This window comes from Domibacillus mangrovi (assembly GCF_001906925.1).
In the GTDB taxonomy this organism is placed as follows: Bacteria; Bacillota; Bacilli; order Bacillales; family Domibacillaceae; genus Domibacillus; species Domibacillus mangrovi.
In genome coordinates this window covers 115,343-230,685 of the sequence record NZ_MRWQ01000008.1, presented here as the reverse complement: position 1 = coordinate 230,685, position 115,343 = coordinate 115,343, and the positions used below count along the sequence as shown (strand labels likewise).

The window sequence follows — 115,343 nt, the reverse complement described above, 5'->3', positions numbered from 1 at the left end:
CAAATCGGCGTAAAACAGGTTCAAGTGCCCAGCAGTGGGAGCAGATCGGGTCTGTTACGTAATACAGAGTAATCTTTTTTTTAGGCTGGTTTAGATCAATCATTTCCATGGCTATATCGTTAGCATCCCCGCATACACCTGTTTCTACATCACAAATCATTTTATTTTTTGTCATCGTTATGTCCTCTTTTCTATACCGTTATTTGTATTGAAGTGCCCATTGCTGAATGGGTTGGAGCGCAGCTGTTAAGGCCATGCCTTTTTCGGTTAGTTCATATGAAATGGTGACAGGAGTGCCCGTTGTTACTTTTTTTTCGATTAATCCATGTTCAGCGAGCTCAGATAGTTTTAAGGATAAGGCTCTAGGCGTAATATCTGTCAGGTCTCTTTTGATTTCAGAAAAGTGGGCTGCGCCATTTGGGGAAAGAGACAAGTAATGAATGATGAGGCCATTCCATTTTTTTCCTAGTATTTCAAATGAGTATTGTAAGTATGGACAAATTTCCATCGGTAACACCTCGCTTATAAATAAAGTATACCTCATATATAAAATATATCAAGTATAAAAAGTATATGGGTGAAAGGAGAAGGTCTTTTGCCATAAAACATATACAGGAAAATCGTTGTATAACCGGTATGTTATGATAATTGTAGAATTTTTTTACAGATTGGAGCGTTTGTTTTGATAGAGTTGCGTGAAGCAAGGAAAGGTTATCGATTAGGAAGGATGAATGGACAATTTTGGATTTGTGCGTTATTCTTTTTAAACGAAGCCCGCCGTCTGTTTAGCGGGCTGTTTCGGGTAGAGGTGGTCTATTGAAAAGGGGAATGAGAGTCGGCATTTTGCTTTTGATTGGAGCGGTCATTTTTCAATTTTCTTCTCAGACGTATGAGCAGCAGTCCCTTGTGCCGCTTCTTAGGCAGGTGCTGCCGGGTGAGCCGTTTGCTGGTGTTTTGTCGCATGTGCACGTATCGTACTGGAACTCGATTATTTCGATAGAGACGAAAGGGTATTATTATTTTGTGGAGTTCTTTATCCGGAAATTTGCCCATTTATTTTTGTTCGGGTGTTTAGCGGCGGCGTTGTTTAGTGTTATGATGCTGGCGAGACCAAAGCGGGTGTGGACGGTTGTGTTATTTTCGTTGATTGGGACGGGAATATATGCGGTGCTCGATGAGTATCACCAATTTTTAACGGGGGGACGGACACCGCTTTTAAAAGATGTCGTGCTTGATATGATCGGGGCGACGGCGGCACTTACGGTGTACGTGCCGCTGTTTTTATGGAGGATGAAGCGAAAATAAAAAAGGTATGTTCTCTTCTTCAGTGTGATGCTGAAGAGAGCATACCTTTTTTTCGTTGGGACTGTCTTTACCCCGCATTAACGGGCAGTAAGACCCCGGCTTCAAGACTTTGAAAAGAAAAGAAGGATAAGCGGGGGATCAACTGCCCGTAAAAGCCCGATTGGTTCGGGCCGGCTGAAGCCGGTCACTCAGGTATTGCCGCAGGACGCGGTGCTCTTTACCTGAGTTCTTGTTTATTCAGTGGGGGATGAGCGGAACGCAGACTAAGATCGTCACGTCCTGTGACAACGTGTGCATGATTCACATCCTGTGAACCTAACCCCCACTGAATGAAGTTTCACTTTATTTCATCAAAGATGGAATCCACGTTGAAAGAGGTGGGAAGAACGAGATGATGAGTACATCGAGTATTAAAATGAGAATGAGCGGGATCACGGCTTTCCCGATTTTAACAACCGATAGTTTGGTCATTTGGGAAACGACGAACAAATCAATACCGACTGGCGGTGTAACTAAGCCGATGGCCAGGTTACATACCATGATGACACCGAAGTGAACAGGATCGATTCCTAATGTGACCGCTGTACTTAACAATAATGGAACAAAGATCAGAATCGCGGCGCCTCCGTCGAGGAACATACCGGCGATAAATAAAATAACGTTTACGATAATTAAGAAGATGTACTTGTTCGTCACAAAGTCTGAAATCAACGCGTAAACCATATCAGGAACGCCTGTGATGCTAATGAAGAAGCCGAATAAACCAGCTGTTCCAATAACAATCATGATGATGGCGCTGCTGACGGCAGATTTCTGAAGCGTTTCGATCAATTGTTTCATCGTAATTTCACGGTAAATAACGAAACCGACGATGAATGAGTACACAACAGCGACAACAGATGCTTCCGTCGGTGTGAAGACACCGCTATAAATACCACCTAAAACGATGGTCGGCATTAATAAAGCGAGAATCGCTGATTTAAACGTTGTCCATACTTCAGCCGGCGATTTACGCTCTTCCCCAACGTAACCACGACGGTTGGCGATAATATATGCGCTGAGAAGAAGAGAGAATGTAATAAGCAGACCAGGCAGGATACCAGCTAAAAAGAGATCACCGATGGACACTTCTGCTGCGACCCCGTACAAGATCATGGCAATACTTGGGGGGATAATAACACCAAGCGCACCTGCAACGGCTTGGTTGGCAGCTGCATATTCTATCTGATAGCCTCTGGCAACCATGGCCGGAATAAGGATGGAGCCGATAGCTGCTGTGGTGGCTGCTCCTGATCCCGAAATGGCTGCAAAAAACATCGATGTAACGATGGCAACCATGGCGAGTCCGCCTGTAAAATGACCTACTAGTGAACTAGCAAAGTTTACGAGACGTTTGGAGATGCCGCCAGCTCCCATTAAGTTTCCGGCGAGAATAAAAAATGGAATAGCCATTAAAGGAAACGAGTTGATCGCGACAAAAATCCTTTGAGGAACAACGTCTAGTGGTAAAGAACCGTGCATCCAGATTCCAGCAACTGTAGAGAGCCCCAGTGAAAAGGCAATGGGTACACTTAAAAACAGGAGAACAAGTAAGGAAATAAAAAATATAGGAAGCATAATCTCACTCCTTTCTTCCTATGAACTCTTCAAAAATACACGTGATGGAGTTCATGAAAAATAGTACTCCTCCAATAGGAAGAGAAAGATAAATGATGAACATTGAAATTCCAGTTCCTGGAGCGGTTTGATTGGAAAACCTTTGAGCAAGGTCTAATCCATACATAATCAAAATGACATAAAAAACCATGGAAATAAGATGAGTGAGAATCACGATCCATTTTCTTATTTTTTCATTAAGTAATTCCGGTACAACTTCGACGGCTAACAGACCCTTATTTCGTAAGGCAAGAGAAGCACCGATTAAGACGACGTAAATCATCAGAAAGCGGGAAAGTTCCTCAGACCAAGCAAGAGATGAACCGAAAACATAGCGGGCAATGACTTGCCAGAAGATAAGGGCAGTCATGGCAGCCATCATTAACGCAACTAAATAGCCACAGAGTTTATTCACTCCGTCGGCCACCCGTATATAGCCATGCATCATGTTTTTCATTTTCTCAACTCCTTAATGAAGAAGGGTAGATAATGATCGATTCATTATCACCCTTCAAGCAGTTCTAATTAATATTCGAAGTTCTGGACTCGATCGATCATATCTTCTCCAATTTTCGGTGCCCATTTCTCGTAGACAGGTTCTACTTTTGCTTTAAATGATTCTCTGTCCGGCTCTGTAATGACAACGCCTTCCTTTTGAATGAATTCAGAAGCCTCTGCTATTTTATCTTGGTTTGCTTGGCGGCCAATCGGTTCAGCATATTCGGCTGCTTTTAAAACGGCTTCTTGCTGATCTTCTGTTAAGCCATCAAAAATACCTTTTGAAATCGCAATGGGTGCTGGAGAAAACCGGTCTTCGATTAAGGCAACGTGACTTTGAACTTCATAGATTTTGGATGATTGAATCGTTGCTAGTGAATTGGAGTGACCATCGATTACACCTTGTTGAAGGCCCGTAAATACTTCTGTCCATGCCATTGGTGTCGGATCTGCTCCAAATGCTTTCCACGTATCAATTTGCACTTCATTTTCCTGTACACGTACTTTCAAGCCTTTTACGTCTTTTACAGAGTTAATTGCATTGTTGGAAGATGTTGCAACGAAACCGTTCTCGACCCAGCCAAGCACTTTAACTTGTGCTGCATCTTCAAATTTTTGTGAGAGTTCATCACCGATTTCACCATCTAAAACAGCATACGCATGTTCGCGGTTATCAAGCAAGAAAGGTAAGTCAAACATGTTAAATTCAGTCACCCAGCCGCCCATAGGACCGGCAGAGATAATTCCCATGTCGAGCGAGTTAATCCCCATTAATTCAAATACTTCGCGCTCGCCGCCTAATGCATTATTGTAGTGAATTTTTACAGACATTTGATCATCTGTTAAGTTTTCCAATTCTTCTTTAAAAGCTTTTGCTGCAATATCAAATTTTGCGCCTTCTGGTTCAGGAATACTTAAGTCCAGTACGATTTGTTTACCCGTGTCTTTCTCGCTATCATTTGCACTATCAGAAGAAGCGCCACAGCCTGCAAGTCCTAAAGATAAAGCCGCTGCCAGAGATGTTACTTTCAATAATTTTTTCATGATAAATCCCCCTTGTTTGTTATGAATGTGGATACACAATGACTTTTAAGCTTCCACTACGATTGGTATGGGCTTGATGCATCGCAGCTTGAATTTCATCAAGCGAGTAGCTGTCCGTTAATACATGTTGTATTTGGCTACCGATCGATGTAAGCAAATCAATCGCCAGTGGATAGGTATTTGTGTAACGATAAACAGAATACAAATTAATTTCATTTTGAAGCATTAACGTGACGTTAAGAGGCACGGCATCCGTTGGCGGGAAGCCAATCACAACGATCGACCCGCCGCGCTTTGTTAGCTCGGGAGTAGATTGAAGCGCTTTCGTATTACCGGACGTTTCAATGATGAGATCAGCGCCAAGCCCTGCTGTCCGTTGTTTTACTTCGTCTAAAATAGACTGTTTTGAAATGTCAATGGCCTTTGTCGCACCGAGTTTAAGTGCCGCTTCAAGCCGGAGTGGTTCCATATCGCTCACAATAATTTCTTTTGCCCCAAAGGCTTTTGCAGCGATAACGGTCATTAATCCGACTGGCCCCATACCTGAAATCACAACGGTGTCACCCGTTTTCAAATGACCACGCTTCACAGCATGAATGCCGACAGACAGTGGTTCTGCCAAGGTAGCGATTTCAAAAGAAAGCCCCTCGGGGATAGTGAATAAAAAGTCTTCCCGGTGTTTTAAATATTGAACGAAAGCTCCTTTAACCGGGGGTGTTGATAAAAATTGTACGTCTGGACAAAGGTTGTAGCGGCCATCTCGGCACCATGAGCAGGTCATACAAGCAACACCAGGTTCGATCGCTACCCGGTCACCTGGACTAAAGCGAGTCACTTCATCTCCTACCGCAACGACAATTCCTGCACATTCATGCCCTTGAATGTGGGGGTATTGAACTTCACGTTTTCCGATTCGGCCATGAGCATAGTAATGAACATCCGAGCCGCAAATTCCGACGGCCATTACTTGAACGAGCACATCTTTACCGGTAACGTGTGGAACGGGCGCATTTGCTACGTTTACTTGCAGCGGCTGTTCAAGATAAGCGACTTTCATTGTTTCCGGTATTGTAAAGGATTGTTTATTTGTTTTTGTCTGACACATAAGGCGACTAACTCCTTTTTTTTAGGTAAGCGTTTACTTTTGGGTAAATAATTAAGCATCGTGACTTAAGAGCACTTTCCCGCATTGTTTTTGTTCGCAAAGTTCAAAGGCATCTTTCCAATGGGCAAGAGGAAGTTTATGCGTAATGATCGGTGCAAGGTTGATTTTTTTCTGTTCAAGAATGTGCATAACCCGCTCCCACGTCGTCATTGAGTGAGCAAGTGAACCGAATACTTGAAGTTGTTTATAAAGAACAGTATCAAAGTCTAACGTCATTTCTTTTCCTGCGATCCCGACTTGAATATGTTTCCCGCGTTGTTTTAATGCAGATAAACAACTTGAAACAGACGGGCCTGCTCCTGCGCATTCAACCGTTACATCGACGCCTTTGCCATTCGTCTCTTTTAGGACAATTGTTTGTAAATCTTCATTGATCACATCGACAACGATGTCAGCACCAAGTTCCTTTGCTAGCTCAAGGCGAGTAGCATCTGCGGACGTTCCCGCGACAATGATTTTACAGCCTTTCATCGCTAATAATGAGAGACAAATTAATCCAATTGGACCAGGGCCGGAAAGTAACACAGTGTCTCCGACTTGAATGGGTGTCAGTTCTTCAATCGCTTGAACTGCACAAGCGAGTGGTTCTGACAAGGCTGCTTCATCAAGGCTCACATTATCCGGTACTTTATAAACCATGTCTTCTCGAACGACCGCATATTTTGTGAAACTGCCATTTACACCATGCCCCATTCCGCGGCGGTCTTTGCAGAACATGTAATAACCGGTTCGACAATATTCGCAAGAACCGCATGTGACAGCTGTTGAACCGAGGACAGTGACCCGGTCACCTGTTTTTACTTTCGTGACGTTTGTTCCAACTTCTGCAATAACACCAGAAAACTCATGCCCCATAATAACGGGTGGATAACTTTTAAATGTTTCATGGTATATATGCAAATCGGTACCGCAAATACCGGTGTAGGCAATGTCTATTTTAACCCCATCATCTGGGCATTCAGGCTCAGGGACTGTTAACAATTCAACATTTCCAACCCCATACTTCGTTTTAAGCAGTGCGTCCATAGTAACCTCCTTATGATGACTCGACATTTGGTAAAGCGCTTTACTTAACTGATTAGTCCGATTATAAGAAAGATTGTACAGAAAAGTCAAACAGTTTTTTTAAATTTTTTTCTTTTTATTCATTTGAAAAACGTATGGTCTGTTCTATCTATTTTAAAAAATTGACAAATTCTCAAAAGAATGATAGTTATTTTCATTAAGCAAGTATCATTTTATTGTTAGAAAGAGAGCACTGATGATGAAACCAACCATTTATGACGTCGCGAGCAAAGCAAATGTTTCAATAGCAACTGTTTCAAAAGTGTTAAATAGCTCAGGAAGAATCAGCGACGAGACAAGAAAACGTGTGTTGAAAGTGATCGAACAGTTAAACTATCAGCCGAGTATGATGGCGACGGCGTTAACAGGAAAGAGCACGTTTACAATTGGCCTGCTTATACCCGATATGGCCAATCCGTTCTTTGCTGAATTGACGCGGAATATTGAGGACAGAGGCCATGAACTAGGCTACAATTTGCTCATTTGCAGCACGGATTACCACCCAGATAAGGAACAAAACTACATCGAACTATTAAAAAGAAAGAGCGTTGACGGTATTATTTTAGCTTCTGGATTTGAAAAGACCTCTGAAGTAGACAAACTTGTGAAAGAAAAGTTTCCGGTAACGATTGTCGCACGTGACTTTCCTTCAACGTATGTAAATTCCGTGTCATTAGACGATTTTCAAGGGGGGTATGAAGCAACGTCTTATTTAATCCAATTGGGCCACCGGCAGATCGCAGTACTCGCAAGGAATGTGTGGAGTAACCGTGAACGGATGAGAGGGTACGAAAAAGCGCTTGAAGATCATGGTCTAGAAAAATATGACGTGTTTACGTTTGTGGAGAAATCAACTGTCGAGTGGGGGAAAAAGGTGGCAACGGAATATTTGCGTTGTGGGAAACCGCTTACTGCCATCTTCGCTTGCAATGACCTGTTGGCGAGTGGGGCTATCCAGGCCGCTCGGAGCCGGGACCTGCACGTTCCAAATGATATATCCATTATCGGTTTTGATAATACAGTCATCGCGACGCTTGTCGATCCTCAGCTGACCACAATGGCCCAGCCGATCAGAGCCATGGGGCGTGAAGTAATGGATTTGATGGTAGGGGAGATAAAAAAAGAAGAGCAATCTAAAAGGCGAATTGTCCTTAGTCCAACTTTAGTTAAACGAGGATCGACTGCCGAATTGAACAAATAATCAACAAAAAGGGGTAAATTTACTTGAAAAGTTTCACAGGTAAATTTACTCCTAAAAATGAAAACGCTAACAAAAAAATCATTAGAAAATTTAAAAAAGTGTTTATTTTTTCTTTAAGATTGATTATAGTGTTAGGTAAGCGATTACCCAAAACAAATTTTTTGAAGGTTTATTTTTTTATTTCATGGTTAAGCGCTTTACCAATAATAAAAATTTTATATAAATAACTAAAGGAGAAATATACAATGTCAGCACAACTTGATTTTGCAGAAATAGAACAATTAAAACAAAAAGCAGCTGAGGCGAGAAGACTTGTTTTGGAAACAGTCCATCATGCTGGAGCTGGTCATATTGGTGGCCCCCTTTCGGCTATTGATATGCTCGTAAGTTTGTACTTTGGCGTCATGAATGTTAATCAAAACGATCCGAAGTGGGCAGAGCGGGATCGTTTCGTTCTCTCAAAAGGACATTCAGCGATTGCTTTATATACAGTTCTTGCGCAGCGCGGTTATTTCCCGATTGAGGAATTAAAAACATTTGACGAGATTAATTCTCGTTTGCAAGCGCATCCGGATATGAACTTACTCCCAGGTCTTGATATGTCATCTGGATCACTCGGACAAGGTATTTCAGCAGCTGTCGGTATGGCAATTGGTGCAAAAAAGCTTGGAAAAGCATTTTATACGTATTGTATGATCGGCGATGGTGAGTCACAAGAAGGTCAAGTGTGGGAAGCGGCTGATATCGCGGCGAAATACAAGTTGGATAATTTAATTGTATTGATGGATTTCAACCAGTTGCAGCAGTTTGGCTGGGATGGATCAGATGGACGAGAAAGAGAACGTCCTGTTACATCACCTGCTGAGCGCTTTAAAGCATTTGGATGGCACACGATTTCTGCTGACGGGCATCATTTTGAGCAAATCATTGATGCTTGTAACGAAGCGAAAGAAGTAAAGGATAAACCAACGATTATCATTGCTAAAACGATCAAAGGAAAAGGCGTCAGTTTCATGGAAAATCAGTATCTCTGGCATTCTAAAATTCCGACTGCGGAAGAGTTAAAAATAGCTTCACAAGAATTAATGGCGGGGGTGTAAAAAATGAGCCAATTGTTGCAAGTGGGAGAAAAAGCATCGATGCGTGATGTCTTTGGAGAAGTGTTATTAAACATTACAAAAAAAGATACGAAAGCAGTCGTGTTAGATGGAGATCTGGCGAATTCAACGAAAACGGATACAGTAGCGAAAGGAAATGCCGCTCAGTTTCTGCAAATGGGCATTGCTGAACAAAATATGATGGGTGTAGCGGCGGGCCTTGCTTCTGTAGGTCTTCAGCCGTGGGTATGCACATTCGCTTCATTTATTACGAAAAGAGCACTCGATCAAATTACCGTTTCAGTAGCTCAGCCTAAATTAAATGTGAAAATGATCGGTGCTTACAGTGGGCTGTTAACGGGCTGTACGGGAAAGACACACCAAGGTGTGGAAGATGTAGCGATTATGCGCAGTATCCCAAATATGGTTGTTCTTGCACCAGCAGACGGGGTTGAGTTAATTCACATGATGGAATTTGCTCATCAATATGATGGACCTGTTTACATTCGTCTTGCGCGGGATGCGCAGCCGCAAATCTTCGACATAGAAACACATCGATTTGAATTAGGGAAAGGCTTGTTTGTGAAAGAAGGTGGCGATCTTACGATTATCACCACAGGTACACAAACGGAACGCTCAGTAGAAGCCGCTCGTTTGTTAGAAAAAGAAGGTATTCACGCATCTGTTTTGCATATGCCGACGATCAAGCCACTTGATCAGGAAGCCGTTGTGAAGGCCGCCCGTGAAACGGGAGCGATTGTCGTTGCAGAAGAGCATAACATTATTGGTGGACTAGGCAGTGCTGTTGCTGAAATTCTCGGTGAACAGTATCCAACACCGATGATCCGGGTCGGTGTGCAAGATCGCAACACAGAATCAGGCAAGAATGAAGATCTCCTGAAAAAATACAACATTACGCCTGCTGATATGGTTGTGAAAGCGAAAGAAGTATTAAGCCGGAAAAGGTAAAGTGGAGTAAGTTTTGAATGCAAGCAAATTCATGATAAATAAAAAGATGAGGAGCGCGAACACGATGTCTGAATCGATAAATAAACAACAGTTGTTCATAAATGGAGAATGGGTGGAGGGGTCTGCCTATACGAAACTGACTTCTCCTTATAGTGAAAAAGAGATTGCACAAATCCCTTCTGCGAATGATGAAGAAATTGACCATGCGATTGAAGCAGCATTCCAAGCTAAAGCGGTCATGGCAAAGATGCCAGCTCATCAACGTGCTTCTATTTTGGAAAAGGTTTCTGTGTTGCTTGAGGAGCGAGGAGATGAGGCAGCGATTCTTCTTGCGAAAGAAGCCGCGAAGCCGCTCGTGTATGCAAAAGCGGAAGTAAGCCGAACAGTTCAAACGTACAAATTTGCGGCAGAAGAAGCGAAAAGACTTCATGGTGAGATGATTCCGATGGATGCTGCTCCAGGAGGAGAAAACAGAATCGCTTATACAACGCATGAGCCTATTGGCGTTATCGGTGCAATTACACCATTTAATTTTCCGCTCAATTTAGTTGCGCATAAGCTTGGCCCTGCGATTGCGGCCGGAAACACAGTTGTACTGAAGCCAGCTAGTCAAACGCCATTGACATCGTATTTTACCGCAAAGCTGTTTGAAGATGCGGGACTGCCTGCTGGTGCGTTAAATGTCATTACAGGTGGAGGGAGAATTGTCGGCGATAAAATTGTCACAGATGAACGTGTGAACATGGTTACGTTTACAGGAAGCCCGGGCGTGGGGATCGGCATTCGCAATAAAGCAGGACTGAAACGGGTAACGCTAGAGCTTGGATCAAACGCGGCTGTTATCCTTGATAAAGAGGTCAATATTGATAAGATTATTGATCGTTGCATTATGGGGGCTTTTTCAAATCAAGGACAAGTCTGTATTTCATTGCAACGCGTGTATGCACATGAAGATGTGTATGACTCATTCGTTGAAAAGTTTGTTGAAGCGACGAAAAAGTTGACGATTGGCGACCCGCTTGATCCGGAAACAGACGTATCCGCTTTAATTACACCAGGAGATGTGGATCGTGCGCTCAGCTGGATTCATGAAGCAAAGCAAGGTGGCGCGACGATTGCAGCAGGTGGCGAAGCGGAAGGGCATATTCTTCAGCCGACCGTCATTTTAGATGCTGACTCAAACTTGAAAGTATCTTGCCAGGAAGTGTTTGCCCCGATCGTTGTCATTAACAAAGTGAAGACGGTTGAAGAAGCCATTAATCTTGTTAATGATTCACGCTTCGGTCTGCAAGCGGGCATTTACACGGAAAACGTGCATACAGCATTTGATGCAGCAGACGCATTACACGTAGGCGGTGTTTTAGTAAATGATATCCCTACTTTCCGTGTGGATCATATGCCGTACGGTGGTGTGAAAGAAAGTGGCACTGGACGTGAAGGGATTAAATATGCAGTAGAAGAAATGACCGAAATGAAGCTCGTTATTTTTAACCGTAACTAAAAAAAGCCGGGCGGGGTCATTTTAAATCTCCGCCCGTCTCTCTCTTTTTAGAAGCATCGTTCGTTATTATAATTGAAGGAGTGAGCGGTTTGGTGAAAGAATATAAAATTGCTGTTATAGCCGGAGATGGAATTGGCCCTGAAGTGATTGATGAAGGAATCAACGTTTTAAATGAAATGGCCAAGATGGATGGCGAGATCGCATTTGACTTTACTTATTTTCCATGGGGCTGTGAATACTACGCTGAAACGGGAAAAATGATGGACGATGATGGGATGGAAAAGCTGAAAGGATTTGACGCGGTTTATTTAGGCGCTGTCGGATTCCCAGGTGTTCCAGATCATATTTCTCTTTGGGATCTCCTTTTGAAAATTAGAAAAGGATTCGATCAATATATTAATATTCGGCCGATTACATTATTGAATGGAGCTCCTTGTCCGCTTGAAGGCGTCAAAAGAGAAGAGATTGATATGCTGTTTATTCGTGAAAACAGTGAAGGTGAATATGCAGGAGCGGGAGACTGGCTATTTAAAGGAAAGCCTGAGGAGGTCGTTTTGCAGACTGGTGTGTTTTCTCGAAAAGGGACGGAGCGGGTAATCCGTTATGCGTTTGAGGAAGCAAGAAAAATGAACAAATCGCTGACGAGTATTAGTAAAGGGAATGCGTTAAACTACTCAATGGTATTTTGGGATCAAATTTTTGATGAAGTAAGCAAAGAGTACCCGGATGTACAAACGTATTCGTATCTCGTCGATGCAGCGAGTATGCTGATGATTAAAGATCCGAAACGTTTTGAAGTCGTCGTTACATCTAACTTGTTTGGGGATATTTTAACCGATTTAGGTGCAGCGATTGCCGGGGGACTTGGACTGGCTGCCGGAGCAAACATTAACCCGGAACGAGACTATCCGTCTATGTTTGAACCCATTCATGGCTCTGCACCAGACATTGCGGGTGAAGGTATTGCCAATCCGCTTGCGTCTATTTGGTCCGCAAGTCAAATGTTCGACTACTTCCATCGTCCTGATTTAGGCGCGCGTGTGTTAAAAGCGATTGAAGACGTATTGACAGAAAAAGAATACGTAACACCTGATCTAGGAGGAAATGCTTCTACTTCTGAAGTGGGGGCACGTGTTATTCATTATTTGAAAAAAGAACCTAATGAATCATAAGCCTGCAAAACCAACGTTTTTTCGCGTTACTAACAGAAGTCGAATTTAGGATGCGTATAAGAAAAAATATTGAATTGTTATAGCTAGCTCGGTGGTTAGAAAACAGAGAACACGATAAATTTGTATGAGAGTCTTACGAATGAGAATTGTTTTGAAAGGGGGAGAAATCCGGCTTTTAAGACAATTCTTTTTTCTTTTCGTTAAGAATCGGCCATGATAGCATGAAAAGAAACGGACTTCAATTGAAGCGCTTGCGGGATTCGGAAGCAGTACTGATTCATTTTTACAAAGGAGTTGGAGGATGTGCTGACGTTAGATCAGACGATTCAAGAGGCGTTGATTTTCATTACGGAGCGAAATGCGGAGTCGGCAGCGATTGTGGATGAAGATAAAACGGTTGGGATGATTACGCTCGAGGAGATTCGTGTGGCGATTCAGAATGGCCATGTGTTGATGACGCTTCGGGCCTTTTTTCAGCAGCCGTTTTTACAGGAGTTTCTCCGGGAGCAGGAGTCGGATATGTTTCGCGAGATGCTCGCAAGCAAGATGTTTTCCGATATGATCAACTCGCTGTATGACGGTGTGTACATTACAGATGGGTATGGGTTTACGGTAAAGGTGAATACCGCGTATGAGCGGATTACTGGTATTTCATCGGAGAAAATAATCGGTCTTCATATGAATGATTTGGAGAAAGCGGGCTATATTTCGAAGTCGGTGTCGGTTCAGGTTATTCAGGAGAAAAAATCGCTGACACGTATGCAGGAGCTGGCGAATGGACGGAAAGTCATCGTGTCGGCTAGTCCGGTGTTTAATCAAGAGCAAACGATTTTGTATGTCGTCAGCAGCGTACGTGATATTACTGAGCTGATTCAGCTGAAGGCTGAGAATAATGAATTAAAAGAAAGCAAGGCAGGGAGTGAAACAGCGGCGAATGAGACAGAAGACTTTCCATTTATAGCAGGCGATCTGGAAACAAAGCGTTTGATGCGAAAGATTGCCAAAACGGATGTAACGGTTTGTTTAACGGGTGAGAGTGGTGTTGGAAAAACGATGTCGGCTTCATACATTCACCGGCACTCGCTTCGAAAAGGGCATCCATTTATTGAAGTGAACTGTGGGGCGCTTCCGGCGAATTTAATTGAAGCAGAATTGTTCGGTTACGTGGGTGGGGCCTTTACAGGAGCGCTTTCGAAAGGGAAAAAGGGACTGATCGAAATGGCGAATAGAGGGACGCTTTTTTTGGATGAGATTGGGGACATGCCGCTTGAATTACAGGTGAAGCTGTTGAAAGTACTCGACGATTTTTCATTTATGCCAGTCGGTTCAACAGTGCCGAGAAAGGTTGATATCCGGGTCATCGCGGCGACGAATCAGCCGCTAGAAGAGCTTGTTGAAAAAGGTATGTTTCGTGAGGATTTGTATTACCGGCTGACCGTTGTTCCGATGTGTATTCTGCCGCTGCGGGAACGTAAAAAAGAAATTCCAGGCTTGCTGACGTATTATTTGGAGCGGTTTAATGCTGCTCATCAAGAAGCCGTCACGTTGTCAGCAGAAGCGTTTGATGAATTGTGTGAATACGGATGGCCGGGTAACATTCGTGAATTGAAAAACGTCATCGAATATTTAATAGTGACAGCATCTTCCACGCAGGTGAACGTAGAACAGCTTCCGGCAAAAATCCAGCGCGAGCCGCTTGTGGAATTTTCATTGGATGGTTCGATCATTCCGCTGAAAAAAGCGACGGATCAGGTTGAGCGGCATTTAATTGAAAAAGCAATGCGCATACATAAAACGACAAGAAAAGCGGCGGAAGCTTTGCAAGTTAGCCAGTCCACTATTGTGGCGAAAATGAAAGGCTGGGCTTCCTCTGATTAGAATTCTAATCAAAAAAGGTAGTTTTGAGTATTATTTAAATCAAGCGAAGGGCTAAATCCTTCTTTTTAAGCTTTTTTCTTGTTGGCACGGGACTTGCAATAAGAAGTAAGGAGAAGAAAAAAGGAGGATTTTTTTATGACTATATCTTCGTTTAAGATTGCCAATAAGTTAATTACTGGTGAAGGTGCAACAGGACAGTTGAAAGTGGAAGCGGAACGGTTAGGAATGACGAATCCGCTTATTGTCACAGATCACATTATTCAACAAACAGGGATGCTCCATAACATTCAAGGAATTTTGGAAGGGCTTACGTGCGGCGTATTTTTAGAAGTGGAGCCTGAGCCGGAATTTTATGTGGTGGAAGAGTGCCGGAAAGCGTTTCAAAAAGGCGGACATGATGGGCTGATTGCCATTGGCGGCGGAAGCGCGATGGATACAGCAAAAGCCGTTTCAGGGTATGCAGGTTATGAAGGGGCACTTGTCGATCTCGTCGGCACGGACCACGTGAAGCAGAAGGGATGTCCGCTCATTGTGATTCCAACGACGGCCGGTACCGGTTCTGAAGTGACCAATATTTCAATCTTGTCCGATAAAGAAGAGCAAGTGAAGAAAGGAATTGTAAGCGATTACCTATTGCCGGATGTAGCGATTGTTGCACCGGAAATGACCTTGACGATGCCGCCTCATGTAACAGCAGCAAGTGGAATCGACGCACTCGTTCATGCGATTGAAGCGTATATTTCCGTCCATGCATCACCTATTACGGATTCACTTGCGATAGGAGCGATGAAAATGATCGCTGTGAACTTGCCAAAAGCGTATGCAAATCCGGGGAATATGAAAGCACGTGAGCAGATGGCGACAGGGAGTTTAATGGCGGGAATGGCGTTCGGAAATGCAGGTGTTGGTGCGGTGCATGCACTGGCGTATCCACTTGGCGGCCGGTTTCATATTCCACATGGTGTAAGTAATGCCCTGCTGCTCCCATATGTAATGGAGTGGAATAAAATTAGCTGTTTGGAACGTTTCCGGGACATTGCTGCAGCGCTTGGCGAGAAAGTCGATCATTTAACGGACAATGAAGCGGCGGATCGGGCTATTTCAGCCATGCGTGTATTGTGCGAAGCGGTTCGTATTCCAGATGGACTATGTAAGGTGGGCATTAAAGAAAGTGATTTAGACGATATGGCGGAAGATGCGAGTAAAATTGACCGTCTACTGAAAAATAATCCGAGAATGTTCACGAAAGCAGATATTCTCGCTATTTATGAAGCAGCATATCAAGGAGGGGAAAACAAATGAAATGGAAAAATCGAGCATATGGAGAGGAATCTCCCTACATTCCACTAGGGCCGTTTAAGCTACGGCTCCCGTTTATTCATTACCGGTTTGAGTGGCCCGATTATGTGCAAGGGTTATTAATGTGTGCAGTCGATCTTGCCGCGATTCCATTGCTAATAGAATTGCTAGGAATGCCGTTTGAAGCAGCACTTGCTGTGGTCATGCTCAATGGACTTTTTTATTTAACACATCATTTACTAGGCGATCCCGTTATTCCAGGCTGGATTACACCAGCCATTCCATTAATTATGGTATATGTTTCTCAGTTTCCGGAAGATGAACGGGTACATGCGTTAATTGCTTTTCAGCTGACACTCGGGTTGTTTTCTGTTTTTCTCGGCGTAACAGGGCTTGCCAGTAAAGTCGTCAATCTTGTACCGAGTGCTATTAAAGCAGGCGTTATTATGGGTGCCGGTATTGCGGCCGTTATTTCTATTTTTCAAGTGGGCGGCCGTTTTGAATCATTTCCGTGGACGATTTCAATTGCAGTCGGGATTGCGTTTTATTTAATATTCTCAAGACATTTCCAAGTATTAAAACAGAAAAATAAGGTATGGTGAACCATTGGAAAACTAGGTATTTTTCCAATCATTATTTTAGCCGTTGTGATCGCTCCTTTATTTGGCGAAGCGCCGTGGCCAACGATTGAATGGGGTTTTTCAACACCTGATTTTGCTACATTGTGGAATGAGTATACAATATTTGGTCTTGGCATGCCGCCACTTCTTTTGTTTATAAGCGGATTGCCAACTGTTTTGGCAACATATATCGTGTTGTTTGGGGATATTTTGCAAAGTAAAGCGATTATTGATGAAGCAGATGACATTCGACAAGATGAAAAAGTCGACTACAATCCAAATCGTGCGCATTTAATTTTTGGTGCGAGAAATTCAATTATGAGCATCATCGGTCCAGATGTGACAATGGCCGGCCCCTTGTGGTCAGCTATGCAAGTAGTTGTGGTCGAGCGATATAAGGAAGGCAAGAAAGTTATGAACTCCATTTTCGGCGGATCGGGTTCATTCCGTTGGGGCACGAATACGGGTTTACTTTTACTTCCAATTGTCAGTCTCGTAGAACCCATTTTAGGCGTTGCACTCGCATTGACATTATTGATTCAAGGATATGTAAGTGTTCGGATTGGTATTATGGAAGCGAAAAGCCAGCGTGATCTTGGAATTGCTGGTATTATAGCGGCAGTGTTAGCGATTAAAGGTGCTGCTTGGGCTTTTGCGATCGGCATTATTTTATGTTTCTTAATTTACGGCAAAAAGTTCTTTGTCGGCGAAAATGACGGTACGTTTGCGAAAGATGTAGAAAAAGAAGCACAATAAAGTGAAACTTCCATCCGTGGGGGGCTTCATCCCTCGTGGAATAAAAATGATCGTATCTTTTCTAACTTCAGCTTTTTTGCTGAAGTCTTTTTTTCGTTCAACTGTATAATAAAGATTAATATAAGCTGGCGCTTTATATTAGGAAGAGGAGGAGGATGTGCCATGAAAATAAAAGGACATGATGTACGGGGCAGTGTACTTGATGAGGAGACGAGATGTGCACATTATCATCAGGAAATGGACCGGATTGCGATTAAGTTTTATTGCTGCGGGACGTATTATCCATGCCACCAATGCCATGAGGAAGATGGCTGTGGCAAAATGCAAGTGTGGCCGAAAGAGAAATTTGATGAAAAGGCAGTGTTGTGCGGAGGCTGCGGTCATGAGCTGACGGTTCGGGAATATTTAGCGTGTGAGTCCGCTTGTCCGAGCTGTGGCGTGGCGTTTAATCCAGGCTGCCGTTTGCATAAACATTTTTATTTTGAAACGTAAGTAGGGCGTCCTCATATTGACCAAATAATATCATCATGGTATTGTACAATAGTTAATTAAGTTACTAAACAAATTAATTTGTTCAATTTCTATAGCAGAACCGAGATCATGGAAGAAAGCTGATGAAGTTGTCTTATAAGAAAAAAGAATGGCGGGATATGTGAATTATTAGGATTTATTCCGCCGTTGCTCAGCTTTATCCGGCCATTACAATCAAAAATCCTGCCAAAATAAGAAGAAATCCCGCCGCTTGCCGTTCTTTTTTTAAAAAAAGGGAACTTGTTCGTCTATTCGTGCTACTAATTGAATAAAATGTGTTACGGGGCGAAAAATTGAAGTGAATTAGAGGTGAACGTATGCAAGATTTCGGATTAAAAAGATTTGGCGTTTCAATGGACAGTCAATTGCTTCGGAAGTTTGACCATTTAGTCAGTCAAAGGGGATATGAAAATCGTTCGGAAGCCGTTCGAGATCTTGTCCGTGATGCACTTATTCAACAGTCCTGGGAAGATCAAGAACATATTGCAGCAGGAAGTATTCTGTTATTTTATAACCATCATCAGCGGAATTTACTGGAAGAAATGACAACGATTCAACATAGTATGCACGATGTAATCCTTGCCACGACACACTTCCATTTAGATCATGATAGCTGCTTAGAGCTGATCGTCGTTAAAGGGAAAGTGAACGATATCCAGCAGCTCAATCATAAGCTGACGAGTTTAAAAGGCGTGGATTATGGAAAGTTTACAGTGGCACCAGTAGAGCAAATATAGTGATGAAGGAGTCAGATGCATGAGTGAGAGATTTTTTGGACGTATCGCAATAGCTGTTTTCGCTTTTTCTATTCTATTAGCAGGTTGTTCACAATCTGAATCGAATCAACCAATTGAGAAAAATAAAAAGGATGAACTTGTGCTAGCTGTTGGAGGAGAGCCTGATACTGGGTTTGATCCAACGACTGGCTGGGGGCGTTACGGCTCACCGCTTTTTCAAAGTACGCTATTAAAAAGGGACCATGAACTTAACATTGTCAATGATGTAGCTACTCGTTATCACGTGAGTGAAGATGGAAAGGTCTGGACAGTCACTTTGCGTAATGATGTGAAATTTTCGGATGGACAACCATTAACAGCAGCCGATGTAGCATTCACGTTTGAAACAGCATTAAACAATGGATCAGTTGTGGATCTGAATGTGCTGGAGAAAGTGGAAGCAACGGATGAGTACACCGTAATCTTTACGTTAAAGGAAGCACAATCAACCTTTGTTAACTCTTTCGTTGCAACAGGGATTGTCCCTAAACATGCTTACGGAGACGATTATGCGGAAAATCCGGTTGGCTCAGGCCCTTATCAGCTCGTTCAGTGGGACAAGGGGCAACAGCTCATTGTACAGGCGAACCCTGAATATTATGACCAAAAGCCTTCTTTTCAAAAGATCACCTTTTTATTTTTAAGTGAAGATGCTGCCTTTGCTGCTGCTCAAGCAGGAAATGTGGATGTTGCGGCTATTCCAGCTGCATTTAGTAAACAGCAAGTACCTGGTATGAGATTAGAAGCAGTTAAAACAGTGGATAATCGTGGAATTGTGTTTCCGTACGTGAAATCAGGTCAAATGACGGAAGAGGGTTACCCAATTGGTAACGATGTGACGGCTGATCGGGCGATTCGTCAGGCGATTAATATTGCGATTGACAGAGAAGCGCTTATTGATGGTGTGTTGGAAGGATATGGATCACCTGCTTATACGTCAGTAGATGGTTTACCTTGGTGGAATCCTGAAACCGTTTTTGAAGATGCCGATCTAGATGGTGCTAAAAAGATCTTAGAAGAATCAGGCTGGAAAGATACAGACGGTGACGGGACGCTTGAGAAAGGCTCTGTGAAAGCGGAGTTTACGTTATATTACCCAGCGGACGATGCTATCAGACAATCTCTCTCCATAGCTGTTGCGGATATGATCAAACCACTTGGTATTAACATAAAGATAGAGGGTGAGAGCTGGGATACGATCGAACAAAAGATGCATTCAAATGCTGTCCTTATGGGCTGGGGAAGCCATGACCCGCATGAAATGTATAATATTTATAGTGGTAAATATGCTGGAGTAGAGTACTATAACACAGGTTTTTATGAAAATAAAACAGTAGATGACTATTTTGAAAAGGCGCTTCGTGCTGCCGATGAAACAGAGGCCATGGTGTTTTGGAAAAAAGCGCAATGGGATGGAACGACTGGTTTAAGTGCAAAAGGGGACGCTCCATGGGCATGGTTAGTAAACATGGATCACTTGTATGTAGTGAAGGATGGGCTGGATATTGGAAAACAAAGAATCCATCCACATGGACACGGCTGGCCTGTGACAAACAATATTGAAGAATGGAAATGGACTGAGTAACGTGAATAAAAGGGTAAATAGACATATTGGGCTCTTTCTTTTGCTGAAAAGTGTACGAATGGCGACATTGTTAGTCGCCATTTGTTTCATTTCTTTTCTATTAATAAAGAATTCTCCTATTGATCCGATTCAAGCGTATATCGGTGCGGATATGTTGAAGGTAGGGCCCGAGCAGCGTGAGAAGATCGCTGAGCATTGGGGACTCGATCAGCCTATCATAGTACAGTTTGTGAGTTGGGGCTCTGCTTTGCTTACAGGTGATTTAGGAACATCGATGATTTACCGCCGCCCCGTCGCTGAGATTATTCATGAACGTTTTTTACATTCTTTCGTTTTAATGATCACAGCGTGGGTATTATCTGGAATCATCGGTTTTGCCATGGGCGTTATATCAGCGATGAAAAAGGATACGTGGGTAGACAAATTCATTAAATGGTATTGTTATACGTTGGCATCGACCCCAACATTCTGGCTCGGACTTCTTATGCTCATTGTTTTTGCTGTATGGCTAGGGTGGTTTCCAGTCGGGTTAGGGGTTCCAGCGGGCGTTCTTGCAGAAAATGTCACAATCGCTGATCGAATCCATCATCTGATCCTTCCGGCGATGACGCTTAGTGTGATCGGTGTTGCGAATGTAGCATTGCATACGCGTCAGAAGCTGCTCGATGTTTTGGCTAGTGAGTATGTGTTGTTTGCAAGGGCAAGAGGGGAACACGGTTTTGGGTTGTTTTGGCGGCATGGGTTACGGAATGTCGCAATGCCTGCGATCACGTTACAATTTGCCGCTTTTAGTGAATTGTTTGGCGGGGCTGTGCTTGCTGAACAAGTCTTCTCTTATCCAGGTCTTGGACAAGCTACCGTCGAAGCAGGGCTAAGAGGAGATGTTCCGCTCTTATTAGGATTAGTGATATGCAGTGCCCTATTTGTTTTTGTCGGGAACGTCATCGCGGATTTGATTTATTATGTGTTAGATCCGAGAATAAGAGAGAGGCGAATGATTTGAATGCTGCCTTTAACATAAAAAAGAGAAAGAATACTCGAAAACAGTTTAATAGAAGGAAACGGACATTAGTCGTGACCGTTATCGCTGTTATTTTCTTGCTAAGTATTGTTGTGGGCCGTTTTTTATTAGATGAAGGAAGAGTTGCTACGAATTTAACGATACGAAATGCTCCCCCTTCAATTGAGCATCTTTTTGGAACCGATTGGTTAGGTAGGGATATGTTTACACGTACTATGATGGGGCTTTCATTAAGTATGGGTGTAGGATTGATTGGCGCCATTGGCAGCGCATCGATTGCGCTTATGCTTGGCATGGCCGCAGCGACAATGGGGAAAATGGCCGATCGGATCATTTCGTGGCTCATTGACCTTTTTCTTAGTGTCCCGCACCTTGTTACTCTCATTTTGATTGCCTTTACATTAGGAGGGGGGTTTAAAGGAATTGTCATTGGCATTGCCCTCACCCATTGGCCGAGCCTTGCGCGTGTCATTCGGGCCGAAGTGATGCAAATTCGTTCGGCAGAATTTGTACGTGTGTCTCAGAAGATGGGGAAATCTCGATGGTTTATCGCTGCAGGGCACATTTTGCCACATTTAATCCCGCAAGTGCTAGTCGGATTCTTGTTATTGTTTCCCCATGCGATCTTACATGAAGCGGCCGTGACCTTTTTAGGTTTAGGGTTATCGCCGCACGAGCCGGCGATTGGCATTATATTATCAGAATCGATGAAGTACTTGTCTTCAGGTATGTGGTGGCTCGCCTTTTTTCCAGGTCTTTGTCTGCTCATTGTCGTTCGGACATTTGATACGATTGGCGAAAATCTCCGAATGCTCATCGATCCAACGAGCGCTCATGATTAGTTACCTACACAATGTTCATTTTTAAAAAGGAGTTAACTAACACATATGTCTATTCTTGAAGTGGAAGATTTATCGATCTCATTTAAGCAATATACAGGTGGTTTAAAGCAGAAACATCATCACGTTATCACAGATTTAACAGTCACTTTGGAGGCAGGTGAAATACTTGCCGTCGTGGGAGCAAGCGGTTCGGGGAAAAGTTTACTAGCTCATGCCATTTTAGGAATTCTTCCGAGCAATGCGGGCATGAGCGGGACGATCAAATATGCAGGAGATGAACTGACAGCTGCTCGGCAAAGGGCCGTAAGAGGCAAGGAAATTGTTCTCGTCCCGCAATCCGTCAACTATTTAGATCCGCTTATGCGTGTTGGGGCTCAAGTCCGTACGTCCGTTAAACAGGGCGATGCTATTAGGGCACAACGTAAGGTCTTCCAGCGGTATCATTTAAAATCGGATGTTGAGAACATGTATCCATTTCAACTGTCAGGAGGAATGGCGAGAAGAACACTTTTATCAACAGCGATGGTCAGCGAGGCAAATGTGATTATCGCGGATGAACCGACTCCAGGAATGGATCCAGCCGTCATAGTAGAAGCTCTTCATCACTTTAGGGAGCTGGCAGACAATGGGTGTGCGGTCATGCTCATCACACATGATATTGAATCTGCGCTGAAAATTGCCGATAAAATTGCCGTATTTTATGCAGGGACGACGGTTGAAGTCGCACCAGTGGATGACTTTTTTGGGAACGGTGAAGCGTTACGGCATCCGTATAGTAAAGCGTTATGGAGAGCGCTGCCGCAAAATGATTTTATACCGATCCGAGGCTCTCAGCCCGATCCAAGTGCTTTGCCATCTGGGTGTTTATTTGCGCCGCGATGTGAAAAGGCTACACTTGAGTGTGGACAAGCACGGCCCGAGATGCGAAACCTTCGTAACGGAATGGTGAGGTGTATTCATGCAACTTGAAGCAAAAGATGTTGGGTTTCGTTATGAGAATGGACCGTGGTTGTTTCGGGGGATCAATGTAACCATAGAACCAGGGGAAATTGTTGGTCTCACTGGACCGAGTGGGTGCGGGAAAACCTCATTTTGCAAGGTGTTAGCAGGCTATGAGAAACCCGTGGAAGGGAGCATTGCCATTCATGGTTCATCCTTGCTGAAGAACGTCTATCATCCTGTGCAGCTCGTCTTTCAGCATCCAGAAAAAGCTGTTAACCCAAGGTGGAAGATGCTGAAGACTCTTCGGGAAGGAGGGCCGCTTGATCAGGAGCTGCTTGAATCATTAGGAATTGAACGGAAATGGTTGACGCGCTGGCCGAACGAATTGTCTGGAGGAGAATTGCAGCGGTTTTGTGTGGCGCGCGCATTGGGGTCTGGGACGCATTTTCTCATTGCAGATGAAATGACCACGATGCTTGACGCGATCACACAAGCTCAAATTTGGCATGTCGTTCTGGAAATGGCTAAAAAGAGAGGGATGGGCATACTCGTTGTCAGCCACGAAGCGAAACTGGTTCAAAGACTTTGTCATCGAATCATTGATTTTCACCATATGAATGGCAGAAGATCATAAGGAATGTTCTATACAATGATTGTTCGAATAAGGTAAAAGATCATGTATTTTCTGAAAATAACTGAAACTTTTTTTACGATTGTACGTAAAAGTAAGGAGAGATGGCGGAAATGAGAAAAAACGATGATGCAGGCATTCTTCTTTTATTTCTTATTCCCGCTTCCAGCGCTCGCTGTGCGAGGGCTGCATACATATTCGTTCAAAGTCGAAATAGAAGATCAGATGTACAAAGTTTTCTAATGGGGAGGGAATGGGATGAAAGTATTTATCGGTTCGGTCCTTGTCCTTTTGCTGATTGGCGTTGGCATTTGGCTGATGCTGTCGCCTTCATTTAAAAAAGTGGGGGAAACGGCCAGTAAAGTGAAAGACAATTTAAAGGAGGGCTCACGAGATGGGGGAAGTGAAAAAGATGAATAGAGGAAAGAATAAAAAGGTGCTAGGCGGTTCGATCGTCGCAATCGCTCTTGTTTTAGGTATCGCATTGCTTACATTGTTTATTGAAAAAATTCCGAACGGCTATGTCGGTGTTGTATACAGCCCGAATGGCGGTGTGCAGGATGAAACGCTTGGCCAAGGCTGGCATCTTGTCGGTTTGTTTGACAAAATAACGGTATATCCTGTACGGATGCAGACGGTTAATTATACAGATATTCAAGTTGCTACGTCAGACGGGAAAAGTGTAACCGTTGATTTTGCCTACAACTACAGCATTCAGCCGGATAAAGTGGTCGATGTGTTTAATAAATTTGGCCCGATTCCAGTTGAGCAAATTGAAGAATCGTATTTGCGCACACGTCTTTGGGATGCAGGGCGTAAAGGAATTGCTAAATACTCGGTCATCGATACGTACGGTGAAAAATCATCTGAAGCGGCTGTCGGTGTACAAAACTTGTTTTCTGATGACATTAAAGAACTCGGTTTCATCGTCGATAACTTAACACTTGGTGTACCGAAGCCTGATGAGTCAACACAAGCAGCGATTAATAAACGGGTAGAAGCTGCACAGGAACTTGAGCGGAAACAGATTGAGTTGAAGATCGCAGAAGCTGAAGCGCAGAAAAAGAAAATTGAAGCGCAAGGGATAGCTGACTACAATAAAATCATTAAAGAATCCATTTCGCCTGAAGTCATTCAAAACAAATGGATTGAAAAATGGGACGGCGTAATGCCAAAAGCGACTGGCTCGAATCAGTTAATTGAAATTCCAATTGGTGATGCAGGTGCAAGTTCAGCGCAGTAATCATAAATAGAATAAATTTTTATTTTTAAAGCCTTCTGTGTCCCTGCAGAAGGCTTTTTTAATGGTTATTTTTCGCATATTGTTCAAAGTCGTCTTTAAGAAGGTTCGTGATGTTTGTTAAATAAGCAGGATCGGGCAACTTTTGATCTTCTTCCAATTCATAAAATTGATGATGGATTCTCATTCTTTTTATGGTAAAATTAAGTAAGACTATCTTTTTTTAGATGAATAAAATAAAAAATCAGGGAGCCTTATCTATGAAAAAATGTATTATGTCGCTGTTCGCTTTATTGATCGTATTTGGACTTATTCACCCGGCTCAAGCAGCAGGGGAGACGGCGTTTTATGATGGAGTGAAGGTGACGCACGCAGATGGAGGCAACGATCAGCCGTTTGCAAAAAATGAGAAATTAATGATTGATCTAGCCTGGTCGTATAAAGCCAGCCAGCCAGATGCGATAACGCTTCCGGATACATTTAAGGTAAAGGAAGATATGCAAAAAGCGTTGACGACGAAAGACGGAACGAATGTCGGAACGGTAAAAGTAGATGCAGAGACTCGAGTCGTCACGGCTGCATTCGCGAACGTATCAGCTATTGAATCCGGTGCTTCGGGGACGATTTTTATCCCTGTTGTTTTCAATGAAGCGGTCGTTACAGTGGCTGGCACGTATGAAGCGGCGTTTAACATGGGACAGGCAGCGCCGATTGTCGTGAACATGACAGTAGAAAATGCGGCCCAAGTGGGCACAGGGGCGCTCCAAATCGTGGCCATTGATGCATTAACGAAAGAAAAAGTGGCAGGTTCAGCATTTACCGTTGTAAATAGTGATGGAAAAGTCGTTGCGTCCCTCACGACAAACAGTGCGGGTGAAGCAACAGTACCGAGTCTTTCATATGGCACGTATACAGTGACACAAACGGCTGCGCAGGCAGGATATGCGGTGCCAGCGGATCCATGGAAAGTAGAGATAAATGAAGCCGTTGTGACGAAAGAAGTGGCTCATGCGAAGGCAGCTGGCTTAACGGGCGGGTTAACGATTACAGCGGTTGAAAAAGGAACGACGACACCGATTAAAGCGGCGGAATTTGAGCTGAAATCAGAAAATGGTCTATTTTCAAAGACGGTTGTAACGGATGAGAAAGGAACTGCTTTGCTGACAGGGCTTGCGTATGGTACGTACACGTTGAAACAGACGAAAACAGCAGCCGATTTTGTATTGCCAACGGAAACATGGGATATTGTGATCGGCCGTCAGACGCCAGTTGAGAAAACGATAGAAAATCAATTAATCAACGAATATGGTACTCTTTCGATTAAGAAAACAGACGAAAAATCAGGCGATGCGTTAAAAGGTGCAGAGTTCTCCCTTTATTATTACACGGGTGATGAGAAGCTTGTCGCGAAAGTGGTGACGGATGAAAAAGGAAGCGCCGAGTTTGAAAATTTAGCGGCAGGCAAATATACGCTAGAAGAAACGAAAGCACCGACAGGCTATACACGTTCGTCAGAAAAGACGGTTGTGACGATTAAAAGTGGCGAAACGGTTGAGTTAACGTTTAAAAATGCCAAATCATCAACGACTGGAGCGGCAACAACGAGTGGCACGAAGTCAGCAGATACATTACCGAGAACAGGTGATGAATCATCGATGATGTACATGTTAGGTGTTATATTGCTAGTAGCGGGCGCGTATTTGTTTATGAAAAAAGGGAAGCGTGCGTAAAGCACGGTGATGTTGAGAAAAATCATTGCTGTCATCTGTATCATGGCAGCAGCGGTATTAATTGCGGCCCCATTTTTAAAGTACGAACTGTTAGAAGCGAGTACGAAAAAGTATGAAGCTGTGCAGTTATCGCCGGAAGAAATTCAGGAAAATAATGAACGGCCGGCCGAGTTTAATATGGAAGTAATTGAGCCGCCATCTGTTTTAGATACGGTGACGAAAGATGCTGAAGTAGAAAAGTCCGCGATTGTCGGGCAAATTGAGATTCCGTCTGTTCATCTCAGTTTGCCCATTTTAAAAGGAACAACGAATGAGAACTTGCTTGCCGGGGCAACGACCATGCGGGAAGATCAGTGGATGGGACTTGGCAATTATACGCTTGCGGGTCACCATATGAAGAGAGATACACTGCTTTTTAGCCCGCTCTTGCGTGTGGAAAAAGGGGCACTCATTACGGTAACGGATTTAACATACGAGTATACATATGAAGTGACAGAACTTGAAGTCGTTCATGAAGACCGTGTTGATATTTTAGACAATACGATTGACCCGGTCATTACGCTCGTTACATGTTACACGCCTGATGAATCAGAAAAGCGATTTATCGTACACGGTAAACTGAAAAAAACAGAAGAGCATGAATAAAAAGAGCAGCATTAAAAGCCGTATGATTAGGCTTTTGATGCTGCTCTTTTGCGCTCAATTAGCGTGCCAAGTAGGCTGCTTTTTGTGAAGTGCCGAATGTGTCGTATTGTACTGTATAAAAGCTTTCTAAGTCGCTCATGACAAGCACCGTACCGTCTGTTGTCGAAGCGGTCTCTGCACCGGCGTCCGTGAGACGTTTTAAGACGGATGAGTCGGCGAAGTTTGCGCCTGTTCCGTGAGAAGCGACGGCATAAAGCGGTGCGACTTCGTCAACGAACGCCTGTGTTGTCGATGCTGAGGCCCCATGTTGTGATACTTTTAACACGTCGGCACTTACATTGTAGTCAGCGACAAGTTTGTGTTCAACCGCTGCACTGGCATCAGACATAAGTAAGAAACGGACGTCGCCATGTGTTAACTCAAGAACGACGGATCCGTCGTCGGCATTTTGTGCTTCACTGTTTGCATTTAACACGTGAACGGGGACGGATAAATCAGCTGAAATGTCAGTGTTTATTTTTGCTTGTGTAAGCGTTAAGCCTGCTGCTTTTGAAGCGTTCGTATAGTCGGTATATTCTTGCGATGTACTTTTCAAGCCAGAGTCGATGATACGGTGGACGTTGAAGTTTTCAAGTACGTAATCCGCGCCGCCGATATGTTCAGGGTCGGGCTGTGTGGCGACGAATGTATGAATATCTTCGATGCCCATAAAATCGAGTTCTGCTGTAATGGATTCATCATCCGGACCGGCATCAATGAGCATGACTTCGCCGTTCGGGAATGTGATGAGTGTAGCGTCACCATGTCCAACGTTTAGAAATTCAACAGATAAGGAGTCGACGGGCATGGAGAAAAATGCCCGTGATAGAAATGCCGCGAATTGTCCACGCGTGACGGCATTGTTCGGTTTGAATGTGCCATCTTCGTATCCATATGTGATGCCAGCGGCAACGATCAGTTGGATATATGGATAAGCGGCAGACGTTTTAGATACGTCCGCAAAATCAACGTCTGCTGTATCAGTTAAACCGAATGCTTTTGCTAAAATAATGGCCATTTGGCCGCGTGTAACCGTTTGTCCTGGGCGAAATGTGCCGTCCGGGAATCCGGAAATGATACCTTCTTCTACAGCCGACTCGATGTAGCCAGATGCCGTATTGGATGTGTTGACGTCAGAAAACGATGTTTTGCGTTTCGTCCCGTCCAATTCGAACGTTTTGCCGATTAAAATAGCGGCTTGTGCGCGTGTTACCGCCTGGTCAGGTTTAAATGTGCCGTCCGGAAAACCGGTAATAATTTCGGCGTTTGATAAAAAGTCAATATCGTCAAAAAAACGATGTGAGTGAGGCACGTCTTTAAAAGAAGCGGCTTGTGCAAATGGGACAAAAAGACTAAATACGATGATAAAACTAAGAAGAACGGACAGTGATTTTTTCAATTATGAATCTCCTTTCGAGTATTAGGGATAGTATAAAGAATTTATAGGTAAAAGTACATGGGTCAATGATAATTGTGTTGCGGAGAGAAAGGATAGATGAAAAGAATAATAAATGTTTCATATTTGGAGCGTTTTCCTCAATGACATAATTTGCGCCGCTGATATGTTCAGGTCTGTGCGACGAATGTGAGAATGTCTTCGGTGTGGCATGGCAGTATGAGTGAATAACAGCGACTATGATGAATCTATAAATAGGAAGAACCCCCAGCGTGAACACTGGGAGTTCTGTTTTATCCCGCATTAACGGGCAGTAAGACCCCCGCTTCAAGCCGTCAAAAAGAAAAGGAGGATAAGCGGGGGATCAACTGCCCGTAAAAGCCCGATTGGTTCGGGCCGGCTGAAGCCGGTCACTCAGGTATTGCCGTAGGACGAGGCGCTCTTTACCTGAGTTTCTGTTTATTCGCGGGGAACGCAGACTAAGATCGTCACGTCCTGTGACAACGTCTGCATGATTCACATCCTGTGAACCTAACCCCTACTGAATGAAGTTTCACTTTATATTGGGGTATTTATGTTCCCTTGTAAACTCTTTTATGGAATATGTTGCATTTTTTCAAAAACACTGTATTATATATATTAATACAGTTAGTACGGTTTACGCAGAAAGGATGCGGGACGATGTTTACAATAGATACGAGAAGCCGGGTGCCAATTTACGAGCAGCTGACTGAGAAGCTGAAAGAGCTGATTATTCGTGAGGTGATGAAAGAAGATGAAAAGCTGCCTTCCGTACGGTCGCTGGCACAGGATTTGACAATTAATCCGAATACGATTCAAAAGGCGTACCGGGAATTAGAGCGTGAAGGCTATATTTATTCCATTCCAGGCAAGGGAAGCTTTGTGTCGCCGGTCAAAAACGAGATTAATAGGGAGAGATTGGAGATGTTGAAAAAAGAGCTGGAGCGCATTGTTGGGGAAATTTTGTTTTTGGGTGTACCGAAAGAGGAAGTTATTCGAATCATTGACAAAATGACAGAGCCGGAGAGGGGCAGCGACGATGATTAAGGCGGATAATATATCGAAGCGATTTGGTCGTTTTGATGCGGTGAAGGATGTACATGTTCATGTGAAAAAAGGTTCCATTTATGGGTTACTCGGGTCAAACGGTGCCGGGAAGACGACGCTGCTAAAAATAATATCAGGCATCATTCGGGCGGATCATGGTGTACCAACGATTGAAGGCGAATCTATTTTTGAAGTGCCGGACGTGAAAAAACGGGTCCTGTTTATTCCTGATCAACCATACTTTTTCCATCAGACATCGCTTATGCAGATGGCGTCCTTTTATGAAGCGGTGTATGACCAGTGGAATGGCGAGCGGTTTCATCAGCTGTATGAGCATTTTGCACTTAATCCGAATGCATCGCTTTCGCGAATGTCAAAAGGGATGCAGCGGCAGGCGGCGTTTATTTTGACATTGTCAGCGAAGCCGGATGTACTTATTTTAGATGAGCCGTTTGACGGCCTTGATCCAGTCGTGCGCCAACAGGTGAAAAACTTGTTGATTCAAGATGTGAGCAGCCGTTCCATGACTGTGCTTGTTTCATCGCATAACTTGCGGGAGATGGAAGACTTTTGCGATGCGGTCGGTGTGATGCATAAAGGCGGTCTTTTATATGAGCGTGATCTAGAAGAGCTGAAAACGGATATTAGCAAGCTGCAGGTGGCGTTTAAAAAAATACCGGACGAATCGTTTTTAGCAGGGATGGATGTCGTGCATTATGAGAAACGTGGCCGTGTGCTGACGTGTATCGTACGCGGGACGGAAGATGAGATTGACCGTTACGTTCGTTCGTATGAGCCGGCCATTTATGATGTGCTGCCGCTTACGCTGGAAGAGATCTTTACGTATGAAATGGGGAGTGTCGGCTATGAAATCCGGAATCTTATCGTTTAATAAAGGGCTGTTTATGCAGCATTCACGCTCCATATTATGGATTAGTATTTTCTTTTTGTTATCGCAAATTATTCTGCTCCCGCTCGGGTTGATGATGGTGCTGTATAACGAACGGGAGTATGAGTATTTTCTGCAGACAGATTATCGCAATGTGCTGTTTGCCTTTACGTACGTGTTTCAGTACTTAACGTATCTTGCGTTTCCAGTCATAACGGGAATTGTATTGACGAGTTATATGACGAAGAAAGGCTCGTCTGACTTTATGCATAGTTTGCCGTTTAAACGAGGTACACAACTCTTTCACATTTATGCAGCGGGCATCGTCTCACTGGCACTGCCGATTTTGATCAATGCCGTTCTATTGCTTATGATGCGGCCATTTATTAAGCCGCTTACGTATTCAATGGAACATTTGCTTGAATGGCTCGGTGTCTCACTTTTTATTACCCTGTTTATGTTTATTGTGACGGTCATGATCGGATTGTTTATCGGTCCGGCTTTATTGCAAGGTATTATGGTGTATGGCATTCTGGTGCTGCCAGCAGGATTAATTATCGCAACGCTATACAATGCGCGTTATTTCGTGAACGGTCTGGCGGTTGATTCGTACACGTCGAAAATCATGAACGATGGCATCTTTTTATTCCGTGCCGGTGCCTTTGCAGATCGACCGTTCAGCGGAATGGAATGGGCCGTATATCTCGTACTTGCCGCTGTGATTGTCGCTGTTTCCTTTTATGTGTACAAAGTACGGCCGGCCGAAGCGGTGGATGAAGCGATTGTGTTCCCATTTTTCCGGTGGGCGTTCATTTTCGTCTTAACGTATGCGGCGATGTTGATCGGCGGATTGTACTTCGATCAGTTTTTGAGTGGATCACTTGTATGGACGATTATTGGCTATGTGATTGGTGCGCTTGCTGGCTACACATTGCTGCAAATGATCGTTCAAAAATCGCTTCGTCTCGTTTGGCCGTGGAAAGGGTTTTTATTTTATGTACTTGCCGTTCTCATGCTGCTTATTCCGGGCACGTTTGCAGGGAAAGCATATGAAAAAGCGGTTCCGGAAGCGGACGAAATAGAAAAAGTGTATATCGGTGATAGCGGAGAACCGTTTGAACACGTATTTTACACAGGAGTAGAAAAATTAAAAAAAGTGGATGCTGGTTTTATGAAAGGGGCTGATTCGATCAATGAAGTGCGGGATATTCATGCGCAGTTGATTGATGCTGGAATCGGTGTATCTGACTATGATGGATATCTAGTTTCGGTTACGTACGGGTTGAAAGACGGAAATCGTGTGCAGCGTCAGTACAAAGTGCCAATGGATGAACTAGGGCGCATTACAGAGAATCTTCGGAAAAATGTTGAATTTATTAAAGCGTCCAATCCTCTTTTTGCGATCGCGGCACCGGAGAAAATGACGTATTTGAGCGGGTATGACCATACGACAGGCAGACAACTGGCTAATGTGGCAGGGAAAGAAGATATTGAAGCGATTCGGTCAGCAATGGAAAAAGATGCGCTGTCCGGCGTCGCGGATCAATTTAGTATGAATGGCGGATCGAGTGCTGGCTCGATAGAATACTGGATCGGGAAGAAACATCAAATGCAAATTATGGTGAATGTTGATCTGGATGATGAACATACGATTGAAGCCATTCGTAAGCATATTCCTGGGGGAGAATCGTTCGCTTCTGCAGATAACGTGGAAAAAGCGTTCATTGTGACAGCAGAAACGGAAGAACAGAAAAAAGAGTTGTTCGATTTTATCTGGTCCGGCAATGAAAAGGAACCGAAATGGAATGAGATGCCGCTTCCGTATGAGCAGGTAAAGGATACAGTTACGATTAAACAGTTGCTTGATCCTGCAGGATTGACAGAAGACAGCAGCCGTCTGCTCGTCTTGAAATGGCAAGAAAACGGCCATATCGGTTATACTGTTTCGGTCGTTGGGTTAAAAGAATAAGACATTTGCCCCGGATGTGTGAAGCATCCGGGTATTTTTATGTAGTGTGTGCAAATCTTTTGGATCGACTTGAACATACACATCATGCACTCGCTTTTCTTCAAAAAACAGCAGCCATCTCGTTATCACAAAAGAATCAATCTCTATTCATTGCTTTTCATATAAATATAGAGAAGATGGTCCTTGTGCATCAACATATGAGTCTTTTGTTTTTTCTGTGACAGTTCATATTCCTCTGGATTCTAATCGCTTTTCCGCTATAATAGAAAAGATGCATTTTTTGCTAAAAAAGAACAATGAAAGACTAATTATGATAAGATAAAAATCTATGAATTTGGAAGGAAAGAGGACTTTTTAACATGAAGAATGAGAAGACATTTTGGCTGTTTGCTCTGGCATTTCTCATCTGGCAGCCGGTTATCGATGTACTGACAAGCGCATCATTGCTTCTACTAAATGTAAATTTGACCGTTGGTGTCATTGCCCGCGTGCTATTTATGGCTGCGATTGTACTGGCGCTTTTCTGGTTAGCCCGCAGCAATCGTCTGGCGAGAAAATATCTTCTTTATTTAATCGGACTGGCTGTTCTGATCCTTGTAAACATGGCGATGAATTTCAATGTAAAAGACCCCTATTACATTGCCAGCGAATTGAAGTATTTTAATAAAGTTGTTTATTTTCCTATTGTATTTGTTGGTTTTAACATGCTGTATCTTTATTTAAAGAGAGAACACGAGCCATTTAAAGAAAAAACAACCACGTATTTTCTTTACGCCTCACTCATTATCAGTGCCGTTTTCATCATCTCATTCATAACAGGAACAAGCATGTCGAATTATTCCCACACAAAAATTGGTTTCACAGGCTGGTTTTTCGCGGGCAACGAAATTGGCGGGATTATGGCGATTATTTTGCCGCTCACAGCACTGTATGCGATTGAACAGACGGATAAATTGAAAGAATGGCGCTATTGGGTTCCGTTTGTTCTACTGGCAGTTTCTATGCAGTTCCTTGGAACGAAAGTAGGATATGGCGGAATTATGATCGTCTTAGTTGCCACATTTATCACGATGTTTATCTTCTACATGACGAAAGAACGGACAGAAAAAATCCGCTCCAATATGTTGATCTCGCTTATTTTAATGGCAGTTCTCGTTGTGACGACACCAATCACGCCTGTTTTCCATAATATGTTTGCGCATTTGAGCTTGTTGAATATTGAATTGGACTTTGGCAAGGAAAAGGAAAAAGAATACGATCCGGTAACGGGAGAAGAAATCCCGTCGGTAGACGATGAAGATAAGCCGGAAATTACAAATGATCAAATTCAAAATCTCGTTTTTAGCAGCCGTGAAAAATATTTAGCGGATATGAAGGATGATTTCATGGATGCGCCGATCGGACAAAAGCTGTTTGGCATGGGCTTTGCGGGGAATTACGTAGAGCCGGGTCCCGGTGTCGGTCCGAAACTGATTGAAATGGATTTCTATGATCTCTTTTTCTCACTCGGTATTATCGGTTTTCTTTATATGATGTCTGTGCCGCTTTACTATGTTGTGAAGTTCATCTTGTATTTCATCCAAAATATAAAAGAAACATTTACAATGACGAATGTGATGTATGGGGTGTCGTTTATTTTAGCACTTGGCATTGGCGCTACAGCTGGACATGTGTTAACAGCACCGGCTGTATCCATTTATGTCGCTGCTGTTATGGCATTGCTTATGGTACGCGAAGGAATTGTAAAAGAATAGTGGAAACCGCTCTGTACTTATGCAGAGCGGTTTTCTTGTGTAAAGGCCATCAAGTTATTCAATGAGACATGGATGAAGTATGAGCATATTAAGCAAAATTTTATCGTTCGTTGATTAAATTGATTAGTTGTCCTCGATCGACCAACTTCACACTGTTTTTTTTGGCAAGATCATAGGCGTTTTTTGTAAATGTATTATTCGTTACAATCCAGGCTTCATGGGCTTTGTAATATGCTTTAACAGAAAAAACTTGTTGAACAGAATCAACTCCGACTGTTTTACTGTAATGTTTGGCAAGCACAGCGATAAATTTCCCATTCTTTTTTAATAATAAATCGGCTTCATAATGATCCGGAGCGGAGGGGAGTTCCACTTTATACCCCATGTTTTCGAAAAGTTCCTCTAAATACCGTCTGAATTCTATTCTCTGCATAGTATCAATTTCTTTAATATCGGATTGCAGGAGTCTTCTTTTCTGTATCCTTTTTCTATTCGGCGGAAGATAAACGTAGACAGCAACAGAAATAATCATGATCGCTATAACGATAAAAATGTCTGCTTGAGGCTGAATAATTAATGGAAGAACAAAGTGACTAGCAATTAGAAAGCCCATTATGCCTAGTAAAGTTTTATCAAAAAGTGTGTCTGCTTCGTTTTTATCTTTCATCTTAGTCATCTCCTTGACCTGCTCCAAGTAGCATCCGATCATTCATTCATCTTATTCTTTGCTATTTTATGTATCTTTATCCGGCGAAATTGAACAACCGTCTATTTTGACGATTGATGAAGTGCAGTATCCAGTGTAATTTCCTCGATATTTTCCAGTTGAGGCTTTTATTTTTTATTCTACTCCGCCTAAATCTTTTTTTGAGTTAGTGGAATCATTTTTAATTTTTTAGATGGGCGCAGTTCCCTTTTAAAACGACTTTCGACTTTTTTGAAGTGAGTTATTCCAAGTTTATGAATGTGGATATAAATGGGTTAAAAACACAAGGGTAATGCCTTAAGCATAAAATGAATTGCATTGAAAAACGTATAAAAGAAAGGTGATAACAATGGCTGACAATAGAAAAGAACCACAGGATGGGGCTGGACCACAAGTGTCGACACTTTCTATTGGACCTAAGGAGCTGAGTGGACCGAGAGGAAACGCGGGTCTACAAGGACCTGCAGGAGCAGTAGGACCACAAGGACCTGCGGGAGCAGATGGAGTAGCGGGGCCACAGGGGCCTGCGGGGCCAAGAGGACCGCAGGGGCCTGCAGGAGCAGACGGAGAAGTAGGACCGGAAGGGCCGCAAGGACCTATGGGAGCAGCAGGGCCGCAAGGACCTAAGGGGGCAGACGGAGCGGAAGGACCACAAGGACCTGCAGGAGCAGATGGAGCAGCGGGGCCACAGGGACCTGCGGGGCCAATAGGACCGCAGGGAGCTAAGGGCGCAGATGGAGCAGAAGGACCAGAAGGACCCGTGGGGCCAGAAGGTCCGCAGGGGCCTATGGGGCCAGAAGGTCCGCAAGGGGTTAAGGGGCCTGCAGGAGGACCGCAAGGACCAGAAGGACCACAGGGACCGCAAGGACTTGTGGGACCGGAAGGACCGCAGGGACCTGTAGGGCCAGAAGGGCCTCAAGGACCTAAAGGTGATCGGGGACCTGGCGGGGCGGCGAGTACATTAGGTGGGCTTGATTCTACTCAATTTCTGCGTTCGGACATATCGGGCACTTTAAACGGGGAGTTAACAATCAGTCAAGATTTAACTGTAGACGGAGCTTTTATTCGTTTTCCATTAAGCCCTGTGCCTCCTGCTTCTCCTGAAACGGGCATGGTTTTTTACAACACAACGACTGATAAATTACAAATCTTCACGGGGACGATGTGGAGAACATTATTCACTACTTGACACTCCCACACCTAGAGCAGTAGGATTCTTGAGTAGCCAACCGTCCGTCGTCCATTTCTGTTAAGGATGACTCTCAAGTTTAGGGCTGTGTCATCAGCCCATCCTATTTGATTAGAATGTACCCAAATAGGCGGTGAAATTGTTACCAGTTAGGTATTTAGGCCTAAAATTGCTTTGGTGATATTAATGGTTCCATGTATAAGGATCAAGACTGTTTGACTTTCAAATGTTGATTATTAAAAACACTATACTTATGAAAGAAAAGAACGCTGATTCAACCCAATGAACTTCCAACTGAATAGTGGATACTTAGAATAAGTCTCTCATTCGTTTTTTTGTTATGCTTATGAAAAGTTCGTTTACACCTTTAAAAATATAAATAGTTGGAAGTAAAGGGGCACTCTCCTTTATTTCCAGCTATTTTTCATAAAAATTAATTCTGATTATTTCTTCTTTTTTTATGTGAACGGTGGTATAATTCTTCAAATGAAGCGGCATTTCCGCCTACATTCAGCTAAGAATGCAAACAAGCAAGGAGTGGCAAATAAAATGATCGTATGTAAATTTGGTGGAACATCGGTTGCAAGCGCTGAACAAATTAAAAAAGTGGCTGCCATCGTTAAAGAGGAACCGGAACGGAAAGCGGTTGTCGTATCGGCACCGGGTAAGCGCTTCGGTGATGATATAAAAGTAACAGATTTATTAATTGCCCTTGCTCACGCCTCATTGCGTGATCAAGATGCAGAAAACGAACTGAAGGCCGTTGTCGATCGGTATGCGGATATTGCGCAAGGTCTCGGTCTTGACGATACTATTGTAAACATTATTGAAAAGGATTTACGCGGACGTCTGCAAGAAAACCGTGACAATCCGCCGCTATTTATGGATCAGTTGAAAGCGAGCGGTGAAGACAACAATGCGAAATTGATCGCAGCCTATTTTACAAGCATCGGACTGGAAGCTGAATATGTGAATCCGAAAGAAGCAGGACTCATTGTGAGCGATGAGCCGGGCCGTGCACGTGCGCTTCCAGAAGCATATGAAAATTTAGCGAAGCTTCGTGGAAATGGCAAAATTGTTGTTTTCCCTGGCTTTTTTGGCTATACAAAAGAAGGTGTCATGATGACATTTGCCCGCGGGGGATCGGATATTACCGGATCGATTTTAGCATCTGCTGTGAAAGCAGAGTTGTATGAAAACTTTACAGACGTGGATTCTGTTTTCGCAGCAAATCCTAATGTCGTCGACAACCCGGCTGAAATTAAACGGATGACATACCGTGAAATGCGTGAATTGTCGTATGCAGGCTTCTCTGTTTTTCACGACGAAGCATTAATGCCAGCATTTCAGCATTCTGTTCCGGTTTGTATTAAAAATACGAACAACCCATCTGCACCGGGCACAATGATTGTAGCAGAACGTGAGTATTCGCAAAGCCCGGTTATTGGCATTGCAGCAGATAAAGGATTTTCAACACTCTATGTCAGTAAATACTTGATGAACCGTGAGCTCGGTTTTGGCCGTAAACTGCTGCAAATTTTGGAAGATGAAGAAGTGTCTTACGAGCACACGCCATCAGGCATTGATGATTTGTCTATTATCGTGCGCAGCCATCAATTGACACCAGAAAAAGAAGAACGCATTTTAGATCGCTGCCGTAAAGAATTGCAAGTAGACAACGCACACATTGAACACGGGTTTGCGATGATTGTTCTCGTCGGTGAAGGGATGCATAATACGCTCGGCCTTTCCGCACGTGCAACAGCGGCCATTTCCCGCGTCGGTGCGAATATTGAAATGATCAATCAAGGCTCGTCGGAAGTCAGCCTTGTGTTCGGTATTCAAGAAAAAGATACAGACAACGTATTGCGTGAACTATACGAAGAGTTCTTCAGCAAAAGCGCTGTTCTTCAATAAAGTGATACTTCATTCAGTGGGGTTTAGGTTCACACGATGTGAATCATGCAGACGTTGTCACAGGACGTGATGTTCTTAGTCTGCCTTCCTCTTAGCCCCACTGAATAAACAGGAACTCAGGTAAAGGGCGCCGCGTCCTGCGGCAATACCTGAGTGACCAGGCTCTGCCTGGCCCGAACCAATCGGGCTTTTACGGGCAGCTTATCCTTCTTTTCTTTTCGAAGTCTTGAAGAAGGGGTCTTCCTGCCCGTTAATGCGGGATAAAGTGAATCTTCCATCAATGGGGGATTCGTTCCCCTCTACTGATGGTTAGATAAATCAATCGGGCCTTTATGAGCAGTTTGTCCACTGTTTATTGTCCTGGTATATTAACCTCATCTTAGAATGGAGAGCTTCCTGCTCGTTAGTTTGCGATAAAATGTGAAAGGCCTCCGATGCAGATGCATGGAGGCCTCATTTTTTGCGGGGAAACGGATACAGCTTTAAAATAAAAAGTCCCTGATGATCATCAGAGACTTGCCGGAATCATTTTAATTTTTCAAGAATACTTTTTCCAGACATGCGTGTTCTGTGCGAATCGCTGTATGTTTTACGCAAGCTGCGTGTTCCCATACGATCTTTTAATTTTGGGTAAACGATTGGAGCGATAATAGCACCGTACTTGATTAATTTCTTCAAATTCATCTTTTGTCATCTCCGTTCTAAAAATGTTCATTTACATTATCGTACCCTTTTTAAGCCAGTTCAAACATTACGCTCATTATAACATATATTTCTTTTTTTCTGTAAAATTGAAACAAATTGAGGTTATATATGGTAATATAAAGAAGGTATGAAATGAAACAGGAGGTATCCATTTGAAAAAGATCTTTTCGGTATTTTTAGCGTCAATTCTTTTTTTTGCAGCATTTTTGACTCCTTCTGCAGGCGCAGCGACAGTAAAAGGGGATTATGTTGCACTTGGTGATTCGATTGCAGCAGGACAAACGCCATACAAGGAAATCGGCAGGGGCTATGCAGATATGATTGAAGCCAAGCTTTCTGAACAAGGTGCACTTGGCTCATTCACAAAAGAATATGCAACGTCCGGTGATGTGAGCGGAACATTAGTTGAGAAGTTAAAGCGGACAGATGTGAAAGCTGCTGTTCAGCAGGCTGAACTTGTTACAATTTCCATAGGTGCTAACGATCTTTTAAACCTTGTCAAATCTGGAAACTTAAATCTAGGAACTGCCTCAGCGACGTTAGATCAGATAAAAACAAACCTTGCTAGTAGTATTCGGACGATTCAATCATTGAATCCGAATGCGAAAGTATATGTTTTTGGATATTATTTTCCTTATCCGCATATGGAAGAAGGAGAGCAAAAGTCAAACTATCAGCTAGCCTTTTCCATATTTAATGGGGGATTAAAAACAACGACTGAGTCCACAGGTGCTGTTTTTGTTGAAGTCGATTCTTATTTTAAACCAGAGTCAGAGTATCTGCCAAATAAAGCCGATGTTCATCCGAATGAAGCTGGCTACAAAGTGTTTGCGGACCAATTTTTCAACGTATGGAGTGGTTTCACGACAACACCAGATCTAGAAAAACCGGCAGATCCGTTTAGCGACATTAATAAGCTAGGTTCACAGGCGCGCATTGCCATTATGAAACTAGCAGAAGCAGGCATTATTAACGGGAAAGCAGATGGCACATTTGCCCCGCAAAGCAATATTACCCGCGCAGAAACAGCGATTATTTTAGCAAGAGCATTAAACGTGAACGGAGCGGCGAAAAATCCCGGTTTCTCTGACGTTTCTCAAGGAATGAAATCGTACACTGCGATTGCACAATTGACGGAAAAAGGTGTGTTTGCAAAAGCGCCGAGATTCAATCCAGATCAACCACTCACTCGCGCACAAATGGCCCGTGTTCTCGTGCAGTCATTTCACTTTAAAGCAGGAGTGCCATCCAAATTCAATGATGTACCGGGCACCCACTGGGCAAAAGAAGAAATCGACGCTGTTTTCTCAAATGGTGTCATGACCGGTGGAACAAACTTTATGTTTTACCCGGAAAACAGCATCACCCGTGCTGAATTTGCGATGTCTGTTTATAACATTTGGCTTCAATATCAATCAAAATCAGCCGCATCATAAGAACAAAAATCCGCAAAGAGTGCTCTTTGCGGATTTTTGTTCTGTACATTATGAACACAATATGTTAGCATTTGAAAAGTATGAAAACACAATATATAGTATGCGATGAAAAGCAGGTACCAGTAATGGTGTAAAAGGGAATCCGGTTAAATACCGGAGCTGTCCCCGCAACTGTAAGTGCAGACGAATGCCAAGCCACTGTGAAAACGGGAAGGCGGTAGGAGGACGACGCACGAGCCAGGAGACCTGCCTGTTTTTCAGAAAGCGACACTTTCTTCGGGGGTTGAGAGGTGGAAGCGGCGGATTCCGTTTGTTTCCTCATTTTACCCATTCAGAGCGATAGCTCAGCCGAAGTGGCTGCATCTATCGCTCTTTTTATTTTGTATAAAACAGGAGGAATAATATGACAATCACAATCATTCCAGAAATTGAACAGATGCTGACCCATTTAACAGACGAATTTGGCCAGGAAAAAATCGGACCGCTTCTCCGTGTTAGCGAACGATGGACAGCCAAGCATCCGGGATATAGTGCTTCTGAGTGGACCAAAGCGATGGTACTTGAATCACTCAGCTTTTTGGATGAAGAAGAGCCGTATTGGACATTCGTTGCTGCACGTATCCATCTGGAACAATCGTATCGAGAGCAAGCGGACAAGCGTAAGACTTCAGCCGAAGGAGTTTACAAAGAGTTCGCATCGCATGTTCAAATTCTAACGGAGAAAGGCTTATACGATCCCCGTTTAACGATCGCTTACACAACGAATGAACTTGAAAAAATTGGTCGATTATTGCAGCCAAAGCGCGATCAACTATTTACATATATCGGATTAAAAATGCTGATGGACCGCTATGTCGCACGTGATTTTGATAAAACACCGGCTGAACTTCCGCAGGAGCGCTGGCTTATTATTGCGATGACACTGATGCAAAATGAAAGGGAAAATCGTTTAGAAAAAATTGCGGAATCATACTGGGCAATGAGTAACTTATATATGACAGTTGCCACACCCACCTTATCTAACGCCGGTAAACCGTACGGACAGTTGTCGAGCTGCTTTATCGATACAGTCGATGATAGTTTGCAAGGGATTTACGACAGCAATACAGATGTAGCAACCTTATCGAAATATGGCGGCGGCATCGGTGTGTACATGGGCAAAGTGCGGAGCCGCGGTTCTTCTATCCGTGGATTTAAAGGCGCATCAAGCGGTGTCATGCCTTGGATTAAACAGTTGAATAATACAGCGGTCAGCGTCGATCAGCTCGGCCAGCGCCAAGGCGCGGTTGCGGTTTATTTGGACGTTTGGCATAAAGATATTTTTCCATTTTTAGATTTAAAATTAAACAATGGTGATGAACGTCTCCGTGCCCATGATATTTTTACAGGGATCAGCCTGCCGGATGTATTTATGGAACAAGTCGATGCGCGCGGCGAGTGGCATTTATTTGACCCACATGAAGTACGTACGGTGATGGGTTTTTCACTGGAAGATTACTATGATGAAAAACGCGGTCAAGGATCGTTCCGTACGAAATATGAGCAATGTGTAAATGAGGAGCGGTTATCGCGTGAAACCGTTCAGGCGATTGATATTATGAAACGTATTATGCGTTCACAGCTTGAAACAGGCGTCCCCTTTATGTTTTACCGCGATGAAGTCAATCGCCGCAACGCAAACAAACATGAAGGTATGATTTACTCAAGTAATTTGTGTACTGAAATCGCCCAGAATACGAGTGCGACAGTATTTGAATCGATTCAGCTTGAAGATGATGTCGTTGTGACACGCAAAAAGCCTGGTGACTTCGTGGTGTGTAATTTGTCGTCGATTAACCTTGGCAGAGCAGTACCTGCAGATGTTTTGGATCGTTTGATCAAAATACAAGTTCGGATGCTTGATAACGTAATTGACTTAAATATGATTCCAGTTCCGCAGGCGGAGCGGACGAACAGCCGTTACCGCGGTATCGGGCTTGGCACTTTCGGATGGCATCATCTTTTGGCGCTGAAAGGCATTCGCTGGGAAGCGGATGAAGCGGTCGAATATGCTGATTCACTTTATGAAAATATTGCGCATTTGACGATTGAGGCATCGATGGAACTGGCGAAAGAAAAAGGCGCGTATCCGTTGTTTGCCGGCTCCGATTGGGAAACAGGGGCTTATTTTGATGCGCGTGGCTACGAAGGTTCAAAATGGAATGAACTTCGCGCGAATGTGCGGGAAAATGGGATGCGAAACGGCTATTTAATGGCAGTTGCACCAAATTCGTCGACATCGATTATTGCAGGAAGCACGGCGAGCATTGATCCAATATTCCAGAAGAGTTATTCGGAAGAAAAGAAAGATTACAAAATTCCGGTGACGGTTCCAGATTTGAATTCTGAGACGACATGGTACTACAAGTCTGCGTACTTTATCGACCAGCAGTGGACGCTCCGTCAAAATGCGGCGCGCCAGCGTCATATCGATCAAGGTGTGTCACTCAATTTGTACGTTCAAAATACAATTAAGGCGAAAGAATTGCTTGATTTGCATTTAGCAGCATGGAAAAACGGGTTGAAGACGACGTATTACGTTCGTTCCACATCGGTTGAGCTGCTTGAATGCGAGTCGTGCTCGAGTTAAGGAGGATATTGTTATGACAATGATGGAAAAGCGTAAATTAATGGATAAAGACGCACCGAACCGTTCGACGGCGATTGTGAACGGTCGGTCGTCAAACGTGTTGAACTGGGACGATGTAAAATTTGACTGGGCGTATCCAAAATACAAGCGGATGCTTGGGAATTTCTGGACACCGTTTGAGATTAACATGGGGACGGATGTGAAGCAGTTTCCAGGATTAACGGATTCTGAGCGGGAAGCGTTTTTGAAAACGATTGGACTGCTGGCACTGCTTGATAGTATTCAGACGGATTATGCGGGGAAAGTAGCCGATTATTTAACGGATTCCAGCTTGCAGGCGTTGATGATTATTTTGGCGCAGCAAGAGGTGATTCATAATCATAGCTATTCATACGTTTTGTCGAGCTTGGTGCCAAAATCGGAGCAAGATCGTGTGTTTGACTATTGGAGAAGTGAGCCTGTGCTTGAAAAGCGCAACGATTTTGTCATGAAAGGATACGAATCGTTCGTGGAACAGCCGACTGTGGAAAATATGCTTGAGTCGATTGTATATGATGTGATTTTGGAAGGGTTATTCTTTTATTCGGGATTTGCGTTCTTTTATCATTTGGCGCGTCACCAAAAAATGGTGGCAACGAGTACGATGATCAATTATATTAACCGTGACGAGCAGCTTCATGTTGATTTATTTGTGAAAATTTATCGTGAATTGCTGACGGAATATCCAGAGCTTGATACGGAGGAACGTGCAGCTGACGTGGAGGCGATTTTTCGAGAAGCAGCGGCGCTTGAAGTGGAATGGGCACGCGAAGTGATCGGGGACAAGATTGATGGTCTCGATGTGGAAGATGTGGAGGCGTACATTTATTTTTACACGAACGTTCGCTGTAGTCAGCTTGGCTACGATAAACCATTCCCGGATTACCGTAAAAATCCATTGAAATGGATCAAAGCGTACGAAGACGTTGATCTCGGCAAGACGGATTTCTTTGAACAGCGGTCGCGCCAGTACGTAAAGGTAAACGTCCAAGACAACGGATTCGACGAACTTTAATGAAACAGACCGGCTAGCCTTTTAAGGAAGCCGGTTTTTGATAGGGAAATAAGTGCGAAATGATTACTTTTTCAACAAAATAAAAATGCAGGAAGTCTGACTGCCCACATTTTTTATTTTGGCTGAAATACTTTCGCTGCTTTTCGTTTGTTCCAATATTTTTTAATGAACGGATACATAATCGGTCCATATTTAATTCCCATTTTCACGAGGTTTTTCAATGATCCACTTGAACGTGCCATTCTGTTACTCACCTTTCAGTTTATAGTGTTATTTCAAGTGTACCCGACACGATGAATTGTTAAACATCACCGCGGGAAAGCTGATATAATGAAGAACCATGAGAATTTTTAGAAAGGGTGTGCGTGTATGACGCTTGAAGCGGGGACAATAGTTACATTAACAGTGAAAAATGAACAGGAGTACGGTTGGTTTTTAATGGACGAAGAGGAAAATGCGGTTCTTTTGCATCGTAGTGAAGTGAGAGAGGGATTTAATCCGGACGAGCCGGTTGACGTGTTTCTTTATCAAGATCATAGTGGGCGCCTGGCGGCAACGATGGATAAACCGCTGATGACGCTTGGCGAATATGCGTGGACGGAAGTCGTTGGAGAGGAAGTGAATCACCTCGGCGTATTTGTTTCAATCGGCATTTCAAAAGATGCGCTCGTGTCTGAGGATGATTTACCTTATAAATATGAAGTGCGGCCGATCGAAGGCGATAAACTATATTGCACACTGAAACTTGATAAAAATGGACGGCTGTTTGCGAAACCGGCAACAGAAGAAACGATTTGGGATATCGCCAAAAGGGCAAACAAAACAGATTTAAACAGAAGTTTTACCGGTATCGTGTACCGGACCGGAAAAGCGGGTTCGTGGATTATAACAGATGAACAACACCGGGCCTTTCTGCACCCGACAGAGCGCGAAGACGAGCCACGTGTTGGACAGACGGTAGAAGGCCGTATTATCGATGTGCATGATGACGGTTCGATAAACGTATCATTGCTCGGCCGCCGTCATGAACGCCAACTGGAAGATTCAGAGAAAGTATATGAATACTTAATGAGCCGCAGCGGGAAAATGCCGTACTCCGATAAAAGTCTGCCTGAAGAAATTGAGAAGCGTTTCGGTTTGAGCAAAGGGGCATTTAAACGTGCGCTTGGCAAGCTAATGAAAGAAGGCAAAGCCTATCAGGAAGATGGCTGGACATACGAGGGAACGAAACCGACAAGTGAATCGTAAACAAAAAAAGGTATCAGGATAATCCGGATACCTTTTTGCCTTATTCGTGATCGTTTGATAGTTTTAATTTGTGAATGAGAGCAAAAAAAAGGCTCAATAAAATAGCAATCACTGTAGCAAGTGCCATCCCTTTTAGCTGCAAGTACCCCCAAGTAAATGTAGCACCAGATAAACCGATTACAAGCACAACGGTTGTTAAAATCATATTTGTTGTTTTTGAATAATCGACTTTTGATTCAACGAGCATCCGTAAACCAGAAACGGCGATAATGCCGAACAGAAGTAATGAAATGCCACCCATCACGGCCGTTGGAATCGTTGAAATAAGTGCGGCTAGTTTGCCGAAAAATGATAAGAAAACTGCCATCACGGCTGCGCCGCCGATGACCCACGTTGAATACACTTTCGTCAAAGCTAGAACACCGATATTTTCGCCGTATGTCGTATTCGGCGTTGACCCGACAAAACCGGATAACACGGTTGAAATACCATTCCCGAACAAAGAAACACCGAGACCTGGTTTTTTCATTAAATCACGATCGACAATGTTTTGTGTGACGACGAGGTGCCCAATATGTTCAGCAATGACGACAAGAGCAGCGGGAACAATGATGACGATGCTCGTCCAGTCAAATTCAGGCCGGTAAAAGTCCGGTAAAGCGAACCATTTGGCATCGCGTACTGGCTGTAAGTCCACCATGCCAAAGAAGGCCGCAATCACATACCCAGACATAATCCCAATTAAGATCGGGATGATTTTCAAAAAACCACGGAACATAACGTTGCCGATAATCGTAATAGCGAGCGTCAGCATCGAGACAATCATCGTATGACGGTCTGGTGACCAGTCTGTTGCACCATCTGGTGAGATGATGCCGGCCATTCCTGCTGCAACAGGAATGAGCTCAAGCCCAATAACAGCTACGATTGCGCCCATTGCAGCGGGTGGAAAGACAACATCAATCCAGCCGATGCCGGCCACTTTAATAATACCGGAAACAATCATAAAGATGACCCCGACAACGATAAAACCCCCGAGGGCCTGATTGTAGCTTCCATTCGACATGACTAAAAAGACCGGTGACAAAAAAGCAAAGCTGGAACCGAGATATGCTGGAATTTGTCCTTTACAAAGGAAGATATAAAGGAGTGTACCTACTCCGTTCATTAATAAAATGGTTGCGGGGTTCACACCTAACAAAACCGGAACGAGAACCGTTGACCCGAACATGGCGAATAAATGCTGAAGACTGAGCGGGATCAATATCGGGATCGACGGCCGTTCATCAATTTGATACGTACGCAAAAAAATACCTCCTACTTAAATAACATATAAACCGTAGCCATTATACTTTAAAAAAAATCATCTTGCCACACGAAAAAACAGAACCCAAATGGAGTTCTGTTTTGATTCATCCTCCTGCTTTCTGCATCAATAGCAGCTCATGAAGGTCAATCTCATCAATAATACCGTCTAAATTGACATCTTCTGTAACATCATGTACATCAATCACCCCATCATCATTTATATCTTTAATAAATGGGATCATCTCATCTTCAACAGGTGTTTCTTCTAAAGGAACCTCGTCAATAGGCGAACTTTCAAAGGGCACTTCTTCTATACCTTCATCATCTTGTTCTATGAAAGGGAGCTCTTTTTCTTCATAAAGTTCTTCGTTATAAGGAAATTCTTCCACAGTTTCATCTTCGTACATTTTTTCTTCATATTCCCAGCCTTCTGGAATGTCATAAAAGTCATACTCAGCATCATCGCTGTACTCACCACCGTCAAAATACACATTGTCATCCCAATATTCTTCAAAAAATAACAATCCGTCTGTCGTATAAAATAGTTTATTCACTTCTGTTTCTGAAAGAGGAGAACGGCTCCACTCCATCAGCAGATGGCTCACATCTTTAAATGGAATGCTAAATCCTATTGCATCTTGAGAAGTCAATTTAACTGAATTAATAGCTAAAACGCGGCCTGTCTTTTTGGAAACGAGCGGCCCGCCACTGCTACCAGGTGCAATGGCAGCGGATGTTTGATAAATATTATCGTATGAATGAGGGTCCAGAACAAAACTACGATCGACACCAGTAATGTAGCCAAATGTTGCTGTATTTTCAAGAGCGAGCGGGCTGCCAAATGCGATCACTTCTTCCCCGACTTCCGCTTTCGTACTTGTTTCTAGATTAAGTGGAGCCCGGCCTACAAAATCCACAACATGAATAAGTGCAATATCAGTTTCAGTGGAGTAGCCGATCACGGTTCCATCATGTTCCTTCCCATCGATGTCTTTCACTGTTACATATACACTGCCTTCAACAACGTGTGCATTTGTCGCCACATCGCCTTGATCATTAATCAAAAAACCAGAACCTTGACCGTAATCGCTGAAGATGGTATAGACCTTTTTCTGTGTGACGGCGACGATGTCAGTTAGTGATTGCTGATCTTTAGATGAGATTTCAGAAGGCGGTGCTACAGTTTTTCGTACAGAAACAGGTGCTGAATTTTCCTCACCACTGGACGTTTGCATCGTAGTTTGTGTGTCCCTCATTTCGAGTAAGTAATAAATGATCCCGCCAAATGCTAAAATAAAAGCAATGCACATGAAACCGATCAATTTCACAAATGAAAATTTCCTCCTTTTTTTTGAACCGCATCCCGGACAAAATCGGGTACGGCTACTTATTTCAGCACCGCATGTTGAACAGTACAAAAAAATCACTCCAATCGAACTATTTTATTTTCATTATATACCATTTATTTCGATTTGAAATGACAAAAAAAGCTGTCCTATATAAAGGTTTCAACAAGTATTGGTATATTCAGTACGGCCTAAATCGTCAAAGTTTTTTCACTGTATACAGACTATTTTATCCCGCATTAACGGGCAGTAAGATCCCCGCTTCAAGACTACGAAAAGAAAAGAAGGATAAGCGGAACGCAGAATAAGATCGTCACGTCCTGTGACAACGTCTGCATGAGAACCTAACCCCGACTGAATGAAGTTTCACTTTATATAAATTATGGAAATTGTAAGGATAAAAGATATCCTTAGACTAAAAAGCGAATGAAAAAATGAAAAATTAACAAAATGTTCGTAAATAAAAACAGCGTTTGAAACAGGCAATGTAAGCGGAAACAATGATGGTTTCATTGAAAAGATAGGTGAACTGCCCTTGATATGTGCGCCGTGTTATTTTATAATTCGGATATCAATAAAGTACAAAAAAGTACAAATTTTTTAAATACCTAAAAATAACACGAATAAAGGAGAAAAATGATGACACGAGTGTATAATTTCTCAGCCGGTCCTTCTATGCTGCCTCTTGAGGTACTGGAAAAAGCGCAATCAGAGCTTACAAATTACGCAGGTTCAGGCATGTCTGTTATGGAACTGAGCCACCGTTCAAAATGGTTTACAGATATCATTGAAACAGCGGAAGCGGTTCTTCGCAAGTTGATGAACATTCCGGATAACTACAAAGTGTTATTTCTTCAAGGTGGCGCATCCCAGCAGTTTGCGATGATCCCAATGAATTTGTTTGCAGGCAGTAAAAAAGCGGATTATGTGGATACAGGATCATGGTCGAAAAAAGCGATTCAAGAAGCGCAAAAGTATGGAGAAGTTCGCGTCATTGCCTCTTCAAAAGATAAAAATTATAGTTACATTCCAGAAATTACAGCGGATATGATTGACGCAGAAGCGGATTATGTACATATTACGACAAATAATACAATTGAAGGAACGGTTTTTAACCATATTCCGGACACAGGAAATGTACCGCTCGTAGCGGACATGTCATCAAATATTTTGTCGGAAGAAATTGACGTCTCGAAATTTGGTCTTATTTATGCCGGTGCGCAAAAAAATATCGGTCCGGCCGGTTTAACAATCGTCATTATTCGTGAAGATTTAATCGGTAAAGCAGGAAAATCTGTTCCGGTTATGCTTGATTACAAAACACATTCAGAAAGCGGATCGCTTTACAACACACCGCCGACATTTGGTGTGTATGTAGCGAAGCTCGTTTTTGAATGGCTGGAAGAGCGCGGCGGTATTGCAGCGATGGAAAAAATCAATCGTGATAAAGCGGCTCTTTTATACGATTACTTAGAAACATCTGCATTCTTTCGTTCACCTGTACAAAAAGAAGACCGTTCACTCATGAACATTCCATTTGTATCTCCGAGCGATGAACTCGATGCATTATTCGTGAAAGAAGCGAAGGCAGTCGGTCTTGAGACATTAAAAGGTCACCGTTCTGTCGGCGGTATGCGTGCAAGTGTGTACAATGCGATGCCAGTTGCTGGTGTAGAGGCGCTCGTTGCATTTATGAAAAAATTCGAACAGACTCATTCAACAGAAGAAGGGAAGTAAAAACGTGTATACGATTAAAACAATGAATAATATTGCGGATGTTGGTCTAAATGTATTTGAAAATGCTGATAACTTTCAAGTGAACGATGAAACGAATAGCCCAGATGGTCTTTTACTTCGCAGTGCCAATTTGCATGACACAGTACTTGATCGAAATGTAAAAGCAATCGCTCGCGCCGGTGCAGGTGTGAACAACATCCCGGTTCAAGAATGTACAGAGCGCGGAGTCGTCGTGTTCAATACGCCAGGTGCAAATGCAAACGCCGTGAAAGAATTAATTTTAACAACGATCATGGCTGTTTCCCGTAATTTATTTGACGGTGTAAGCTGGACGAAAGAATTAAAAGGACAAGGCGATGAGATTCCGAAACTTGTGGAAGCAGGCAAAAAGCAATTTGTCGGCCGCGAAGTAAAAGGAAAGACACTTGGTGTTATCGGTCTCGGTCATATCGGCGCACTCGTTGCGAACAATGCGTTAGACCTTGATATGGATGTCATCGGGTTTGATCCATTCATTTCTGTTGATACAGCATGGAACTTATCACGCAATGTACAGCGTGCTTTAACGATTGAACAGCTATTTGCAGCAAGTGATTATATTACAGTTCACGTGCCGCTTACAGAAGATACACGAGGCATGTTTAATAAAGAAGCGTTTAAAACAATGAAAAATGGTGCGTGTATTTTGAACTTCTCCCGCGGCGAGCTCGTCAATGAAGAGGATATGCGTGCGGCGCTTGATAGCGGAAAAGTGGGCAAATACATCACAGATTTCCCGAATGAAAATGTATTGGGCATGAAAAATGTCATTCCAATCCCGCATCTAGGTGCATCAACAGCTGAGTCAGAAGAAAACTGTGCGTTGATGGCTGCTATTCAGATGAAAAATTATCTAGAAACCGGCAACATTAAAAACTCAGTCAACTTCGGTAACGTTGAAATTCCGTTCACAGGAAAACGCCGTGTATCCGTTGCACACAAAAATGTACCAAATATGGTTGGTCAAATTACAGGTGTATTGTCTGAGTACAGCTTGAACATTGCGGACATGGTCAACCGCAGTAAAGGTGATTACGCGTATACACTGATTGACATCGATAACCAAGTAAATGGTGAAGTTGTCCCTAGTTTAACGGAAAAATTATTAAATGTTCCAGGCGTTATTTTAGCCCGTATTATTTAATAAAATAAACGGTCCTGAATTTATTTTCAGGGCTGTTTTTTTATGCGTAAAATGGTAAGAAAAATATTCAAAATAATGAAAAAAGATGAAACTAATTTTCGTTTTTAGATGTATGATAGAAAGAAGATTAAGAGAATGGGGGATTCATCGTGAACAATTGGAAAAAGATGATGGCCGCAGCCGTCAGTGCCGCGCTCATCATACCGGGAACCGTACTTGCTGAAACACCGGCTGAACAAAAAGAAGCGCAGTATAAAGCCGCACAGCAAGATCAGAAAATGACCGATTCACAGACACTCGTTATTAAATATTCAAAAGCGCTACCAAAAAGTGTACATAAAAAGGCCGGTGTCGCAATCATCAAACGTCTGCCGTCCCTTGGGTATGATGTCGTTCACATTCCCAAATCAAAAAAATTAAGTGATGTGCTCGATGTCTATAAAACGCGTTCTGAAATTGTCGCGATGACACCGAGTGTGCAATATAAACGATTGGCTGCCACATCGGATCCGAAAAAAAGCAAAATGGATCACCTAGCCCTTTTAAATATGGACAAGGCACTTCAATATGCCGGTAAAAATGATGTAACGATAGCCGTTGTGGACGGCGGTGTTGATTATAAGCACCCTGAGTTAAAAGCAAATTTACTTGCGCCATACAATGCGGTTAAGCCAGCTCGAAATCCGGTCCGTGATTTGCATGGGACGCACGTTGCCGGCATTATTGCGTCTGTAAAAGATAACGGGCTCGGAGGTCACGGTGTATTCCCAAATGCAAAAATCTTGCCAGTTGATGTTTTCAATGGAAGTATAGGCGCAAATGATTACACGATTGCAGACGGCATCGTTTATTCCGTTGATAAGGGAGCCGATGTCATTAATTTAAGTCTTGGTGACTATATGCCATCCCCGCTCATCCAGGAAGCGGTTCAATATGCCATTGATTCAGGTACCGTTGTCGTTGCAGCAGCGGGGAATGCGTCAACAGATACATCTATGTATCCGGCAGCATACCCTGGCGTGATCAGCGTCGGCAATGTGGATGGAGGCAAAAAGCTGTCTGACAGTTCCAACTACGGCGCATCGGTTGATGTGGTGGCACCAGGTGAAAATATTTACAGCACAGCTTATGGCTCAGAATCAGGGTCCAAATTTGACCGCTTGACCGGTACGTCAATGGCCTCGCCAATGGTGGCTGCGACAGCCGGTTTATTGAAATCGAAATACCCTGAATTAACGGCTTTTGAGATTGAATATATTTTAGAAAAGACGGCGACCGATCTTGGTGAAAAAGGGTATGATTTAACGTATGGTAACGGGTTAATCAATCCGCTTAACGCGTTGACTTTTGATATAAGCCAACTGCCGGCTCGTCCTGAAGAATCGGGAGAAGAATTACTTCAAACAGCGGAAGAAGTCATATCGGGTAAACAAACATTTACAGGTTCGTTTACATCACCGGGCGCGATGCACTGGTATAAGGTGAATCTTGCAGAAGGTGAGCATGTCCAGACTGTGCTGAATGGAAGTCACCGCTACGATTATGCGATGGAGTTATATTTTGCACCGGAAAATGGGGAACTGGAATATGTACGCGATGTAGATGCAACACGTGTAGGTAAACAAGAAGGTAACTTATATACAGCAGCCGAATTAGGTACATTGTTAATAGGTGTAAAAGATTCAAACGGCAATTACAGTGAATCTGGTAAGTCATCTTTCACATTGATGGCGGAAAAAGTAGAACCCATTACACCAGACGCGACTTCGGAAGAAAACCCAATTACAATTACATCACTGCCATTTGTGAAACATGATTTCACCATGTATACAAATGAAGAAGAAGCACCGGATACAGATTATTTTACACTGTCTGTGGAGGAGCCGAAATTGTTGTCTGTCTCGATTTCAGGACTGCCAGGTGTCGATTCTGCGGTATCGGCTTCCATAATAGAAGAAAGTGAAGAGGAAAGAGGCTATTACGAAATTGCGTATACAAACAATGGTGCCACTAATGAAGGGGAGACATTGTCATTCCAGGCTGTACCGGGAGTCGATTACCATATTAATGTAACGAATGCCACATTCAGCAATGATTTATTTGGGGGATCGCTGCTTGACTTATTATCGATGGATATTGATGAGATGAATGGAGGGGCATATCGTTCATCTGCTTATCCGTATACGATGAATGTGGAAGAACGTGAAATACCGGCCGACGAAGATGGATTGCCGAAAGAAGATACGCTTGAAGATGCTCTATTAAATAAAAAGATTTCGCCAAGTGAATATGGTGAAATAAAAGAAGATTCATTGATCAATGAAAAGGAAGGTGAAGACAATTATGATGCCATCATAATGGAAAAAGCTCTACCTTACACAATCGGTCAAGATAAAAGTGGTTATTTCCAGATGGAATATGATGAAGATTATTACCGTTTAACGCCTTCAGTGGACGGCATTTATCAATTTTCGATTAATGAAGGAAACAGTCAGCTTGCATCGATGACGTTCATGGAATATGACGAAGAGACAAAGTCACTTGTACCTGTGTACGACAGCGGCGGCGAAATGGGCTTAATGATGGGTTTACTTGATGGAAAGGGCCGTTCACCAGAACTAAATATTGCCTTGAAAAAAGGAACGACATACGTTATCCAGTTGACGAATAACTTATATAATATTTCAGTAGATCCATATGTGCTTAAGTCGAAAAAAGTCGCAAACGTACCGGCAGAAATGGATAATGATCAAAACGTGCCGGAAGAAGGGCTAGACATTAAGGCTGGGAAATCATATAAAAACTACTTCGTGCAAGCTGGTGATATCGATTATTACTACTTTATGAATAATGGAAAAGCACGCGTTCATACACTTGATATTACATCGTCTGCGCTTACAGCTATTCAAAAAGTAAGCATTCCATATGAACTGCGTCAAGAACATATTTTCAGCGGTGCAATTGTGGAAGACACGAATGGAGATAAGGTAATGGATCCAGATGAAATGAGACAGGCTGCTGTCTTCGGTCCCGATCTACTCTCATTTATTATTGAACCGGAAGTGAATACGTCATTTGCGGCGAAAGAAGAGACAGGATATTTTATAGAAGTTAATTCATTCCTGCCAACCGGCCCAAGCTTGCAACCGTATGAAATAAAAGTCGGGGCGACGTTTAATCAGTTTGCTGACGGTGATGCGAAAGTCGTCAATCATGTACCGACGAAGCCACTTCCGCTGAAAACAGTGAACGGCAAATATGGGGCGCGCGGGTACTTTAACGCGGGCGTTCCATTCGGTGATACAGATCACTTCTTACTAAACATGATGAAAGAAGGGACGGTTTCGCTTTCTCTCACAGCCGGACAAAACTTGGATGGCGTTGTGGAAGTGTATAATGAAAAAGGAAAACTCGTCGCCGCGTTTGACCGCTATGGTCAGAACGACGAAGAAATCGGTACACTAAAGCTCGCGAAAGGGAAGTATTTTATCGAACTAAGTGAAGCAAACGGTACAGCTTCTACTGCACCGTATGAATTAATTGTGAAAAAGTAAAAAGCAGCCGCTGATCACCCGTTGATTAGCGGCTTTTTTGTCAATTTTTTTGAAAGAATGATAGATAAGAAGGGAAAGAATAAAAAATACGCATTCTGCTAGCAATGAAGGCAGAATGCGTATGGATTATGATAAAACACCTATTAATATATATTTCATTTTATCTGTACGGGATAAATCATTAAACGTCTTCTTTTTTACATGAGCTGCATGAATCGGTGTAATGAACGGACCGCCTTTCATCACTAATTCATGTGGGTGAACGACGATCGCTTCGCCTGATTCAACACCGTCGGTTACTTGAAAAATACCATCGACGGTTAAGTCTGTTTCAATGAGGCGGCGTTCCAGTTTCCCTTGTGTGTTCATAATGACAACATATGTTTTTTTATTGCTTTTTAAAATGGATGTGCCGGGAATTGTGACCGCTTCAAGTGCTTCTGCCGTAATAACATTCACATTCGCTTTCAAACCAGGATACAGGTCAGAAGATTCAATACCGCTTAGCTGTGCTGAAAACGGATATAGACTTCGTCGTTTTACAGATGGTTCTTCTTCAGGGTATTGACTGACGGTAACAAGCGCTCCGTCAAACTGTTCGGCTGTTGTATCAACCGTTACTTCAACGCGTTGACTTGCTGCCGCTTTTTGTACTTGCTTTTCATCAAAAACACCTTCTACTGCTGGAACAGACGAGTTAATGATTAGAAGCGGATTGTTCAAGCTTGAATCCACTTTTTTTACATAGCCTTCATTCGTACTTTTAACAATCAAAGTACTTTTCTTCGCTTCATGCGAGGAAATTAGTTTGTCATATTTCTTTGTTTCTTCCTGCAGCTTTTGTTTCTCTGTTTCCTGCTGCAAAATTTCATTTTCAATCGTTGTGCTGGCGTCACCCGAGCTGATTATGGTCGTGTTGCTATCGTGATCGTTTGTACTATTTGTACTCGTTGAAGTCTGCCTGTTGCTTTCTTTACTCTCCGCTTGTGACAATAACACGCGCAACTGGCTTAATTGATTGTCGATGAGTGAAATATGCTGCTGCGTCTGTTCTTTTTCTGCCGTTAAACGGTCAATTTCTTCATCGATGTTTGTTGATGAATATTCAAACAATGAATCACCCGGTTGAATAGCATCGCCTTCTTTTACGAGCACTTGTTTGAGTGAACCGATACTTTCATCCAAGTAGATTGGATATTCATCGGATGGTACGACAACGCCTTCTGTTGAAAAGGATTGGACAACATCACCTGTGGATGCCCGGTCCCATTCATGCAGCCATTCTGTACGGTCTGCTTTGCTATCTTCTTTAAAAGTTAAATACAAGTTTCCCCCAATAATGATTGCGCCGGCCGCCAACCATACTTGTTTTCTTATTTTTTTCAATGTGTTCTAGTCACCACTTTCAACATAATCGGGCAAGGAGACCCCCTCAAGGAACGTAGTGGATAGGTGGGGGAGGAATTGCTTGCCCTTATGTATTTTCTTTTATTTGATATTGCCAATTCCCGTTATGTCGAATGAAAGTAAGGCTTTTTATCGGTTGTTGTTTATGCGTTTTTCCTTTGATCACGATATATTCCCCGTCTATTGACTTGACGTAACAAGCGGTTTTACCTGTGAATCCGCTGATAAATCCGCGTTTTCCACAAGCAGTTCTGACCTCGTCATTCAGGTGAAAACCATTGGATTCTTTCGTGTTTTTCTCGTTTCGTTTTTGTGTGATGTTTTTTGCTTTTCGTCCTTTTCGAGCCGTTGCTTCGTGTAGTGAGCGTTTTTTCTTTCGAAATTGTTTAATCAGGAAGCGTTCGTTCGGATTCAATTTGATGGTTTCGATCCCCGTCATGGCAATGGCATCGTTATAGTGTGTTTTGTCCAATCCCAATACTTTACGGTGCGGCGTTGTGACACTTCCGTAGGTGATGTGAGCATCAGGATAACGCTTGGATATTCGAATGCGTAAGCTGTTCATAAAAGGCGGTTCCTTGTACGTTTTGGTTTTCTTTTTCTTGATCATCCACTCCCAAAAGATTTCTCCTTTTTGGTGGTTTTCAGGCGTGTGACAGTCTGTACAGACGGTTATGAGGTTATCCGCACGGTTGCTTCCTCCGTGGCTTCGATAAATAACGTGGTGCGTGTTAAAAATCTTGTTTTTCTTTTTACAGACCTGACACGTGTATTGATCGCGGGCTAACACGAAATAACGCGCATCGTAATACCCAAAGGCTTCCCCTTCTTGATAATCTTTACCTTTAATATCGGGATTCATCATTTTTTGAACGTCAAATTTACCCACTTCGATGTGCAGCCGACAATTGGGCAGCAAGGATTGATAACGATCGATCCAAAAAAACGTATTCGTTATTCGGCTTTGAATGCTCGGTGGCAGCCATCCTTTTAGTCGAGGAGATTCGAATGTGAGTTTCTTCTTCATCCACTTTTTCTTTTTGAGATCATATATCCGTTTCGTTTTATACTTGAATTTGCAACGTCTATATCGTGTTTTACGATTCCGTCTGCTTTTTCGATACGTTTTTCGTGTTTCCAGTAAAGACTTTATATCTTGACGCAGTTCGATTTCACCTTTGGTCAATACTTTTTCGCCAGATGTAACGGCAACACCCACATGCTTTGAACCTACATCAACACCCAGGTTGTTTTCTTGTACGGTTTCACCTGTTGCGATCGTGAGTTGAATCGTAAATGGCCGATACTGAATAATTCGGGCTTTCTTTTCTTTGAGCAACATTCTTGATTTACGTGGAGAACACGGCATAAGCGGTTCTCCGCGTTGGTTTTTGACAAATACGCGCACGTTTTGTCCTCCTTGGAGTGATTTTCCCTTCGCCCATGTTGGTTCGCTTTATGCACCAGGTTGACCGCACTTTCCCAATCAGCGTTTTTACAGAGCCTGAACGGCAGAGGTACTAGGGAATCATACCAAGCCGTATTCGCACCTGCACAACATCATGCAAGCCCGCTAGAGGCGGTCCCAACGTAGTCATCAAAGACTAAGGCTAGACAACCAGGACTTTTTCAAGACCCCACTTTAAAGCCTGTTAGGGATTAAGTGGTGGGTAGTTGACTTAAAACAAATTCTCGACATGAATGGATGTGAATAAGGTCGATAAAATCCAGAATGCGAGGCCCGTTAAGAAGACTATGAGAAAAACGAAGCGGGCTCCTTTCGCTTCAGAGGTGCGTAGGAAGCGATACTGGATCACGAGAATCCATACTTGGAAAATCGTAATAAAGCTAAAGAAACGGATGGCAATGATATTCTCCGTTGCATATTGGGCGACAACACCAAGTGAGAAAGGAGAGGAATCGCGCGGGATGGAGAAAAACACGTTCCATGCAATTAAAAGTGCATATTCAATTAAATAAATGGTTAAGACGATACATTGCAAGGCGACTAATTTTTTAAATTCAATTTCAAGAAATGTCCAGAATAATAATGCCGGAATGAAAATAAAAAACAACGGAAATAACAGCCCCCATAGAACGGAGCCCGCTGCAAAAAGCACTTTTAGCCATTCATATGTAGACGTATCGGATTCGGCCATATAAGTGGAAACACTTTCACTTTGTATGCCGAGATAACCGGCAAGCAGGGATAAGAGAACACTGCCTAAAAGTAACAGTGAAAATTTTGTCCATAAACCGCGAATTTTCTCGGCTTGAGATAGCTGATAAAGTTGATCGGTAGAGCGAAACAGCCCTTTAAAAAGCTGAAGCCGGTAAGCCATCTTAAAATCTCCCATCAAATAGAGTAAGCAAAACAAATATCAATCTATATTATATACAACTATGAACACATGAACCAATATAAATCATGCTAACTGGTATATTTTAAAAATATCAGAATTATTGTTCAATTGAAATATTAATGTAACAAAACGAACATCCTAGTGTAATAGTCTTGAAATAGTAGAGTGCTACAATTGGTACAATGTTACAACTACTAGGGGGTAAATTATTCGTGAAAAAAATGGCAATGTCAATTATAGCTGCATTGATGATCTTCTCAGCTTCTGCGGCTCAAGCAATGGCCGCTACTCACACCGTTCAAAAGGGAGACACACTGTATAAAATTTCAAATCAATATAAAACAACAGTTGATCAAGTGAAGAAATGGAATCACTTATCTTCTAATCTTATTAAAATTGGTCAGAAGCTGACAATTGGTGAAACAGCGGCAGCAACAAGTGCGAAAGCTCCAGCCGAAGAAAATAAAACAACTAATGCAGTAAAAGAAATTACGGTTAAAGCGACAGCCTATACAGCTTATTGCAGAGGATGTTCAGGCATTACTGCAACAGGCATTAACTTAAAGAAAAACCCGAATGCGAAAGTAATCGCTGTTGATCCGAACATCATTCCACTCGGTACGAAAGTGTATGTAGAAGGATACGGGGAAGCCGTTGCTGGTGACAAAGGCGGCGCGATTAAAGGAAATAAAATTGATGTTCATATGCCAACGTCTCAAAAGGCAAAAAACTGGGGCGTTCGCACAGTGAAAGTGCAAATTTTAAAATAAGATTTTTGGAAGGAGACTGATTACAAGTCTCCTTTTTTATTTGCAAAAACGCGGCATATTTCAATTATATGACAGATTCGACATAAACGCTCGCTTGTAACAGTTATGTCACATTCATACATCTAACCGTAATCTCCTTTTAAAATCATTACGCTCCTAAGCGTGATACAATGAGTCTCGTTAGCGGAAGACGCAGTAGAGCGTTGAGCGCTTTTATATATAAAAGGAACAAGAACTAATAGTGTGCGACGGTCTTGTCGCAACTAATGTCTTTATGCCCCATCTTATGTGGGCTTTGTAGTCGTCCCTATAGTCACGGAGAGGTACTAGCTTTAACCAAATTCTTGCGTACGCATGCCCGTTATGCCGGCAGGAACAATCCAGGAGGTTTTCCTATGATGAAGAAACAAATCATGGCACTTGCAGCAACGACAGTAATTGGTGGGAGCCTATTCGGCACCGCTGCATTAGCTAGCACATATACAATACAGCCAGGCGATACACTCTGGAGCATTTCACAAAAGAATGGTACAACAGTAGATCAATTGAAAGCGGCCAACGGTCTCTCGTCCGACATGATCTATGCAGGCGATACTATTTCAACAACAGGTTCAACGTCAGCTTCTTCTAACAACGGTACATATACAGTTAAAGCAGGCGATACATTATTTAAAATTGCATCAGCACATGGCATTTCAGTGAATTCATTAAAATCAATCAATGGTCTCTCGTCTAATATGATTTACCCAGGTGACGTTCTTTCCACGAGAGGAAATGGAAGTGCAGCACCGACGGCTGCAGCTTCAGCACCAGTGGCACAAGCGAAGCAGGCAGCACCTGTTCAAACAACAACTGCACCACAAGGCAATACAATCGCCATGAAAGCAACAGCCTATACAGCTGATTGCGCGGGCTGTTCAGGGATTACAGCGACAGGCATCGATCTTCGCAATGACCGCAGCAAAAAAGTCGTCGCGGTTGACCCGAATGTGATTCCATTAGGTTCACGTGTATACGTTGAAGGATATGGGGAAGCGATTGCAGGCGATACTGGCGGCGCGATCAAAGGAAATAGAATTGACCTTCACGTAGCAACAACAGATGCAGCAAACAGCTGGGGTGTACGTACTGTAAACGTCACAATTTTGAACTAACAAAATCATAGTGAAAGAGCCTTCCCTAGCAGGGAAGGATTTTTTTTGTTATGCACATTCATCGATTTTTAGGCAATTGATGTATATAATAATAGAAAGAAGAAATGAGGAATGACATTGAAACGCTATAAACATTTGGCGCAAAGTGTACAGTTTCGGAGGAAAAAAGGGATGTGGAAACCGAGTATGCATGACGGACGGCTGCTATATGAAGGCGAAGGGCGAAGTGCTGTCGTGTACCGCATTCAAGGAACGAACAAAGCGTTAAAAGTCTTCTATCCGGACAAAGTGTATATTGCAAAAGAAGAAGCTGAAATTTATCGATTATTATCCGGTTTGCCAAACTACCCGGAACTTCATGAATCGGGCGAGATGTATATTGTCATTGACTGGATCGATGGGAAAACATTATTTCAATGTTTGGAAGAAGGAATTGCTATTTCAGAAGAACTTGTTCAGGAAGCAGATCTAGCACTGCAAGCTGCGCGAAAAAGAGGGTTGAATCCATCTGATGTTCATTTGCGAAATATTATGATCACACGAGAGGGAAGAATAGCGCTTATTGATGTCGCTAGGTTCCGTCAGACGAAAGATTGCGTGAACTGGGAAGATATTAAACATGCATATACTCAATTTTATACGAAGCCATTCTTTCCGAAGCGAATGCCGAAGTGGCTGCTTAATATGATCGGTATCATGTATAAAAAACGGCTTCTGCCTGTTCATCGAAAAAAAACCGAGATCATTCAACACCTTTAAACAACCGCAGAGACGAATGTGTCACTGCGGCTGGTCGTTACGAACTATTATCGTTTTTGAGTGCGTATTTCACGCTGGCTGCCAGTACATCAGCACCGATTTTAATAATACGTCGGTCAAATGTCATATTCGGATGATGAAGACCTGGAACAAGATCCGAACCAAGGCCCATCATGGCAGCTTTAATATGAGGGCGTTTAATGGTATAAAAGTGAAAATCATCACTTCCTGGTGTGATGAGCGGTTCAGCAAGTGCTTCACTTCCCGCTACTTCGATAATTCCTTTGCGCAAAAAGGCTTCTGCATCTTTTGATACTTCTGCTGCCGGCGTGAAATCCATCCATTCATAATCAATCTTCACTTCATAAAGCATACTAATTTGTTCAATTTTATGTTCAACGGCTTTTTGAAGTTCTAACAAAATCTTATTCCGCTGTGCACGTACGTCCAGCCCAAACTTACCGGATCCAGGAATGATATTTAAACTTTGTCCGCCCGCTTCCAGACGTGTCATTTTCGCTGAGTACGGTTCAAAAGGTGAAAAGTTGATTGTATTCATCTGGCGGCTGAGTGAAGACAGTACTTCAATGGCATTCACACCTTGATATGGCCGGGCACCGTGTGCATCATCTCCGATTACTTTTCCATTTAAAAATGCCACCGCACCGTGATAAACAGATGGCGTGATTTTCCCAAATGGGACTTCTTCAATCGGCCGCAGATGCATACCGAATAAATAATCGACATCATCCACGACACCTTTATTGACCATTTTTAAGGCGCCGGTGCCTGTCTCTTCAGCGGGTTGGAAAATAAAACGAACCGTCCCCTCTGTGACTTCTTCTTTTAATTTCAACAACGCTCCAATAACAATTGACATATGAGCATCATGCCCGCACGAATGATTGGCACGGAACTTCCCGTTTACTTGTTGCCAGAGCGCATCAATATCTGCGCGTACAGCGACAACAGGAGATCCGGAGCCGATTTCGGCAATGAGTCCGGTGCAGTCATCAAATGTGTATGAACGAATATCTTCACTTTGTAACAATCGCGAAATATAAGCCGTCGTTTCGATTTCCTTCCAGCTTATTTCTGGATGTGCATGCAAATGTTCGAAAATCTCAAGCAGTCTATTTTCAAATAATATGTCCGTTTGAGCCATCAGCAAGCCCTCCCCCCGGTAATTCTTTCTCTATAGTATAAGCCAAAACAACACATTTGGCTTGGGAAATGACTGAAAATCCTTATCTTTTTCCTTTTAATAAGATAAAACTAATAAATACAGCTGGTAAAGCGATGATCGCCATGCCTAAAAATGCCAGCTGTGGATAAATTTCGTATAAATATCCTGCTCCAAATGTTAAGATGGCCACGCTTAGTCCCATGCCAAAAGAGGAATATACACCTTGAGCAGCCGGAATTTCTGATGAATCGAATTCTTCATATAATAACCGGATAAAAGCGTAATGAGCGAGCCCGAATGTTAACGCATGAAATAATTGAGCGAATAGGTAAACGGCAACGGACGGAAATAAAAACATGAGTGTCCACCGAACAACAGCGGCGATCGCCGCAATGAAAAACATCATGGGAACACTTGTATGACGTAAAAAGCGATCGGCTACGTTAAAAAAGAGAATTTCAGCCGCAACCGCAATATTTAAAATGACACCGATCCAGATACTGTCTACACTAAGATGCTGCAAGTATAGAACACCATAATTGTAGTAGGCGGCATGAGCACCTTGAATTAAGACGCAAATGATAAGCGCTGTCATAAATCGTTTTGAGCGAAATAGACGCCGAAATGGAACACGTCGCAAGTCGCCGCGTTCACGGAGTGCAGGCGGTGTATAATAAAATGCTGTGGCAATCATAAACAGCGTACTGGCAATCAAAATATACAAAATGGCGGAATCAGTAAAAAAAGCAGTTGCGATACCGATGAAGAGTACGGCGGCTATGTAGCCGATCGACCCCCATGAACGGCTTTTTCCGTAATGGATGCGGTCTGTTTTCATTAACAGTGCACTCATGCTGTCCGCCATTGGCATGATAATCGGATAAATAAAGTTGAATAAAATCATGACCGTGAGGAGCGTTACATATCCAGAAGCTGGAATGAATAGCATCGCTGTTAAAGCGGTCATGATGGTGAACCATTTTAACAGCAGACCTGCTGAATATTTTGCACTGAGTACCGGATAGGCAAAAAAAGTGGAAACAGCTCTGACAAGAAATCCGATTGCAATGAGCGAAGAGGCAGCTTCAACGGTCATCTCTTTTTCAGAAATAAGCCATGCGTTCCAATAGGGCATGAAAACACCCCATGAAAAGTAAAAAGCGAAATAGGTGATCGAGAGCCAAAACTGTGCTTTATAAATCATATCATCTTCCTTTATCCCGCATTAACGGGCAGTAAGACCCCTGCTTCAAAACATCGAAAAGAAAAGAAGGAGAAGCGGGGGATCAACTGCCCGTAAAAGCCCGATTGGTTCAACTAACATTCAGTGGGGGATGAAAACCCCCCACTGAATGAAGTTTCACTTTATCCCGCATTAACGGGCAGTAAGACCCCCGCTTCAAAACATCGAAAAGAAAAGAAGGATAAGCGGGGGATCAACTGCCCGTAAAAGCCCGATTGGTTCAACTAACATTCAGTGGGGGATGAAAAAACCCCCACTGAATGAAGTTTCACTTTATTCCACATTAACGGGCAGTAAACCCCTATCTTTGGACGTTTCACTACTTGCCATTATAGCGGAAAATAAGCAATACGCGGGCACAAAATGAAAAAACAGTCCTGACATATATCGTCAGAACGGTTTCTTATTGAACAGATAAATGGGCTTAAATCATCGAAGCGATCGCTTTTGCATGCTTTTCCCGCTCTTTTTTGTTCATATTTGATAGGCGGTATAATTCCCGCTTTAGCAGCGGATATTCATCAAACAATTGCTCGGAAAAATCATTTCTTTTTCAAAAATATTGTTTCTCTGTTCGTGAATAGAGATCAGTTGATCATTATTTTTTTCAAATAAAGAATCGATTAAAGTGGGTTGCAGTATTTGATCCCGCATTAACGGGCAGTAAGACCCTCGCTTCAAGACATCGAAAAGAAAAGAAGGATAAGCGGGGGATCAACTGCCCGTAAAAGCCCGATTGGTTCGGGACAGCTGAAGCCGGTCACTCAAGTATGGCCGCAGGACGCGGCGCTCTTTACTTGAGTTCCTTTTTATTCAGTGGGGATAGCGGAACGCAGACTAAGATCGTCATGTCCTGTGACAACATCTGCATGATTCACATCGTGTGAACCTAACCCCCACTGAATGAAGTCTCACTTTATAGGCATTCATCATTTTAGTTAGCGTACTGCTGTCAATCGTAGCGCGACCCTGCTCATATTTCGAATTAAGCGTACAGCCATTTCGTGTTGGGATACGCCCGGGATTTTTTTTGATAATGTCTCGATAATTCATTCAATGGCATGTTATGAAACCCCTTCAAAAAGTCAACAATCCCAGTATTTCAAGCAGGTAAGGGATGAATAAAAATAAAATATGCTAAAAAGAGATGAAAAAACGAAGGAAGTTGGAGAAATTTGTCGAAATGGTAGATGTTACACATTATATAGGTGTGGAGGTCTAGTGATGAATAGGTCCAAGGGTTGTGGAGATGAGATGCTTGTTTTTTCAACGGAAGAAAATGCAGAATGCTGCATTCGATTGATGACACTGTTTCAAGAAAATGTCGTTGTTGATGCTGAATTTATCAAACCATCTTATGCGATGGACCTTGAATGGCCGCTTGGAGAAAAAGGGGCAATTAAAATTACAGCAACCGAAAGTGATACTTGGAAAGAATTATTGATCCATTATTGTTTAAAGGAAGGGATCATTACGGTTACTGCGATCAAACCATCTTATTTATCAGCTAGAACAATTTCATCTATTGCCAGCCAGTTTTTTATTCGAAAAGGGAACATGTTTCAGTTTTTATCTGTTCGATCTATTTGCGAAAATATCCTAATTAAAAATAAGACTGTTCGTACGGTTTCAATTTATACAAAATAATCAAAGGCAACCTGCTTTTTCAAAGGTTGCTTTTTCATTTTGCTATAATGAAAAAAAGATGATAAAGAGGTGGATAAAATGAAAAGAATTCCCGTTCTTATTTCACTATTGGCAGTATTATGGTTGAGCGGCTGCTCGGGACCAGCGTCGCCTGCAGAACGGCTTGCGGAATATGCGGCCGCTTGGAAGACAAGTGATTTAGAAAGCATGTACACGTATTTTTCAGCGGAAACGAAAAAAAATATGGATAAACAAGAGTTTGTAGACCGCTATGAAAAACTAACGAATGACTTAGAAATTAAGTCATCTGCTGTCAAACTGCCGGACGAAGAAGACGTTCAAAAAGATAATGAACAAACAGCAAGGCTTTCTTTTTCAGCAAAAATCAGCACGATCGCAGGGGATATCCCGTTTAAAAAAGAAGTGGTTATGAAGCTAGAAGAAACAGAAGAAGGAAAAGCTTGGATGATTGACTGGGATCCGTCCTACTTTTTACCTAAACTTGAAGAAGACGCAAAAGTCCGCATCCAAACATTGCCTGGGGAGCGTGGCCGCATTTTCGACCGGAATGGAAGCTCACTCGCTGTAAATGGAAGAGCGGTTCAAATTGGCGCGACAGCGGGGAAGATGGATGACAAAGGGAAACAGCAGCTTGCCCAGTTACTTTCGATGTCTGTGGAAGAAATTAATAAACAGTTGACGCAAAGCTGGGTGCAGGACGGTTATTTTGTTCCGCTAAAAACGGTAGCGGAAAAAGAAGAAGCGCTTATTGAAAAAGCAACAGCCATCCAAGGAGCAACAGCATCAGCTAAAGCGGTACGTGTCTATCCGTATGGAGCAGCGGCTGCCCATTTGACGGGGTATGTGGGCGATGTGAATGCGGAAGAGATGAAAGAAAATGAAGGCGGGTATAAAGAAGGCGACCAAATTGGCAAACGCGGTCTTGAACAGCTTTTTGAAAAAAAACTTCGTGAGACAGATGGTGTGCAAATATTTATTGAAAAAGAAAAACAGGAACCGGTCGTTATCGCAAAAACAGAGCCGCAAAATGGCGAGGACATACAGGTGACGGTTCATGCAGAACTGCAAAAGCTGCTCTACTCAGAAATGGCGGGAACGGCGGGTACAGCGTCAGCAGTCGATCCGAAAACGGGGGAAGTACTTGCCATCTTGTCATCTCCATCATTTGATCCGAATGAATTTGCGCGCGGTATTGCGGGTGATCGGTATGCAGAGCTGCAGGCTGATCCGCTTCAGCCATTGTTAAATCGGTTTGTAGGAGCATATTCTCCAGGTTCAGCCATTAAACCGATTACAGCCGCTGTAGCTATGAAAGCAGGCAAACTTGATCCAGCGGCAGGTAAAGAAATTGGAGGGCTTCAGTGGCAAAAGGATTCATCATGGGGCCAATACCATGTCACACGAGTCAGTGCATCTACAGCACCTGTTACGTTAGAATCAGCACTCATCACGTCGGATAATATTTATTTTGCGATGGCAGCACTTGATACAGGTGCTGAGCAGATGAAAAGTGGGCTGCAAGCATTCGGATTCGGTGAAGAGTTTCCATTTGAGTATCCCCTGCGAGAATCACAGCTTTCCAACAGTGGTGAATTTGATCGCGACATCATACTTGCAGATAGTGGATACGGACAAGGGGAATTATTGACAAGTATGACTCATCTCGCATCAGCATATGGTCCGTTTTTAAACGGAGGCACGATGATGAAACCTGTATTGCTGATGGGGGAAGAACCGTCTGTCTGGAAGAAAGAACTTGTCACAGAAGAACAGGCAGTGCTCATACAAAAAGGACTTCGAGGTGTTGTCGAAAAAGGAACGGCAAAAGCGGCAAACATAGAGGGAATGTTGATTTCCGGAAAAACAGGTACAGCTGAAATAAAAGCAGAACAAGGTACGACGGGCAAAGAAAATGGTCTATTTGTCGCTTATGATGCGAATCAGCCCGATTTTGTTCTTGCCATACACGTAGAAGATGTAGCCGGAAAGGGCGGCAGTAAATTAGCTGTCGATCAAGCGGCCGGTTTATTTTTGAAATGGAAAGAGCATCGATCATTATGAAAATAAAGGATATTTACCGAAACTATATACCTGTTTTCGGGAAAAAGAAAGGGAATTTCTGAATAAAAAAGAATATGTCGATATATACAGGAAAATGTTTTAAAGAAAGTGGGGAGCGATAGAATGAATAAAACGGTTGTTTCATTAACGACAGCTGCCTTTATTTCAACAGGGGCGGCCGCCGTTGCGGATGCTTCAGAACTGTACACAGTAAAAGAAGGAGACACGCTATTCAGCATCGCCAATCAGTATAAAATCACTATCGTTCAATTGATGGAAATGAATGGGTTATCGTCTGATCGCCTTTCAATTAATGATGAACTGATTGTGTCAGAAGAAGAGCAGGCGGAAGAGGTATATGCGGCAATTGAAACAGAACGAGAAGTAGAAGAACAGATGGAAGAATCAACGGTCGTATCAGCAGCCGCTGTTTCTGCGTATACGGTTAAAAGCGGCGATTCACTCGGTATAATCGCGTCCCGCTATAAAACAACGGTAGCCTCATTGAAGCAGCTGAACGGTTTAAAGTCGGATCTGATTTATGTCGGCCAAAAGCTAAAAGTGAGCGGCACAGCACCAAAACCGACGACTACGCCACCGAGTAAACCGTCTACAACGACAACTTCAACTAGCACGTATACAGTGAAAAGCGGAGACTCCCTCGGTATAATCGCGTCCCGCTATAAAACAACGGTAGCCTCATTGAAGCAGCTAAACGGTTTAAAGTCGGATGTGATTTATGCCGGTCAAAAGCTGAAAGTGAGCGGAAAATCAACACCAACGACAAGTCAACCATCTACGACTGTTCCTTCTACAACAGGCGGCACGTACATAGTGAAAAGCGGAGACTCCCTCAGTATGATCGCTTCTCGAAATGGAATGACCGTGTCTGCGTTAAAACAAATGAATAGTTTGAAGTCAGATGTGATTTTTGTTGGGCAAAAGTTAAAAGTAGCAGCCGGTTCAAAAGAAGAAACACCAATGAATCCACCAAATGTAAGCAATCCGTCTTCTGCTGGTTCTTATTCGAGTGCGGGCCTGCTTAGCATTGCCAATTCAATGCTCGGTGTTCCGTACGTATGGGGCGGCTCATCACCGTCAGGCTTTGATTGCAGCGGATTCATTTATTATGCATACAAACAGGCAGGGAAAAGCGTTCCTCGAACGAATACGGAAGGGTTTTACAGCCGTTCATACGAAATTTCGAGCCCGAAAGCAGGCGACCTCGTTTTTTTCAGTAATACTTATAAGAAAGGTATTTCCCATATGGGTATATACATAGGCGGAAATCAATTTATTCATGCAAGTTCTTCGCAAGGGATTACTGTATCAAGTATGGATAATTCTTATTTTGCTTCTAAGTTTGATAGTTTTAAGCGATTCTATTAAAAAAACGGCCTATCATCGCGATGGGCCGTTTTTTCATGATTTCTTCAGCTCTATCTTTTTACGAATCTCTGCCAGACGACTGTCGATATTTTCTTTCGTCAAATAAACACCAAATGAGCTTTGGGCATTGGGTCCTTCATTAATCCGTTCAGCTATTTTGTCACCGACAATGGGATAAAAATGATGGCCATCAAAATAATTCGTTAAATCATTGGTGACCTCATTCGGATACATAAAATTATAGACGCCTCCGAACACGTCGACAACATCGTGTAGCCACTGTTCATAATCATCTAGCTGTCCTTCTTCGATGAGCGTTTGAAAAAGAGCCATTGAAATGGGGGTTGTGTATACGATCGTTTCCACATCTGGATGACGATCTGTGAAAATCGTTAAATACTCTTTATAGCGCGGGTTATATACGTAATTCGAACCGTAAAACTCATCTTTGAAGCGATGGATTTTCTCGGCGGTATTCGCGTTTCGTTCTTCCTCTGAAATGTGACGGGCGGCAGCAACGTTGTCATGATTGTAGACGCGATCTGCCTGCACTTCGTTTGCGATGGACATCCGGAGGTTTTGAACGGAGTACCGGAAGGAATCGATTGAAAATAAATTTTTCGCCCGGTAAAGCGGATCGTCGAGTTTTTTTTCATAGTTTACGAGTGAAACAGGACGTTCGCTTTCTTGTACGGACGTTTTGAAAAAATCAAGACCGATGAGGACCCGTTTAATCGGCTGATCGCTTTGTCGTTCGGCAAACGCGAGAAACGTGTCGTATTCACGAATAGACAGGTTATTGACCGAAAAATTGTAGACGTTCATATTCGTAAACTTGTTTTGATTAATATAGGTGGAGCGGCTCGATCCTAGTAAAATCGTATCGTATGAAAAAGGTTGGAAAAACATGCGACTCGTTTTTTGCAGGCGTTCGTCAATGACACTTTGATAATCATTAAACGTATGTTTTTGATTAAACGTCCAGAGTGGGTCCATCACATAATTAAATGACACAATCGTTGTCAATACAAGGCAGACGATCGTGGAGAAAATCAGGATGAATTGTCTTGGCAGGTTCAAACTCATCACACCTTAAAAGTTGAAATAGAGAAACTCGGACACTTGCTGAAGGCGTGTGGCCGAATAGATAAATAGGCAGGCTGTCGTAACGGCAATCCATGGCTTTGGTGTAAAATCATCACGCAGCTGAATTGAATTTTTTGTAAATAAGACGAGGACCAACGCAATGATCGTCCAGATGGCAATTTCAATAAAGGGCGCCCCAAGTTCGAAGCGGAATAGAAGCACACTGCCGATCGGTAAATCGAGAAATTGGATGAACTCTTTTGGCAAAAGTACACCGTTGAATCCAGCCATACTGCGGAGAACGGAGACGGCTGTCAGCAAGTCCGGCGACCGAAAAAATACCCAAGATAGATGGACGAACAAAAATGTTAACAGCCAGGCAATAGGTTTAGATAATGCTCGTCCTGAAGATGCCCAAGCCCGGTTCACCATGCTTGCCATCCCATGCATGACTCCCCATATAATAAACGTCCATCCGGCACCGTGCCAGAAGCCGCTGACGAGAAAGACGATGAAAATATTGAGATAGGTGCGTGTGCGTCCTTTCCGGTTGCCGCCAAGCGGAATGTAAATATATGTTGTTAAAAAGTTGGACAGTGTTATATGCCAGCGCCGCCAGAAATCTTGAATGCTTGTGGCTTTATATGGCGAAAAAAAGTTGCGTGGCAAGTGAATATTAAAGAGCAGGCCTAAACCGATGGCCATATCGGAGTAGCCGCTGAAATCAAAGTATAGCTGGAATGTATACGCAAGTGTTGTCAGCCAGCTGTCGACGAATGTGAGTGATTCTGACATAGAATAGCCTTTATTTGCCCAAACGGCAAATGTATCAGCAATGACGACTTTTTTAAATAAGCCGATGCTAAAGACGAATAGTCCGAGCGCAACGTTTTTCGATTGAAAGCGCTGGTTATCAGGCGATTGAAACTGATCCATTACTTGGCTATGATGCACGATTGGCCCTGCGATCAGCTGCGGGAAAAATGTAACAAACAGCGAATAATTCAAAAAGTTATATTCGCTCGTTTCTTTCCGGTACGAATCAACAAGATAGGCAATTTGTTGAAATGTGTAAAAACTGATTGCTAGCGGCAACAGTGCATTTTTTAATTCGATATTTGCATCAAACAGAACATTCACATTTTCCGCAAAAAAGTCGTAATATTTAAAGTAGCCAAGCAACACGGCATTAAAAAGAATACCGAGTGTCAACATTGTTTTGCGGCGTGAATCTGGATGATTTTTGCTCAGATAATGACCGGTCAAAAAGTTAACAGCAAGTGACAGGAAAATAAGCGGCAAGTAAGCGGGGCTCCAGTAGCCGTAAAAAAAGAATGAGCTGACAAGAAGCCAACTTTTCGCTATAGTAAAATTCCATTTGTTCAATAGAAAATAAACAATGAGAACAATAGGTAAAAAGAGAAAAATAAATTCAAACGAATTAAAAATCATTGGATCTCCTCCAGAGAGAAACGGTTAACGATAGCGTTAATAATACTATATTTTATTTTATTGGACAATAAGGCAGTATGTGTGAAAAATTCAATAAAATAATAGTTGTAAGTCAATAAAAATATGGTAAAATAAACATATAGTTTCCGTTTTGTATGTAAAATAATTCGTTTTCAAGAATAAGGTTGGTAAAAAGCTGTGAGCATCTGTCCATGTGGCAGGTGCTTTTTCCTGTTTAAAATAAAAGAACCAGCGAAAAATCGCCGGTTCTTTATGTTTGTGTCACGAGTACACTCCATCTTGATAAATCAGGGTGTTCTTTCTTCATAAGAGAAGCGGGAAATATAAATGTCCATGGTTTTGTTGTATTGGCGCGCACTTCAAGATTGCCGACATTAAACTGACCTTCAGCTACTATATCGCTGGCCGCATCGATAAGTTTAAGCGGCAGCTTTTCAATGTTCACATTCCGCTCGTATCCATTACGGATCAACAATGAAATATTGAGGTTCCCATTTTCAAGAAAATGAGCGCTTAAACCGGTGAAATTCAACTCGTCTTTTTGTGGAGCACCTAGTTTTTTTACCAAATCTTCAAGTTTTTCTTTTTCAGAAGCCGGGAGGGACTCTTCCCATTGTGGATCTAGGTCTAGCTTATGTTTCTGCGACGTTAAATCAAACGCGATCGACCAGTTTTCTTTGCCGAGTTCCACCTGTTCATTGACAGATGCGAGAGGGAACATAAACGTCCACGGACGGCTTGAATCAGCCGGCAGTAGGCCGAGCTCGCTTAACTGAAAGGTGTGGCGTGCTTTTAATTCGTTTTTTTCATTCAATAAAAGCAGTGAGATGTCTCCGAGTGAAATCTCTTTTTCGACCGTGTTGCGGACAAATGCCGATACCGCCAACCCAGTTTCCTGTTTTGTCCATTCAATTCCAGATAGTGACAATTGGTTGCGTTTTAACGGCGGCAGCTCATTGTTTAAAAATCGGAGCACATACATTTGTTCTTTTGGCACAATTGTGGACGGATGAAGTGAGAGAGCCGTCGTGACATTTTCTTCGTTGGACGCTGTTGCATCACCGGTAACATCACCGGCGGATATTGAACTTTCACGTCCATCATTTTTTAAATCGGTATCAGATTTTCCTTTTCGTTTAAAAAAAGACAGCATAACGGTTAATTCTCCTTTTTTGTCAATTCGTTTAACAATGCAACGGTTTTGACCGAAATATCACGAAGCAGTTCGCGGTATGTATTCTGAAATAACTGCAATCCTTCACGCGCATAAATACGCAGCGGATCTTCCTGTTGATAATGTCGAAGGCCGATTCCTTCTTTCAAACGCGTCATCTGCTCAAGATGCTGAACCCAAAGGCGATCAATGCTGGAAATCATCATTCGCTTCACAAAGTCATTCCAATTTGGATCGTACTGTTCTTGTAGCCATTCAATATGCGAATTGGTCACAGATTCAACAGCTGAAATAATTTCTTTTACATGGGAAGGCTCTTCTGGAAGAGGTATGGCACGTCCGCCAAACATCGCCTGCAAATGACCAGATAAAAGGTCCATTTGCCATTCTTCAGAAGATACGTCTTCATTGCAATGAAAGTCAATTTCTTCTCGGATAGCCCGCTTAATGAGATCGATAAGACGATCTTGTTGTGTATCGTCTTCAATAATGGCGTTTCGAAGCCCGAAAATAACGCCGCGCTGTTCATTAATCACATCATCCAGTTTTAAGTTGTACTCACGCATCGCAAAGTTAGAACCTTCAACGATCCGCTGCACACGGTCCACAAATTCAAGTATCTTTTTATTTAACACAAGTCCATCTTTATTCGTTTGCAATTTTTTCTCCAGTTTCACAAGGTCGTCTTTTGCAAAACGACGGAACATATCATCTTCAAGTGAAATAAGAAATTCACTTGCTCCAGGATCTCCTTGACGGCCAGACCGGCCTTTTAGCTGATTGTCAATTCGGCGGCTTTCATGCCGTTCTGTTCCGAGCACGTACAGCCCGCCAAGATCAGGAACTCCTGTGCCGAGTAAAACATCGGTCCCGCGGCCCGCCATATTCGTGGCGATGGTGATGTGACCGCGTTGGCCAGAGCGGGAAATGAGCTCGACTTCCTGTTCAACGCTTTTTGCATTTAACAGTTCAAATGAAAGACCCGCTTTTGTAAAGTAATCGGCGATTTTTTCTGACTGTAAAATGGATGTTGTCCCGACCAGAACAGGCTGTCCTATTTGGTGGCGCGATAGGACTTCAGCTGTCACCGCTGCATATTTCTCTTCTGTCGTCCGGTAAATACGGTCCGGCATATCTACGCGCTGAATGGGACGGTTTGTTGGCACTTTAAATACGTGCATATTATACACTTCAAGCAATTCTTTTTCTTCTGTTTTCGCTGTTCCCGTCATACCAGATAAAAATGGATACATACGGAAATAGTTTTGAATGGTAATCGACGCCTGTGTTTTATTTTCATCTGTAATTTCCAGATTTTCTTTTGCTTCAATGGCCTGATGAAGACCGTCACTTAGTGTGCGTCCTTCCATTGTCCGGCCTGTAAACATATCGACGAGCAAAATGGCACCGTCTTTAACGATATAATCGACGTCGCGCTCAAACATGACATGAGCGCGGACGGCTTGAATCATGTAGTGATACAGCGTTTGATGCTCAATTTCATACAGGTTATCAATACCAAACGCTTTTTCTACTTTCTCAATCCCTTCATCGATCAGGCTGACTGCTTTCGTTTCATCGTCAAGTTGATAATCTTGATCACGGATGAATCGTTTTGCGACGCGTGCGCCAATATAATGAAGATCGGCTGCGGGGGGCATTTTGCCGGCAATGATGAGTGGCGTTTTCGCTTCATCAATTAATACGCTGTCCACTTCATCAATGATGGCGAAATGATACGGGCGCTGTACACGCTGTGAAGGATGCCAGACCATATTGTCGCGCAAATAATCGAAGCCGAATTCTGTTCCGACACCATATGTAATATCTGCTTGGTATGCAGCCTGTTTTTCAGAAGGGTCCATCATTGGCAAATTCAAGCCGACAGAGAGACCAAGAAATTCATGAAGAGGCCCAATCGTATCCCGGTCGCGTTTGGCTAAATATTCATTGACGGTAATAATATGAACGCCTTTTCCTTCGAGTGCGCGCAAATAACTCGGCAATGACGCGACAAGTGTTTTCCCCTCTCCGGTTGCCATTTCGGCAATATTTGCATCTGTCAGCACAAGTCCGCCGATTAGCTGTACGTCGTAATGACGCATGCCGAGAACACGTCTAGCAGCTTCGCGAACGACAGCAAATGCTTCTACTTTAATATCATCAACAGATGCGCCGCCTGCCAGCTTTTTTTTAAACTCAGCTGTTTTTTCCCGTAGCTGCTCATCGGTCAGTCCAGCTGTTGTTGATTCCAGTTCATTAATGAGATCGACTGTTTTTTTGTATGATTTAATCTGCCGGTCACCGGCACTTTTTTTTCGAAATAAAGAGACCATTTTTTATTCACTCCCTTGGAGAACGTTCCATCCACTTATCTTATCAAAAGACGAACTAAAAGAAAATATAAGGTGCTTTTTCGTCATTTTGATGGATATAAAATGCTTTTACCTTTATAATTATTGAAGTTGAGATGAAATTGTAAAAAAAATCGTTTTATAAAATATATAATAAAGATGCTTCTGAATGAACAGAGGAGGAAAATATGGTTTTACTTGCCTTTATCATTTGCGTGCTGGCATCGATTGCGATTACGCCGCTCGTAAAAAAGTTTGCCGTTGCCATTGGAGCTGTTGATAAGCCCAACTACCGGAAAGTGCATCAGCGGATTATGCCGCGCATGGGAGGTTTGGCGATTTTTATTAGCTTTTTAATTGGCATGGTTGTACTGCGCCCAACGGCACCGTTTGAGCAGCCGCTGATCAATCCGGCCATTATTATGGGGAGCATTGTTATTATTTTAACAGGTGTTCTTGACGATCGGTTTGAGCTTTCAGCGAAAGTGAAATTGGCGGGACAGCTGCTTGCGGCACTCGTCGTCGTTGTGTATGGCGGTGTGCAAATTAATTTCGTCAACTTGCCATTCGGGGGAACGATTGAATTTGGTTACTTAAGTATACCATTGACTATCTTATGGATTGTAGCGATTACGAACGCAATTAACTTAATTGACGGTCTCGATGGGTTAGCTGCAGGTGTTTCCACAATTGCGCTATTAACCATTAGCTTGATGGCCTTTATGAAAGGCGATCTATACGTGATGAGCATAGCTTTAATTGTTGCAGGAAGTGCGATTGGCTTTTTGAAATATAACTTTCATCCGGCAAAGATCTTTATGGGGGATACCGGAGCACTGTTTCTTGGCTTCATCATTAGTGTCCTGTCGTTGCTCGGATTTAAAAATATTACAGTCGTCTCGTTGATTATTCCGATTATCATTCTTGGCGTGCCGATTTCCGACACCATTTTCGCGATTATCCGCCGGAAGCTGAACAATCAGCCCATTTCCGCACCGGATAAGTCTCATTTACACCATTGCTTGCTTCGGACAGGCTATACACATAAACAAACAGTGTTCATTATTTATGCGATTGCGATGATGTTCGGTCTTGCAGCGATTATCTTTTCCATGGCGAAAGTATGGGGAGCCATTATCCTAATTGGAGTCATTACACTTGCGATTGAACTGTTTGTTGAAAGTATTGGCTTAATAGGCAATGATTATAAACCGCTTTTGAATTTTGTTAAGGGCAGTACAAAAAAGAATTTATAAATAAAAAATCCCGCTGACCAGAATGAATTGGTTCAGCGGGATTTTTTATTCGTATGTTGATTCGTCGTCTGTACTATATGTGCCGGCTTCTTCAGTACTGCTTTCATCGAAGGCAATAGAAGAAGTTATACCAAGGTGACGTTGCAGTTTTCCTTTTACGACGTCAAGTTCTGTTTCGTCTAGGCGATAAATGTAGGCACCGGAGCTTGTGGAATCATCTGTACCGGCAAGTGTGAGTGAATCGTAATTGATATGACCGTTTTTGCCGTATTCAATAAGTGACTTCATATCATCGAATGTCATGTTTGTCCGCATATTTGATCCAATAGCTTCTAAAATTTCATCGTATTTCGTAATGGAATTCAACGACAGTGCTTTTTTGACGGTCGCCTGTAAAATATCTTGTTGACGTTTTCCTCGCTCAATGTCGTTATCGTATTTACGCGTACGCGCTAAAGCAAGAGCTTCTTCACCATCTAATTTTTGAACGCCGGGCTCTAATTTAATTTCTCCATGAATATCGTTGGAATTCTTTTCTTCGATTTCAAATGGAACGTCCATATTAATGCCGTCTAAAGCATCAACAATATCAACGAATGCATAAAAGTTCATGCGTACGTAGTAATCGACTGGAACGTCAAGCAGTTCTTCAACCGTTTCGATTGTTGAAATGGGTCCGCCTGTTGCATGTGCATGGTTGATTTTGTAGTAATCACTAAGTTCTGGAATATACGCATACGTATCACGTGGAATGCTTAACATTTTAATCGATTTATCTTCTATATTCAAAGTAGCTAAAACGAGTGCATCGGTTCGTGTGTTCGTACCGTAGTCACGATTGACGTTATCATCAATCCCCATGAAAAGAATAGATATATTGTCTTCAAGCGGATGAACGTCTGCATCGCGTAAGTCTGATTTAACACGTCCATCATCCGCATAAGAATCGGTAAAAACCGTTTCGGCTTTTTTATGCAAGTTTGCCGTATATCCTGCCGCCGTAAATCCAACAAGTAAGATAGGGATAAAGAAGGCAAAAAAGAAAATGCGCCGCTTTTGCGTTTTCCGGCGCCGTCGTCCGGATCGTTGATTAGTTGAAGCCATATATTTTTCTCCTTTTAATGGTTATTTCTTTTTCAAATTTGGAAATAAAGCTATTCTATATTCTACTATGAAACGACAATTCCGTAAATTTTTTTATTCTTTTATGTTTATTTCCGTGTATAGAACGTCACCCTCTGTAAAAATAGCTTGTCCATTCGTCCATTCCGTTACTTTTTCACAAAAAACAGTAACATCTTGTTCTTCAACAAAAACATCTACATCTACATTCTCTGCATAATGTATTTCTTTTATTCGATAAATGGAGGCATGAAGCTCATTTTCAATTTTCCCAAGCCATGTGTAGTCAATCGATATGGTCATAATCTTCATAAGACGGCGTTCTACAAGGCCAATCGCATTTAGCCCTTCTGACGCTGTTTTTCCATACGCACGAATTAAGCCTCCGGCGCCAAGTTTAATGCCGCCAAAGTAACGGGTGACCACAATCACGGTGTCTTTGAGCTCACGTTTTTTAATGACCTCTAGAATAGGTACACCGGCTGTACCAGAAGGCTCGCCGTCGTCATTTGCCTTTTGAATTTGATCGTGTTCACCAATCATGTAAGCGGAACAGTTATGCGTCGCATTCCAGTGTTGTTTTTTAATACGATCAATAAATGTCAACGCCTCTTCAACTGTTTCAGCCCGCTCTACATGAGCAATGAACCGTGACTTTTGAATAACTAGTTCAAATTCACCGTAACCTTTTACTGTTTTATAGGTAGATAGCAATTTATTTTCCTCCAATTGTTTTATTTATAAAGAAATGGGGTATTAACTATTGTTCATTATCGTAAAGGAAAATAGTTCGGATGAAAAGCATCATGACCCGAAATACTTTTAAACAAATCGTAAATAAACTTTAATGTTCGACATTTAATCTAATGATATAATGAAAAGTATCCTTCCCTGTGAGGTTTTCACTGGGTCTTTTTATCCCGCATTAACGGGCAGTAAGACCCCTTCTTCAAGACTTCGAAAAGAAAAGATGGGTAAGCAGGGGATCAACTGCCCGTAAAAGCCCGATTGGTTCAACTAACATTCAGTGGGGGATGAGCGGAACGTAGACTAAGATCGTCACGTCCTGTGACAACGTCTGCATGATTCACATTCTGTGAACCTAACCCCCCTGAATGAAGTTTCACTTTATCAGTGAATTAAAAAGAACTGCGTATTTTTTCCGCCTTCAAAAGATACAGTAATAAGGAAAATAGGCTGTGTCTTTTGGTTAGGTATTTAAAAACCGGAGAAGGGATTATTTATGTCAATAAAAAATGCCGATACGAAACTTCTTGATACGATACTCAATAAAATGGTTGAAACGGTTGATCAAAGTAAAGATCAGGTCTTTTCGATTGCTGAACAAAGCAGGCGTGATTATGAAATGCTGATGACAGAGCTTGAAATGGTCAAAAGCCAGATTCAAATTGTCTTTCTTAAGAATGAAGAGCTGGAGAAAAAAGTGAAGATGGCTCGTCAGCGATTGTCTGAAGTAAGTCGGGATTTCTCAATTTATTCGGAGGACATCGTGCGAGAATCGTACGAAAAAGCGCATGATTTGCAAATGGAGCTCATTGTGCTGCGTCATAATGAAAAGCAGTTGTTGGACCGGCGCAATGATCTTGAACGCCGTTTACTATTAGTACATACGACAATTGAACGGGCAGAACATCTCATCTCACAAACGGCCGTTGTTCTGAACTATTTAACGCAGGATATGAAGCAATTTGGAAAGGCGCTTGAATATGCTCAGTCGAAGCAGGCATTTGGTCTGCAGGTAATGGAAGCACAGGAAGAAGAGCGGAAGCGGCTTTCGCGTGAAATCCATGATGGACCGGCGCAAATGATGGCGAATCTCCTCGTACGTTCCGATTTAGTTGAAAAAATATATCGAGAAAATGGAGCAGAGGAAGCATTTAAAGAAATACAGGACTTGAAAAAAATGGTTCGATCTGCTTTATATGAAGTACGGCGGATTATTTATGACCTCCGTCCAATGGCACTCGATGATTTAGGATTAATCCCTACGTTGAAAAAGTATTTAGCGACTGTTAATGAGTATAACCGGTCCGAAGCTGCTAAGCCTGACATCCAATTTGTCAATATGGGGATGGATAAACGGCTGCCGACAAAACTCGAGGTAGCATTGTTCCGGCTTATTCAAGAATCTGTTCAAAATGCATTGAAACATGCCGATGCTTCGGTCATTCAAGTGAAATTAGAAATCAAAAAAGAACAAGTACTCGCTGTGGTGAAAGATAATGGCAAAGGATTTATTGTAAGTGAAAAAAAATCAGGTTCATTTGGTATTATGGGGATGAAGGAGCGGATTGAGCTTTTGGAAGGAGATATAGCCTTTCATTCGAAACCGTCCGAGGGCACAGCTGTTTTCATTAGCGTGCCAGTGCTGAAGCAGACAACGACTTAGGACTTAGAGGGGGAAAAGAGAATGACGACGAACATTATTATTATTGATGACCATCAATTATTCCGTGAAGGGGTAAAGCGTATTCTTGATTTTGAAGAAACATTTAATGTGCTAGCTGAGGGAGAAGACGGTGCTGAAGCACTTGCGCTCGTTGAAGAACATAAACCGGACGTTGTCATTATGGACATTAACATGCCAGAAGTAAACGGTGTGGAAGCGACACGTAAGTTGGTTGATAAATATCCAGATACGAAAGTCATCATTTTATCGATACATGATGATGAAAACTACGTGATGCATGCACTTCAATCAGGTGCGCTAGGCTATTTATTAAAAGAAATGGATGCAGAAGAGCTTGTCGAAGCAGTGAAAGTGGTCGCAGCAGGCGGCTCATATTTACACCCGCGCGTAACACATAACTTAATCGCTGACTACCGCCGTTTATCAAATGACGATGGAAAAGGAAAAGGGTTTCAACAATCAGAAGTTGTCCGTCCGCTTCACTTATTGACGCGCCGGGAATGCGAAGTACTTCAACTACTCGCAGACGGCAAAAGCAACCGTGGTATCGGTGAATCTCTCTATATTAGTGAAAAAACGGTCAAAAATCACGTGAGCAACATCTTACAGAAAATGAACGTTAACGACCGCACACAAGCCGTCGTGACAGCGATCAAAAAAGGATGGGTTGAAGTACGTTGAGAAAGACCAATCACTGAAGCTAGACATCCCGGACTGTTTTTTTGCGATTGTTCATGAAAAAGGGCTCGCTCACCTCGTTTTGTCTTGCTGCATATGATGGAAAGACGAAACATAAAGGGGGAACTAAGCAGTGAGTCCATATTACAACCGTCCGCTTCGGGGGCCGTACCCATATTATGGCCGTCCGCCGTATTATAACCGTCCACCTTATTATGGTGGTTATGGAGTTTTCCAAAGCCCATTTATTGGCGGCCTTTTCGGCGGCTTAGCTGGCAGTCTGCTCACACCGATTATTTACGGACGCCCGCCATACTATGGTTATTATTGAAAAAACAGTTCGCGCCGGTTGAGCGCGGACTGTTTTTCTTTTACAATAAAATATAGACAAAGAAAGGACGTGCAATGACGTTGACGTATAAATGGATAATGGCACTGCTTCTGACCGGCACTTTGCTTGCAGGTTGTAGTGACGACGAACAAAATGAAGCTGCTAACTCGGCAAGTGACGGTGAACCAGCAAACACGGCCAAACAGGAAACCCATACGGCTTCAGATGAACAAAAGAATACAATGACTGCTGATGAAGAGTCAAATTCAAAGAAAGAATCAACTACACAAACGGAGAAAGTTCCGATTGAGGAAGCAGGAAACGTTCCAGCAGAAGAAAAAACCGCTATTTTAGCTGTGCTGGACAAGCAAATCGAATCGTTTAATCATAAAGATATCGACGGTTACATGTCGACCATTTCTGAAACACCTGAATCGTTTGACTATAAGGAAGAAAGATTGTACGTTCAAAAAGTATTCGAGACATTTGAAGCGTCGATGACACCACTCGATCCGATGATCATTAAATACGATGAAAAAACGAAAACAGCTAACGTATTTATGAATATGAAATCCACATCAAAAGATATCGGCACTGGGAAAGAAGTGAGCCAGACGACACGCCAGATTATGGTGTTTCAAAAAGAAAATGCTGGATGGAAACAGATATCGCTCTTCGCCATGGAATGATGATATAATGAAAAGAAAAGAGGGTTTTTAAAGATGACGAAAGAAATGAACGTAGAAAGTTTTAACCTTGATCATACGAAAGTAAAAGCACCGTACGTCCGCCTTGCAGGTGTAAAAGAAGGAACAAACGGCGATAAAATTTTAAAGTATGACATCCGTTTTTGCCAGCCGAATAAAGAGCATATGGACATGCCCGCGCTTCATTCACTGGAGCATATGATGGCGGAATTCAGCCGCAATCACTCGGACAAAATTGTCGATATTAGTCCAATGGGCTGCCAGACGGGCTACTATATTGCTGTCATCAATCATGATGATTACGAAGACATTTTAACGATTATTGAGAAAACATTAAAAGACGTATTAGAAGCGGCTGAAGTTCCTGCTTGCAACGAAGTGCAGTGCGGTTGGGCGGCGAGCCACAGCCTTGAAGGCGCGAAAGACATTGCACGCAACATGCTTGCAAAACGAAATGAATGGACAGAAATATTTGCATAAGTAAAAAATGGACAAGTCGTCCATTTTTTTATATGTGAAAAAAATAAAAATAAGGCAGGTACAGAAGATGAAGACGGCAATTTTGACCGACAGTACGGCTTATCTTCCGAAAGAGCTTCGCGATGAATTAAATATTTATATGATTCCCCTCAGCGTGATTTTTGGCAATGATGCTTACCGCGAAGAGTTTGATATAACGACAGAAGAATTTTATGAAAGAGTACGCGAAGGCGGCAAACTGCCAATGACATCACAGCCAGTCATCGGCCACTTTGTCGAAATATATGAGGAGATTGCCCGTGAATATGATGCAGTTGTCGGCATTTATTTATCAAGCGGTATAAGTGGAACGTACCAGTCATCGCTGGTTGCAGCCAATATGGTGCAGGGACTTGCTATACACTCCTTTGACTCTGAAGTCAGCTGTGCACCACAAGGCTTTTACGTTTTGCGTGCTGTTGAACTGGCTAAGCAGGGAAAAACGCCAGAAGAAATTATAACAGAATTGACTGAAATGAAGCAGCGTACAAAAACGTATTTTATGGTCGACGATTTAAATCATTTAAAGCGTGGTGGCCGACTTGGCGGTGCACAGGCATTAATTGGAAGTTTATTGCAAGTAAAGCCCATTCTTCATATTGAAAATAAAGTGATCGTTCCATTTGAAAAAATACGTACAAGCAAAAAAGCGCTGAAACGAATCGGCGATTTATTTGAAGAAGACTATAATAAAGGCGATAAACTGCAGGCGGTCATCATCCACGCTAACCGTGAAGACGACGCCCGCAACTGGATGATCGATCTGAAAAAACGATTTCCGAACGCTGAATTTGGCATTAGCCATTTCGGACCTGTCATTGGTACACACCTTGGCGAAAGTGCTCTTGCGATGGGCTGGACAAAAAAATGCATATAGCAGAAAGGCCTCTCAGACGATCCATTCTGAGAGCTTTTTTTCTTCAATAAAAAAGTGCCCCAAGCGATCGGGGCACTTTTACGTTCATTCAGCTAATAAATCAAGCGTATCTTTTGGCAGGTCCTCTTCATTAAGTTTCGGTGAAGAGGCGTCTGCTGCTGATGTATTTTTAACAAGGTCACCAAAGCCTTGTTCTTGCAACAATAAAATAATTTGTCCCTTGATCGCTATATTATGATCGACTAAGTATTTCGTTTTGGAACGAATCATCTCATCAAAAATCGTACTTCGTTCAATTCCGCTTTCAACAAATGCATTTTGACTTAACAGTAAATCCATCAATGTCAGCCAATCATAGTCATTACCGGAGAATACGAGCGACCCGTTAATTTGGTACCAGAGATCACCACTTGCGCGAATCCATTTCGGATGCAAGTTTTCGATGCCTGCTTTTAATTCACGCGCTGTTTTTAAATAGTCAGCGTTGCCTGTCTGTTTATACGTATTTAGTAAAAATCTCATTTCACCAAGTGCGTGATTAAGAGATACGTGTGTTTTCTTGCTGCCGGTTGCGTAATAATCCGCAATTAAATAACTTGTTGGGGTTACCGCAATCGTGTTGCCAAGACTTTTCTGATTTACTAGAAAGTCTGCATAGCGCAAATTCGCATCTGCAAGCTTTGATACGGCAAGTGCTTCCGCTGTGTTTTTCAAAAACAAGGCCGCATTTTCGTTGTGACGCGTATCGATATAAGGAGCCGTTGTGCCATACGTATTTTTCAGCCACGTACTCGTATATTCTGTTTTGAAAATGGGGCTTTTTCCTGCTGTAATAGCACCACCGGAGAAGACGTCCAGATCGGCTACTGCATTTATGACTAAGTCGCGGAAATAGCGTTCTTTATTTCCATTATACGCTGTTAAATAAATCCCACCTTGCAAGCGGCCAATATTTCGGCCATAGCCCATTTTGTATCCAGGCTCGATTGACCAAGGCAGCTTCGTATATGCGCCATCCGCTGTCAGCCAGTTATTGATTGATCCATACTCAAGAATCGTTCTCTTAAACCAGTCATTTCGGTTTGTCGCATTTGCAAACAATGGTTTTTCAGATACAAGTGCCCACGTTTCTGAGATTGCTTTTGACTGAACAGATACATTTTGATGAGCAGTAACAAGCTTGCGCGCTTGATCTGTGTACAAATTATAGCTTTCTAGTTCACTCGAGAGTTCGCGAATAACAGAGCGCTGTCCATTTGCATAATTTGTTTGACGCTGCACAGAAATATAATTTTTGCCCATCATCACTTCATTTGTTACAGTTGATCCATTTTTAACCGATAAAATACCGGTTGGGTGTGACGTTTTATCAACACCGAACGTTGAATTATGAGATTGATCAACCGTTCCATGCGAAGCGTATTTTGCCAATGAATAATTGTCAGATTGCGAGAATGGCATAATGACAGAGGCAGAATATGTATTGTCGCCATTATGAAGAAACTTCGTGAAAATAAAGGTATCTCCATTATCGAGTTTACGAAGTGTAACTTGCAATGATCCTAGTGGCTTGGACGCATTCCCCATATGGTAGTAGTAATGTGTATCCGTTGATAAAACATGTGAATCAGTCGTCTGTTTATTGTATGTAAGCGGAACGCCGCGCGTATTTATGCGCACTTTTACATACTGATAATCATGAATGGGGATGACGACTTCCTGGTTATCAGCAGGCTTCGGAATTTCAATGGGATCTTTTGAGTTGCCCAGTAAATCAAGTTTTGACATGAGACGGTGAATAAAGACAGCAGATTCACCGCGCGTCGCGATTTTAGCTGGCTCAAACTTGTTGTCTGCTGTTCCCCGGATCAAGTTATAAAACGTCATCCGTTCTACTGCACCATAGGCGTACTGTCCGATTTTAGCAGCATCTGTAAAGGTAAGCGGTGCACGCTTCTTATAGTCGCCTTTTAGCTGCATTGCCCGGTCAAGCATAACGGCGACATCTGATCGAGTGACAGGTTCGTTTGCTTTAGCTAGGCCGTCCGCATTCCCGAGAATAAGCCCGGCTTTTTTGGCGGCGGCAATGTCAGGATAAAGGCGGCTGCCGGTTGGAACATCTGGAAACGCTGAATTGCCTGCTGGTAAATCAAGCGCACGCACAAGATACGCCAAAAACTGACCTCTCGTTACTTGTGCATCTGGCTTGAATGTTCCGTCCTCATATCCTAAAATGACACCTTCGTCCGTTAATGATTCGATTTCTGATTTTGCCCAGTGGTTTGAAACATCACTGAAAGTCTGTGCCGATACTTGCAAAGTAAACGTAAATACAAGTAGGAAAACGACGAGACTTCCTCCTATTTTTCGCATAGGTTCCCCTTTCTTTCTTATAAATATGACAAACTAAATTATAACATACGTAAAATTACCCTCTATGTTAAATTAAGATGACAATATGACAATGATTGTTATAAAACCGCAAAAAAAGTATACTATTAGCGAAAGGACGTGACATATGACATATGCTTCATTTTTTGCTGGAAGAGAACTCATTGACGAAGAATTCAAGACTCTCCCGGACGAACACATTGCCACCCGTCCCGCTATTCACTTTAATGGCGGAAAGCCACGCTGCAACCGTTGCAACAATACGACGAACTTCGCCTCTCACCCCTGTGCCCGATGCGGCAACCTATGCACATATTGCCGCAATTGCATCGAAATGGGCAAAATCTCATCATGCACAACCCTTTACACATGGAATGGTCCATCGCCTAAACATCATGAAAACGCAGGAACATTGCACTGGACAGGCACTCTATCTGCCGGTCAAAAGGTTGCCTCTCGTAACGTCGAACGTGCTATATGCTATTCAAGGGAACATCTCGTATGGGCGGTAGCGGGAGCCGGTAAAACAGAAGTATTATTTCAAGGAATCGCATCAGCCCTTTCTGCTGGCAAGCGCGTTTGCATTGCTGCGCCGAGATCTGACGTCGTGCGCGAACTCGCACCGCGTCTCGCGGCTGTTTTCCCAGACACACCGCCTGCCGTCTTGTATGGCGGCAGCCCCGATCGCAACACATATAGTCCACTCGTCATTTCCACTACTCATCAGCTGTACCGCTTTTATCATGCATTCGACGTCTTAATTGTCGATGAAGTCGATGCTTATCCGTACACATTTGATCGATCGTTGCAATTTGCTGTTCAAAAAGCAAGAAAGCCTGAATCGTCCCTTATTTATTTAACAGCAACTCCACATGCAGAATGGCAGTCCGAAGTAAAAACGGGCAAACGCGAGGCGACACTTATTCCAGCCCGTTATCATCGACGCCCGCTCCCAGTGCCAAAAACAGAATGGTGCGGCAACTGGAAAAAAACCACGGTACCGAAAAATGTTCTTTTATGGGCAAAAGCTAAAGTAAAGGAAGGACATCGTCTGCTTCTTTTTTATCCGCATATTGACACGATGGAGAAAGCATTGCCGATTTTTAAAGAAATGGATCCGCGAATTGAAAGCGTCCATGCGGCTGATCCGCTTCGAAAAGAAAAAGTCGCATCGATGCGCCGGCAGGAGATTCCGGTTTTGCTGTCGACGACGATTCTTGAGCGTGGCGTTACATTTCCTGGTATTGATATCGCTGTGATTGGTGCAGAAGATGAGGTCTTTACGGAAAGTGCACTCGTTCAAATGGCGGGCCGGGCCGGACGTAGTGCAGATTATCCAACGGGTGATATCCGTCTATTTCATTACGGAAAAACGGATGCGATGATGAAAGCGATCCGGCAAATCAATGAGATGAACAGACTTGGAATCGAAAGGGGGCTCATTGATAGATGAAGCTTTGTCTGCTTTGCGAAAATGAGACGGAAATTGAATCTTGGCTCCCTTTTTTTGGAGCGAAAGCCCCTCACCTTTGCCCAAAGTGTTTGGAGAGGCTTGTGAAAATAACTGGACCATCGTGTTCTCTATGTTCGCGGCCAATGAAGGAGACTGGCATGTGTTCGGATTGTGAAAGGTGGGGGGAGCGTGCGTTTGTGAGCAATCAATCGATTTATTTATACAATGAAGCAATGCAGTCGCTCATTGCTCGGTTTAAGTATCGTGGTGACTATGTGCTTGCGTCGATTTTTGCGGATGATGTGCGGCAGATGGCATTAGCGGCGTCGTGTGATCTAATCTGTGCCGTCCCTTTGCCGCCGACAAGGCTTGCGGAACGGCGGTTTAATCAATCAGAAGCACTCATTGAATCGGCTGGTCTTGCGCATGTATCGCTCATTAGCCGGTTGGAATCGGATAAACAGTCAAAAAAGTCGCGGTTGGAGCGAGTGAATGCGCCTCAGACGTTTTATCCGATTGGGGATGCACAAGGGAAATCAGTACTTGTCATTGACGATATTTATACGACAGGCGCGACGATTCGGCTTGTTGCAAAAGCACTGATGGAAGCAGGAGCATCGTCGGTCAAATCGATCACGATCGCCAGAAGCGGTTCTTGACAATTTCGTCGTTCCCTATGAAAATAGAACTAATTGAGAGAAACAAGAGGTGAACGGCATGAATGAGGTCATTGATTGCCCGCGATGCGGAGATTTGTATGCAAAAAATGCGTTTCGTGAAGTATGTCCGAAATGCTCGCGCGTAGAAGAAGAATTGTACCAAAAAGTATATGCATTTTTACGAAAAAGAGAAAATCGTGCTGCGACGATGGAACGGATTGTGGAAGTGACCGGTGTAACGGAAGAAATCATTCAAAGGTGGGTCAGAAAAGGCCGACTTCAAGCTGCCCAATTTCCAAACTTAGGTTATCCGTGTGACCGCTGCGGCGCGATTATTCAAAAAGGCAAGCTATGCGCAAAATGCATTACAGAAATTGATCAAGACCTGAAGCTCCACGAACGTGCACAGGAATTTAGCCGTATAAAACAAGAACAGAGCCAGCAAACATACTATACGAAAAAAGACTAAAACCCGCCGAGTGGCGGGTTTTTGCTGTTGGCGGGAGATGGTTGTGAGCGAATGTAGTGAAATAGGTGCGGCATTGTGTGAATGTGAGCGAATCGGCTGAAATAGGTGCGACTTCTGTGATTTGTGAGCGAACCCACAAAAATAAGTGCGCATTTTTATCGCAAATAATAAATTCGGTTTTTTGGACCACCACTAGTTTTTAAATTCATCGATATGAGCATTCGGTATGCTGTAAATCTCGAATCCAGCATTAAAAACCGGGCAATTTCAACACTCGATGCTGTTGGTTTGATCAAATAAGCGTAATCCTGAATGGCTTGAATGTGCGCTTCTTTTGAAAAAGCATTACATGCTGGACAGTGCCATCTTTGACTCATTCGTTCCATTGAAAACTGAGCACAATTCGGACACTGTACTCCTTTTAAGAGCGATGATTCCTCTATTTTAAATTTAGCTAAAAGATCAGGGTCATACACCACATGATTTTTCAGCAGCATCCGTTCGAATTTTCGTAGCTGATCTGCTTTTAAAAATACTGTTTTGTTTTTTTGCAAAAGTGAATGTATTGTATCGGGAAGTTCAATGGCTCGAATGAATCGGTGTAAGTAGTCGGGATGCGGCGGTGAAACATCAAAACGCGTTGTCGGGTTAGCAATCCCCACAAACGAAGGAATCGGAATGGGGACAATAGAATGATCATGCATCCAGTCGGTTAAGTGCCGTGTCTGCCTCCGCAACTGCAAGACAGCATCCGGAAAAACAGTTTCTTTGCCCTCAAACGTTCGGATCATTTGCCGGTGATCCGTTTGAATACGAATAGCACCGATATAATTTTTGGATTCAATTAAAGCGATGAAATAAGGGGTCAAGATGAGGAAATCCAATTGAAAGAATGAACCAGAAGAACTTTGAAGGCGTAAATCGTTAAAAATCGATACTTGATGCTGTACTTCTTTGAGCGAATATTCGATGGACTGCTCGCCGCGAAACCCAGCTGTTACTTTTGCCGCCTCCTCAATCACTATCGCCCGTTTTGGATGATGATTCGGCAGCCTACCTAGCAAAGCCTCCAGCTTCAGTAAATACAACGGCTTTTCCACCTTTTTAATGATTGACATAAAAACTCCTTTCACTCATACTGCAGGTACTATTCGATGCTATCTGCCAAATGTCCTTCTGCAAAACCACGAAAAATTCCCCATTAAACATTTACACTGTCTTGCCGATATAAAGAGCACCACATAGAAACTGGAAAGCGGGGATACGAGATGAAAATTAATCAAACACCCGGCATTCAAGGGATCAATCCGTATCAGAAGCAACTGAAAAAAGCGGACGAGATGAAAGCCGCCAGCGGAGCAGCGAGAGACAAACTAGAAATTTCAAAAGCAGCTAAAGAAATGCAAGGCTCAACACAATTACTAGCTGAACGCCGCGAAAAAATCACGATTCTGAAAGAGCAAATCGCAAATGGCACATATAAAACGGATGCTCAAGCGACCGCGAAAGCGATGCTCGACTTCTACGGACAGAAGTAACCGGATCGCCCCAGATACCATTCCGGGCGATCTTTCTTTATGTACAAGATTAGGGAAGGAGACACCACGATGAAAATTCAGCCAAACGCCATGCCGATCCAAACAACCGACGCCCTGGTTCAAGGAGAAAGCACGGTACCGACAGCAGAGACCGCTCATTCAAATAGAGCGACTACACCGAATACAACGAAGCAGCCCCCAGAAGCAGCTGTATTCTCGGAGCGGGGCATGACGCTCACGAAAGAAGCGACGCAAGCTGTCAACGCATTTATGAAAACGGCATCTGGTACTGAAACAGAAAAGTTGGCAACCGTTAAAGCGATCGCTGAAAAAGGGATTATGCCGAGTGAAGTGAAACTAAAAGCAGTTCACGCCGCACTCACTGGCGTACCGTTTGGCAAAGAAGCGGCGGAATGGCTGAAACAATCCGGTATACCTTTTCCAGAAAATACACGCGCAGCGATCGAAAAAGCACTTCAGCTTGGCCGGACGCAGGAAGCGATAAACGTAATCAAATCGGCTGAACTGCCAGCTGAGGTCGTCAAGCAAATGGAAGTTCTAGTAAAACAAAAAGGAACAACAGCTGAAACGGTCTCCGCGCTGGAGCAAATGGCCAAAACACACAACATTCCGGTCGCCAAGCTGATTGAGTGGGCCACCGCCGCCCAATCGGAGATGCTGAATCAAGCCGCAAAACAAAAGCTTACTGAAGCTATTCAAACATTATTAAAACAGAATCCGACGAACACGCTTTTAATGGAGCTTGCCCGAAAAGTAGAAACAAATGCGCCTGTACAGGACATTGTCAAAGTCATCCGTACACTATTTGCAGGTAATCGTGCGGCCGCCATGAAGCCGCTCGCGGAAGCCATTCAGCTCGCTAATATGGCGATGGCTAAACTGGCAGCAGCACTTCCTGAATCTGGAATCAAGATTTTGGAAACGGATCAAACAGAACCCGGTCCTGCTCAAAAAACAGCACACATGATTCAGAAAGAACCATCATTTGAACGTGTTCTTACCTACATAAAAGACAAAATGCCAGAATTGAAGCCCTCGCTTGAAAAAGCAGAAGCTCTCTATACTTCGGGCAAAGAAATGGCTGCACGGGGCGAGCTTATGAAAGCGATCGAACCACTTATCCCGCCGCCGGTTAACCAGACGGCACCGGTTATTCCTGATGAATTATTCGTACACGTACCGCCGGCCGCAAAAGATGTACTTGTCACACGAATTACTGAAAAAATGTCACAGTCTGCGATCGATTTCAAGCAGTTCAAGCGGGACATTACACGCAATTTGCAGACGACGGAACTGTTGATGGCGCAAAAAGCACCAAAGCTGGCTCAGCCGGTGATCGAAACAGCGATTAAAACGCTTGATCATGCGATTTTAAAAAGCGATTTTATGTTGTATACGGATATGAAAACGGAAAAACAGCTTATGCAGGCGTCCGGTCAGCTGGCGGAAGCGCGCAAACTGCTCGCCAAAGGAGATACACAGCAAGCGGCCCGCATCACGGCAGAAGTAAAAGCACTGATCGAAAAAGTAACATTTAAACCGACCGATTCCCGCGTCATGCATATGATCACACAGGAAGCAACGGACACGGCACCACGCGTTTTGGCCGGTGCAATGGCTGGATTATACGATACACCGACGGCTCGTAACGCATTTGAGCTCGTTCGAGCAGCTGGATTTACTTACGAACACGAGCAAGCAGCGGGGCTTGTCTCAAGAGAAACAGCAGATAGGCCTCCATCTGTTAAGCAAGCTCTTTTAAGTCAGATGCATCAGCAAGCGGCAGATGGGAAACCAGAACAGATGCAGGCGACGTTAACAGGCCAGCAGTTGTTAAGCAAAGCCGATCCTGGCTTGCAGTCGATGATGATGTCATTGCCGTTTTTACTCGGTGGCCAGTCTGAAAATGTGAATGTGTTTATCCGGTCTAAAAACGGCGGCGATCAAGTAGATTGGGAGAATTGCTCCGTCTACTTTTTATTCGAAACAAAGAAACTAGGACCGGTCGGCATTACGATATCATCAGCTGATAAAAACTTATCCATTAAAGTACAAAATGATAAAGCCGGTTTTCAAGAAAAAATGGAGCCGCTCACCGTCGTTTTAAAAGAGCGTCTTGCTGATATCGGCTACCGCGTCGGCTTAGTTCAGTTTAGCGAATTTCAAGTGAAAGAACAGGAATCAGTAATGACAAAACAAAAGGAAATCTCAACGGCGAAAGGATTTGATTTCACGATATGAGCTATTACAATCAGATTAACCGCCGCAAATTGAATGGCCCATCTGCCGCTGTCATTCGCTATGAAGAAGGAAATGCACCGACTGTCGTTGCACAAGGGAAAGGCGCGCTTGCAGCCAAAATTCTTGAACTTGCGAACGAGCACGGGATCCCGATGGAACAAGACGCATCACTATTGTCGGAACTGCTCGACATCGACCTTGGTGAATCCATTCCACCCCAATTGTATTCAGTCATCGCCGAAATGTTGATTTTAATCGAAGAAATGGATTCGGCGTATTAAACTTTGTCGTCTTTTGCCGATACAATGAAATGAGGTGGAAAAACGATGGAATGGATCACAAAAGAAATAGTTTATCAGAAAACGCCGCAGCAATTGACGGCTTTACTATATGAAGCAGGGCTCGAACAATTTGAGAAAGCGCAAAACTTCCTGAAAGAGGGAAAGCTCGTCGAAGCAAACCGCACCATGCAAAAAATCAATGATATAGTACATAGGCTTGGCGCCGGATTGAACTACGAAGCGGGCATCATCGCTGACCAGCTCGACCAGGTGTATAACTTCATCGCCGACACCGTCGTGCAGGCTAATTTGAAAAAGGACGCCGCGACGCTGCGTGACGCAGAGCGACTATTTCAAATACTGTCTGACGCCTGGAATGAAGCATTAAAAACCGCGCCGGCAAAAGTACCGGCAAGAAGAATACAAAACGCTTACGAACAAAGCGTCTTCGTCGAAGAGCAGCCAACGAATACAATGGAAACGGGGAAATAACCGATGAGAATTAACCATAACATTCAAGCATTAAACGCATATCGAAACTTAAACAACACGAACAATGCCACATCAAAGAGTCTTGAAAAACTATCATCCGGCCTCCGTATTAACCGCGCTGCAGATGATGCAGCAGGGCTTGCGATCTCTGAAAAAATGCGCTCGCAAATCCGTGGCTTAGATATGGCGGAACGCAATTCACTTGATGCCATCTCGTTGATCCAAACAGCAGAAGGAGCTCTTTCCTCTACGCATGAAATTTTGCAGCGTATGCGTGAACTGTCGGTTCAGGCTTCGAATGGAACGCTTGAAGACGATGACCGTACAGCCATCCAAGACGAAATTAATGCCCTAACATTTGAAATTGACCGGATCGCCGACACAACTCAGTTTAATCAGAAAGTTCTCTTTAGTGGTAAAAAAGAAGCGTTTGCACAAGGTGATTTTACAGGGAATCATCCATGGACAAAAGCACTTACTTCGGGAGATACATTTACATTAACGTTTAATGAGATTCCTAAAGATGGCGATGAAATTGAAGTTAACGGTACAACATATACATTCGTTTCGGGTGTTGCAATACCACCTCAGATAAGCATTGACTCTTTTACTACACCTGACGATGCCGCAGCAGCCATTGCATCAGGGGAGAGCGATGCAACTAGTTCTGGAAATGTGTTAACGATTACTGCTACATCTAATTATAATGTTGTTTTAACAGATGCTGATTATGACACAATTCAAAGCTTAGCACTCTCCTTCCAAATCGGCGCAAACGAGTCGGAGATGCTGACGATGGATTTGAGCCCGATGGATGCGAAAAAGCTCGGCATTGCGACTGTGTTTGACAGCAAAGGTAATGCTACAACAGGTGCAGATGTTAGCACAGTGGAAAAAGCGGCTGAGGCAATTACGATTTTTGACAACGCTATTCGTCTCGTTTCGGCAGAACGAAGTAAACTTGGTGCGATTCAAAACCGTCTGGAACACACGATCACAAACCTACAAACCGCTAACGAAAACTTAACAGCAGCTGAATCTCGTATCCGTGACCTTGATATGGCGAAAGAGATGACACAGTTTACGAGAAACAATATTTTAAACCAGGCTGGACAGGCAATGCTCGCGCAGGCGAATCAGCTTCCGCAAGGCGTCCTTCAGCTTCTTCAATAATCAACTGGGGTGAGCCATCATGGAAGTACAGCGCGTGAATAAAGCAGCACTATCCCGCACAGAACGAAAAGAAGAAGTCGCAAAAGCATCGATAACATTCACTGATGTGATTGCGTCCAAGCGTCAAAATGCGGCACTTGAAAAAATGAACGGTATGATGAAAGACATTGAAACACAAGGCGAAAAGTTGGCGGAACACCGAACCATTGATGACTTGCGTAAATATAAAAAAATGGTGAAAGAATTTATGGAAGAAGCGGTCAACAGCGGCCTTCAATTAGAAGAACAGCGCGGCTTCAACCGGCGCGGCCGGACGAAAGTGTACAAAATCGTCAAAGAAGTTGACAGCCGTTTAACGCAGCTTGCCAACGACGTCATCAACAAAGAGAAATCCCAGCTTGATATTTTGAGTAAAGTCGGCGAAATCCGAGGGCTGCTCATCAACATTTACACATGAGGAGGAGCACCTTTGATTATTGAAACGCTCGAAAAACAGCTAGTACTTCACAAAAGTCTGTTGCAACTTGCTCACTTAAAGACGGAGGCCGTCAAAAAAAATGAACTGGACGAATTGAACCGGATTGTCCGTGACGAGCAAAAACACGTCAACGCCATTTTGAATTTAGAAAAAAAGCGCACCAGTGAATTAAACGAAACAATTAGTGATCTGCTGCCATCGCTTTTGCCAGATGAACAACAGCAAGTGGAAGCACTGCGAGATGAACTGATTAATGTTCTGGCGCAGCTGAAAAAAGAGAATGAACTTAATGCTCAGATGCTTGATCAGTCCCTTCAATTCGTTCATCTTCAGCTCGATCTGCTCGCACCGCCTGATACCGGGAATTACGCCCTGAACGGTGACAATGATGAAGGTCCTGCAATAGGACCGCTATTCGACTCGAAAGCTTAGGAGGGATAACATATGAGATCAACGTTTATGGGATTGGAAACAGCGAAGCGGGGGATGTACACCCAGCAAAGTGCTTTATATGTGACCGGTCATAATATATCTAACGCCAACACACCCGGCTACTCACGTCAGCGCGTTAATTTTCAAACGACAACACCTTATCCAGCTGTTGGTCTAAATCGTCCGAACATTCCCGGTCAAATGGGGACGGGTGTTGAAGCGGGCTCTGTGCAACGGATTCGCGAATCGTTTCTGGATCTTCAATTTCGAGGGGAGAATACAAAGCTTGGTTATTGGAGTGCCCGTTCTCATGCATTAAGCAAAGTGGAAGATATTATAAATGAACCGACAGATGATGGCTTATCGGCTGTTATGGGCGAGTTATGGCAATCATTGCAGGACCTCGCGGGAAATCCGGAAAATGAAGGGACGCGAGGCGTTGTATTAGAGCGTATGCAATCTGTTACCGATACGTATAACTACATGTCGGATTCGCTTTTATCCATTCAAAAAGACTTTGGAAACCAGTTAAATGTGACAGTTAAAGCAGCGAATGCCGCTATTGATAAGTTATATGATGTAAACAAACAAATTAAAGAAATTGAGCCGAATGGCTACTTGCCGAATGATTTGTACGATGAGCGGGATCGTCTTGTGGACGAATTGTCACAATACTTTTCACTTGAGGTAAACAAAGTCGGGAGTGGCGGAAATGCACTGACTATTGCGGAAGGTGTGTACGAAGTCAGCATGGTCAATGCAGACGGCAGTAAAGTTCAATTGTTGAATGGAAATGAACGATTTCATATCGGTTTTGCGACAACAGATAACAAAATTTTGAATGGTGCACCGAATATGGATGAAGGCGTCAAAGCGATACAATTATTTAAAGCCGATCCAAGCAATCCAGATGAATGGACGTTAGCTGACCCAGGTGACGTTCTTTATACAGAAGCGGATGGTACCACTTTGATTTCGTCAAATGAAATTGACTTTGCGGATACAGCAGGCAATATTAATTTTTCCAAAGGGGAACTGCGCGGCTTAATGGAAGCGTATGGCTATGAAGTGGGCACGGCGCCTAATACGAAAGTAAAAGGCATTTACGCGGATATGCTTGATAAAGTTGATCAGATCGTATTCACTTTTGCGACGATGTTTAACGCTGTACAGGCCGAGGGTGTCGATTTGAATGATCCAGCATCCACCACCAATCAAAACTTCTTTGACTTAACCGGGTTCAGCGCCACGAATTATAAAGGAATTGCGAGTGCTATTCAGTTAAACGGCAATATGCTTCCGAAAGATATAGCAGCAGCGATGTCGTCGTATACATCTGGAGGGGATAAATATGCAAATGCCGGTGATGGGAAAAACGCGCTAAACTTGTCGAGAATTGGTGAAATGCTGTTAAATGGAACAACAGTAGAACTAAACGGCTCAACAACTCCTTTACCTATACCGGACGTGCCGATCAAAAACGGCTCGATCAACTCTTTTTATGAGAGTGTGATTGGCGGTATGGCGGTTGATGCACAGCAAGCTACACGGATGGAAAAGAATGCAGGTATTTTACTTGTATCGGTTGAAACGAGCCGCCAATCCGTTTCATCTGTCTCTCTTGACGAAGAAATGAGCAATTTAATTAGATTCCAGCATGCTTACAATGGAGCTGCACGGATGATTACAATCGTTGACGAAATGCTTGATAAAATTATTAACGGCATGGGTGTTGCCGGTCGTTGATAGAGGAGTGAATCAATTATGCGCGTGACGCAATCGATGTTGTCATCGAATATGATGAAAAACTTAACGGCCAGCTTAACCCGGCTTGATAAATTAAATACACAAGTATCGATGCAGAAAAAAATCAATAAACCGTCCGATGATCCTGTTGTTGCGATGAAAGGAATAACGTATCGCCGCGGATTAATGGAAGTTGAACAGTACCGTCGCAATTTTGATGAAGCATACAACTGGGTCGAAAACTCGGATGCATCGCTTGATAAAGCAGGACAGGCATTACAGCGTATGCGCGAGCTGCTTGTTCAAACATCAAATGACACGTATGACGCCGAGCAAAGACAGGCAGCGAAAGCTGAAATTGAGCAATTGAAAGAACATTTAGGCGAAATTGCGAATACAAAATTCGGTGATAAATATTTATTTAATGGAACAAATACGATAAATAAACCGGTTGATTTACAAGCAGGAGCGTACCCTGCAAATAGCGATCCGGTGGAACTTGAACTGTCAAAAGGGGTTTACATTCAAGTGAATATTAGTGGGAAAACGGTCTTCTCTGAAGAGATGTTTTCGAAAATAGATGAAATCGTCAATGAACTGAGTAAAGACGCCAATTCAACATCTGGTGCTGCGGTCAGCAGTTTGCTTAGCGATCTGGATACTCATATTACGACAATCACAAATGAACGGGCAACACTTGGTGCCCGGTTTAACCGAATTGAACTGATGGATATTCGGATTGGCCAACAGGAAGTCATTGCATCCCGTATTTTATCTGAAAACGAAGATGTTGACTTTGAGCGTGCTGTAACCGATTTAACCGTTCAGGAAACGGTTCATAAAGCGGCCCTCTCAGTCGGTGCCCGTATTATTCAGCCGACATTGATGGATTTTCTCCGTTAAAAGGAGCGTACCCAGATGAACATTTCAACCGTTCAAATCAATACAACAACTGCGCAGCTTGGCATCACAACAACGCCGGGCCGCCAGTCCATTCAGCAGCCACAGGCAACAGTTGACATCCGCCAGCCGAAAGCGGAGATGAATATTTCAACGACACATGGCGTTTTGACGATTGACCAAACGCAGGCGTGGGCGGATATGAATCGGAAGCATATTTTCCAGCGCATCAAAGAAACAGCGGCAGAAGGCAGACAAAAAGCGCTTGAAGGTACCGGCCGCCGCGCCGCGGAAGGCCGTGAACTTGCTGACATTCATAAAGGCGGCAATGCGATTGTGATGCAGGCTGCCCGTCACACGACGCGCAATTATGAAACGGGCCTCACGTGGATACCGTCACATGGAAGTGTTAACATTCATTATCGGCCTGGTGATGTACACATTCAAGCACAAGCCCGGCCAGTTGAAAACAACACGCGTCCAAACAAGCCAATCATCAACTATCAGCCTGGCAGCGTGAATGTGCAGCTGAAGCAATATCCGTCCATTGATTTTCAGTTTGTTAATAAAACTATTTAAAAGGGTGATGAGTGTGAAGATTGAAACGAAATACCACGGTGAAAAAGAACTGCAGGAAGCGGATGTATTAACCTTTTCAAATGGATTGCCTGGCTTTGAAAATGAGAAAAAATTCGTCTTGCTCGCTTTTCCGGAAAACACCGTTTTTTATGCGCTTCAATCTGTTTCAACACGGGAACTAAGCTTTGTTGTCACAGACCCTTTTTCATTTTTCCTGGACTACCAAATCAAAATCGACGAAACTTCACTCGAAGCACTCGCCATTGAAAAAGAGGAAGACGTCACTCTTTTAGCGATCCTGACTGTCCGAGATCCATTTGAACAGACAACCGCCAACCTGCAGGCACCCATCGTTATCAACAAACAAAACCAGACCGGACGCCAAGTCATCTTAACTGGCACAGCGTATGAAACGCGCCACGCCTTGTTTCCAAGCGGCGCCGTGAAGGAGGGGTAAGCGATGCTCGTTCTCACCCGTAAACCAGGCGAAGCACTCATGATCGGAGACGACATCGAAATCACCATCGTCTCCGTCTCAGGCGACCAAATTAAAATTGGGATCGATGCACCGAAACACGTCGACATCCATCGAAAAGAAATTTACATCCAAATCGGCGACGAAAACAAATCTGCCTCAGCCAGCGTTGAAAATCTCGCCGGACTGCTCAAACTTCCACCGAAATAATATTCGGATGGGAGTTTTTTGTTAGGATTGGTGTAAATGTGAGCGGAAGTGCTGGAATAGGTGCGAATCCTAGTCATTGTGAACGAATCAAAAATCGGAAAAATATCATTTTTTAAATTAATAAGAATAAACATATGACTTTATCATAAAATAACGGTATTATTTATAATAAAATACTTCAAGAATAAAGGATTGATGAAAAATGTATGTCTATTTGTATCAACTATTTCATCAGACGAACAATACCGTTTTCGAGCAGGAGTATGAGAAACGATTTCATGGATATGGAACGATTCATGTACCGATGCAAATAAAGCTGCTTAAATCGAGTCAGTCGTTTCCGTTATTTATCGTAAATACGCAGTCCCTTCTCTTAAAATTTGATCGGATTAACCGGCAGGATACCGCCATTCGGGAATTGATGGCCCAGCTTCCATCGATTGCGCAGCACAATTTTATCCACCAGCAGCTGATCGATGAAATGTTCAACACGAATGACCTTGAAGGAGTTCGGAGCACAAGGGAAGAAATGGTGGAAAGCACACGTCAAGTACTCAATCAACCAAGTAAACAGGTCCGTTTCAAAAGCATGATCAATTCCTACAGCAAGCTGCTTTCAGAGGAGTTCATATCTATGGAAGAGCCAGCGGACGTCCGAAGAATATATGATTACCTTGTAGCGGATGAAATGGATAAAGAAGAGCACAGACTCGATGGAGAACTATTCAGAAAAGACATGACGTATGTGTATAAAGAAAGCGGCACAGGAAAAATCATTCATAAAGGAGTTACGCCAGAGCAGGCCATCACCAGTCATATGCATGGGCTAATCAATTTTTTAAACGGACACGACTTGCCGCTATTATACAGAATCGCTATTACCCACTATTATTTCGGCTATATACATCCATTTTACGATGGGAATGGCCGGACATCACGGTTTATTAGTAGCCTGTATTTAAGAAAAGAATTCAATCCACTCACGGCGCTGTCTTTGTCAAAAGGATGTAATCATAACCGAAAAGACTATCTCGATGCATTTGAAAAAACGAATTCATTTATGAATAGAGGAGAGCTTACGTATTTTTGCGAAACCTTTTTCGCCATCATCATTGACTCACAAATCGATATTATTAACGAATTGAAAGAGAGAAAACTGATGCTTGAACATATGCTCGAAGTGATTGAAAAAGATCCCGAAATCAAAAATGAGCTGCAGCAATCGATCTTGTTCATTCTCACACAAGATTACTATTTCGCCGGCACAGGTGAAGGAATGTTAAAACAAGATTTCATCAGTATAACCGGCAAGTCACTTTATACGTTAAACAAAGAATTAGAAGACCTCGAAACAAAAGGACTCATCACATCAAAAGGAAAACGCCCCGTTCACTATTATCTGAACGAAGCGTACTTTAATTTGGCTTGAAAGCGATCACTGATATAAGCTCACAAATATCGCAAAGTATAGTGCAATTGCTAAAATGACAGAAACTTGTGAGCGAAAGTGCTGAATAGGTGCGAATCTCAGTAGTTGTGAATCTGCCGAAATAAGCGCGAAATAAACACAAACATCCCGTTCACGTAATCGCGAACGGGATGTTTGTATGAAATGAACTTCCGTCTTTTTTATACCCAATAAACCTAGTTGAAATCAGCTATTTGTGATCAACTTCATATCATTTAAGTCAATAATGAAACCACCTGTTTTTAATAAATCAAGGCCAACTAAGCCGCTGATTGGAAACCCATCCAAGTTACCAAAATCAATATCTACATGGTGAAACTCTTTATTCGCAAGTTTAACAAAAGGTATTTTCTTTGAGAAACAGAATTCTCCGCTGCCAATTCCAACACTGTTTACAAGGTGATCACCTGGTTCAAAATAGATCCCGATATCAGACACTTCATCAATGACGATAATAGAATGAGCTGCACCAGTATCAACCACAACACAATCAATTACTTTCTTTTTTCCACTAAACTCTATTTCAATAGATGTTAGAAGAAGACCTTCTTCATAGAGAAGAATCATCGGGTAATGCCTCTCAAAGCAGAAGGTTTTCGCATCTCAATAATAAATTTTTCATTGCTTGTATGATACACAACGGTATTACCTTTTGAACGCAAAAGCTCACTCGTCGCTTCTTGAGCGCTATCAATTGGCCGAATGAGGGCCACTTCATCCACCACTTTATGGCTATCCATAAGATGAGAATCAACAATCGACAACAATACGTACTGATCAGGATAGATTTCACGTACTTCCTGCCACTTCATTTTCATTCCCTCCCTGAATTTGATAAATGCATAAAAAAGCTATCCAAGAATCGATGAGTAACTGACTTGAGACGAGCCGTTTTTAATGTACTTGTATTTACAATGAGTATACAGCATTATTAATTCAGATGAAAAACGACCATCACAAAACGAAAAATTGTTTTCAAGCACTTTTCTTCTGACTGTTCAAAATCAATCGAATTAATTCATCCCGGTTGACCAACGTAACCCGATTCGATTTGGCTAAGTTTACGGCCGCATCCGTAAAGTAGCTGTTCGTGACGACCCATGACGCAGAAGCATTGTAATGCATCTCAGCCGCTTTCACTTCCTGAACTGCTTTAATGCCAACATTGCTTTTGTAGCGTTTTGCCTGCACCGCGATCGTTTCACCTTGTTTCTTCAAAATCAAATCCGCCCCATAATCACCCGACGGAGGCGTTAATGTAACGGTATAGCCGAGTGCTTTGAAAAGCTGCTGAAGATAGGCTTCGAATTGTAGACCGTCCATCTGATCGACATCCGCAATTCCAGCTCTAAGCAATTTTTGTTTTCGGCGATACGTAATAAGTAAGGGAATGAGCAAAAGGATGGCACCTGCCGTAATGACGGCCGTGAAGACACTTTCGAGGGAATTCGTTTGGAAGTAAACAGAAGCGGCGATGAGGAAAAGCAGAAACAGAGAAAACTCTTCATACAAACTCTTCTTTTTTCGTTTTTTCAATGTAATGAATCCTCCTTTTGGCATGATTTTAACACATATATAACCAAATGAGGGGGTTGAAAAAGAAAAAATTCAGAAATACACCATTGTTTCAAATGATCTAGCCATATACCAAAAGCAACCTCTTCTATAAACTCTTTCAGATAACGCCTTACAAGAAAAGTCTTAAAGAACACCGGATCAAGCACATAGAAAACACCCTAACAAAGCGTCAAATTCAAACGATATATCGGACCCCGTTCACGAATTCGTAAAAAATAGTTAATTCGGCAAAAAAATTTACCAAAACTATTAAACATTCAAGGAACAACCCCGATATACAGAATGTAAGCAAGAGACACAGGGCGGCCGACCTGATATTTTGCTATCAATTCAACACTGTTCACAAGGATGTGAGCAGTTACATTCAAGGAGGAAAAATGGAATGAAAATTAACCACAACATTGCAGCGCTCAACACGTATCGTCAGTTTGGTGCAGCCAATAATGCACAAGGTAAATCGATGGAGAAATTATCTTCAGGTCTTCGTATTAACCGTGCAGGAGATGACGCTGCAGGTCTAGCAATCTCTGAAAAAATGCGTGCACAGGTGCGTGGGTTAGATCAAGCATCAGCAAATGCTCAAGATGGTATCTCTATGATTCAAACAGCTGAAGGTGCATTGAACGAGACACATTCAATACTTCAACGTGTGCGTGAATTAGCGGATCAATCAGCAAACGGAACGAACACAGCTGATGACCGTAAAGCGATTCAAGATGAAGTAACACAACTTAAATCAGAAATCGATCGTATCGGTAATACAACGGAGTTTAATACTCAAAAACTTTTAAATGGTAACTTATCAGGTGCAGGTGCTACTAATGGAACAAATTCAGTTTCAGGTGCACAAGTATTTAAACAAACAGCTGGTACTTTAGCAGGTATAGACTCTAAGGCTGCTGATGGAACTGACGCTGACCTTACAAAAGCAGATGCGCTAGTTATCGATGGTAAAAAAATTGATATTGATTGGAACTCCCTTTTATCTGATTCTGATAAGGCATACTTAAAGCAGGATTGGTCAACAACCAATATGGATGCTGAGGTAAGTGGAAAAGTTCGTGATATTTTACAAAAAACTATTAATACTGCAATTGATAATTCAGGTACGGGTGTCGCGCATATCAAAATTACTGATGCAGCAGGTCCTGGACAGTTTAAAATCGAAAGTGGATCTGTAGGTAATGCATCTAAAGTAGAACTTTATATGGGTGATGGAGCTACAGCAACAGCTAAGTTAGCTGATGGAACTGATGCAGCAGCAAGTAACTCAGTTTTTGATAATTTCTTCGGTAATGATGGTACTGAATTGGCAGCTGGTGGTGCAACATTAGTAGCAGGTACTAACCAAATTTTAGATGGCCTTACAGGCGCAGATAAGTTCCAACTCTCAATTAATGGGCACACAATGGAAATTACTTCTCCAGTTGGTGCTGCTACTTCAGATGCTAATACCTACGCAGATTCGTTACAAACAGCAATTAATACAGCAATTGGTAACTACAATACAGCTGCTGGTTTCACAAGTGAAGACCAAAAAATTAAAGATGTAACAGTTAAAGCTGATAATGGACGATTAACTATTGATAGCCCAAGTGGTGCAATTGAACTTGCAGATGTTACGAATGGTAGTGCATTAAAGAAACTTGGACTTGATAAAGCTTCTCGTGAAAGTGCTGGAAATGGTGCAATGACATTCCAAATCGGAGCGAATAAAGGTCAAACTATTTCATTCTCAGTAAATGATATGAGAACAAATGCTTTGGGGTTATCTGGTGTTGATGTTTCTACACAAACTGGAGCACAAGATGCACTTTCTAAATTAGATACTGCAATTAAATCAGTATCTTCTGAACGTTCAAAACTTGGTGCTGTTCAAAATCGTTTAGAACACACAATCAATAACTTGAGCACATCATCTGAAAACCTAACTGCCGCGGAATCTCGTATCCGTGACGTGGATTATGCTTTAGCTGCTTCTGCAGCGTGAAGCACAGTCGTCCTAGCTGGTAACGGCTAGCGAGTATGATCGGGTGAATTGCTGGAAACCCCTTAGAGCTTTTCTTGCCACAACGTAGTTGGAAACGACAAGCGTGAAGGTTTGAAAAAAGAAAAGATTGGGCAATCAGCAGCCAAGCTCCTGTTCCGAAAGGATGGGGAAGGTTCAACGACTAGGAAACCGTCTAAGGCGAAAGCTATGACGATGAATCCATAGGTGAAACAATGGTCATCAGCATTGTGAATCCGAAGTGCCCGACCCCTACTAGAATGCTAGAGGGTGAAGATATAGTCTGGTCATTTATGAAAGTAAATGTTCGCACGATGGCGAAAGAAATGATGAACCAAACGAAGAATTCTATTCTTTCTCAAGCAGCACAAGCAATGTTGGCTCAAGCGAACCAACAACCACAAGGAGTTCTACAACTTCTTCGTTAAGATTAAATTATTTGAAAGGGACCCTAGTTTTGCTAGGGTCCCTTTTCTATAAATGAATAGGAGAGAGGATTATTTATGGCTATGTTTAGAGAAAATCGAGAACTAGTAGCTCCAGAACTAGAAAGCTTAATTTTACGAATCCAAGAAGAAAATCAGGCGACTAATCTCGTGTTTATTGAACAAACTAATCACTATTGTGTATTTAGAGGATATAAAAATAGGATAGAAATGTTATTTAAGTTTGATAAAAATTGCTCAATGGGTTCTATTCTTGAAGATGAGATAATGTAAGGTTAAAGTAGGATAGTAAGTAACTTGAAGATGTACTTGGGGGAAATTGATGGATAAAAATCACCAAGATGACAAAAAGTTTCTTGAAGAACAGCTTCAATGGTGTAAGGAACAAGACAGTATTTTAGAAGAAGTGAACGTGAAGCTTCATGAAATGAAAAAAATAGCTGAATATGTGCTTAAACATGAGCTTACTTTGGCAGAAACTGACGAGTTGAATGGGCAATTAAATAAATTAAAACGTGAAGTTCATTCTCTCGAAAAGCAGCTGTATTCGTTTGTTCATTAAAATATAAAAAAGAGTGTTTTCCATGGATATCGCACTCATGCCAATGGCATTAAGCCAAGGGAAAGCCCAGCAGCAAGCTTGTCTGTCTGTCATGAAAATGGCGATGGGAGAGGCGAAACAGCAAGGGGAAGCTCTGCGAGAATTGATGGGTACTGCGAATGCATCGGCGATCCAGCACGCCGCCAGCCTCATTTGGGCGGAAATATTGATTTGAAATTGTAGAGGGAATAGTTTGGAGTATCTCGTTCTTCGCTGGAAAAGCTGTCTGTTGAAAGAATGATTTTCTTTGGTACGGAGTCCGCTACTTTTAAATGTCCGTCATCTTGATACCACCAGGCAAGTGCTTCTTCGTATAAATATTCTTCAATAAAATTGAGCGGAAGCTGTTTCTTTCTGTCTTCATACCATAATGATTCCAGAAGGGTGATTTTGTCGTCTGTTCGTGATTGGACAACAAAGCATTCCGTAAATCCGGCAACGGTTCGCGGATCGATTACTTTTTTATAAGCTGGAGGATTGAGTGGCAAAAAGTCTTTCAATTGTTCATAACAATACGTGCTCCAGCCGAGGTCTTCGATGCGGTGCATAAATTGAAAGCGTGGACGGCGACCGGACTGCTGTGTGATACATCCATCACCTAATAGTTTTCCGGTTAATCTAGAATAAAATCGATGTTTATCCATTTTCTATCCCACCTTTTCAGCATGATATACTTATTATAATTGATGTGGTGATTAAGTACGAACATTTGTTTTTTTAGTTATTTGAAATAGAGATAGTAAACTAAGGAGTTCTTTTACCACTTAGTCATAAATTCTTATATAATATTAACTAGTATGCTAGAGACTTCATTGTATCTTTCACATGATAAAAGGTCTGTTAACTAGGAGGAGACAAGATGGATAAAGACCAACAAGAACATAAAAAATTCCTGGAACGGCAACTTCAATGGAGCAGGGAACAAGCCCGTATTTTAGAGGAAATTGATATGCATCTTCATGAAATGAAAGAAATCGCGGAATATGCTGTTAACCATGAGTTAACTTTGGGTGAAGTTGAGACGCTAAATGGTCAATTAAATGAATTGAAAGATGTGATCCATTCGTTGGAACAGCAGTTACAGCCTGTGATACATTAGAAAGCGAAAGGGGGTGTTTTTATGGATATCGCACTCATGTCAATGGCATTGAGCCAGGGACAAGTCCAGCAGCAAGCTTCTCTAGCTGTTATGAATAAAGTGATGGATCAAGCACAGGGAAATGCGGCTTTTATTAACAAGATGATGGGGGAGGCGAACGTGCAAGCATTGCAGCACGCAGCTCAACCACACTTAGGTGGGAATGTAGATGTAAAAGGATAAATGACATACTTGTTAATACCTAAAGCTGATCCCGTTGGTGCAAGTGGATGACACAGAGAATGAAACATTGGAGCGATAAAAAAACATCTATTAAATAAAGAAAAAGGGGGCTGTCTCATAAGCCCCTTCCGATCTGTTTTATTAAGGAAAGGCGACCAATGGCCGCTTGAAAAAGACGTTCATTTTTTCCATAGGCATTGGCTTTGCAAAAAAGTAGCCTTGTACTTCTTGGCAGTTCATTTCTTTTAAAAAGGCAGCCTGCTCCATTGTTTCGATTCCTTCTGCAAGGACATCCATCTTCAAACTTTTGGCGAGTGTAATGATCATCGCCACAATGGCTTTATTTGTGTCATCCAGTGTTTTGACAAATGTTTGGTCAATTTTAAGCCGATTAATCGAAAAATGACGGAGCGAACTGAGGGAGCTGTAGCCTGTCCCAAAGTCGTCCATACTCACATGGATGTTTAAGTCCTTTAACTTTTGCAAAACAGAATGAGAACATTCCCCTTCAAGTATCATGCTTTCCGTTAGTTCAAGGTCCAGCCACTCTGGTGATAAACCGGTTTGCTCAAGGACTTCTTTCACAGTGTTGACAAACGTAGGCTGTGTGAACTGCCGGACCGACACATTGACACTGACTCGTATGGCTGGAAAACCGGCCTCCTGCCATTTTTTATTTTGCCGGCAGGCTGTTTGAAGCACCCACTTGCCAATCGGTATAATTAAACCGGTTTCTTCCGCGAGCGGAATAAAGTCAGCGGGTGACACCATTCCGAGCTCCGGATGTTCCCAGCGGATCAGTGCTTCCACCCCTAACATGTGGCCCGATTGAAGATCAAATTGGGGCTGATAATGTAAGTGAAACTGGCCGCGTTCCAATGCTTTGTGTAACTCTCGCTCCATCTTCATTTTCTGTGCATTTTTTTCATCGAGCTCTTTCGTGAAAAATTGATAATTATTTTTGCCGTTCTCTTTCGCTAAGTACATCGCTGCATCGGCATGTTTAATCAGTGTCTCGCTGTCTTGTCCGTCCTCCGGGTACATGCTAATGCCGATGCTGGCCGTCACGAAAATCTCTATTTCATGAATAGCGATCCGTTCCCCTATATAATGGATCAGGTGCTCGGCTCGTTCTTCTGCTTCTTTGCGGTCTGCACGAGGCAATAAAAGGGCGAATTCATCTCCGCCAATGCGGGCGGCCGTATCCCCTGCGCGCAGGCACCGTTCAATCCGTCTTGAGACCGACTTCAACACTTGATCCCCGATATTGTGGCCCATCGTATCATTAATATTTTTAATGCGGTCCAGATCGATGTAGACCACGGCAAATGGATAATGGGGGCTCAAAGAGTCAATCATTTTCATGTTTTCTTGAAACAATCGGCGGTTTGGCAGCCCCGTTAAGTAATCGTAATGAGCGACACGGTAGATCGCTTTTTCTGCTTTTTTCCGCTCGGTAATATCGGTGGCTGTTCCGACTACTTCGACAATTTCACCCTTTTCAAAGATAGGTGATAAGTAAATCAGAAATATATGTTTGAATATTCTGACTTCGAAGTCGACCGCTTTTCCTTTATACGCTTTAGCGAAATAGCCTTTTATTTTTCTGGCCACTTTCGCTGAAAAAAGGGCATCCAGCTTTTTCCCTTGCACAAAACTCGTCGTATAGCCTAACGGTTCCAAAATTTTCCCTTCCAGCAACGTCAGCTGAAACTCTCCTTCATCGGTCTGTTTGTATTTAAAAACGGCATTTTGTAAATTTTTCACCGTTTGCCGAAAGTCATTTTTCAGTGCCGTTTTCAGTTGTTCTTCCGCTTTTTTCCGATCCGTAATATCGCTTCGGATCGAGACAAACTGGTATGGATGGCCCTGATCATCGAGAAACGGCACAATCGTTGTGTTTACCCAGTACTCTGAGCCGTCTTTCGCCCGGTTTTTAATATCGCCTTTCCAAATATCCCCTTGCTTGATCGTTTTCCACATGTGCTGAAAAAAGGAGTGTGGGTGAAAACCGGAATTGATGAGGCGGTGTGTTTGCCCTAGGAGTTCATGACGTTCATATTTTGATATCTCACAAAAACGATCATTCACATAGGTAATCATACCGGCCGCATCGGTAATCACGAGGATGGAAGACTGATCGAGTGCGTACTGAATATCATGCAAATCTTTCATCATATGCTCATAATGAATAGATAATTTATCCTGATGACGGGCCAAATCTAAGTGAAAAGGGCCATTATCGCTATATATATACATGTATTTGATCCACCTTCTTTAAAAGATAAATTGTATACCTTCTTATTCTAGGTCATCCGTCATTTTTGAGTTTAAAAATCGGATTGATATGGATCAATCCGTTTTCAGCTCATAGACAAAGTCAAGAGGCATTTTCAAAACATCTTCAACATCTAGACGTTTTCAGTTGATGGGAATCTAACTATTGTGCTACGAAAAGTCTAGTGTTTTTTCTTTATTGATTTTTTTCGAAAGAAAGTCATCTATAGCTTCTTTTTTGTTGACTTCTAAGAAAAATTACCCATGAAAATGCTGAGTCATCTATAAAGAAGCAGGTTTCTTCTCTTTATTTCCTTTTCAAGTATACAGATAAAATTTCGGTCTAACTTTAGTGTTACTGCGTTCCTATGTGCTCTAAGCAAATAGTCATCTGAAATATTCATCTTCTTCATAACGACTTCTTTACTTTCTAACGTTGACTTACTTGATCTCTCTGTTACAAAATGGATCTGATTCAAAAGCTATCCCTCCGCTCCATGAGGCAGTCCAGCTATCATAGCCGTTTGGCCTTAGACCTGTGACTTTGCGTCCTAACCTTTTGATTAGTTTGCCTTTATCTGAAAATTCAATCTAATATAATAGATAAATAGTACCATATTCCATATTATGAAGTAAACAGTAATTATGTATGTAAATTGAATTATGTGAATATGTCTACTTTTATCCCGCATTAACGGGCAGGAAGACCCCTTCTTCAAGACTTCGAAAAGAAAAGAAGGATAAGCAGAGGAGAAACTGCCCGTAAAAGCCCGATTGGTTCGGGCTGGCTGAAGCCGCTCACTCAGGTATTGCCGCAGGACGCGGTGCTCTTTACCTGAGTTCTTGTTCATTCAGTGGGGGATGAGCGGAACGCAGACTAAGATCGTCACTTCCTGTGACAACGTCTGCATGATTCACATCCTGTGAACCTAACCCAGCTAAATGAAGTATCACTTTATCTTCATTAAATAGACACGAGTAAAAGGAGCGGACGGTACTAAATCAGACCACTATAATGATTACGAAGGATGCAATCCGTTAAAAAAGGAGCTGATGAGGCAGCCCCTTTTTCCTTTTACCTTCTATTCTTCTTTATAAAACCGTTCCCCGGTTTCAGGATGAAAATAAACAACTAGTTTTTTCTTTGTTGTTGGGTCAATGGAGACTTCTTTCGTTCTAATGTAGCCAGCAGGGACGTTTTGACCGTGTTTCTTTTTAAAGCGTCGATCCCATACAAACCAGGAGCCAATGATTAAGACAACTAGGATCAGCAGTTGGACACCGTAAAAGCCGAGAACCCATTCCATCTGTTTATTCCTGTTCAGCGATGACGGCTGTGCCATAAGCAACGATTTCGCTCATGTTTTGACCGATTTCCCCAGAATCAAACCGCATCATCACAACCGCATTGGCGCCCATTGCTTTCGCATTTTGGACCATTCGATCCATCGCCTGCTTCCGTGCATCTTCCAGCATCTCGGTATATTGATTAATTTCTCCGCCTACGAGCCCTTTTAAGGAAGCGACAATATCTTTTCCAATGCCCCGGGCCCGTACAGTTAAACCGAAAACAGGTCCTTTTACTTCTGTTATTTTGTAGTTGGCGATGTTTTCTGTTGTGACAATAATCATATGAACGTACACCCCATTTAAGAAATTTTTTGCTTCTTTCTTTTCTTATTCTTTATCCCGCATTAACGGGCAGTAAGACCCCTGCTTCAAGACTTCGAAAAGAAAGGGTAAGCGGGGGATCAACTGCCCGTAAAAGCCCGATTGGTTCAACTAACATTCAGTGGGGGATGAAGAAAGCCCCCACTGAATGAAGTTTCACTTTATTATCTTGCATATACCTGTGATCGGCAAGATATATGAAACCGGGCAGTGGTCTCTATTCTATTTTTTCTGGCTATTTATTATAAGATGCCCTATAGTTTAAGCGGCGAAAAAAACATCAAAAATTCTGGTCTTCAAATGAAAACCAGAATTTTTAATAAACTTAATTTTGAGATTTTCATCTAAAGGCGTTTACTTTTTCACTTCCACTTGATGCTCTTCATGTTCATGTAGTCCTACGTCATTTTCAACATGAACTTTCACAGTGAATGTACCTGCTTCTGGAAATGTATAAGCAGCTGTATATTCGCCCGGACTCGTTTCTTTCGCATCAGCCCATTCATGTTTTTCAGCATTGCTATTGTTCCAAATCTCATAACGTACTTGGGCTTTTTCCAGTGGCATATTCTCATTTTCCAAATGGGCAGTTAAATTCGTTTCCTTTTCAGTTCCTACATCATTGGGCTTCATAAAATGCATCGAAAAGCCTGTCTTACTTTCTCCGTGTCCATGCTCATGAGCTGCTTCTTCATGAACAGCACCCATTCCGACCGTAACAGACGTTTTCGGCATCGTATGCAGTCCTCTTGCTGTTACGTGCACCTGCACTGTAAAAACACCATCATGATCAAATGTTGTTTCCGCTTCATACGTACCGTCATTTTTATTTTCCGCTTTAATCATTTTGCTTTCATCTTTTGCTCCGTCTTCCCACACTTCAAACTCTACTTCATCCGCATCTGCTACTTTTTCGCTTCCTTGTGTGACAACGGCTTTCATGGCTACTTTCCCATTTACGTCAGCTACATCTGGAACGTCAAGCTGAACCTCAAGCGCCTGTGGTACTTCAGGTTCCTTTACTTTCTCTTCTTCTCCTCCGTTGCACGCAGCTAGTACAGCCATGACTAAGCCTAATATAAACATCCAATACTTTTTTTGCATTCGTATTCCCTACTTCCATTTTATTTTTTTATTAAGAATTCATTCGCTCATTTTTCAACTGAAATTCAATTTTATGTTTGGCTGACAACAATGGTCACGATTCTTATCTTCTATCATCACTCGAATGGCTTCTTCAAAATTGTGGATACTTCCGCCAAATCCCGATTGAAACTGTTTCGCTTTTTTCATGGAGTCAAAAATAATGACTTGTGGCTGACACGTATTAATTTGGAGATCTGAATGAATTAAAAATGTGGCGATCTTGGCGCTGATCATTGTATCCTTTAAAAAATCATAACAAATGATTTGCGAAACCTCTTTTTCTATTTGATGATATCGAAGTAAGCCACAATGTGCGCAGCATGTATGTTCAATTCGTTGATTTAATTTGATAAGTTGAACAGATAATCTCGTATTGGATTGTTTATTACAATACGAACAAACATGAGAGGACGCATGATTTTTCTTCGGCATGTAAAAAATACCATTCAATGACTTTAATATCAACTGCTGCTCGACCAATGGCTTGATGTCACTGTAAGCAGTTACTGTTGACACAGCTAATCGTTTACTAATTTCAGAAACCCGCAAAGCACCCTCTTCTTCCAGCCATATTAAAATTTGTTGTTGTCGTTCCCTCCGCAGCATTTGATCCCTCCATCCCTTTGTCTTATGGATTACACGACATTCCTAAGATCATCATTTTCAAACAAGTTTAACAGCTGCTGTGTATACGGATGTTTTTCCACTGAAAAGGGGAGGTGACACAATTTGCGGATTAAATCATGACAACAGTTGTATACTCGATATCCTTGTTCTTCTTTACTTCCTATCATTTTGTCTGTTTTTTCACGTCTGTTATGATCTCTTTAAAGTCATCCCCTAAGGTAAAGCTATAATCATTCACAATTTCACCATTTTGGTTGATTAAATAAAAATTGGTCCCGTGTATGACTTGATTAGATGATTCAGGCTTTTGAATAAGGGTTTGAAATTCTTCTCTTGCAAACTTCTCAATTTCCGGCTGAGTATAGCCCGTCAGCATATTCCAGTTAGAATCATCTTCCGTGAATTTTTTCATAAATTCACGAAGTTTTTCAGGTGTGTCAACTGAAGGATCGACGCTAAAGGAAACGAATTCCACTGGGATATCTTCAGATTTTAATGTTTTCTGCAGAGCGGCCATATTAGCAGTCATTGGCGGGCAGACTGTCTCACAGCTGGTGAAAATAAAATCTGCAATCCATACTTTTCCATTCAGATCTTCAACGCCAAAATCTTGCCCATGTTGATTCGTAAAAGTAAAGGATTTCATTTGATAAGGTTCATTGCCATTCAAATTACAAGCTGAAAGAATTACTGAAATTAGAACAATGACAAGGATGATGCTATTTTTCAATTTGCACCTCATTTCTACAGTATTCTTGGACAGATAAAGGACTTGTATAACAAGAATAAACGATAATTGTGAAATATGTGTGAGGAAAAATTATAAAAGAAGAGGCAATTTGATCGTAACGGTTGTCCCATTTACTGAATCGCTGCTGAGTGAAAATGAACCACCATGAAGTCTTACAATTTCTTTTACAATTGATATGCCTAGACCTGTCCCGCCTGTCGATCTGCTTCTTGCTTTATCTGTACGGAAAAACCGTTCCCCGATATGGTCAAGATCCATTTCAGATATTTCATTTCCTTTATTATTCACTTGGAACAATAGCTTTTTGTTTTTTGCAATTAGGTTCAGCTTAATCATGCTTTGTTCAGATGAATATTTTACAGCATTATCTAGAAGGTTGTAGAAAACCTGCTGCATTCGTTTCATGTCTCCGTTGATAATAAGGTCTTCTTGAATATCTAATTCGATTTTTAACTGTTTTTCCGTTATACGGATATCAAAAAGAGCAAGCGTATCGAAAAACAGTTGGGCAATTGCCATAGGTTCTTCATTTAGAATGTACATATGTTCTTGAAGATGGTCCAGTTCAATGACATCATGAATAAGCTTATTCAAACGATGTGTTTCATTTTCAATGGTTTTCAAATAATGTTGAGCTTCTTCAGGAGAAGTATAGATTTGTTGTTTTAATGCTTGAGTATAGCCTCCAATATACGTTAAAGGGGTTCTCAGCTCATGAACCACATTTGATAAAAACTCTTTTTTTCGAGCTTCTTGCTCTTCTAATGACTGGCTCATTGAATTGAAAGCAAGAGCTAACTGACCAACCTCATCGTCATTCGTATTCAGTAAGCGATTTGAATAGTTGCCTTTTGAAACCTCTTTTGAAAACGTTTGAATCTCATGAAGCGGCTGGAACATGGATCTTCGAATCCGATTAAGCATAAGAAAAAGAATCATGAAAAACATGGAACCGACAAGAACTAAAATAGGGAGACTTCCTTTAAACACTTCCTGAAGATCAGCTAAAGGGACGTATATGTAAATGAAACCGATAAGACCGGTTTCTCCCATTATTGGGAATACCGCACCTACAATTTCCCGGTTAAACTCCTTTACATAACCGTCCTTGATGATATAGTTTCCATTCTCTAATTGTTTATGATCCTGGTCATTAATCAGCGCTTCATAGTTAACTTCATAAGGAAAATAGGTCGTTAGTTCATCAATATTATCTACCACGATCACTTCATATTCAGATACAATATTGTACCATTGGATTTTTTCGATGATTTCATCGCTAAGAGCGCCGTAGTGATAATGAGAAGCCGTCCTTTCTCCTTGATAAATAACAGAATCTTTAATGCTATTAATGTACAGCTCCTTATACAAAAAGTGAAGAAAGAAAAAGGAGAACAGAATACTAAATAGGATACTTGCACCGATAAGAAATAAAACTTTTTGACTTAAATTTAACTTTTTGATTTTCAACGACTACACCTCAAATTTATAGCCGACACCCCAGACTGTTTGAATGAGATAGGAATGTTCTTTTAATTTTAATCGTAATGTTTTAATGTGAGTATCGACTGTACGCCCTGTACCGCTATAGAAACTCCCCCATACAGATTCCAAAAGCTGTTCTCTCGTAAAAACGGTCCCGTTGTTTTTAGCAAGGATGGAAAGCATTTCGAATTCTTTTAATGTTAATGATAGAGCCTGATTATTTATTAAGGCTTTGTAAGCAAGTGCATCAAGAACGAGCGGTCCAATGGTTACTTTATTATGTGATGCTGGAAGTTGTTTTGTCCTTCTTAAGACAGATTCAATTCTTGCCAGCAGCTCTCCTGGGTGAAATGGTTTCACGATGTAATCGTCTCCACCAAGTTTAAGTCCTTGAACTTTATCCCATTCCTCTCCTTTTGCAGATAAAAAGATGAGAGGAATATTGTGATTCTTTTTCAATTCACTAGCAAATGAAAATCCGTCCATATAGGGCATCATAACGTCTACTAATAGAAGATCAGGTTCTTTCTTTTTTATTAACGTAAGAGCATCCATTCCATTTGAGGCTTCAATAACGGAATATCCTTCTTGGAGTAGGAATGCTTTGACTAATGCTCTCATTGTATCTTCATCATCTATAATCAATACAGTTATTCCATTCACGTTTTAAACCTCGCTTTTCAATATCAGGTAACAGAAGTATTATACCTATTTTATTAAAATAATATGAAGTTTTTAGTTTAAAATCTTGACTAAAAAATAAATTATCTAGGAATTCACACATATTTCATATTTTGTTTCTATAATGAAACCCGTAAAGATAAATAGATAAATCCCATTTAACATCTTAAAAAAGGATGAATACTTGTTTTTCTGAAACTTTGTTTAAAAGTCAGCTTATATAGAGGGAGAGAAGCAGGCAAATACAAAAGGCAAATAGAATCAAGAAATTTATTTCATCTGCTTTTTGTGACTAAATGTTATAAATCAACATTTAGAACCGTTTTTTACAATCTAACGAGATCCGTTCGAATTATAATCATGATACAACAAAAGCATTAGAAAAATGGCTAAAAGACAGGCACAGCAATGAGGTTATGGCAATATGAATAGATCTTAAAAAGGAAAATATAAACGTTATTAAAAAGGGATGGAGGGGTCATATGATGAAAATGAAACAATTTTTAACAAAACGAACACGTGAGATATGTCGTCATTCCTTAACATGTTAGATAGTAAATGTAAATCATAAAACTGTGTTTCTCATCTAAAAAATAAAAAGGAGCAAATCAAATGGAAGCAATCAAACTAGAGAATTCAACTGAGAATCAAGAGGAATCAACGAAAAAGCGGACGAGGGCTTCCCTTTATCGAACGGTATGGAGATGGCACTTTTATGCGGGTCTTATTTTTTCTCCCTTTCTGATCATTCTTGCTTTTAGTGGAGGGGTCTATTTATTTAAACCACAAATTGAATCGGTACTGTATAAAGATGTGTATTACGTTCAAGAAGAAAGTGCTTCTACTGTCGCGCCTTCTGCCCAAATAGAAAAAATAAAGGAAAACTACCCTGAAGCGATTATTACCTCATTTAAAACGTATGATGATCCTTCGCGGACAAATGAAATTGGCATCATGGAAAACGAGCAATTTTCTTCTGTTTATATCAATCCATATAACGGAGAAATAACAGGTTCATTAAATAATGACGAAAAATTAACGACAATATTTAAAAAGTTGCATAGTGAATTAATTGTGGGCGGTACATTTGCTAATCGGTTGGTAGAGCTTGCATCATGCTGGGCGGTCGTATTACTGGTCACTGGAATATATATATGGTGGCCAAGAAATAAAGCATCGATATGGGGAACCATTTTGCCAAGATTGGGAGGCAAAAATCGTAGAATCTTTTGGCGGGATATGCATGCTGTTCCAGCCTTCTGGTTATCTGCAGGAATTTTAATTTTAGTTGCGACTGGACTTCCCTGGTCGGGTGTGATGGGACCACAAATTCAAAAGTTAGCAGTTGCACCCCAATTTGCGTATAGCTGGGGAGAAAAACCGGAATCCATTACGTATACAGAAGATGTTGCAGAAGATATTCCATGGGCGAATGAGAAAT

At 42.5% G+C, this 115,343-nt stretch carries 108 protein-coding genes, 4 pseudogenes and 2 riboswitches (2 of these 114 running past the window's edge); of the genes and pseudogenes, 72 read left to right on the top strand and 40 right to left on the bottom strand.

The window, feature by feature from the left end; translation table 11 throughout:
* Together BLL40_RS11085 and BLL40_RS11080 are read right to left on the bottom strand one after the other, a co-directional pair.
* A protein-coding gene (locus BLL40_RS11085; RefSeq protein ID WP_073711960.1) for a DsbA family protein crosses the window boundary here: on the bottom strand, positions 1 to 175 show its 5' portion. The gene continues 758 nt to the left of window position 1, outside the view; the window shows 175 of its 933 coding nt (coding positions 1-175); the start codon lies at positions 173 to 175; its stop codon lies off the left edge, out of view.
* Between the two features lie 24 nt (positions 176 to 199).
* The gene (locus BLL40_RS11080; protein WP_073711959.1) at positions 200 to 508 is read right to left on the bottom strand and encodes a winged helix-turn-helix transcriptional regulator; all 309 of its coding nucleotides are present in this window, start codon (positions 506 to 508) and stop codon (positions 200 to 202) included.
* Between the two features lie 308 nt (positions 509 to 816).
* Here BLL40_RS11080 and BLL40_RS11075 point away from each other — a divergent pair, with 308 nt between their 5' ends.
* Positions 817 to 1,305: a VanZ family protein gene (locus BLL40_RS11075; RefSeq protein WP_245797940.1), complete on the top strand. Its 489-nt coding sequence runs from the start codon at positions 817 to 819 to the stop codon at positions 1,303 to 1,305.
* A 342-nt stretch (positions 1,306 to 1,647) separates the two neighbouring features.
* Here the strand turns inward: BLL40_RS11075 and BLL40_RS11070 are convergent, their stop codons facing one another.
* The 5 genes from BLL40_RS11070 to BLL40_RS11050 form a co-directional block, all read right to left on the bottom strand.
* A complete protein-coding gene (locus BLL40_RS11070; RefSeq protein WP_073711957.1) occupies positions 1,648 to 2,922 on the bottom strand; it encodes a TRAP transporter large permease in 1,275 nt (424 codons plus the stop codon).
* 4 nt (positions 2,923 to 2,926) lie between these two features.
* Positions 2,927 to 3,418: a TRAP transporter small permease gene (locus tag BLL40_RS11065; protein ID WP_073711956.1), complete on the bottom strand. Its 492-nt coding sequence runs from the start codon at positions 3,416 to 3,418 to the stop codon at positions 2,927 to 2,929.
* Positions 3,419 to 3,486: 68 nt separating this feature from the next.
* Positions 3,487 to 4,503: a TRAP transporter substrate-binding protein DctP gene (dctP, locus tag BLL40_RS11060; protein ID WP_073711955.1), complete on the bottom strand. Its 1,017-nt coding sequence runs from the start codon at positions 4,501 to 4,503 to the stop codon at positions 3,487 to 3,489.
* A gap of 19 nt (positions 4,504 to 4,522) precedes the next feature.
* Positions 4,523 to 5,608 (bottom strand): NAD(P)-dependent alcohol dehydrogenase, encoded by a 1,086-nt coding sequence (locus tag BLL40_RS11055; protein WP_073711954.1) that lies wholly within the window; start codon positions 5,606 to 5,608, stop codon positions 4,523 to 4,525.
* A gap of 51 nt (positions 5,609 to 5,659) precedes the next feature.
* Entirely contained in the window at positions 5,660 to 6,694 is a 1,035-nt protein-coding gene (locus BLL40_RS11050; RefSeq protein WP_073711953.1) for a zinc-dependent alcohol dehydrogenase, read from the bottom strand.
* Positions 6,695 to 6,929: 235 nt separating this feature from the next.
* Here BLL40_RS11050 and BLL40_RS11045 point away from each other — a divergent pair, with 235 nt between their 5' ends.
* The 20 genes and pseudogenes from BLL40_RS11045 (at position 6,930) to BLL40_RS10955 (ending at position 27,169) form a co-directional block, all read left to right on the top strand.
* Positions 6,930 to 7,934: a LacI family DNA-binding transcriptional regulator gene (locus tag BLL40_RS11045; RefSeq protein WP_425429414.1), complete on the top strand. Its 1,005-nt coding sequence runs from the start codon at positions 6,930 to 6,932 to the stop codon at positions 7,932 to 7,934.
* Between the two features lie 23 nt (positions 7,935 to 7,957).
* The gene (locus BLL40_RS11040) at positions 7,958 to 8,161 is read left to right on the top strand and encodes a hypothetical protein (protein WP_073711952.1); all 204 of its coding nucleotides are present in this window, start codon (positions 7,958 to 7,960) and stop codon (positions 8,159 to 8,161) included.
* 18 nt (positions 8,162 to 8,179) lie between these two features.
* Complete coding sequence (locus BLL40_RS11035; RefSeq protein ID WP_073711951.1) at positions 8,180 to 9,034, top strand: transketolase; 855 nt, start codon at positions 8,180 to 8,182, stop codon at positions 9,032 to 9,034.
* A 3-nt stretch (positions 9,035 to 9,037) separates the two neighbouring features.
* Positions 9,038 to 10,000 carry a transketolase family protein gene (locus BLL40_RS11030; RefSeq protein WP_073711950.1) on the top strand — a complete coding sequence of 321 codons (963 nt, stop codon included), beginning with the start codon at positions 9,038 to 9,040 and terminating at the stop codon, positions 9,998 to 10,000.
* Positions 10,001 to 10,064: 64 nt separating this feature from the next.
* The gene (locus BLL40_RS11025; RefSeq protein ID WP_073711949.1) at positions 10,065 to 11,501 is read left to right on the top strand and encodes an aldehyde dehydrogenase family protein; all 1,437 of its coding nucleotides are present in this window, start codon (positions 10,065 to 10,067) and stop codon (positions 11,499 to 11,501) included.
* Between the two features lie 92 nt (positions 11,502 to 11,593).
* Entirely contained in the window at positions 11,594 to 12,673 is a 1,080-nt protein-coding gene (locus BLL40_RS11020) for a tartrate dehydrogenase (RefSeq protein ID WP_173799923.1), read from the top strand.
* Between the two features lie 303 nt (positions 12,674 to 12,976).
* Positions 12,977 to 14,551 (top strand): sigma 54-interacting transcriptional regulator, encoded by a 1,575-nt coding sequence (locus tag BLL40_RS11015; RefSeq protein ID WP_083566495.1) that lies wholly within the window; start codon positions 12,977 to 12,979, stop codon positions 14,549 to 14,551.
* Between the two features lie 135 nt (positions 14,552 to 14,686).
* The gene (locus BLL40_RS11010; protein ID WP_073711947.1) at positions 14,687 to 15,853 is read left to right on the top strand and encodes an iron-containing alcohol dehydrogenase; all 1,167 of its coding nucleotides are present in this window, start codon (positions 14,687 to 14,689) and stop codon (positions 15,851 to 15,853) included.
* A pseudogene (locus BLL40_RS18130) lies at positions 15,850 to 17,226 on the top strand (hypothetical protein). Before BLL40_RS11010 ends, BLL40_RS18130 begins: the two are co-directional and overlap by 4 nt.
* Before the next feature lie 162 nt (positions 17,227 to 17,388).
* Positions 17,389 to 17,718 carry a CHY zinc finger protein gene (locus BLL40_RS11000; protein ID WP_073711946.1) on the top strand — a complete coding sequence of 110 codons (330 nt, stop codon included), beginning with the start codon at positions 17,389 to 17,391 and terminating at the stop codon, positions 17,716 to 17,718.
* A 356-nt stretch (positions 17,719 to 18,074) separates the two neighbouring features.
* Complete coding sequence (gene nikR, locus BLL40_RS10995; protein WP_073711945.1) at positions 18,075 to 18,494, top strand: nickel-responsive transcriptional regulator NikR; 420 nt, start codon at positions 18,075 to 18,077, stop codon at positions 18,492 to 18,494.
* A gap of 19 nt (positions 18,495 to 18,513) precedes the next feature.
* The gene (locus BLL40_RS10990; RefSeq protein WP_073711944.1) at positions 18,514 to 20,118 is read left to right on the top strand and encodes an ABC transporter substrate-binding protein; all 1,605 of its coding nucleotides are present in this window, start codon (positions 18,514 to 18,516) and stop codon (positions 20,116 to 20,118) included.
* A gap of 1 nt (position 20,119) precedes the next feature.
* Positions 20,120 to 21,121 carry an ABC transporter permease gene (locus BLL40_RS10985; RefSeq protein WP_281247256.1) on the top strand — a complete coding sequence of 334 codons (1,002 nt, stop codon included), beginning with the start codon at positions 20,120 to 20,122 and terminating at the stop codon, positions 21,119 to 21,121.
* Positions 21,118 to 21,981, top strand: a complete 864-nt coding sequence (locus tag BLL40_RS10980) for an ABC transporter permease (RefSeq protein WP_073711942.1) — start codon at positions 21,118 to 21,120, stop codon at positions 21,979 to 21,981. The genes BLL40_RS10985 and BLL40_RS10980 overlap by 4 nt, the downstream gene beginning before the upstream one ends.
* 45 nt (positions 21,982 to 22,026) lie before the next feature.
* Positions 22,027 to 22,950, top strand: coding sequence for an ABC transporter ATP-binding protein (locus tag BLL40_RS10975; RefSeq protein WP_073711941.1), 924 nt, complete (start codon positions 22,027 to 22,029; stop codon positions 22,948 to 22,950).
* Positions 22,940 to 23,557 carry an ABC transporter ATP-binding protein gene (locus BLL40_RS10970; protein ID WP_073711940.1) on the top strand — a complete coding sequence of 206 codons (618 nt, stop codon included), beginning with the start codon at positions 22,940 to 22,942 and terminating at the stop codon, positions 23,555 to 23,557. The genes BLL40_RS10975 and BLL40_RS10970 overlap by 11 nt, the downstream gene beginning before the upstream one ends.
* 255 nt (positions 23,558 to 23,812) lie before the next feature.
* Entirely contained in the window at positions 23,813 to 23,974 is a 162-nt protein-coding gene (locus tag BLL40_RS17575; protein ID WP_173799922.1) for a hypothetical protein, read from the top strand.
* Positions 23,949 to 24,797, top strand: a complete 849-nt coding sequence (locus BLL40_RS10965; protein ID WP_073711939.1) for a prohibitin family protein — start codon at positions 23,949 to 23,951, stop codon at positions 24,795 to 24,797. Before BLL40_RS17575 ends, BLL40_RS10965 begins: the two co-directional genes overlap by 26 nt.
* Before the next feature lie 257 nt (positions 24,798 to 25,054).
* Positions 25,055 to 26,524, top strand: coding sequence for a SpaA isopeptide-forming pilin-related protein (locus BLL40_RS10960; RefSeq protein ID WP_073711938.1), 1,470 nt, complete (start codon positions 25,055 to 25,057; stop codon positions 26,522 to 26,524).
* A 9-nt stretch (positions 26,525 to 26,533) separates the two neighbouring features.
* Positions 26,534 to 27,169, top strand: coding sequence for a class A sortase (locus tag BLL40_RS10955; protein ID WP_073711937.1), 636 nt, complete (start codon positions 26,534 to 26,536; stop codon positions 27,167 to 27,169).
* A 58-nt stretch (positions 27,170 to 27,227) separates the two neighbouring features.
* On the opposite strand, the gene BLL40_RS10950 is transcribed toward BLL40_RS10955, so the two are convergent.
* Positions 27,228 to 28,607: an S-layer homology domain-containing protein gene (locus BLL40_RS10950; RefSeq protein WP_073711936.1), complete on the bottom strand. Its 1,380-nt coding sequence runs from the start codon at positions 28,605 to 28,607 to the stop codon at positions 27,228 to 27,230.
* Positions 28,608 to 29,285: 678 nt separating this feature from the next.
* Here BLL40_RS10950 and BLL40_RS10945 point away from each other — a divergent pair.
* The 4 genes from BLL40_RS10945 (at position 29,286) to BLL40_RS10930 (ending at position 34,284) form a co-directional block, all read left to right on the top strand.
* Complete coding sequence (locus BLL40_RS10945) at positions 29,286 to 29,672, top strand: GntR family transcriptional regulator (RefSeq protein WP_073711935.1); 387 nt, start codon at positions 29,286 to 29,288, stop codon at positions 29,670 to 29,672.
* Positions 29,665 to 30,564: an ABC transporter ATP-binding protein gene (locus BLL40_RS10940; protein ID WP_073711934.1), complete on the top strand. Its 900-nt coding sequence runs from the start codon at positions 29,665 to 29,667 to the stop codon at positions 30,562 to 30,564. Before BLL40_RS10945 ends, BLL40_RS10940 begins: the two co-directional genes overlap by 8 nt.
* Positions 30,539 to 32,530, top strand: a complete 1,992-nt coding sequence (locus BLL40_RS10935; protein WP_073711933.1) for an ABC transporter permease — start codon at positions 30,539 to 30,541, stop codon at positions 32,528 to 32,530. The genes BLL40_RS10940 and BLL40_RS10935 overlap by 26 nt, the downstream gene beginning before the upstream one ends.
* 359 nt (positions 32,531 to 32,889) lie before the next feature.
* Positions 32,890 to 34,284, top strand: a complete 1,395-nt coding sequence (locus tag BLL40_RS10930) for an O-antigen ligase family protein (protein ID WP_073711932.1) — start codon at positions 32,890 to 32,892, stop codon at positions 34,282 to 34,284.
* Between the two features lie 100 nt (positions 34,285 to 34,384).
* Here BLL40_RS10930 and BLL40_RS10925 read toward each other — a convergent pair whose 3' ends face one another.
* Entirely contained in the window at positions 34,385 to 34,951 is a 567-nt protein-coding gene (locus BLL40_RS10925; RefSeq protein ID WP_245797937.1) for a restriction endonuclease, read from the bottom strand.
* 388 nt (positions 34,952 to 35,339) lie between these two features.
* On the opposite strand from BLL40_RS10925, the gene BLL40_RS18050 reads away from it, so the two are divergent.
* Both BLL40_RS18050 and BLL40_RS10915 read left to right on the top strand, forming a co-directional pair.
* On the top strand, positions 35,340 to 36,179 hold the full coding sequence (locus BLL40_RS18050) for a collagen-like domain-containing protein (RefSeq protein ID WP_073711931.1): 840 nt from the start codon (positions 35,340 to 35,342) through the stop codon (positions 36,177 to 36,179).
* Between the two features lie 549 nt (positions 36,180 to 36,728).
* Entirely contained in the window at positions 36,729 to 38,096 is a 1,368-nt protein-coding gene (locus BLL40_RS10915; protein WP_073711930.1) for an aspartate kinase, read from the top strand.
* A 525-nt stretch (positions 38,097 to 38,621) separates the two neighbouring features.
* On the opposite strand, the gene BLL40_RS17415 is transcribed toward BLL40_RS10915, so the two are convergent.
* A complete protein-coding gene (locus tag BLL40_RS17415; RefSeq protein WP_159434221.1) occupies positions 38,622 to 38,780 on the bottom strand; it encodes a hypothetical protein in 159 nt (52 codons plus the stop codon).
* A 173-nt stretch (positions 38,781 to 38,953) separates the two neighbouring features.
* On the opposite strand from BLL40_RS17415, the gene BLL40_RS10910 reads away from it, so the two are divergent.
* From BLL40_RS10910 to BLL40_RS10900, 3 genes are all read left to right on the top strand, one after another.
* Positions 38,954 to 40,237, top strand: a complete 1,284-nt coding sequence (locus BLL40_RS10910) for an S-layer homology domain-containing protein (protein WP_073711929.1) — start codon at positions 38,954 to 38,956, stop codon at positions 40,235 to 40,237.
* 97 nt (positions 40,238 to 40,334) lie between these two features.
* Positions 40,335 to 40,505: riboswitch (cobalamin riboswitch) on the top strand.
* A 168-nt stretch (positions 40,506 to 40,673) separates the two neighbouring features.
* Positions 40,674 to 42,866, top strand: coding sequence for a ribonucleoside-diphosphate reductase subunit alpha (locus BLL40_RS10905; RefSeq protein WP_425429415.1), 2,193 nt, complete (start codon positions 40,674 to 40,676; stop codon positions 42,864 to 42,866).
* A 13-nt stretch (positions 42,867 to 42,879) separates the two neighbouring features.
* The gene (locus BLL40_RS10900) at positions 42,880 to 43,920 is read left to right on the top strand and encodes a ribonucleotide-diphosphate reductase subunit beta (RefSeq protein WP_073711927.1); all 1,041 of its coding nucleotides are present in this window, start codon (positions 42,880 to 42,882) and stop codon (positions 43,918 to 43,920) included.
* Between the two features lie 113 nt (positions 43,921 to 44,033).
* Here BLL40_RS10900 and BLL40_RS18045 read toward each other — a convergent pair whose 3' ends face one another.
* On the bottom strand, positions 44,034 to 44,162 hold the full coding sequence (locus BLL40_RS18045) for a hypothetical protein (RefSeq protein ID WP_281247255.1): 129 nt from the start codon (positions 44,160 to 44,162) through the stop codon (positions 44,034 to 44,036).
* A 127-nt stretch (positions 44,163 to 44,289) separates the two neighbouring features.
* On the opposite strand from BLL40_RS18045, the gene BLL40_RS10895 reads away from it, so the two are divergent.
* The gene (locus BLL40_RS10895; protein WP_073711926.1) at positions 44,290 to 45,168 is read left to right on the top strand and encodes a CvfB family protein; all 879 of its coding nucleotides are present in this window, start codon (positions 44,290 to 44,292) and stop codon (positions 45,166 to 45,168) included.
* A gap of 40 nt (positions 45,169 to 45,208) precedes the next feature.
* On the opposite strand, the gene uraA is transcribed toward BLL40_RS10895, so the two are convergent.
* From uraA to BLL40_RS18235, 3 genes and pseudogenes are all read right to left on the bottom strand, one after another.
* On the bottom strand, positions 45,209 to 46,474 hold the full coding sequence (gene uraA, locus BLL40_RS10890; RefSeq protein ID WP_083566493.1) for a uracil permease: 1,266 nt from the start codon (positions 46,472 to 46,474) through the stop codon (positions 45,209 to 45,211).
* A gap of 106 nt (positions 46,475 to 46,580) precedes the next feature.
* Positions 46,581 to 47,804: a S1C family serine protease gene (locus BLL40_RS10885; RefSeq protein ID WP_073711924.1), complete on the bottom strand. Its 1,224-nt coding sequence runs from the start codon at positions 47,802 to 47,804 to the stop codon at positions 46,581 to 46,583.
* A gap of 27 nt (positions 47,805 to 47,831) precedes the next feature.
* Positions 47,832 to 47,903: pseudogene (locus BLL40_RS18235) on the bottom strand (zinc-ribbon domain-containing protein); the annotation flags it as partial.
* 558 nt (positions 47,904 to 48,461) lie between these two features.
* Here BLL40_RS18235 and serC point away from each other — a divergent pair.
* The 3 genes from serC to BLL40_RS10870 all read left to right on the top strand — a co-directional run bounded on the left by serC (position 48,462) and on the right by BLL40_RS10870 (position 54,296).
* Positions 48,462 to 49,559 (top strand): 3-phosphoserine/phosphohydroxythreonine transaminase, encoded by a 1,098-nt coding sequence (serC, locus tag BLL40_RS10880; protein ID WP_073711923.1) that lies wholly within the window; start codon positions 48,462 to 48,464, stop codon positions 49,557 to 49,559.
* Positions 49,560 to 49,581: 22 nt separating this feature from the next.
* Positions 49,582 to 50,742, top strand: a complete 1,161-nt coding sequence (locus BLL40_RS10875; protein WP_073711984.1) for a phosphoglycerate dehydrogenase — start codon at positions 49,582 to 49,584, stop codon at positions 50,740 to 50,742.
* Between the two features lie 149 nt (positions 50,743 to 50,891).
* Positions 50,892 to 54,296: a S8 family peptidase gene (locus BLL40_RS10870; protein WP_083566492.1), complete on the top strand. Its 3,405-nt coding sequence runs from the start codon at positions 50,892 to 50,894 to the stop codon at positions 54,294 to 54,296.
* Between the two features lie 126 nt (positions 54,297 to 54,422).
* On the opposite strand, the gene BLL40_RS10865 is transcribed toward BLL40_RS10870, so the two are convergent.
* The 3 genes from BLL40_RS10865 to BLL40_RS10855 all read right to left on the bottom strand — a co-directional run bounded on the left by BLL40_RS10865 (position 54,423) and on the right by BLL40_RS10855 (position 58,045).
* The gene (locus BLL40_RS10865) at positions 54,423 to 55,682 is read right to left on the bottom strand and encodes an efflux RND transporter periplasmic adaptor subunit (RefSeq protein ID WP_073711922.1); all 1,260 of its coding nucleotides are present in this window, start codon (positions 55,680 to 55,682) and stop codon (positions 54,423 to 54,425) included.
* An 88-nt stretch (positions 55,683 to 55,770) separates the two neighbouring features.
* Positions 55,771 to 57,111, bottom strand: a complete 1,341-nt coding sequence (gene iscB, locus BLL40_RS10860; protein ID WP_073711921.1) for an RNA-guided endonuclease IscB — start codon at positions 57,109 to 57,111, stop codon at positions 55,771 to 55,773.
* 271 nt (positions 57,112 to 57,382) lie between these two features.
* On the bottom strand, positions 57,383 to 58,045 hold the full coding sequence (locus BLL40_RS10855; protein ID WP_073711920.1) for a hypothetical protein: 663 nt from the start codon (positions 58,043 to 58,045) through the stop codon (positions 57,383 to 57,385).
* A gap of 233 nt (positions 58,046 to 58,278) precedes the next feature.
* Between BLL40_RS10855 and BLL40_RS10850 the strand changes: the two genes are divergently transcribed.
* From BLL40_RS10850 to BLL40_RS10840, 3 genes are all read left to right on the top strand, one after another.
* Positions 58,279 to 58,836, top strand: a complete 558-nt coding sequence (locus BLL40_RS10850; RefSeq protein ID WP_073711919.1) for a 3D domain-containing protein — start codon at positions 58,279 to 58,281, stop codon at positions 58,834 to 58,836.
* Positions 58,837 to 59,234: 398 nt separating this feature from the next.
* Positions 59,235 to 59,990, top strand: a complete 756-nt coding sequence (locus BLL40_RS10845) for a LysM peptidoglycan-binding and 3D domain-containing protein (protein ID WP_073711982.1) — start codon at positions 59,235 to 59,237, stop codon at positions 59,988 to 59,990.
* A 171-nt stretch (positions 59,991 to 60,161) separates the two neighbouring features.
* Positions 60,162 to 60,749, top strand: a complete 588-nt coding sequence (locus BLL40_RS10840; protein WP_245797936.1) for a protein kinase family protein — start codon at positions 60,162 to 60,164, stop codon at positions 60,747 to 60,749.
* Between the two features lie 37 nt (positions 60,750 to 60,786).
* Here the strand turns inward: BLL40_RS10840 and BLL40_RS10835 are convergent, their stop codons facing one another.
* A complete protein-coding gene (locus BLL40_RS10835) occupies positions 60,787 to 61,914 on the bottom strand; it encodes a M20 peptidase aminoacylase family protein (protein WP_073711918.1) in 1,128 nt (375 codons plus the stop codon).
* A gap of 82 nt (positions 61,915 to 61,996) precedes the next feature.
* Positions 61,997 to 63,139, bottom strand: a complete 1,143-nt coding sequence (locus BLL40_RS10830; protein ID WP_073711917.1) for an MFS transporter — start codon at positions 63,137 to 63,139, stop codon at positions 61,997 to 61,999.
* A gap of 1,263 nt (positions 63,140 to 64,402) precedes the next feature.
* Here BLL40_RS10830 and BLL40_RS10825 point away from each other — a divergent pair.
* The 3 genes from BLL40_RS10825 to BLL40_RS10815 all read left to right on the top strand — a co-directional run bounded on the left by BLL40_RS10825 (position 64,403) and on the right by BLL40_RS10815 (position 68,296).
* Complete coding sequence (locus BLL40_RS10825) at positions 64,403 to 64,825, top strand: hypothetical protein (protein WP_073711916.1); 423 nt, start codon at positions 64,403 to 64,405, stop codon at positions 64,823 to 64,825.
* 78 nt (positions 64,826 to 64,903) lie between these two features.
* Positions 64,904 to 66,907 (top strand): penicillin-binding transpeptidase domain-containing protein, encoded by a 2,004-nt coding sequence (locus BLL40_RS10820; protein WP_073711915.1) that lies wholly within the window; start codon positions 64,904 to 64,906, stop codon positions 66,905 to 66,907.
* 123 nt (positions 66,908 to 67,030) lie between these two features.
* Entirely contained in the window at positions 67,031 to 68,296 is a 1,266-nt protein-coding gene (locus BLL40_RS10815) for a C40 family peptidase (protein ID WP_073711914.1), read from the top strand.
* A gap of 33 nt (positions 68,297 to 68,329) precedes the next feature.
* Here the strand turns inward: BLL40_RS10815 and BLL40_RS10810 are convergent, their stop codons facing one another.
* From BLL40_RS10810 to secA2, 4 genes are all read right to left on the bottom strand, one after another.
* Positions 68,330 to 69,376, bottom strand: a complete 1,047-nt coding sequence (locus BLL40_RS10810; RefSeq protein ID WP_073711913.1) for a hypothetical protein — start codon at positions 69,374 to 69,376, stop codon at positions 68,330 to 68,332.
* A gap of 12 nt (positions 69,377 to 69,388) precedes the next feature.
* Positions 69,389 to 70,834 (bottom strand): MBOAT family O-acyltransferase, encoded by a 1,446-nt coding sequence (locus BLL40_RS10805; protein ID WP_073711912.1) that lies wholly within the window; start codon positions 70,832 to 70,834, stop codon positions 69,389 to 69,391.
* A 271-nt stretch (positions 70,835 to 71,105) separates the two neighbouring features.
* On the bottom strand, positions 71,106 to 72,008 hold the full coding sequence (locus tag BLL40_RS10800; RefSeq protein ID WP_073711911.1) for an accessory Sec system S-layer assembly protein: 903 nt from the start codon (positions 72,006 to 72,008) through the stop codon (positions 71,106 to 71,108).
* 5 nt (positions 72,009 to 72,013) lie between these two features.
* Complete coding sequence (gene secA2 / locus BLL40_RS10795) at positions 72,014 to 74,365, bottom strand: accessory Sec system translocase SecA2 (protein ID WP_073711910.1); 2,352 nt, start codon at positions 74,363 to 74,365, stop codon at positions 72,014 to 72,016.
* A 206-nt stretch (positions 74,366 to 74,571) separates the two neighbouring features.
* Between secA2 and BLL40_RS10790 the strand changes: the two genes are divergently transcribed.
* Positions 74,572 to 75,639 (top strand): glycosyltransferase family 4 protein, encoded by a 1,068-nt coding sequence (locus BLL40_RS10790; protein WP_073711909.1) that lies wholly within the window; start codon positions 74,572 to 74,574, stop codon positions 75,637 to 75,639.
* A 45-nt stretch (positions 75,640 to 75,684) separates the two neighbouring features.
* Here the strand turns inward: BLL40_RS10790 and BLL40_RS10785 are convergent, their stop codons facing one another.
* Positions 75,685 to 76,743 (bottom strand): LCP family protein, encoded by a 1,059-nt coding sequence (locus tag BLL40_RS10785; RefSeq protein ID WP_073711908.1) that lies wholly within the window; start codon positions 76,741 to 76,743, stop codon positions 75,685 to 75,687.
* Between the two features lie 93 nt (positions 76,744 to 76,836).
* Entirely contained in the window at positions 76,837 to 77,475 is a 639-nt protein-coding gene (locus tag BLL40_RS10780) for a YigZ family protein (protein WP_073711907.1), read from the bottom strand.
* Positions 77,476 to 78,004: 529 nt separating this feature from the next.
* On the opposite strand from BLL40_RS10780, the gene BLL40_RS10775 reads away from it, so the two are divergent.
* The 6 genes from BLL40_RS10775 (at position 78,005) to BLL40_RS10750 (ending at position 82,304) form a co-directional block, all read left to right on the top strand.
* The gene (locus tag BLL40_RS10775) at positions 78,005 to 79,171 is read left to right on the top strand and encodes a sensor histidine kinase (protein ID WP_073711906.1); all 1,167 of its coding nucleotides are present in this window, start codon (positions 78,005 to 78,007) and stop codon (positions 79,169 to 79,171) included.
* Between the two features lie 21 nt (positions 79,172 to 79,192).
* Complete coding sequence (locus tag BLL40_RS10770) at positions 79,193 to 79,873, top strand: response regulator (protein WP_073711905.1); 681 nt, start codon at positions 79,193 to 79,195, stop codon at positions 79,871 to 79,873.
* Between the two features lie 130 nt (positions 79,874 to 80,003).
* Positions 80,004 to 80,201, top strand: coding sequence for a hypothetical protein (locus BLL40_RS10765; protein ID WP_073711904.1), 198 nt, complete (start codon positions 80,004 to 80,006; stop codon positions 80,199 to 80,201).
* A gap of 74 nt (positions 80,202 to 80,275) precedes the next feature.
* A complete protein-coding gene (locus tag BLL40_RS10760; protein ID WP_073711903.1) occupies positions 80,276 to 80,890 on the top strand; it encodes a Cif family virulence factor in 615 nt (204 codons plus the stop codon).
* A gap of 33 nt (positions 80,891 to 80,923) precedes the next feature.
* Positions 80,924 to 81,388: an S-ribosylhomocysteine lyase gene (locus tag BLL40_RS10755; RefSeq protein WP_073711902.1), complete on the top strand. Its 465-nt coding sequence runs from the start codon at positions 80,924 to 80,926 to the stop codon at positions 81,386 to 81,388.
* 67 nt (positions 81,389 to 81,455) lie between these two features.
* Entirely contained in the window at positions 81,456 to 82,304 is an 849-nt protein-coding gene (locus BLL40_RS10750; RefSeq protein ID WP_073711901.1) for a DegV family protein, read from the top strand.
* An 84-nt stretch (positions 82,305 to 82,388) separates the two neighbouring features.
* Here BLL40_RS10750 and BLL40_RS10745 read toward each other — a convergent pair whose 3' ends face one another.
* The gene (locus BLL40_RS10745; protein ID WP_073711900.1) at positions 82,389 to 84,677 is read right to left on the bottom strand and encodes an S-layer homology domain-containing protein; all 2,289 of its coding nucleotides are present in this window, start codon (positions 84,675 to 84,677) and stop codon (positions 82,389 to 82,391) included.
* A gap of 145 nt (positions 84,678 to 84,822) precedes the next feature.
* Here BLL40_RS10745 and BLL40_RS10740 point away from each other — a divergent pair, with 145 nt between their 5' ends.
* The 4 genes and pseudogenes from BLL40_RS10740 to BLL40_RS10730 all read left to right on the top strand — a co-directional run bounded on the left by BLL40_RS10740 (position 84,823) and on the right by BLL40_RS10730 (position 87,276).
* Positions 84,823 to 86,148 (top strand): ATP-dependent helicase ComFA, encoded by a 1,326-nt coding sequence (locus BLL40_RS10740; RefSeq protein ID WP_073711899.1) that lies wholly within the window; start codon positions 84,823 to 84,825, stop codon positions 86,146 to 86,148.
* A pseudogene (locus BLL40_RS18230) lies at positions 86,145 to 86,309 on the top strand (double zinc ribbon domain-containing protein); the annotation flags it as partial. The gene BLL40_RS10740 and the pseudogene BLL40_RS18230, both read left to right, overlap by 4 nt.
* A 36-nt stretch (positions 86,310 to 86,345) precedes the next feature.
* Positions 86,346 to 86,807 carry a ComF family protein gene (locus tag BLL40_RS10735; RefSeq protein ID WP_159434220.1) on the top strand — a complete coding sequence of 154 codons (462 nt, stop codon included), beginning with the start codon at positions 86,346 to 86,348 and terminating at the stop codon, positions 86,805 to 86,807.
* Between the two features lie 58 nt (positions 86,808 to 86,865).
* Positions 86,866 to 87,276 (top strand): TIGR03826 family flagellar region protein, encoded by a 411-nt coding sequence (locus tag BLL40_RS10730; RefSeq protein ID WP_073711897.1) that lies wholly within the window; start codon positions 86,866 to 86,868, stop codon positions 87,274 to 87,276.
* A 155-nt stretch (positions 87,277 to 87,431) separates the two neighbouring features.
* On the opposite strand, the gene BLL40_RS10725 is transcribed toward BLL40_RS10730, so the two are convergent.
* Positions 87,432 to 88,394, bottom strand: a complete 963-nt coding sequence (locus BLL40_RS10725) for an NERD domain-containing protein (protein ID WP_073711896.1) — start codon at positions 88,392 to 88,394, stop codon at positions 87,432 to 87,434.
* Between the two features lie 150 nt (positions 88,395 to 88,544).
* On the opposite strand from BLL40_RS10725, the gene flgM reads away from it, so the two are divergent.
* The 13 genes from flgM to BLL40_RS10660 all read left to right on the top strand — a co-directional run bounded on the left by flgM (position 88,545) and on the right by BLL40_RS10660 (position 99,271).
* Entirely contained in the window at positions 88,545 to 88,814 is a 270-nt protein-coding gene (flgM, locus tag BLL40_RS10720) for a flagellar biosynthesis anti-sigma factor FlgM (protein ID WP_073711895.1), read from the top strand.
* A gap of 69 nt (positions 88,815 to 88,883) precedes the next feature.
* Positions 88,884 to 91,076, top strand: a complete 2,193-nt coding sequence (locus tag BLL40_RS10715) for a hypothetical protein (RefSeq protein ID WP_073711894.1) — start codon at positions 88,884 to 88,886, stop codon at positions 91,074 to 91,076.
* Complete coding sequence (locus BLL40_RS10710; protein ID WP_073711893.1) at positions 91,073 to 91,357, top strand: EscU/YscU/HrcU family type III secretion system export apparatus switch protein; 285 nt, start codon at positions 91,073 to 91,075, stop codon at positions 91,355 to 91,357. The genes BLL40_RS10715 and BLL40_RS10710 overlap by 4 nt, the downstream gene beginning before the upstream one ends.
* A gap of 45 nt (positions 91,358 to 91,402) precedes the next feature.
* Complete coding sequence (fliS, locus tag BLL40_RS10705) at positions 91,403 to 91,849, top strand: flagellar export chaperone FliS (RefSeq protein WP_073711892.1); 447 nt, start codon at positions 91,403 to 91,405, stop codon at positions 91,847 to 91,849.
* A gap of 3 nt (positions 91,850 to 91,852) precedes the next feature.
* Entirely contained in the window at positions 91,853 to 93,022 is a 1,170-nt protein-coding gene (locus BLL40_RS10700) for a flagellin N-terminal helical domain-containing protein (protein WP_073711891.1), read from the top strand.
* Positions 93,023 to 93,041: 19 nt separating this feature from the next.
* Complete coding sequence (locus BLL40_RS10695) at positions 93,042 to 93,479, top strand: YaaR family protein (RefSeq protein WP_073711890.1); 438 nt, start codon at positions 93,042 to 93,044, stop codon at positions 93,477 to 93,479.
* A gap of 12 nt (positions 93,480 to 93,491) precedes the next feature.
* Positions 93,492 to 93,932, top strand: coding sequence for a flagellar protein FlgN (locus BLL40_RS10690; RefSeq protein ID WP_073711889.1), 441 nt, complete (start codon positions 93,492 to 93,494; stop codon positions 93,930 to 93,932).
* A gap of 12 nt (positions 93,933 to 93,944) precedes the next feature.
* Positions 93,945 to 95,678: a flagellar hook-associated protein FlgK gene (flgK, locus tag BLL40_RS10685; protein WP_073711888.1), complete on the top strand. Its 1,734-nt coding sequence runs from the start codon at positions 93,945 to 93,947 to the stop codon at positions 95,676 to 95,678.
* An 18-nt stretch (positions 95,679 to 95,696) separates the two neighbouring features.
* Entirely contained in the window at positions 95,697 to 96,581 is an 885-nt protein-coding gene (gene flgL, locus BLL40_RS10680; RefSeq protein WP_073711887.1) for a flagellar hook-associated protein FlgL, read from the top strand.
* Between the two features lie 15 nt (positions 96,582 to 96,596).
* Positions 96,597 to 97,157 carry a DUF6470 family protein gene (locus tag BLL40_RS10675; RefSeq protein ID WP_073711886.1) on the top strand — a complete coding sequence of 187 codons (561 nt, stop codon included), beginning with the start codon at positions 96,597 to 96,599 and terminating at the stop codon, positions 97,155 to 97,157.
* A gap of 13 nt (positions 97,158 to 97,170) precedes the next feature.
* The gene (fliW, locus tag BLL40_RS10670; protein ID WP_073711885.1) at positions 97,171 to 97,614 is read left to right on the top strand and encodes a flagellar assembly protein FliW; all 444 of its coding nucleotides are present in this window, start codon (positions 97,171 to 97,173) and stop codon (positions 97,612 to 97,614) included.
* A gap of 3 nt (positions 97,615 to 97,617) precedes the next feature.
* Positions 97,618 to 97,842 carry a carbon storage regulator CsrA gene (csrA, locus tag BLL40_RS10665; RefSeq protein WP_073711884.1) on the top strand — a complete coding sequence of 75 codons (225 nt, stop codon included), beginning with the start codon at positions 97,618 to 97,620 and terminating at the stop codon, positions 97,840 to 97,842.
* A 202-nt stretch (positions 97,843 to 98,044) separates the two neighbouring features.
* The gene (locus BLL40_RS10660; protein ID WP_073711883.1) at positions 98,045 to 99,271 is read left to right on the top strand and encodes a Fic family protein; all 1,227 of its coding nucleotides are present in this window, start codon (positions 98,045 to 98,047) and stop codon (positions 99,269 to 99,271) included.
* A 225-nt stretch (positions 99,272 to 99,496) separates the two neighbouring features.
* Here BLL40_RS10660 and BLL40_RS10655 read toward each other — a convergent pair whose 3' ends face one another.
* The 3 genes from BLL40_RS10655 to BLL40_RS10645 all read right to left on the bottom strand — a co-directional run bounded on the left by BLL40_RS10655 (position 99,497) and on the right by BLL40_RS10645 (position 100,846).
* Entirely contained in the window at positions 99,497 to 99,877 is a 381-nt protein-coding gene (locus tag BLL40_RS10655) for a pepsin/retropepsin-like aspartic protease family protein (RefSeq protein WP_073711882.1), read from the bottom strand.
* The gene (locus tag BLL40_RS10650; protein WP_073711881.1) at positions 99,874 to 100,122 is read right to left on the bottom strand and encodes a hypothetical protein; all 249 of its coding nucleotides are present in this window, start codon (positions 100,120 to 100,122) and stop codon (positions 99,874 to 99,876) included. The genes BLL40_RS10655 and BLL40_RS10650 overlap by 4 nt, the downstream gene beginning before the upstream one ends.
* A gap of 163 nt (positions 100,123 to 100,285) precedes the next feature.
* Positions 100,286 to 100,846 carry a restriction endonuclease gene (locus tag BLL40_RS10645; RefSeq protein WP_073711880.1) on the bottom strand — a complete coding sequence of 187 codons (561 nt, stop codon included), beginning with the start codon at positions 100,844 to 100,846 and terminating at the stop codon, positions 100,286 to 100,288.
* 424 nt (positions 100,847 to 101,270) lie between these two features.
* Here BLL40_RS10645 and BLL40_RS18040 point away from each other — a divergent pair, with 424 nt between their 5' ends.
* From BLL40_RS18040 to BLL40_RS10615, 5 genes and pseudogenes are all read left to right on the top strand, one after another.
* On the top strand, positions 101,271 to 102,878 hold the full coding sequence (locus BLL40_RS18040; RefSeq protein ID WP_073711878.1) for a flagellin N-terminal helical domain-containing protein: 1,608 nt from the start codon (positions 101,271 to 101,273) through the stop codon (positions 102,876 to 102,878).
* A gap of 329 nt (positions 102,879 to 103,207) precedes the next feature.
* A pseudogene (locus tag BLL40_RS18125) lies at positions 103,208 to 103,324 on the top strand (flagellin); the annotation flags it as partial.
* 75 nt (positions 103,325 to 103,399) lie between these two features.
* Complete coding sequence (locus BLL40_RS10625) at positions 103,400 to 103,615, top strand: hypothetical protein (protein ID WP_073711877.1); 216 nt, start codon at positions 103,400 to 103,402, stop codon at positions 103,613 to 103,615.
* 49 nt (positions 103,616 to 103,664) lie between these two features.
* The gene (locus BLL40_RS10620) at positions 103,665 to 103,904 is read left to right on the top strand and encodes a hypothetical protein (protein ID WP_073711876.1); all 240 of its coding nucleotides are present in this window, start codon (positions 103,665 to 103,667) and stop codon (positions 103,902 to 103,904) included.
* A gap of 22 nt (positions 103,905 to 103,926) precedes the next feature.
* A complete protein-coding gene (locus tag BLL40_RS10615) occupies positions 103,927 to 104,118 on the top strand; it encodes a YjfB family protein (RefSeq protein WP_245797935.1) in 192 nt (63 codons plus the stop codon).
* Here BLL40_RS10615 and BLL40_RS10610 read toward each other — a convergent pair.
* On the bottom strand, positions 104,093 to 104,587 hold the full coding sequence (locus BLL40_RS10610) for a hypothetical protein (RefSeq protein ID WP_073711875.1): 495 nt from the start codon (positions 104,585 to 104,587) through the stop codon (positions 104,093 to 104,095). The genes BLL40_RS10615 and BLL40_RS10610 overlap by 26 nt on opposite strands.
* Before the next feature lie 215 nt (positions 104,588 to 104,802).
* Between BLL40_RS10610 and BLL40_RS10605 the strand changes: the two genes are divergently transcribed.
* Together BLL40_RS10605 and BLL40_RS10600 are read left to right on the top strand one after the other, a co-directional pair.
* Positions 104,803 to 105,042, top strand: a complete 240-nt coding sequence (locus BLL40_RS10605) for a hypothetical protein (protein WP_073711874.1) — start codon at positions 104,803 to 104,805, stop codon at positions 105,040 to 105,042.
* Between the two features lie 21 nt (positions 105,043 to 105,063).
* Positions 105,064 to 105,264: a YjfB family protein gene (locus tag BLL40_RS10600; protein ID WP_073711873.1), complete on the top strand. Its 201-nt coding sequence runs from the start codon at positions 105,064 to 105,066 to the stop codon at positions 105,262 to 105,264.
* Between the two features lie 141 nt (positions 105,265 to 105,405).
* Here the strand turns inward: BLL40_RS10600 and BLL40_RS10595 are convergent, their stop codons facing one another.
* The 9 genes from BLL40_RS10595 to BLL40_RS10550 all read right to left on the bottom strand — a co-directional run bounded on the left by BLL40_RS10595 (position 105,406) and on the right by BLL40_RS10550 (position 113,884).
* Positions 105,406 to 107,523 (bottom strand): sensor domain-containing protein, encoded by a 2,118-nt coding sequence (locus tag BLL40_RS10595; RefSeq protein ID WP_073711872.1) that lies wholly within the window; start codon positions 107,521 to 107,523, stop codon positions 105,406 to 105,408.
* Positions 107,524 to 107,819: 296 nt separating this feature from the next.
* Positions 107,820 to 107,945 (bottom strand): sporulation histidine kinase inhibitor Sda, encoded by a 126-nt coding sequence (sda, locus tag BLL40_RS10590; RefSeq protein ID WP_245797943.1) that lies wholly within the window; start codon positions 107,943 to 107,945, stop codon positions 107,820 to 107,822.
* Positions 107,946 to 108,039: 94 nt separating this feature from the next.
* Positions 108,040 to 108,124, bottom strand: a riboswitch (cyclic di-GMP riboswitch).
* A 499-nt stretch (positions 108,125 to 108,623) separates the two neighbouring features.
* On the bottom strand, positions 108,624 to 108,848 hold the full coding sequence (locus BLL40_RS10585; protein WP_073711870.1) for a hypothetical protein: 225 nt from the start codon (positions 108,846 to 108,848) through the stop codon (positions 108,624 to 108,626).
* A gap of 4 nt (positions 108,849 to 108,852) precedes the next feature.
* Complete coding sequence (locus BLL40_RS10580; protein ID WP_073711869.1) at positions 108,853 to 109,173, bottom strand: YbjQ family protein; 321 nt, start codon at positions 109,171 to 109,173, stop codon at positions 108,853 to 108,855.
* Between the two features lie 393 nt (positions 109,174 to 109,566).
* Complete coding sequence (locus BLL40_RS10575) at positions 109,567 to 110,316, bottom strand: FixH family protein (protein ID WP_073711868.1); 750 nt, start codon at positions 110,314 to 110,316, stop codon at positions 109,567 to 109,569.
* A 54-nt stretch (positions 110,317 to 110,370) separates the two neighbouring features.
* Positions 110,371 to 110,964, bottom strand: a complete 594-nt coding sequence (locus BLL40_RS10570; protein ID WP_073711867.1) for a DeoR family transcriptional regulator — start codon at positions 110,962 to 110,964, stop codon at positions 110,371 to 110,373.
* Between the two features lie 184 nt (positions 110,965 to 111,148).
* On the bottom strand, positions 111,149 to 111,715 hold the full coding sequence (locus BLL40_RS10560) for an SCO family protein (protein WP_083566490.1): 567 nt from the start codon (positions 111,713 to 111,715) through the stop codon (positions 111,149 to 111,151).
* 90 nt (positions 111,716 to 111,805) lie between these two features.
* A complete protein-coding gene (locus tag BLL40_RS10555) occupies positions 111,806 to 113,206 on the bottom strand; it encodes a sensor histidine kinase (RefSeq protein WP_073711865.1) in 1,401 nt (466 codons plus the stop codon).
* A gap of 3 nt (positions 113,207 to 113,209) precedes the next feature.
* A complete protein-coding gene (locus BLL40_RS10550; protein WP_073711864.1) occupies positions 113,210 to 113,884 on the bottom strand; it encodes a response regulator transcription factor in 675 nt (224 codons plus the stop codon).
* Positions 113,885 to 114,514: 630 nt separating this feature from the next.
* On the opposite strand from BLL40_RS10550, the gene BLL40_RS10545 reads away from it, so the two are divergent.
* Positions 114,515 to 115,343, top strand: the 5' portion of a protein-coding gene (locus BLL40_RS10545; RefSeq protein WP_073711863.1) for a PepSY-associated TM helix domain-containing protein. It continues 557 nt past the right edge of the window; 829 of the gene's 1,386 nt are visible here — the first part of the coding sequence; it begins with the start codon at positions 114,515 to 114,517; its stop codon lies beyond the right edge, outside the window.

What these genes read in the sequence shown, in the direction of transcription:
- fliS (WP_073711892.1), top strand. Translation starts at nt 91,403, where the DNA reads ATGGAATGGATCACAAAAGAAATAGTTTATCAGAAAACGCCGCAGCAA.
- BLL40_RS11035 (WP_073711951.1), top strand. Translation starts at nt 8,180, where the DNA reads ATGTCAGCACAACTTGATTTTGCAGAAATAGAACAATTAAAACAAAAA.
- BLL40_RS10785 (WP_073711908.1), bottom strand. Translation starts at nt 76,743, where the DNA reads ATGGCTTCAACTAATCAACGATCCGGACGACGGCGCCGGAAAACGCAA.
- BLL40_RS10655 (WP_073711882.1), bottom strand. Translation starts at nt 99,877, where the DNA reads ATGATTCTTCTCTATGAAGAAGGTCTTCTTCTAACATCTATTGAAATA.
- BLL40_RS10585 (WP_073711870.1), bottom strand. Translation starts at nt 108,848, where the DNA reads ATGGAATGGGTTCTCGGCTTTTACGGTGTCCAACTGCTGATCCTAGTT.
- BLL40_RS10845 (WP_073711982.1), top strand. Translation starts at nt 59,235, where the DNA reads ATGAAGAAACAAATCATGGCACTTGCAGCAACGACAGTAATTGGTGGG.
- BLL40_RS10710 (WP_073711893.1), top strand. Translation starts at nt 91,073, where the DNA reads ATGAGCTATTACAATCAGATTAACCGCCGCAAATTGAATGGCCCATCT.
- flgM (WP_073711895.1), top strand. Translation starts at nt 88,545, where the DNA reads ATGAAAATTAATCAAACACCCGGCATTCAAGGGATCAATCCGTATCAG.
- BLL40_RS11000 (WP_073711946.1), top strand. Translation starts at nt 17,389, where the DNA reads ATGAAAATAAAAGGACATGATGTACGGGGCAGTGTACTTGATGAGGAG.
- BLL40_RS10990 (WP_073711944.1), top strand. Translation starts at nt 18,514, where the DNA reads ATGAGTGAGAGATTTTTTGGACGTATCGCAATAGCTGTTTTCGCTTTT.
- BLL40_RS10575 (WP_073711868.1), bottom strand. Translation starts at nt 110,316, where the DNA reads ATGCAAAAAAAGTATTGGATGTTTATATTAGGCTTAGTCATGGCTGTA.
- BLL40_RS10800 (WP_073711911.1), bottom strand. Translation starts at nt 72,008, where the DNA reads ATGCTGTCTTTTTTTAAACGAAAAGGAAAATCTGATACCGATTTAAAA.
- BLL40_RS11010 (WP_073711947.1), top strand. Translation starts at nt 14,687, where the DNA reads ATGACTATATCTTCGTTTAAGATTGCCAATAAGTTAATTACTGGTGAA.
- BLL40_RS10715 (WP_073711894.1), top strand. Translation starts at nt 88,884, where the DNA reads ATGAAAATTCAGCCAAACGCCATGCCGATCCAAACAACCGACGCCCTG.
- BLL40_RS10825 (WP_073711916.1), top strand. Translation starts at nt 64,403, where the DNA reads ATGAATAGGTCCAAGGGTTGTGGAGATGAGATGCTTGTTTTTTCAACG.
- dctP (WP_073711955.1), bottom strand. Translation starts at nt 4,503, where the DNA reads ATGAAAAAATTATTGAAAGTAACATCTCTGGCAGCGGCTTTATCTTTA.
- BLL40_RS11050 (WP_073711953.1), bottom strand. Translation starts at nt 6,694, where the DNA reads ATGGACGCACTGCTTAAAACGAAGTATGGGGTTGGAAATGTTGAATTG.
- serC (WP_073711923.1), top strand. Translation starts at nt 48,462, where the DNA reads ATGACACGAGTGTATAATTTCTCAGCCGGTCCTTCTATGCTGCCTCTT.
- BLL40_RS11070 (WP_073711957.1), bottom strand. Translation starts at nt 2,922, where the DNA reads ATGCTTCCTATATTTTTTATTTCCTTACTTGTTCTCCTGTTTTTAAGT.
- BLL40_RS11055 (WP_073711954.1), bottom strand. Translation starts at nt 5,608, where the DNA reads ATGTGTCAGACAAAAACAAATAAACAATCCTTTACAATACCGGAAACA.
- BLL40_RS10620 (WP_073711876.1), top strand. Translation starts at nt 103,665, where the DNA reads ATGGATAAAAATCACCAAGATGACAAAAAGTTTCTTGAAGAACAGCTT.
- BLL40_RS18050 (WP_073711931.1), top strand. Translation starts at nt 35,340, where the DNA reads ATGGCTGACAATAGAAAAGAACCACAGGATGGGGCTGGACCACAAGTG.
- sda (WP_245797943.1), bottom strand. Translation starts at nt 107,945, where the DNA reads ATGAATATTTCAGATGACTATTTGCTTAGAGCACATAGGAACGCAGTA.
- flgK (WP_073711888.1), top strand. Translation starts at nt 93,945, where the DNA reads ATGAGATCAACGTTTATGGGATTGGAAACAGCGAAGCGGGGGATGTAC.
- BLL40_RS17575 (WP_173799922.1), top strand. Translation starts at nt 23,813, where the DNA reads ATGAAAGTATTTATCGGTTCGGTCCTTGTCCTTTTGCTGATTGGCGTT.
- BLL40_RS10740 (WP_073711899.1), top strand. Translation starts at nt 84,823, where the DNA reads ATGACATATGCTTCATTTTTTGCTGGAAGAGAACTCATTGACGAAGAA.
- BLL40_RS10770 (WP_073711905.1), top strand. Translation starts at nt 79,193, where the DNA reads ATGACGACGAACATTATTATTATTGATGACCATCAATTATTCCGTGAA.
- BLL40_RS10875 (WP_073711984.1), top strand. Translation starts at nt 49,582, where the DNA reads ATGAATAATATTGCGGATGTTGGTCTAAATGTATTTGAAAATGCTGAT.
- BLL40_RS10760 (WP_073711903.1), top strand. Translation starts at nt 80,276, where the DNA reads ATGACGTTGACGTATAAATGGATAATGGCACTGCTTCTGACCGGCACT.
- BLL40_RS10840 (WP_245797936.1), top strand. Translation starts at nt 60,162, where the DNA reads ATGTGGAAACCGAGTATGCATGACGGACGGCTGCTATATGAAGGCGAA.
- BLL40_RS10570 (WP_073711867.1), bottom strand. Translation starts at nt 110,964, where the DNA reads ATGCTGCGGAGGGAACGACAACAACAAATTTTAATATGGCTGGAAGAA.
- BLL40_RS10900 (WP_073711927.1), top strand. Translation starts at nt 42,880, where the DNA reads ATGACAATGATGGAAAAGCGTAAATTAATGGATAAAGACGCACCGAAC.
- BLL40_RS10730 (WP_073711897.1), top strand. Translation starts at nt 86,866, where the DNA reads ATGAATGAGGTCATTGATTGCCCGCGATGCGGAGATTTGTATGCAAAA.
- BLL40_RS10615 (WP_245797935.1), top strand. Translation starts at nt 103,927, where the DNA reads ATGGATATCGCACTCATGCCAATGGCATTAAGCCAAGGGAAAGCCCAG.
- BLL40_RS10915 (WP_073711930.1), top strand. Translation starts at nt 36,729, where the DNA reads ATGATCGTATGTAAATTTGGTGGAACATCGGTTGCAAGCGCTGAACAA.
- BLL40_RS10960 (WP_073711938.1), top strand. Translation starts at nt 25,055, where the DNA reads ATGAAAAAATGTATTATGTCGCTGTTCGCTTTATTGATCGTATTTGGA.
- BLL40_RS10820 (WP_073711915.1), top strand. Translation starts at nt 64,904, where the DNA reads ATGAAAAGAATTCCCGTTCTTATTTCACTATTGGCAGTATTATGGTTG.
- BLL40_RS10750 (WP_073711901.1), top strand. Translation starts at nt 81,456, where the DNA reads ATGAAGACGGCAATTTTGACCGACAGTACGGCTTATCTTCCGAAAGAG.
- BLL40_RS18045 (WP_281247255.1), bottom strand. Translation starts at nt 44,162, where the DNA reads ATGGCACGTTCAAGTGGATCATTGAAAAACCTCGTGAAAATGGGAATT.
- BLL40_RS10940 (WP_073711934.1), top strand. Translation starts at nt 29,665, where the DNA reads ATGATTAAGGCGGATAATATATCGAAGCGATTTGGTCGTTTTGATGCG.
- secA2 (WP_073711910.1), bottom strand. Translation starts at nt 74,365, where the DNA reads ATGGTCTCTTTATTTCGAAAAAAAAGTGCCGGTGACCGGCAGATTAAA.
- flgL (WP_073711887.1), top strand. Translation starts at nt 95,697, where the DNA reads ATGCGCGTGACGCAATCGATGTTGTCATCGAATATGATGAAAAACTTA.
- BLL40_RS10790 (WP_073711909.1), top strand. Translation starts at nt 74,572, where the DNA reads ATGGTTTTACTTGCCTTTATCATTTGCGTGCTGGCATCGATTGCGATT.
- BLL40_RS10905 (WP_425429415.1), top strand. Translation starts at nt 40,674, where the DNA reads ATGCTGACCCATTTAACAGACGAATTTGGCCAGGAAAAAATCGGACCG.
- BLL40_RS10605 (WP_073711874.1), top strand. Translation starts at nt 104,803, where the DNA reads ATGGATAAAGACCAACAAGAACATAAAAAATTCCTGGAACGGCAACTT.
- BLL40_RS10970 (WP_073711940.1), top strand. Translation starts at nt 22,940, where the DNA reads ATGCAACTTGAAGCAAAAGATGTTGGGTTTCGTTATGAGAATGGACCG.
- BLL40_RS10930 (WP_073711932.1), top strand. Translation starts at nt 32,890, where the DNA reads ATGAAGAATGAGAAGACATTTTGGCTGTTTGCTCTGGCATTTCTCATC.
- BLL40_RS10945 (WP_073711935.1), top strand. Translation starts at nt 29,286, where the DNA reads ATGTTTACAATAGATACGAGAAGCCGGGTGCCAATTTACGAGCAGCTG.
- BLL40_RS10855 (WP_073711920.1), bottom strand. Translation starts at nt 58,045, where the DNA reads ATGGCTTACCGGCTTCAGCTTTTTAAAGGGCTGTTTCGCTCTACCGAT.
- BLL40_RS10650 (WP_073711881.1), bottom strand. Translation starts at nt 100,122, where the DNA reads ATGAAGTGGCAGGAAGTACGTGAAATCTATCCTGATCAGTACGTATTG.
- BLL40_RS10965 (WP_073711939.1), top strand. Translation starts at nt 23,949, where the DNA reads ATGGGGGAAGTGAAAAAGATGAATAGAGGAAAGAATAAAAAGGTGCTA.
- BLL40_RS10660 (WP_073711883.1), top strand. Translation starts at nt 98,045, where the DNA reads ATGTATGTCTATTTGTATCAACTATTTCATCAGACGAACAATACCGTT.
- BLL40_RS10895 (WP_073711926.1), top strand. Translation starts at nt 44,290, where the DNA reads ATGACGCTTGAAGCGGGGACAATAGTTACATTAACAGTGAAAAATGAA.
- BLL40_RS11030 (WP_073711950.1), top strand. Translation starts at nt 9,038, where the DNA reads ATGAGCCAATTGTTGCAAGTGGGAGAAAAAGCATCGATGCGTGATGTC.
- BLL40_RS10955 (WP_073711937.1), top strand. Translation starts at nt 26,534, where the DNA reads ATGTTGAGAAAAATCATTGCTGTCATCTGTATCATGGCAGCAGCGGTA.
- BLL40_RS10595 (WP_073711872.1), bottom strand. Translation starts at nt 107,523, where the DNA reads ATGTATATATATAGCGATAATGGCCCTTTTCACTTAGATTTGGCCCGT.
- BLL40_RS10830 (WP_073711917.1), bottom strand. Translation starts at nt 63,139, where the DNA reads ATGATTTATAAAGCACAGTTTTGGCTCTCGATCACCTATTTCGCTTTT.
- BLL40_RS10625 (WP_073711877.1), top strand. Translation starts at nt 103,400, where the DNA reads ATGGCTATGTTTAGAGAAAATCGAGAACTAGTAGCTCCAGAACTAGAA.
- BLL40_RS10755 (WP_073711902.1), top strand. Translation starts at nt 80,924, where the DNA reads ATGACGAAAGAAATGAACGTAGAAAGTTTTAACCTTGATCATACGAAA.
- BLL40_RS10725 (WP_073711896.1), bottom strand. Translation starts at nt 88,394, where the DNA reads ATGTCAATCATTAAAAAGGTGGAAAAGCCGTTGTATTTACTGAAGCTG.
- BLL40_RS10935 (WP_073711933.1), top strand. Translation starts at nt 30,539, where the DNA reads ATGAAATCCGGAATCTTATCGTTTAATAAAGGGCTGTTTATGCAGCAT.
- csrA (WP_073711884.1), top strand. Translation starts at nt 97,618, where the DNA reads ATGCTCGTTCTCACCCGTAAACCAGGCGAAGCACTCATGATCGGAGAC.
- BLL40_RS18040 (WP_073711878.1), top strand. Translation starts at nt 101,271, where the DNA reads ATGAAAATTAACCACAACATTGCAGCGCTCAACACGTATCGTCAGTTT.
- BLL40_RS10610 (WP_073711875.1), bottom strand. Translation starts at nt 104,587, where the DNA reads ATGGATAAACATCGATTTTATTCTAGATTAACCGGAAAACTATTAGGT.
- BLL40_RS10695 (WP_073711890.1), top strand. Translation starts at nt 93,042, where the DNA reads ATGGAAGTACAGCGCGTGAATAAAGCAGCACTATCCCGCACAGAACGA.
- BLL40_RS10700 (WP_073711891.1), top strand. Translation starts at nt 91,853, where the DNA reads ATGAGAATTAACCATAACATTCAAGCATTAAACGCATATCGAAACTTA.
- BLL40_RS10600 (WP_073711873.1), top strand. Translation starts at nt 105,064, where the DNA reads ATGGATATCGCACTCATGTCAATGGCATTGAGCCAGGGACAAGTCCAG.
- BLL40_RS10580 (WP_073711869.1), bottom strand. Translation starts at nt 109,173, where the DNA reads ATGATTATTGTCACAACAGAAAACATCGCCAACTACAAAATAACAGAA.
- BLL40_RS10805 (WP_073711912.1), bottom strand. Translation starts at nt 70,834, where the DNA reads ATGATTTTTAATTCGTTTGAATTTATTTTTCTCTTTTTACCTATTGTT.
- BLL40_RS11080 (WP_073711959.1), bottom strand. Translation starts at nt 508, where the DNA reads ATGGAAATTTGTCCATACTTACAATACTCATTTGAAATACTAGGAAAA.
- nikR (WP_073711945.1), top strand. Translation starts at nt 18,075, where the DNA reads ATGCAAGATTTCGGATTAAAAAGATTTGGCGTTTCAATGGACAGTCAA.
- BLL40_RS17415 (WP_159434221.1), bottom strand. Translation starts at nt 38,780, where the DNA reads ATGAATTTGAAGAAATTAATCAAGTACGGTGCTATTATCGCTCCAATC.
- BLL40_RS10975 (WP_073711941.1), top strand. Translation starts at nt 22,027, where the DNA reads ATGTCTATTCTTGAAGTGGAAGATTTATCGATCTCATTTAAGCAATAT.
- BLL40_RS10745 (WP_073711900.1), bottom strand. Translation starts at nt 84,677, where the DNA reads ATGCGAAAAATAGGAGGAAGTCTCGTCGTTTTCCTACTTGTATTTACG.
- BLL40_RS10815 (WP_073711914.1), top strand. Translation starts at nt 67,031, where the DNA reads ATGAATAAAACGGTTGTTTCATTAACGACAGCTGCCTTTATTTCAACA.
- BLL40_RS11045 (WP_425429414.1), top strand. Translation starts at nt 6,930, where the DNA reads ATGATGAAACCAACCATTTATGACGTCGCGAGCAAAGCAAATGTTTCA.
- BLL40_RS10925 (WP_245797937.1), bottom strand. Translation starts at nt 34,951, where the DNA reads ATGAAAGATAAAAACGAAGCAGACACACTTTTTGATAAAACTTTACTA.
- BLL40_RS10675 (WP_073711886.1), top strand. Translation starts at nt 96,597, where the DNA reads ATGAACATTTCAACCGTTCAAATCAATACAACAACTGCGCAGCTTGGC.
- BLL40_RS10775 (WP_073711906.1), top strand. Translation starts at nt 78,005, where the DNA reads ATGTCAATAAAAAATGCCGATACGAAACTTCTTGATACGATACTCAAT.
- BLL40_RS10835 (WP_073711918.1), bottom strand. Translation starts at nt 61,914, where the DNA reads ATGGCTCAAACGGACATATTATTTGAAAATAGACTGCTTGAGATTTTC.
- BLL40_RS11025 (WP_073711949.1), top strand. Translation starts at nt 10,065, where the DNA reads ATGTCTGAATCGATAAATAAACAACAGTTGTTCATAAATGGAGAATGG.
- BLL40_RS11065 (WP_073711956.1), bottom strand. Translation starts at nt 3,418, where the DNA reads ATGAAAAACATGATGCATGGCTATATACGGGTGGCCGACGGAGTGAAT.